This window comes from Massilia sp. P1_C10 (assembly GCF_056406475.1).
This window is the reverse complement of sequence record NZ_JBFUAC010000001.1, coordinates 567,911-681,044: the sequence shown is the minus strand read 5'-3', so window position 1 is coordinate 681,044 and position 113,134 is coordinate 567,911. Positions and strand designations below refer to the sequence as shown.

Genomic DNA, 113,134 nt, shown 5'->3' with positions numbered 1-113,134 from the left:
CTGCACATCACCGCCGACGGCGGCGGCTTCAGCGGACCGGTGTCGTCGACGATGACGGCGCAGCTTCAGACGCTGGCGCCGTCGGCCAGCATGCAGCAGCTGCGCGGCATCCTCGATCGCGGGCTGACCGCGGTGATCTCCGACAGCGACCGGTTCTACGGTCTCATCACCCGCTTCGACCTACTTAACCACTTGCGCAGGAATTTATCGTGACCGACAAAAAACAGCATCTTGCCACCCGCGTCATCCACGGCGGACAGGCGCCAGATCCCGCCACTGGCGCCGTGATGCCGCCAATTTATGCCACCTCCACCTTCGTGCAGGAGAGTCCCGGCGTGCACAAGGGACTGGATTACGGGCGTTCGCACAACCCGACACGCTGGGCGCTGGAACGCTGCGTGGCCGACCTCGAAGGCGGATCCCGCGCGTTCGCGTTTGCCTCCGGACTCGCGGCCATCTCCACCGTGCTGGAACTGCTGGAGCATGGCTCGCACATCGTCGCCGGCGACGACATGTACGGCGGCACCTACCGGCTGTTCGAAAGGGTGCGCCGGCGCAGCGCCGGACACGATTTCACTTACGTCGACCTGTCGAATCCCGAGGCGCTGATGGCCGCGCTGAAGCCCGAGACGCGCATGGTGTGGGTGGAATCGCCAACCAATCCGATGCTCAAGCTGGCCGACCTGAAGGCGATCGCGGACATCTGCCGCGCGCGCGGCATCATTACCGTTTGCGACAACACCTTCGCCAGCCCGATCGTGCAGCGGCCGCTAGAAGCTGGCATCGACATCGTGGTGCACTCGACGACCAAGTTCATGAACGGTCACTCGGACGTGATCGGCGGGGTCGCGGTGGTGGGCGGCGAGCCGCACCAGGCGGAATGGGCCGAGCGGCTCGGCTTCCTGCAAAACTCGGTGGGCGCGATCCAGGGGCCGTTCGACAGCTTCCTGGTGCTGCGCGGGATAAAGACGCTGGCGCTGCGGCTGGAGCGCAGCTGCTCGAATGCGCTCGACCTGGCGCAGTGGCTGGAACGCGAACCGAAGGTGCGCAAGGTGTACTACCCGGGACTCGAATCGCATCCGCAGCACGCGCTGGCGAAGCGGCAGATGGACGGCTTCGGCGGCATCATCTCGATCGAACTCGAGACCGACCTGGCCGGTGCGCGCCGCTTCCTGGAGCGCTGCCACGTCTTCACGCTGGCCGAGAGCCTGGGCGGGGTCGAGAGCCTGATCGAGCACCCTGCCCTGATGACCCACGCGACCATCCCTGCAGAACAGCGCGCGCAGCTCGGGATCAGCGACACGCTGATCCGGCTGTCGGTCGGCGTCGAGCACGTCGAGGACCAGCGCGAGGACTTGACGAGGGCGCTGGCCGCGATTTAGCAGGCGGCGCGGCCCAACGGCTGGGGTCAGGTCCGCGGGACCTGACCCCGATTCTGTCGCTGCCGCGCCCTATTTTCCGAGGGCCGGAATGTCGCGCGGCTTGTACGGCGCGACGGGCTGCTCGGCGATCTTCTTGTCGAGCAGCTCCAGCGCGACTTCCAGCTGGCGGTCGCGTCCCGCAAAGGTTTCGTGCGGCAGGTTGTCGACTTCGACGTCCGGAGTCACTCCGACGCCTTCAATCAGCCATTCGCCCTGCGCCGAGAACTGCGTGAACTCCGCGACGCGCGCCATGCCGTTGTCCATCAGTGCGTTGCCGTCGCTGAGCCACACGCCGGCGCCGGCGGTGCGCTTGCCGACCAGCGGGCCAAGCTTGAGGGCCTTGACGCCGGCGGCGAAGGTCTCGCCGTCGGAGTAGGTCAGCTCGTCGACCAGCACTACCAGGTGGCCGCGGAAGGTGCCCTGCATGTTCGGCGACGGCAGGCTGCCGTGCGAGGTCCAGAACGCCCACGACTTGCGCAGCAGCTTCTCTATGATCCAGCTGTCGATGTTACCCCCGCGGTTGCGGCGCACGTCGATGATCAGGCCCTGGCGGTTGACGTTCGCGTAGAAGTCGCGCGCAAAGGCGTTGATGTCGCTCGGCGTCATCGCACGCAGGTGCAGGTAGCCGATCTTGCCCTTGGAGGCCTTCTCGACCTGGTCGGCGCGGCCCTGCTCCCAGTCCGAGTAGCGCAGGTTGCCGTTGCGCGCCATCGACACTGGCGTGACCATCACCGAACGCGGGGCGCCGCCCGGCGTCTTCACCTGCAGCAGGACCTGCTTGTCGGCCTGGTTCAGCAGCAGGTCGCCGATGTCGCGCGCCTCGGCCAGCGACTTGCCGTTGATGGCGGTGAGGATGTCGCCTTCCTTGACGTTGACGTCGGGCGCGGCCAGCGGGCCGCGTTCGGACGGCAGCTCCGGCTCGCCGCGATAGATGCGGTCGACGCGGTAGCCGTCGGCCACGCGCGTGAGCACGGCGCCGAGTCCCGCGGCGGTGCCTTCCGACGCCGGCTTGCGCACGTCGCCGGGACGAATCTGCGAGTGCAGCGCGCCGACCTCGCCCACCATCATCCCGAGGACGTCATCGAGTTCGGCGCGGTCGGTGACGCGCGCGGCCAGCGGCGCGTAACGCGTGCGCACCGCGTTCCAGTCGACGCCGCGCATGTTCGAGTCGTACAGGAAGTCGCGGTGCATGCGCCAGGCGTCGTTGAACATCTGGGTCCATTCCAGGCGCGGATCGACGCGAATCGCCCAATCGTCGACCGTAATCTTTGCCTTCGATACGTCGGCCGGCAGCTTGGCGCCGGCATCGACGATCATCAGGTCGCCGGGGCCGGACCTGGCGGCGGTGCGATAGTAGACGTGCTTGCGGTCGCCCGTCAGCGCAAACGAGCGCACGTTGGCGACGAAAATTTCAGGCTTGGGCGACGTCCGGCTGATGGCGAGCGTCTTCAGGACGCCCTTGCCGTCTTCGCCATCGAGCAGGTAGAGGCGCTTGGCGTCCACTTCCAGCTTCTTGTAATTGCCCGGCTCGATCGGCACTTCGAACAGGCGGTCCTTCAGGCCGGCGTAGGCGACCGATGGCGACTCCGGCTTTTTGGGCGCGGCCTTGTCGGCCTCCTTCTCCTTGCCCTCTTCCGCTTTGGCTTCCGGCTTGCTCAACTCGTCGTCGGGCTTGAACGGGAAGCGCGCGCCAGCCTGCAGCGCCAGCGCGTACACGCCCACGCGCTTGTCGAACACCGGTCCCATGTTGCGGTCGCCCCATGGCGAGCCGTTGGCCAGGTTGAAGTGGCGCGACGACAGGAAGTACAGCCATTTGCCATCGGGCGCGAATGCCGGCGAGCTGGCCGAATAGCGGTCGGTGGTGACGAAGGCGAGCTGCTTCGATTGGACGTTGAACATGCCGATCTGGCGGCGCTGCGCGTCGCTGCCGGCGCGCACGAACGCCATGTGGTGGCTGTCCGGCGACCACACCACCTCGTCGGAGGTGTCGAAACCGCTCTTGCCGGCGTCGTCGATGATGACGTTGGTGCGCGCGGCCAGGTCGAGCAGCCAGGTGCGGCCATGCTTGTCGGTGTGCGCGAGCCATTTTCCGTCGGGAGACGGGTACAGGTTGAGGCGGTGGCTGGCGCCGTCGCGGGTCAGCTGCTCGCCGCGGCCGGAGCCGTCGGCGGCGTAGCGCCAGATCTCGTTTTCGCCGGTGGTGTCGACGATCGCGTAGACCCATTTGTCGTCGTGGCTGAACACGGCGGCGCGGGCGCGCGCGCCGTCGGGGATGGCGATGTCGACGCGGCGCTGACCGTCAGCGCCGGCCACCGTCACGCGGCCGCGCGCGGTCAGCACGATGCGTTCGGCCTTGCTGGCCGGTTCGATGCTGGTGAGCGCCTCGAGCGCCGGCCGAACCAGGCGCGTGCGCTGCTGGTCGAAGTCGGACATCAGCGTGGCCTTGATGACGCTGTCGGCGCCGCCCGCCAGATCCAGCACGTGGATGTCGGCGCCGAGCTGATAGGCGATGCGGCCGTCGCCGAGGGAGGCGCTGCGCACATCCCACTGTTTGTGGTGGGTGTGGGCGCGGCGGTCGGAGCCGTCGGGCAGCGAAGACCAGATGTTGTCGGCGCCGCCGGCGTCGCTGATGAAGTACAGGCGGCCTTGCCACCACATCGGGCGGCGGTTGTTGGCGTCGTCCTTGAACAGCAGCTGGGCCTCGCCCTTGCCTTGCAGGTCGTAGCGCCACAACTGCGCGTGGGCGCCGCCGCGGTAGGCGCGCACGTTATCGGCGGTCATCGACAGGCCCATGCGCGTGAAGTAGACCCAGCGGCCGCTGTCGTCGAGGGTGGCGTCGTTGGCCTCGGCCAGCGGCAGCACGCGGCGCTTCATGGTCGATGGCTCGATGGCGACGACGATGCGCTGGCGCAGCGGGCCGGTCGCGTGCTCGGTGCTGACCAGGACCTCGCCCTGCGGGGTCCAGCCGACGACCAGCACGCCGCCATTGTCGAAGGTGATGCGCTTGGGCAGGCCGCCTTCGAGCGGCATCACGTAGGCTTCCTGCGCGCCTTCGTAGGAGGCGGCGAAGGCGAGCGATTTGCCGTCGGGGGAAATCGACGAGTGGGTCTCGGCGGCCGGATGGGTGGTCAGGCGCTGTGCCTTGCCGCCTGCGGTCGTGGTGCGCCACAAGTCGCCCTCGGCGGTGAAGACCACGGTGTCGCCGCGGATCGAGGGGAAGCGGAAGTAGGGTTCGGCGGCGAAGGCGTGGCCGGCGGCCAGCGCCAGCGAGAGAGCGAGGGTTGTGCGGGACAGAATCATGGCGCGGGGCAGTCTGGTTGCGGGAGAGCATGAGTTTGCCATAACACCCATCGCGGTGGATGTGCATATATGCAAATAAAATCTGCTGACAGCGGCGCTGAAAATGGGGTCAGGTTCGCAGGACCTGACCCCGATCGCAGAAAAAAAAGCCCGCGACTGGCGCGGGCTTTTGGAAGCGTTGCTGCTTACTCGATTTCGACCGTCTCGGCCGGCGCGGGCGGCGGCAAGGCGTCGCTCTCCGGAAACTCGAGGAACACCGTGTCCTTGTCGTCGAGGTCGACCGTGACACGTCCGCCGTTGACCAGGCGGCCGAACAGCAGCTCGTCGGCCAGCGCCTTGCGGATCATGTCCTGGATCAGGCGCGCCATCGGGCGCGCGCCCATCTGCGGGTCGAACCCTTTCTTCGACAGGAACTTGCGCAGCTTCTCGGTGAAGATGGCTTCGACCTTCTTCTCGTGCAGCTGCTCTTCCAGCTGCATCAGGAACTTGTCGACGACGCGCAGGATGATCTCCTCGTCGAGCGCACGGAAGCTGATGGTCGCGTCGATCCGGTTGCGGAACTCCGGCGTGAACATGCGCTTGATGTCGGCCATCTCGTCGCCGGCAGCCTTCGACTCGGTGAAGCCCATGGAGCGCTTTGTCAGGCTTTCCGCGCCCGCGTTGGTGGTCATGATGATGATCACATTGCGGAAGTCGGCCTTGCGTCCGTTGTTGTCGGTCAGCGTGCCGTGGTCCATCACTTGCAGCAGGATGTTGAAAATGTCCGGGTGGGCTTTTTCAATTTCGTCCAGCAGCAGCACCGCGTGCGGCTTCTTGGTGATCGCTTCGGTCAGCAGGCCGCCCTGGTCGAAACCGACGTAACCCGGCGGCGCGCCGATCAGGCGCGACACCGCGTGGCGCTCCATGTACTCGGACATGTCGAAGCGAATCAGCTCGATGCCGAGGATGAAGGCGAGCTGCTTGGCCACCTCGGTCTTGCCGACGCCGGTCGGACCGGAGAACAGGAAGGAGCCGATCGGCTTGTCGGTCTTGCCCAGGCCGGCGCGCGCCATTTTGATGGCCGACGACAGCGCGTCGATCGCAGGGTCCTGGCCGAACACCACGTTGCGCAGGTCGCGGTCGATGGTCTGCAGCTTGCTGCGGTCGTCCTGGTTGACGGTTTGCGGCGGGATCCGGGCGATCTTGGCGATAATGTCCTCGATCTCGGTCTTGCCGATGGTTTTCTTCTGCTTCGACTTCGGCAGGATGCGCTGCGCGGCGCCGGCTTCGTCGATGACGTCGATCGCCTTGTCGGGCAGGTGGCGGTCGTTGATGAAGCGCGCAGCCAGTTCGGCCGCGGTCGACAGCGCCGACGACGAGTACTTGACGCCGTGGTGCTCCTCGAAGCGAGACTTCAGGCCGCGCAGGATCTGGATGGTCTGCTCGACGCTCGGCTCGTTGACGTCCACTTTCTGGAACCGGCGGCTCAAAGCGTGGTCCTTCTCGAACACGCCGCGGAACTCGGTGTAGGTGGTCGCGCCGATGCACTTGAGCTGGCCGTTGGCGAGCGCAGGCTTGAGCAGGTTGGACGCGTCCAAGGTGCCGCCCGACGCCGAACCGGCGCCGATGATCGTGTGGATCTCGTCGATGAACAGGATGCCGTGCGGCGTTTCCTTGAGCTGCTTGAGCACGGCCTTCAGGCGCTGCTCGAAATCGCCGCGGTACTTGGTGCCGGCCAGCAGCGCGCCCATGTCGAGCGAATACACGACGGCGTTCTGCAGGATTTCAGGCACGTCTTCCTGGGTGATGCGCCAGGCCAGGCCCTCGGCGATCGCGGTCTTGCCCACGCCGGCTTCGCCGACCAGCAGCGGATTGTTCTTGCGGCGGCGGCACAGGATCTGAATGACGCGATCGACTTCGTCCTCGCGCCCGATCAGCGGATCGATCTTGCCTTCGGCCGCGGCCTTGTTCAGGTTTTGGGTGAACTGGTCGAGCGGGCTTTCCTTCGGCTGCCCTTCGACCTGCGCTTCTTCCACGCCTTCCGAAGTCTTTTGCGATTCGGCCTGCTGGTCCTTGCGCACGCCGTGCGAAATGAAGTTGACCACGTCCAGGCGGGTGGCGCCCTGCTGGTGCAGGTAGTACACCGCGTGCGAATCCTTTTCGCCGAAGATGGCCACCAGCACGTTGGCACCGGTGACTTCCTTCTTGCCGTTCGAGGCGGACTGCACGTGCATGATGGCACGCTGGATCACGCGCTGGAAGCCTAGCGTCGGCTGGGTGTCGACCTCGCCCGTGCCGGGCACGGTCGGGGTGTTGTCGCCAATGAAGTTGGTCAGCGTCTTGCGCAAATCGTCGACATTGACCGCACAGGCGCGCAGGACTTCCGCGGCGGATGGGTTGTCGAGGAGCGCCAGCAGCAAATGCTCAACGGTAATAAATTCATGCCGTGCTTGCCGTGCTTCGACAAAGGCCATGTGTAGGGAAACTTCCAGTTCCTGCGCAATCATACTTCCTCCATCACGCATTGCAGGGGGTGCCCTGCCTTACGTGCGTGCGTTAATACAAACTCGACTTTGGTACACGCGATATCTTTGGAAAACACGCCGCACACTCCCTTGCCGTGACGGTGAACCGAAAGCATAATTTGCGTTGCCGTTTCCCGATCCTTGTTGAAATACTCCTGGATGATGGCGACAACGAATTCCATCGGCGTGTAGTCGTCGTTCAACAGGGCCACCTGGTACAAAGGTGGCGGCTTGACGACTTGCCGCTCCAGTAGTTGCTCGGTATCTTGCTTGGTTGCCATACGCTTTATTCTAATGCTTTCAATGGTGATGCAATGCGTAAAGATCAGGGCATTTACATTTGTTTTCCATCTTACGCGTTTTCCGCCTGATGCGCAGATGGCGACCCGTTTGGGAAAATCAAGAGTTGCTTTGAACCCACTGTGGCAAAAGAATCAATACCAATCCAAAAGCGCTTGACTTCAATAGTCATTCCGCCAACAATGCATCTATCGACGGTACTTATGTACTTGTTGATAAGAAGTGAGCAGGCTGAGGAGGGGGCAAGAAGCTTCTTGCTTTTATGGCTCGTGTGATTGGTTTTTTTTGAAAGTTCTTTTTATGGCAACAGGTACAGTTAAGTGGTTCAATGATTCCAAAGGTTTTGGCTTCATCACTCCAGATGACGGCGGCGAGGATCTGTTCGCACACTTCTCCGCAATCAACATGAACGGTTTCAAGACCCTCAAAGAAGGTCAAAAAGTTCAATTCGAAGTCACGCAAGGCCCTAAAGGCAAGCAAGCTTCCAACATCCAGGCTGCTTAAGCAAACCCGAATGTAAAAAACCCCGCCAACTGGCGGGGTTTTTTTTCGTCTGGCCCTTCAGGGCTTACGTGCGTATCGACGATACACCTCGTCATCGTTTCGCTTGCCGATCAACACGATCCGAATTACGCCATCCTCAACGCGGTAGATCGCCCTGTATTCCCCGATGTCGACCCTGCGCTCTCTGCGGCGCGCGCCCTTCAACGCCGCGCTGTCGTGCGGACTCGGTTCACTCATCAGTTTCAGCATTGATACCGAGACCTGTTTGAATTGCTTCGGCGGCAGCGAGAACAGGAATTTTTCAACCTCCTTGCTGAGCGTCAACAGCAGCATTTTCGATCTCCTCGAGCCTGCCAACTATCAACGCCAAAGCATCACCCTCCACGTATCCTCCCTGCTCGGCCAGTTCCGCCCGCGAGAGCCAAAGGGCGTCGGTGATTTCTTCCATGTGGGCGAGCATCACGTCGAAGTCGTGCGCGGAAATCAGATACGCAGCCGCCTTCCCGTCGTCGCCAATACTAACCGGCGCTTGACCCGCCGCCCTCACCAACTCGGCAAGATGCCGACCGGCCTCATCGATACGGAACACTTTCCCACTCGTTTTGTCGTTCACTTCCGCCTCCCGGAGAAAAGCATTTGTCAATTATAGGTATCCGAATGGCGCGCACGCTTCAATATGCAAAAAGCCCCAGCTCCATCAAGGAACCGGGGCTTTTCAGCCGAGCGAGGGAACAAATCTACATGTTTTCGATCATCACTTCGCCGAAGCCGGAGCACGATACCTGCGTCGCACCTTCCATCAGGCGCGCGAAGTCGTAGGTGACCTTCTTCGACGCGATCGACTTCTGCATCGAGGCGATGATCAGGTCCGCCGCTTCGATCCAGCCCATGTGGCGCAGCATCATCTCGGCCGACAGGATCAAGGAGCCCGGGTTGACGTAGTCCTTGCCGGCGTACTTCGGCGCGGTGCCGTGGGTCGCCTCGAACATCGCCACCGTGTCGGACATGTTGGCGCCCGGCGCGATGCCGATGCCGCCGACCTGAGCGGCCAGCGCGTCGGAGATGTAGTCGCCGTTCAGGTTCAGCGTCGCGATGACGCTGTACTCGATCGGGCGCAGCAGGATCTGCTGCAGGAAGGCGTCGGCGATCGAATCCTTGATGCAGATATCGCGCCCGGTCTTCGGGTTCTTGAACTTCATCCACGGGCCCCCGTCGATCAGCTCGGCGCCGAACTCCTTCGCAGCGAGCGCGTACGCCCAGTCGCGGAAGCCGCCTTCGGTGTACTTCATGATGTTGCCCTTGTGGACAATCGTCACCGACGGCTTGTCGTTGTCGATCGCGTACTGGATCGCCTTGCGCACGAGGCGCTCGGTGCCTTCGATCGACACCGGCTTGATGCCCAGGCCCGAGGTCTCGGGGAAGCGGATCTTGGTCACGCCCATTTCCTTGACCAGGAAATCCATCAGCTTCTTGACGCCGTCGGATCCCTGCTGGTACTCGATGCCGGCGTAGATGTCTTCCGAGTTCTCGCGGAAGATGACCATGTTGGTCTTTTCCGGTTCTTTCAGCGGCGACGGCACGCCGGTGAAATAGCGCACCGGGCGCAGGCAGACGTACAGGTCGAGCTGCTGGCGCAGCGCCACGTTGAGCGATCGGATGCCGCCGCCGACCGGCGTGGTCAAAGGGCCCTTGATCGACACGACATAGTCCTTGACCGCGTCGAGCGTCTCTTCTGGCAGCCACACGTCCGGGCCGTACACGCTGGTCGACTTCTCGCCGGCGAATACTTCCATCCAGCTGATCTTGCGCTTGCCGCCGTAGGCCTTGGCCACCGCCGCATCCACGACCTTGATCATCACCGGCGTGATGTCGATGCCGGTGCCGTCGCCCTCGATGAAAGGGATGATCGGATTATCCGGCACCGCGAGCGACAGGTCGGCGTTGACGCCGATTTTCTGGCCCTCGGCCGGGACGGTGATATGTTGGTACATTGAGCTCTCCCGAAGTCCTGCATAAGACATAAGATTCTAGTATTGCATTATGCACCAGACGTATGCGAGGTGCTATGATTTTGGCTTCCCTCCTCCGCACCATGCCATGCCCCTGATCCTCTTCAACAAACCCTTCCAGGTCCTGTGCCAGTTCACGCCGCAGGATGGCCGCGAATCGCTGGCCGACTACCTGTCCATCCCCGGCATCTACCCGGCCGGACGGCTCGACGCCGACAGCGAGGGCCTGATGCTGCTCACCGACGACGGCAAGCTGCAGCACAAGATCGCGCATCCCGATCACAAGGAAGCGAAGACTTACTTGGTACAGGTGGACGGCGTGGCGGATGCGGACGCGCTGGCGCGCCTGCAGGCGCCGATCGACCTGGGCGACTTCATCACCAAGCCTTGCCGCGCGGTGCGCATCGCCGAGCCGGATTGGCTGTGGCCGCGTAATCCGCCGATCCGCGAGCGCGCCGACAAGCCGACCAGCTGGATCGCGATCACGCTCGAAGAGGGCAAGAACCGTCAGGTGCGGCGCATGACCGCGGCGGTCGGGCTGCCGACGCTGCGGCTGGTGCGATCGAGCATCGGGCCATTTTCGCTGGCGACGCATCCCTTGATGCCGGGCGACTTCGTGGAAGTGCCGGCGACTTCGATCGGCAAATAAAAAACCCGCCGAAGCGGGTTTTTTTGGTACGTCCGATGACGGCTTACGCCAGCGTTTCGATCGCGTTGTTGAAGGTGGCGCTTGGACGCATTGCGGCCGACACCTTCGCCTCATCGAGCTTGTAGTATCCGCCCACGTCGACCGGCTTGCCCTGCACCGCCAGCAATTCGGCGACGATCTTCGCTTCGTTTTCGGTGAGCGACTTGGCCAGCGGCGCGAAGTGCGCTGCCAGTTCGGCGTCCTCGGTCTGGGCGGCCAGTTCCTGCGCCCAGTACATCGACAGGTAGAACTGGCTGCCGCGGTTGTCGAGTTCACCGGTCTTCGGCGACGGCGACTTGCGGTTGTCCAGCAGCTTGCCGGTGGCCGCGTCCAGCGTCTGGGCCAGGATCTTGGCCTTGGCGTTGCCGGTCTTCAGGCCCAGGTCTTCGAACGACACCGCCAGCGCCAGGAACTCGCCCAGCGAATCCCAGCGCAGGTGATTTTCTTCCACCAGCTGCTGCACGTGCTTCGGCGCCGAACCGCCCGCGCCGGTTTCGTACATGCCGCCGCCGGCCATCAGCGGGACGATCGACAGCATCTTGGCGCTGGTGCCCAGTTCCAGGATCGGGAACAGGTCGGTCAGGTAGTCGCGCAGGATGTTGCCGGTCACCGAGATGGTGTCCAGGCCGCGCTTCAGGCGCTCGAGCGTGTAGCGCATCGCGCGCACTTGCGACATGATCTGGATGTCCAGGCCCGTCGTGTCGTGCTCTTTCAGATAGGTCTTGACCTTGGTGATCAGCTCATTCTCGTGCGGACGGTACGGGTCGAGCCAGAACACGGCCGGCATGCCGGAGTTGCGCGCGCGCGTGACGGCCAGCTTGACCCAGTCGCGGATCGGCGCATCCTTGACCTGGCACATGCGCCAGATATCGCCCTCTTCGACGTTCTGCGACAGCAGCACTTCGCCCGTTGCCAGGTCGGTGATGTTGGCCACGCCGGCTTCGGTGATCTCGAAGGTCTTGTCGTGCGAGCCGTATTCCTCGGCCTGCTGGGCCATCAGGCCGACGTTCGGCACGGTGCCCATGGTCTTCGGATCGAACGCGCCATGCCATTTGCAGAAGTTGATGATCTCCTGGTAGATGCGGGCGAAGGTGCTCTCCGGGATCACGGCCTTGACTTCCTTCAGGCGACCGTCGGCGCCGTACATCTTGCCGCCGGCGCGGATCATCGCGGGCATCGAGGCGTCGACGATGACGTCGTTGGGCGAATGGAAGTTGGTGATGCCCTTGGCCGAATCGACCATGGCCAGCGCCGGACGGTTTTCCTGGCAGGCGTGGATGTCACGGATGATTTCATCGCGCTGCGACACCGGCAGGTTCTCGATCTTGTTGTACAAGTCGGCCATGCCGTTGTTGACGTTGATGCCCAGGCTGTCGAACAGCGCGCCGTGCTTGGCGAAGGCTTCCTTGTAGAACATGCGCACGGCGTGGCCGAACACGATCGGGTGCGACACCTTCATCATGGTCGCCTTGACGTGCAGCGAGAACATCACGCCGGTGTTCTTGGCGTCGTCGATCTGCTTTTCGTAGAACGCCAGCAGCGCCTTGCGGCTCATGAACATCGAGTCGATGATCTCGCCGTCCTGCAGCGCCACCTTCGGCTTGAGCACGATGGTGTTGCCGCTTTTGGTGATCAGTTCCATCTTGACGTCGCGCGCGCCCTTGATCGTCATCGACTTTTCGCCGTGATAGAAGTCGCCTTCGGTCATGTGCGAGACGTGGGTGCGCGACGCCGGCGACCATTCGGCCATCGAGTGCGGGTTCTTGCGGGCGTATTCCTTGACGGCGCGCGGGGCGCGGCGGTCCGAGTTACCTTCGCGCAGAACCGGGTTCACGGCCGAACCGATGCACTTGCCGTAGCGGGCCTTGATTTCTTTTTCTTCGTCGGTCTTCGGCTGCGCCGGATAGTTCGGCACGTCGTAGCCCTTGGCCTGCAGTTCCTCGATCGCCGCTTCGAGCTGAGACACCGAGGCGCTGATGTTCGGCAGCTTGATGATGTTCGCTTCCGGCGTCAGGGTCAGCTTGCCCAGTTCGGCCAGCGTATCGGGCACGCGCTGCTCCGGCTTGAGGCGCTCGGGGAACGCGGCCAGGATGCGGCCGGCGACCGAGATGTCGCTCTTCTCGACGGTGATGCCGGCGGCTTTGGCGAAAGTGCTGACGACTGGAAGGAAGGCGTGGGTCGCCAGCAGCGGCGCCTCGTCGGTCAGGGTGTAGATGATGGTCTGATCACTGCTCATGCGATTTTCCTCAATGTGCGCGAACGGTGGCGCGATGGGTGAAACTCAGAAATCTTAAACTTCTTCCGATGAAGGGGGCGCGCCGGAAAGTCTTCTATAAGACATAAGAGGCGCGTTTCACATTATGCACCAGTATTTTGCCAGGCGCCATGGTTTTAAGGCAGAGATCCAGATTTCGCCGCGCCAAGCGAAAAAACCCGCCGGACCGAGTCAGGCGGGTTTCTTTTCCCACAGGCACTGCTGGACGCAACCGCCGAAGCGGCCACGCCAACGCGGCAATTAAGCCAGCGCTTTCAGGGCAGCTGCCAGGCGGCTCTTGTGACGAGCGGCCTTGTTCTTGTGGATGATTTTCTTGTCAGCGATGCTGTCAATGGTCGAAACCGACGATTGGAAGATCGACGCGGCAGCTGCCTTGTCGCCAGCCTGGATCGCTTTACGCACTGCCTTGATAGCGGTGCGCAGGGTCGAACGCTGCGACGAGTTGTGTGCGTTCTGCTTAACTGCTTGACGAGCGCGTTTGCGCGCTTGTGCGGTATTTGCCATGGAATTTCCTAAAACGGGGTCAAGTTGCGTTTGCAAACACAAGCGTCTGGCAAACCGGTGAGTTCATGCTGCTTGAACAACCTTGCTGTCAAACCAGTGCCTGTCAAACAAATGTGTCTGCGTAACAGAATTCTGTACAGCCTTCGATTATAGCGAATTATTCCGGCCGGAGCAATTCAAAAATCGCACATGTCGGATCTGGCCGGCCGCGGAGGTGTTGCCGGGATATAATCTCGCGCCATGAACTTGCTCAAATCCCTCGCCGCCATTTCCAGCATGACCATGCTGTCCCGCATCACCGGACTGCTGCGCGACAGCCTGTTCGCGCGCGCGTTCGGCGCCTCGGCCTATACCGACGCCTTCATTATCGCATTTCGCATCCCCAACCTGCTGCGCCGGCTGTTCGCCGAAGGCGCGTTCTCGCAGGCCTTCGTGCCGATCCTGGCCGAGTACAAGCACCAGCAGGGCGACGCGGCCACCAAGACCCTGGTCGACCACGTCGCCAATTCGCTGATCTGGGCGACCCTGGCGGTCACCGTGGTGGGCATCCTCGGCAGCGGCGTGCTGCTGACCCTGATCGCCAGCGGCCTGGCGCCGGACGCCTTCAACGACGCGGTGCTGATGACCCGCATCATGTTCCCTTATATAGTGTGCATGGCGTTTGCGGCGCTCGCAGGCGGCGTGCTCAATACCTGGCGCGAATTCAAGGTGCCGGCGTTCGCGCCGGTCCTGCTGAACATCTCGCAAATTTTCGCCGCGCTGTTCCTGGTGAAATATTTTGCCCAGCCCGTCTACGCGATGGTGGTCGGCGTCTGCGTCGGCGGCATCCTGCAGGTGGCGGTGCAGGTGCCGGCGCTGGTGCGCATCGGCATGTTGCCGCGCCTGTCGTTCAATCCCCTGTCCGGCCTGCGCGATCCCGGCGTGCGGCGCATGCTCAAGCGCATGGGGCCGGCCGTGTTCGCCGTCGCCGCCGCGCAAATCAGCCTGCTGATCAACACCAGCTGGGCCGCCAGCCTGGCGGCGGGCAGCGTGTCGGCGCTGCAGTACGCCGACCGGCTGATGGAGTTCCCGATCGGCCTGCTGGGCGTGGCGCTGGGAACGGTGCTGCTGCCCAGCCTGTCGAAGGCGAACTCGGAGGGCGACAACACCGAGTATTCCTCGCTGCTGGACTGGGGCCTGCGCCTGACCTTCCTGCTGGCGCTGCCGGCCGCGGTCGGCATGGCCGCGCTGGCCGAACCGCTGATCGCCACCCTGTTCCACTACGGCCGATTTAGCGCCACGGCGATTCACACCTCCGCCATGCCGCTGATGGCCTACGCGGCCGGCCTGCTCGGCATCATCCTGGTCAAGACCCTGGCGCCGGCGTTCTACGCGCGCCAGGACATCCGCACGCCGGTGCGCATCGCCACCGGCACGATCATCGCGACCCAGCTGCTGAACATCGTCTTCGTGTGGTGGATGGGGATGGGCGTCACGGGCCTGGCGCTGTCGATCGGCGCCGGCGCCTGCCTGAACTCTCTGTTCCTGTACATCGGACTGCGCAAGCGCAAAATCTTCGTGCCGCAGGCAGGCTGGATCGGATTCTCCGCCAAGCTGGTGGTGGCCGTCGCGCTGATGGGCGCGTTGTGCTGGTACGCCCAAGGACAGTTCGACTGGGCCGCCCTGCGCGCGCATCCGTGGCTGCGCGCCGGCGCGCTGTTCGGCATCATCGGGGCCGGCGCGGTGGTCTACTTCGCGGTGCTTTTCGCGCTGGGATTCCGCTTCCGCGACTTCAAGCGCCGCGCGCGCTGACCTTCATTCTTTTCAACGGTCGCCGCGCTTTTCCGGCGGCGGCGCGACCGGTTCGGATTTCTCTTCTTCCTGCTTTTCTTCGGGCGGCGGTGACGGTGGCGGTGGCGGCGGTGGCGGTGGCTCAATCCGCGCGGCCGCCAATGGCTCCGCAATCTGCGGCGTCGTCAGCCCGCCGGCCGTGAAGCGCCACTCCGACACGTGCTGGCGGTTCTCGAAGCCGACGAAGCGCGCGTCGAAGTTCCCAACCTTGAACGGCGCCGCCTGCGACAGGCTGTACACCGCCACCACGCCGGTGGTCCCGCCCAGGTAGGCGATGCCCCACTCGTCCTTGCCGGTCATCGGGTCGACGAATATCTTGCGCAGGTGGCGCCGCACGCCTGGCGTGCGCGGATCCTTGAGCAGCTCGCGCAGGCTCGGAGGCTGGGTCGGCTGCCCGCGCGGCGTGGCCGCGGCATAGCTTTGCAGCGCGGCGCTGAACGCGGCGCCGATCTCCAGCAGCTCCTCTTCCTTCGCCGCGCGCTGCAGCAGCGCGTCGATTTTCAGCGTCGCCGCGCCGACCATGCCGATCACGGTGACCAGGATGATCAGGCCAAGATAGGTAAAGCCATCCTGGCGCGCGCGCTTACCAGTCCGCATACGGCTTGCCGTGACGGTCGTTACCGGGCGCCCCGCTCTTGATCGTCCAGACGCCGCCTTTGCTGGCGTCTTCCGGCGGCACCACGATCCAGGCGGCGCTGCTGTCGGCGACCGGATCGAGCGGCACGCTGCGCAGGTATTTTTTCTCGACCAGCTGCTCCAACGAATCGGGATAGCGACCGGTGTCGCTGTAATACTGGTCGATCGCCGCGCGCGTGTTGCGCAGGTTGTCGGCCAGGATGGTTTCCTTGGCCGCGTCGATGCTGGGGAAGAAGCGCGGCACCGCGAGCGTCAGCAGCAGCGCGACGATGCCGAGCACCACCAGCAGCTCGATCAGCGTGAATCCTTTTTTGGCGCGCATGCGGGTCACCACTTGCGGTACGGGATGCCGTTCAGGCCGGCCCGCTCCGATACCGAATACACGTCGTACACATCGTCACCGTCGCGTGGATTGTCGGCGTCGCTGGCGTAGCTGCGCTTGCCCCAGGTTTGCGCATCGGGCAGGTCCGGATCGGGGTTGAACGGGTCGCGCGGCAGGCGGCGCAGGAAAAAAATCTTGGCGTGCTTCGGGCTGCGCAGGTCGGCCGCGCCCTCGACCAGGTTTTCCAGCTTCGGTGGATAGCCGGTGGCGCCGGCCGCCTTGGCGATGCGTCCCTCGTCGCTGGCCTTTTTCCACGCATCGATGCCGGTGCGGATTTCGCGCAGCGCGCGGCGCAGCTCCGTCTCCTGGCGGCGCTGCACCGCGACCTGCGCGGCCGGCGCGACGATCGTGCCGAGCAGCGCCAGGATCGCCAGCGTGACCAGCAGTTCGATCAGCGTGAAGCCTTTCATTGCGCCGGCAGCGGTACGACGGTGGTCGCGGGTGCGGGGGCCGGCGCCGGAGGCGGGATGACAGGCGCCGGCGCGGGAAGCGCGGCCTTGACCGGAACCGGGGCAGTCTCGGGACGGCGCCGGAAGCTGGTCTCGGTGCCCGCATTGAACTCGGACAGGCCGGCCGCGGGACGCTGGATATTGCGCACCAGGTGAGGCGTGATCGACAGCACGATCTCAGTCTTGTCGTTGGAGTCGCGCGTGCTGCCGAACAGCCGGCCCAGGATCGGCAGGTTGCCGACGCCGGGCACCTTGCTGCCGCTGGTGCGGTCTTCGTTGTTGATCAGGCCCGCCAGCACCTGGTTCTCGCCGTCCTTCAGCTGCAGCATGGTGGTGGCCGAGCGGGTGCCGATGCGGTACGCAACCGAGCCGGACTTGGTCGTGATCGAGTCGACCAGGTTGGACACCTCGAGCGAAATGCGGATCGCCACTTCGTTGTTCAGGTAGATGGTCGGTTCGACGTTCAGGGTCAGTCCGACGTCGGTGTAGGTGATGGTTTCGGACGCGAAGCCGGCGCCGGTGCCGGCGGTGATGATGGTGGTGATGTTCGGCACCTTGTCGCCGATGACGACCTTGGCCTTCTCGCGGTTGCGCACGCGGATGCGCGGATTGGCCAGCGTATTGGAATCGCCGTCGGTCTTGTTGGCGTTGACGGTGGCGGCGATGTTGGTCACGCCGATCGTCCCGCCATTCAGGTTGCGCAAAGTGTTGATGGTCACCGCGCCGCCGCCGGCGGCCTGCAGTGGCGCGAAACCGACGCTGGCCGGCCAGGCGATGCCCAGGTCCATCAGGCGGCTGCGCTTGATCTCGAGGATCTCGACGTCGAGCATAACTTCAGGCTCGGGGACGTCCTGCAGCGCCACCAGGCGCGTGGCCAGCTTGATCGCTTCCGGGCTGTCGCGCAGGATCACGAGGTTCAGCTTTTCGTCGACCACCACGTCGCGCGACTTGAGGATGGTCTTCAGGGTATTGGCGACTGTCTTCGCATCGGCGTTCGCCAGGAAGAAGGTCTTGACCGCCATCTCCTGGTATTCCTTCACCTTGACCGCGATGTTCGGATAGACCAGGATGGTGTTGCCGTCCATGATTTGCTGCTCGAGCTGGTTGCTGACCAGGAGGTAGTAGACCGCCGCTTCGACGGTGCTGTTCTTCAGGAAGATCGAGGTGCGCTGGTCGGTCTTGACGTCTTTGTCGAACAGGAAGTTCAGCCCGGAGCGGCGCGAGATCACTTCAAACACCTGCTTGAGCGTGGCGTCGCGGAATTCGATATTGATCGGCAGCTTGAAGGCCGCGGCCAGCCCGGCGTCGGCGGCCGGCGCGGCAGTCTTCTCGACCACCTGCGCCATCAGCAGGCGCGCCGGCTCATGGTTCGGGCGCTCGGTCAGGATCGCCGCCAGCTTCTGGCGCGCCAGTTCATAGTCCTTCTTGTCGAACGCCGCGGCGGCCTCGCCCATCATCGCCGCCTGGCGCGCATCGGCCTCCACCTGGCGCAGGCCGGCGCGCGCGCGCTCGTGGGCCGGATCGATCGCCAGCGCGCGCTGATAACTGCGCAGCGCGAGGTCGGGGTGGTTGTCTGCCAGTTCGCGCTCGGCCTGCTCGACCAGGCGCGTGGTGTTGCGGTCGCGCGCGCGCAGGAAGGCGGCACGGTATTGCGCGTTGCCGGGATCGGCGGCGATGGCTTCCTGGTATTTCACCAGGCCGGCCTCGATCTTGTCCTCGGCCACCAGCTTTTCGCCGTCGCGGTAAGCCATTTGCGCGGCGCAGCCGGACAGCGCGACGGCGATGGCGCAGGCGAGCATCAGGCGCGGCAGGCGGTTCAGGTGGATCGGCATCACTCGGCTACTCCAATATTAAGCTGTTGAACCTGATTCAAAGGCAGGTAGGTGATCTTCAAGGACGGCGGCGCAATCGCGTCGATGCGGTAGACGCCGTCGACGACCATCTGGTTGCGCACGATCAGGATGTCGTTGCCGCGCGCGAGGAACACTTCCCACGCTCCCTTCTCCTGGGCCTTGCCGAGGAAGGTGAACGGCAGCGGCGGCGCGCTTGGCGGCGGCGGCGGCTGGGCCGGCGGCGGGGGCGGCGGCGGCGGCGTCCAGTTGCGGCTGGCGAAGCCGCCGCCGTCCGTGCCGGCGTCGATCGGGTCGAGGCGCGGCTGCAGGCGCAGGATGGCAACTTCGTCGGGCGGCGCTTTGGGCACCAAGGCTTCGGCGCGCGGCGCCGGCGCGGCGCGGCGCGGAGCCGGCTCGACCAGCGCGCCGCTGGGCGACTTGTCGCCGTAAATGGCGAAGCCCGCCGCCACAATCAAAGCGGCGCCAAGGGCGATATGGCGCGGCTTCATGGCGATGCTCCCGGGGGCTGGTCGGCCAGGTACAGGGTCAGGCGCACGCGCGCTTCCACCACCGGCTCGCCGACCGACTCGCGGCGGAAGCTGATTTCATCGAGCGACGCGAACGGAATCGAGCGCAGCGCCAGCATGCCGAACTGCCAGATGGCGCCATAGCTGCCCTTCACTGGCAGGCTGACCTGGTAGGTGTGAAAGCGGCCGTTCTTGTCGAAGGCGGCCTTGTACTCGCCCTGGTTCAGCGTCAGGCCGGCCTTGGCGGCGAGCCCGAACAGGGTCTTGACCTGCTGCTCGGCGTAGCGGCGTTCGCCCAGCGTGCCGTAGAACAGCGCCAGGTTTTCGTTCGGGCTGTCGGGCGCGGCGACCACCAGGGGCTTGGGCGGCGGCAGCGTCGCGAGACTGAGCGCCACCGCGCGGCGCTGGCTCTGCAGGGCGCGTTCCGGCAGCAGCCAGGCAAGCGCCAGCACTCCGGCCAGGCACAGCGCTGCGCCGACGCAGGCCACCGGGCCGCGCGCGGCGAGCCACAGGCGCAAGCGCAGCATCAGGGCCGCGGCGTTCATGGCGCGCTCCAATGGGCGTCGAGCTGGAAGCGGATCGGCCGGTTCGGATGGAGTTCGCTGATTTCATGGCGCACCAGCGCCACCGTGCCGAACAGCTCCTGCTGCTTGAGCTGTTCGACGTAGGCGATCATGTCGTCGCTGGTCCTGGCCTCGGCCGTGATGCGCATGCTGCGGCGGCGCGGGTCCGGCTCCAGCGTGAGCAAGGCGATGGTGGCCGGCGTGGCGGCGCCGATCGCGTCGCGCAGCGCCTGCCACGGAGTATTCAATTGCATCACCGCGGCGTTGACCGCCGCAGCCTGCGCCGCGGGAATGGCCACGCGCGGCGCAGGCGCGGAAACGACCGCGCCTGGCGCGGCATGGGTGCGCACCAGCGCCAGCTGGGACTCGAGCGCGCGCTGGCGCACGTGCATCTGCCAGCCGATCACGCCGGCCGCCGCGCACAGCGCCAGCGCGAGGCCGGCCAGCGCCCACGCGCCCGGGCCGGTGCGGTGAATTGTGCGCGCCAGGCCTGGAGGCGCGAAGTCGATGCGCACGCGCTTCATGCGGCGCTCCCGCTGGCGGCCAGCCGCGCGGCGGCCGACCAGCCGCGCGGCGCCTCTGCGCCGAGCATGAAGGCGCGCGCGCCGATCCATGCCGCCGGCACGTCGCCGCACAGCTGCAGGCGCTCCGGCGGGGGCAGGTTCAGGCGCAGCGCTTCGCGGTCCAGGTGTTCGGCCAGCCAGGCGGCGCCGGCGCCGTCCGGCACCTTCACCGCGCGCACCGCGGCGATGGCGCCGCGCTCGCAGGCGCCCAGGGTCAGCACGCCGTCGTGCAGCACACCGAACCAGGCGCCGGGACCCACGGCGTCGCGCCAGCGGTTGAACAGGGCGAGAAACTGGGGCACGATTTCGACCGCTTTCATTTTGTGCGCGGCGGCGCCGTGCCGCAAGGCGAGCAGCAGCGCGCGCGGCAGCGCGGCCGCCAGGAACGGATGCGCCGCGTCCCAGCCGGCGCTGAACTGCCATTGCGCGGCCGGCTCGCCGTACAACTGCTGGAAACGCTGGGCGGCCGCCGCTTCGAGATCGGCCAGCCGCGCGCTATCCTGCGGCGGGGTGACCTGCCACAGGCGCACCAGGTCGTCGGCCAGCACGATGGTCAGCGGCCAGCCGTTGCGGCCGGCGCCATCCAGCACCGCGGCCAGGGCTTCGGGCAGCGCCGCCGCATAAGGCTGTTCGGCCAGCAGCACGGCTTCCCTGCCCCAGCGGCTGGTCTGCACCAGCGCGAGCGCGTCGTGCGACACGCCGAGCCGCAAGGCCTGTCCGAAGCGCCTACGCATGCAAGGTCACCCGCTTGATTTCGGCCAGCGTGGTGGCGCCGCGCCGCACCAGGTCGAGCGCGGCCAGGCGCAGGCTGCGCGTGCCGTTGTCGAACGCGGCCTGCTTGATCTGGCGGATCGGACGCTTGTCGACGATCAGTTCGCGGATCTCGTCGGTCAGCGTCAAAATTTCGGCGATCGAGCGGCGCCCCTTGTAGCCGGTGCCGCGGCAGTCGCCGCAGCCCTTGCCCTGCATGAACAGGTAGTCGAGGACGTCGGCGCGCGCCAGGTTGGCCGCGGCCAGTTCGGCGTCGTCCGGACGGTAGGCCACCGCGCAGTGCGGGCAGTTCATGCGCACCAGGCGCTGCGCCCAGATGCCGTTCAGGGCCGACACGAAGGCGTAGGGATCGATGCCCATGTGGGTAAAACGGCCGAACACGTCGAACACATTATTGGCGTGCACAGTGGTCAGGACCAGGTGGCCGGTCAGCGCCGACTGCACGGCGATTTCGGCGGTCTCGCGGTCGCGGATCTCGCCGACCATGATCTTGTCGGGGTCGTGGCGCAGGATCGAGCGCAAGCCCTTGGCGAAAGTCAGGCCCTTCTTCTCGTTGACCGGGATCTGCAGGATGCCGGGCAGCTGGTATTCCACCGGGTCTTCGATGGTGATGATCTTTTCGCGGCCGTTGTTGATTTCGGTGAGCGCGGCGTACAAGGTGGTGGTCTTGCCCGAGCCGGTCGGGCCGGTCACCAGCAGCATGCCGTAGGCTTCCTGCGCCAGACTGCGCAGCGACACCAGCGATGGCGCGTCGAAGCCGAGCGCCTCCAGCGTGAGCGCGCCGTAGGCTTCGATCATGGCGCGCTTGTCGAGGATACGGATTACCGCGTCCTCGCCGTGGATGCTCGGCATGATCGACACGCGCAGGTCGATTTCGCGCCCCGCCGATTCGACCCGGAAGCTGCCGTCCTGCGGGATGCGGCGCTCGGAGATATCGAGTTCGGCCAGCACCTTCAGGCGCGAGATGACCTGCTCGGCCACTTCGATGCCGTTGACCGAGGTGGCGTGATCGAGCACGCCGTCGATGCGGTACTTCACCGCCAGGCCCAGCGCGGTGCTTTCGAGGTGGATGTCGGAAGCGCCGGCCTTGAGGGCATCGTACAGGGTCGAGTTGACCAGCCGGACCGCGGGGCTGGCGGCCTCGCTGACCGAGGCGAACGACAGCACAGCGGTGGTCTTGCCGTCGCGCCGTTCGCCAGTTTCGCCCGGCACCAGGCTGTCGACGGCGCGCGCCGATTCCTCGTGCTTGCCGAGATAGGCCTGGATGTCGGATGCCAGCGCCAGGCGCGTTTGCAGCGGCGCGCGCGGCGTGGCCTGGGCGCGCGCGCCGAGCCAGGTTTGCAGGTCGAGGTCGAACGGGTCGGCCACGACGCCGATCAGTTCGCGCGAAGGGCTGCGCAGCAGCACGCAGCGGCGCGCCAGCGCCTGCGACAGCGGCAGCAGGTCGAACGCCGGCGTGAACGCCAGCATGTCGGCCGTTTCCGCCACCGTCAGTCCGAACGGGGCCGCCAGCGCGCGCACGATGTCGCGCGGATCGGCGCCGGTTTCGGCCTCGATTTCGTCGACCAGCGAGCGCTGGGTGCGCGCTGCCTGCGCGCGGGCACGCGCAAGCAGCGCCGGATCGAGCGGCCCGCGATCGAGCGGCGCGTTCACGACATGTCTCCGGCGAGGTCGAAAATCGGCATGTACAGCAGCACCACGATGGCGCCGACCACCAGGCCGATGGCGGCCATCAGCAGCGGCTCGAAGGTGCGCGTGAAGCGGTCGATCCAGCGGCTGATTTCGCCGTCGTAGAAGGCCGCCGACTGGGTCAGCATCGGGCCCATATCGCCGGTGCGCTCGCCCACCCGCAGCATGCGCAACGAGATCGGCGTGGTCAGGCCGTTGTCGGCGAACGCGCTCGACAAGGGCTGGCCCGACTCGATTTCCAGGCGGGCATTGCGAAGCGCGCCGCGCACCGCCGGCGAGACCATCGACTGCACGGTGTCGATCGCGTGGACGATCGGGATGCCGCCTTCGGTCAGCATGCCGAGCGTCAGGTACAGGCGCGAGAGTTCGTAGATGCGCACGCGCTCGCCGATGCCGGGCAGGCGCGCCAGGATGCCGGCCACGCCGCCGCGCGCCAGCAGATGGCGCACGCCGAACACCGCCAGCGCGGCGGCCGCGGCCAGGCCGGCCAGCAGCAGCGCGGTATGGTTGGCGGCGAACTGGCCCCATGACAGCAGCATGCGCGACATGAACGGCAGGTTGCGGCCGGCGCCCTGGTAGACCTCGGCGAAGCGCGGCACCACATAGGTAATCAGGAAGGCGCTGACGCCGCCGCCGACCAGCAGCAGGATGGCCGGATAGATCGCGGCGCTGACCACCTTCGCGCGCACCGCGTCGATGCGCTGCTGGTAGTCGATATAGCGCGACAGGGAGCGCGGCAGGTCGCTGGTGCCTTCGGCCGCCTTGACGATGCCGATGTACAGCGGCGGAAAGCGGTCGCCCTGCTCGGCCAGCACGCTGGAAAAGCGCTTGCCTTCGCGCAGGCCGGCGAGCAGGCGTTCGAGCACGTTGGCCAGCGCCGGATTGGCTTCCTTTTCCAGCAGCGCTTCGAGCGCCTCGACCACGCCGAGGCCGGCCGACAGCAACGCCAACAATTCCTGGCTGAAGAGCACCAGCGAGATCGCACCTTTCGCGCGGCCACCGGCGGCGCGTTCGATGGTCGAGACGAACAGCCCGCGCGCCTCCACCTGGCGGCGCGCGTCGGCCTCGTCGAGCGCATCGACGCTCAGCTGGGCGACGGTGGAGTCGGCCGTCAGGGCGCGCACCTGGAACTGCATGCTGGGATCCCGGTCAGTTGGTGATGTCGGCGTCTTCGCCGGCGCCGCCCGGCTGGCCGTCGCGGCCCAGCGAGAGGATTTCGAATTCGCCTTTCGGGCCCGGCGCGCGGTACTGGAACGGATGGCCCCACGGATCGAGCGGCACCGCCTTCTTCAGGTAGGGACCGTTCCATCGGGCGGCGCCGCTGGCGGGTGCGGTCAGCAGCGCGGCCAGGCCTTCTTCGGTGTTCGGGTAGCGGCCGACGTCGAGCCGGTAGGTGTCGAGCGATTTTTCGAACGCGCCGATCTGGGCACGGGCGATGGTCACTTCCGACTTGCCCAGCTGCGAAAAATATTTGGGCCCGACATAGGCGGCCAGCAGGCCGATGATGACGATCACGACCAGCAGCTCGAGCAGCGTGAAGCCGCGCTGGCGCTCGCCCCGGAAATGTAATTCGGCCATGTCCTGCTCCTTCGATGATCCAGTGATGTGACGCCCATGCCGCCGCGGTAATCGACGCCGCCTCGCCAGAATGAAAACATGGCAATTCGGGCGTCAAAGGCTACCACAGCGAAAGTGCCGTCGCCAAATTTTTCTTTCCTATGCACTAAGCATTTTCCCAACATCATTCAAGTGTCCAAAAACAACATGGCGCGTTGCAGCAAATGAACGGCGTTTCAGAGAGGAACCCGAAGGAAATATGTCGCATTCGTAAAAAATAAGGAGAATAAACGTTAAGATTTTTCTCACACAAGTTATCTCCGAAGCTATATTCGCTAACAACCAGCTAAGAAAAGTGGGACATGGGAAATGCTTGGCACTGAATGTAAATACATCTTTCTGAGAGACATGACATGCAAAAACAAGTTTTATTGATGAGCCGTGTGGCCGCCATTGCGGCCCTCGCGCTCTCCGGTTCGGCGTTCGCCGCCGGCCAGGCCAGCCAGACGGCGTTCAAGGATCCAGCCACCGGCCGCATGCGCGAGCCGACCGCTTCTGAGCAGCAGGAGCTGCAAGCGGCCCGCGCCGCCGAGCGCGCAGCCATGAAAGCAGAAGGCGCCGCCGCCCGCGCGGCTGCCAAGGCCCCGGCGGCCGGCGTCCCAGTGCGCCAGTCGAATGGCGCAATCGAGATCACGCCCGACGAAGACACGATGACCTACTCGGTGATGACGCGTAACGCAGCAGGCGAACTGGTCCTGCAATGCGTGACAGGCGCCGCCTCGGCGCAAGCAGCGATGTCGACCCCGGCAACCACGGAATCCAAGGAGCACCAGCATGAAGTGCAATAAGCGTCCCTCCCTCACCCTGATCGCCGCGGCCCTGGCGTTGTCGTGCGCGGCCGGCGTCGCCCAGGCCGACGTCTCAATCAAGATCAACAACCTGAACGCACCAGGCATCGGCTTCAATGATCCGACCCCGGCCACGCCCGTCGGCGGCAACACCGGCACGACGCTGGGCGAGCAACGCCTGATCGCGTTCACCTACGCTGCCAACATCTGGGGCAAGACCCTGACCAGCAAGACGCCGATCGTCATCAACGCGCAATTCCGGCCACTCGCCTGCACCGCCTCCGGGGCCACCTTGGGCAGCGCTGGCGCCACCAAAATCTACTACAACTTCCCAGGCGCGACGAAAGAGGGCACGCTGTACTCCTACGCCCTGGCCAACAAGCTGTATGGCAGCGAAATCTCCGACACGCCAAGCGCGCAGATCAACGCCAACTTCAACTCGAACCTGGGCAAGCCTGGCTGCCTGACCAATACCTATTTTTACCTGGGCCTGGACTCGAACCATGGCGCTAACGTCGACTTCGTGACCGTTCTCCTGCACGAGATGGGTCACGGCCTCGGCTTCCAGACCTTTACCAATGGCGCAACGGCAACTTTCCCTGGCGAACAGCTGGCCGGTCTTCCATCGATCTGGGATCACTTCCTGCTCGACAACACCACCAACAAGCTGTGGGCGAACATGACCAATGCCGAGCGCGCTGCGTCGTCGCTCAAGCCAGGCGGCCTGTCGTGGACCGGCGCCAAGGTAACCCAGGCCGTTCCGAGAGTGCTGGGCGCGCCTGAAATGCGCGTGACCGGCGCCGGCGCCGGCGCCGCTGGCGGCATGTACGCTGTCGCCGACGCGCAATTCGGCCCACGCTTGACGAACGCAGGGGTAACGGGCCAGGTGATGCCGGTGGCGCTGCAGTCGGACAGCCCTGGCGTCGCCTGCACCGCGCTGAACGCGGCCAACGCGGCCGCGGTGAAGAACAGCATCGCCCTGGTCAGCCGCGGCACCTGCGCGTTCACGATCAAGGTCAAGCACGCCCAGGACGCCGGCGCGATCGCCGTGATCGTCTCCGACAACGCACCGGGTCCGCTGGCCGAACTGGGCGGCGCCGACGGCAGCATCACGATCCCATCGGTCCGCATCAGCCAGGCCGACGGCGCCCTGCTCGCCGCCAGCCTGACCAAGCTCAACGGCAATACCTCGGGCACCGTCGCCTCGCTGGCTATGTCGAAGACCGTGCTGCCAGGCACCGATGCGGCTGGCCGCATTACCATGTACACGCCTTCCGCGTACCAGCAGGGTTCGTCGGTTTCGCACTACAACACGGCGGCCAAGCGCAACCAGCTGATGGAGCCGGCGATCAATCCGGACCTGACGCAGTCGAACTCCGCGCCGAACGACCTGACGCTCGAACTGCTGAAGGATATCGGCTGGTAATCGACGCACGCTGGTCCGAAAGCCGCCGGCGCAATCCGGCGGCTTTTTTCATTTTGGCTTGGGGTCGACGCTCTGACGCGCGGGGTCAGACCTTGGTGGCCACCCTCAGATCCCCGGCTCGAGCAGGCGCAGCGACAGGCAGCGCGCCAGCGCATGGGTGCGGTTGCTGACCCCGAGCGCGCGGTAGATGCGCTGCAGGTGGTTCTTGACGGTGAGCGCGCTGATGCCGAGGATGCAGCCGACCTCGAAGTTGCTCTTGCCTTCGCGCACCCAGCGCAGGATCTCGGTTTCGCGCGCGCTGAGCGGGCGCGCCAGCGCCTCCTGGGGCGCCGGCGCGGGACTGCCCCCGGCCGACAGCCGCAGCAGCGCCATGTGCAGGTAGGGCAGCAGCAGCGCGAGGAAATAGGCGTGGCGCGCGGCCGGGCGCTCGGCCCAGCCGCATAGCACGAACAAGGTGGCGCCGCCGGCCAGCGCGCCGCTGCCGTGCACCACCATGTGGTCAAAACCGGCGGCGCTCAGTTCGGCCCGGTATGGTTCGAGCATGGCGTCGCCGGCGCGCCGTCCGCCGCCCGTCATCGCCGGCAGCCGGTCGCTGTTGCGGCAGTGGCGCGCCAGCCGCGCCGCCAGGCCGTGGGCGGGATCGGTCAGGCGCCGCAGCGCCGCGTCGTCGAGCACGCCGGCGTGGATGGGGTCGAGGCGCAGCAGCGCGCCGGCGGCGTCGAACTGCATGCACAGCATCAGTTGATGCGGCAGCAGCGCCTGCAGCTGGCCCTGGGTCCAGAGGAAGAACTGGCGCGCGTCGCGCACCTGGTGCGCCGACTCGATCACCCGCAGCAGGTATTCCTGCTCGAGCTTGCTGAGGATGACCGGTTCCACGCCCTACCTGCTTCAGGCGGCGCTTTGCCAGCCGAGCTTGACGCGCGCATCCCAGGCGACGAAGCGGTAGCCGCTGCCGCGCACGGTTTCGATGTGCTCCTGGTGGCCGCTGGCCTGCAAGGCGCTGCGCAGGCGGCCGACGTGGGTGTCGACCGTGCGCTCATCGAGGAAGACATGGTCGCCCCACACCTTGTCGAGCAGCTGGGCGCGGCTGTGCACGCGTTCCGGATGGTGCATCAGGAAATTGAGCAGGCGAAATTCGATACGGCCGAGCGTGATCTGCTGGGCGCCGGCGGTGACGCGGTGCGTGCTCGGGTCGAGCCGCAGGCCGGCCATCTGCACCGTGTCGGCGCCCGCCTGCGGCGCGCGGCGGCGCAGCAGGGCGTGAATGCGCGCGATCATTTCACGCGGACCGAAAGGCTTGGTGATGTAGTCGTCGGCGCCCGATTCGAGCGCCAGTATCTTGTCGTGCTCGCTGTCGCGCGCCGACACCATGATGATCGGCACGTCGCGCGCGCGCGGATGGGCGCGCAGCCGGCGGATCAGCGCGATGCCGTCCTGGCCGGGCAAATCCCATTCGAGCAGCACCATCTCCGGCAAGGTCGCGGCGAGCACGGCCATGGCCGCTTCGGCATCCGGCACGCAATCGACCCGGTGCCCGGCGCGGGTCAGGTTCAGTTCGATCAACTGCTGGACCGAGGGCGCGGCGTCGACGACGAGGATGGATGCGGACATGAGGCGATGTAATTTTCAGCAATAGTGTGACTGATGAACAACTTCTGTTTCACTATGCACCAAGAAGCCCGGCTTTGACAATACGATTTTGTGCGGCTGTTTCCGGGTTTGCCGAATAAACGCCGGTCTTCAGATCCCGTCGCCCTGCGGCAGTGGGCGCAGCAAGGGTTCCGATGAAGATGTGGATTGGGCAAAAAAAAGCGCATGTGTCGTTTCCGGACACATGCGCAATCAAAAAAAGGCGAATCGACGAGCGGGCCGGCGCGAACAGCGTGCCGGACCGCTGCGATTTTTAGTGCAGCCAGGCGCCGATGACGTGGCCTTGCCCGTCCAGGTAGTGCTGGCCGATCAGGGTCGCGACCGTCCAGCCGGCCAGCGTCACGCTGTCGCCGCCCAGGCTGCCGCCGCTGATCACCACCGCGTCCGCCGTGCCATTGCCGTCGGTGTCGGTGTTGACGATGCTCCATGCCGCCGCCGGCGCCACAGCCCCGCCCGCCTCGCTGTAGCCGGTCACGATGATGTCGCTGCCCGGATTGAAGTCGAAGATGGTGTCGTGGCCGCTGTTGGCGCCGAACACGAAGACGTCGTTGCCCGCGCCGCCGGTCAGCTGGTCGTTGCCGGCGCCGCCCTGCAGCTGGTCGTCGCCGCTGCCGCCGTCCAGCTTGTCGTTGCCGACGCCGCCGTTGAGCACGTCGTTGCCGCTGCCACCGTCGAGCCAGTCGTTGCCTTCGGCGCCGAGCAGCTTGTCGTCGCCGTTGCCGCCGTAGAGGCGGTCGTTGCCGAGGCCGCCGTCGAGCGAGTCGTTGCCGTCGCCGCCGAACAGCTCGTCGACGCCGTCGTTGCCCGACAGGATGTCGTTGCCGGCGCCGCCGTCGATGTTGTCGTTGCCGTCGCCGCCGAGCAGGACGTCGAGGCCGCTGTTGCCGGTGATGGTGTCGTTGCCCTTGCCGCCGTCGTAGGTGGTGTCCTTGCCGAGCGCAACGTTGAACACGTCGTTGCGGTCGCTGCCGGACAGGATCAGGTTGTCGCCGCCCTCCTTCACCGTCACCTGCACCGACATCGGACCCGACACGCCGCCGTGGCCGTCGGAGACGCGGTAGGTGAAGCGGTCGATCACGCTGGTGTTGGCGGCCAGCAGGTCGAAGGCGTCGACGTCCGCGCTGTAGCGCACCTGGCCGTCGACCAGCGTCAGCGTCGCGCCCAGGCTGGACTTGGCGCCATCGAGGATGATGGTCAGCGCGTCGCCGTCGGCGTCGCCGTCATTGGCCAGCACATTGACCAGCACGCTCGCGTCTTCCGTCACGACGGCCTTGTCGGCCTTGCCGTACGGGGTGTCGTTGGCGCCCAGGATGTCGAAGGTGACGGGCACGCTGACCGTGGTCGAGCCATCGCTCAGGCTGACCATGAACAGGTCCTGCGCCGGCGCGCCTTCGGCCAGCGCATCGGTGTCGCCCAGGCCGTTGTCGAGCTGGTAGGAGACGGTCATGCTGTTGGTGTCGAGCGTGGCGGTGCCGTACAGGCCGTCCTGGGTGAACAGGCCGTCGCCCTGGGAGATCCAGCCGTCGTTGCCGAACTCCAGCACGGCGCTGTCGATGTCGCTCACGTGCAGCTGGACCACGGCGGAGTCGACGCCGGGACCGTTCTGGCCGTCCTCGACCAGCACGTTGCCGGCCGCATCGGCGCTCAGCACCGGCGCGTCGTCCACCGACGCCACCGTGAACTGCGCGGTGACGATGCCCGAGCTGGCGCCGTGGCCATCGCCCAGCTGGTAGCTGAAGCTGTCGACGCCGTGGTAGTTGGCATCCGGCGTGTAGGTGAACGAGCCGTCGGCGTTCAGCGCCAGGCTACCGTGCGCCGTGCCGCTGACCAGGCTCACCGCCAGGGTGTCCTGGTTGATGTCCTTGTCGTTGGCCAGCACGCCTTGCAGGGCGTTGAGCGTCAAGGTGGCGTCTTCGTCGAGGCTGAAGCTGTCGGCCACGGCGACCGGCGCGCTGTTGATGTAGAAGGTGCCCAGCACCGGATCGCGCTCGCTCTGGGTGGTGTTGGCGGCCTGGTTGGTGTTGAAGTGAACGTTGTCGAACTGCGCGCCGCCGGCCAGGCCGGACGACACCAGCAGGTGGTCGAGCTGGGAATTGCTGCCGTTGCTGGCGGCGGTGTAGCGGTCGGTCGCGCTCAGCGTGTCGGCCAGGTTGACCAGGCCGGCGCCGCTTGCCAGCGAGGTCATCGCCGTGTCGAACTGGTAGGCGTTGAAATTGCCGCCCACCACGATGTGCCTGCCCGGATTGGCGGCCTGCAGTTCGGCGACGAAGTCCTGCACCGAGCCGATCTGATCGGCGCGCAGCGCGTCGCCGACGATGGTGGCCGGCTGATTCTTGCCGAACATCTCGTCGCCGCCGGCGCGGCTGGCCATGTCCACGCCGATGTAGGTGATGGTCTCGCCGCGGAAGGTGAAGTCGGCCGCCAGCGGGTGCACCGCGTTGGCGAATGCGTCGCCGGTGGCGGAATGGGTGTCGTCGAGCAGGCGCGCCGATTCTTCCACATAGTCGACACGGTTCGGGTTGTACAGCACAACGCTGCGCACGTTGGTGTTGATGGTGCCGCCGCTGGTGTTTTCGTCGGACGGGTCGACCTGCGCGAACTGGTAGCGCGGGCCGCCGGCGGCGACGATGGCGTCGATCAGCCGGCCGATCGTGAGGTCGGCGCCGAGCTCGCCGCCGATGTTGCCGTTGCTGTCCTGCACGCCTTCGAGGCCCAGCAGGTCGGGACCGGCCAGGTTGGCCACGATGTCGTGCGCCAGCGCGTCGTACTTGGCCTGGCTGTCATTCACGCTCAGGCTGCCCAGGTTGTAGCTGGCCACCGACAGATGGGTGACGTCGCCGGTCAGGCTGGTGGTCTCGCGCGAGGCGGCATGGTGCACGGCAGGCGCCGGCAGCGAGGTCGGCAGCAGCTCGTAGTTGCCGTTGTAGTAGCTCATCACGCCGGTGACATCGCCCAGCGTGTCGCCGGTGGTGTAGGTGCCGGTGATGCCGGCCGTCACGCCGGTGTCGGCGTACAGCTGGAAGCGCTCGGGGTTGACGTCGCCCAGCGAGTTGGTGACGCCGCCGCGGTCGTTCGCGCCGCTGGCGCCGTCGGTCACGACGTAGGTCGCGCCCGACACGGAATTGCTGACCACCTGGACGTTCCTGGCCGTCAGCAGCATGCCCTCGACCGATTCGTAGAAATCGATGGCGTCGTGGTCCGGATTGAACGCGCCGAAATTGTCGCTGTCGGCCACTTCGCCGGGCACCGCGCGGCCGCCTTCGCCGATGATGGTGGCGGCGACCGCGTTGTTGTGGCTGACGACGACCAGGTTCTGCACCGAGTTCAGTTGCGTGACGGTCAGGTTGTTGCTGTTGGTGCCGACGTTGGTGCTTTCCTCGACCACGCCTTGCAGGTCGACCAGGTCGCCGACCTTGACGGCAGTGGTGGTCGCCGACGAGACGAAGATCGCGTCGGAGGTGGCGTTGTTGCCGTCGCCGGCCGCGTCCTGGATCCAGTAGCCCTTGTTGCCGCTGGTGTCGATCGCGGTGACCACGCCGCTGGTGTGGATGGTCTGGCCGACCAGCGCCGAGGTGTGGCCAGCGCCCTGGATGTCGTAGATACCGGTCAGCTTCAGCGCGGTGGCGAAGTCGACCGGATTGGCGGCGTTGCCGGCGAAGGCGTTGCCGGCCGCGTCGACCACGGCGCCGGCCGACAGCGTCAGGTGATAGGTGGAGCTGAGCTTGAGGTCGGCCGACGGATTGATCGTCATGACTTGGCCGTTCAGGCTGACCTGGCTGCTGTCGGTGACCGAGATTGTACGCAGGTCGCCGGCGTTGTCGCTCAGCGTGATGGTGCCGGTGCCGAGGTTGACCGCTTCGCTGAAGGTCAGGGTCAGGTTGGCGCCGGCCGCCACGTTGGTGGCGTTGTCGGCCGGCGCCGATGCCGCGATCGTCGGCGCCGTGGTGTCGGCGGCGACGACGATGGCGGTGCTGGTGACAGCGATGTTGTCGATGCCGATCCACTCGTCGCTACCGACCGCGTCGGTCGTGATGATGCGGATTTCCACCTGAGGCTGATTGTTGGCGATGGCCGGCAGCAGCACATTGATGTGGGTCGACAGGGTCGCCAGGTTCGGGCCCGCGCTGGCGTCGGCGGTGTAGGCGCTCGGCAGGTTGGTCCAGTTGCCGGTGTCGCCGATGCGGTACTGGATCGCGATTGGCTGGACTGCGTTGTCGCCGCTGCCGTCGACGTCGCGCAAGTCCAGGTTCAGGCGCACGTTCTCCATTCCGGTCGAGTCGAGGTAGAGCACGAGGTTGGGCGCGTTGGCCGAGCCCGAGCCCTGCAGCGCGACGACCGGATTGGCAATGTTGAACTCGGCCACGCCGCCGTTGGTCAAGGTGTTCGGATTGGTCTGGTTGGCGAGCACGTTGACGGTCGACGTCACGCCGTCGGTCAGCGCCAGCGCCGGGTCCTTGGCGGTGCCGCTGACGACGCCGACGCCGTTATAGCCGACGATGCTGGCGACGCCGCTCCAGTCGTTGTTGGTCGTAATCAGGGACTGGTTGGACCAGTCCTGGGTGAGACTGCCGGTCGAGAGCTTGAAGAATAGTTTGGACATGTCGAGTTTTCCTTATTGCACATTGACGCTGACGTCGTCGATGATGAAGGAGGTCGCTGCCCCTTCATTTTCGGCGCCGGCGAAAGTCACGGTCACGGCCTGGCCCTTGTAGGCGGTCAGGTCGAAGTTCTTTTGCACGTAGACCGTGCCCTTGTCCAGGTTCGAGTAGGTGGCCAGCGTCGCCAGCACGGCGCCGCTGCTGTTGCGCAGCTGCACCTGCAAGGTGTCGACCGGCGCCGCGCCCGTTTCCTCGGACGTCACGCGCAGCCAGAAGCTGAGCGTTGCGGAAGCGGAGGTCGACGGGATCGTCACCTTCTGCGCCAGCGAGGCCGTGCCGGCGGTGCCGGCGCCGTTCAGCCAGGCCTTGTAGGTGCCGGTGCGCGCCGCTTCGCTCGGGTCCTTGTTGATCACGCCGGCAGTCGCGGTCCACTTGGTGGCGCCCGACTCGAAGCCGCCGTTGAGGATCAGGTTGGTGGTGCTGTTGCTGACCGAGAAGCTCAGCGGAGCCGAGGCGCCCATGTTGCCGGCCGCGTCATAGGCCTTGGCGACCAGGCTGTGGCTGCCATTGCTCAGCTGGGTCGAGTTCAGCGCCAGCGAATACGGCGCGGCCAGCGAGGTGCCCTTCAGCACGCCGTCGACATAGAACTCCACCTTGGTCACGCCGACGTTGTCGGAGGTCGCGGCGGACAGCGTGATGGTGCCGCTGGTGCCGCTCTCGCTTGCCGTCACGACCGGGGCGACCGCGTCCGGATTGTTGATCGTGAAGGCAAAGGCGGCCGAGCTGCCGATGTTGTTGGCCGCGTCGTAGGCCTTGGCCGTCACGTTGTGGCTGCCGTTGGTCAGCAGGGTCGAATCGAGCGCCAGGCTGTACGGCGCCGCGGTGGTCGAGCCGGCCAGGCTGCCGTCGACGTAGAATTCGACCTTGGTGACGCCGACGTTGTCGGACGCCGCCGCGCTCAGGGTCACGCTGCCCATTTGCCCGGTCTCGCTGGCCGACACCACCGGTGCGGCGGTGTCGACGATCGCGTTGCTCACCGCGAAGGTGACGGCGGTCGAGACGCCGACGTTGTTGGCCGCGTCGTAGGCTTTGACGACCAGGCGGTGGTTGCCGTTGGTCAGGGTGGTCGAATTGAACGTGGTCGAGTACGGCGTGATGCCGGTAGCCTGAACCAACGCGTTGTCGATGTAGAACTCGACCATCGTCACGCCGGTGTCGTCGCTGGCGTCGGCGGACAGGGTGATGTCGCCGCTGGTGCCGGTCACACTGCCGCTGACGGTCGGCTTGATGTAGTCGCCGGTGCCGTTGGTCTGGGTCACCCACACCGGGGCCGACCACAGGATGTTGCCGTCGGCCTGGGTGGCCTTGGCGTAGTAGAAGTGCTCGCCGATGGTCGGGACGATGCTGGCGCTGGCGGAGTTGACCAGTACCGACACGGTGCCATTGCGGCCAGGGACGCCCTCGTAGATCGTCACCGTGGAGACCGACTTGCCGTTGGCGTTGGAAAAGCTGGCGGCCAGGTCCAGCGGCCCGCTGTTGTAGAAGCGCTCGCCCATCACGTGACCGTTGGCGGTGAAGATCAGCTGCGAGGCCTTGTCCATGGTGGCGAACACGCGGCGATCCTTCAATGCCTGAATGAAGCTGGCGTTGCTCAGCGGGGTGCCGCTCGGGATCAGCACGCCGGTGCGGTTGGTGTAGGACGCGCCCCAGTTGGCGCAGTGGTTATCCTGGTCGGTCGAAAACGCCACGTGGAAGCCCGCTTCGAGCGCCTTGTTGCAGGCGGCCTCGTAGTTGCTGCGGCTGGTTTCCGTTTCCGTCGTGTTGGTCGAGAAGGCCGAGGTGTTGAGCACTTCGCACAGGGCCATCGCGGTGTCGCCGTCCGGCGTGTAGCCGAGCGCCTTGCCGTTGACCTGGAACTGGCCGCTGGTCGATGGGTGGTTGAACTGGCCGACCCAGCCGCGCTGCGCCATCAGGGTGTACAGGGCGGCGTAGTCGCCCTTGGCCGTGTAGGTGTCGCCGATCAGCTGGCCGCTGCTGTTCGATTCCCAACCCAGCAATTCATTGGTGTTGAAAATGTTCATGTGACCGCCGTTGTTGATCACACCCCACTCCAGGCCGTAGATCCCGAGGAAGTTGGGGTTGGCGGCATTGAAGCTGGACGCGGCGGTCAGGCCGGACTGGTACAGCGCGCGCGCATTGGCGGCGTTGGCGTTGTTGTTGGTGCTGTCCGAGCCGTCGTACATGTGGTTGTGCTCGGAGGCCATCAGGAAATCGAGGCCCTTGTTCATCGCGTAGGTGTAGGCCTGGGTCGGGCCGCCGGCGGTGCCAGACTGCGGATTCTGGGCGCCGGTGCAGGACGACAGCGCGCCACCGCCATCGCTATGGTTGGTCTGACTGTGCAGGTTGCCGAAGTAGACCGTGTAGCCGGGCAGCGAGGTGCCGGCGGTGGACGCGGCGGCCATCGTCGGCGCCGCCAGCGTGACGCCGGCGTCCGAGACGGTTTTGGACTGCGCCGCCATGGTTTGCAGCGTCGAGCCCTTGGCTTTCGGCGCGGGCGCGGCCAGCGTGGCGGCGCTCGGCATCGGGGCGGCCGGCAGCGCGCCAACCACGATGTCCCATTTCTGTTCTTCGGTTTCCTCGGCGCCGGCGAGCAGCGCGTCGACCGCTTCGCGGCTGGTGCTGCCGACCTTGGCGCCCTTGGCCGGGTGGGCCGCGGCCAGCATGCGCACGGTGTACACGCCATCGGCCAGGCTCGGGTCGGCGCTGCGGGCGGCCCAGTCGACATTGACTTTACGCGGCGCACCGGTCAGGCGCTCGATGCCCTGCCAGCGTTGCACGACATAGCCGCGCGCGTCGAGCAGTTCGAGGCGCCAGGCGATGTCCTGGGCGCTTTCGACGAAGGGATAGGAGAAATTCAGCGCGAAGCTGCGGCTGCCCTGGGGGCCCGCGGCGTACGGCGCGTACAGCGTGGCCTCGAATTCGCGGTGGTCTTCTTCAAGATGTTGCGCCAGGGCGCCGAAATTGATTGCTGCCAATGCCATCGCGAGCAGTGCGCGACGCGGCAAGGATTGCTTGCCGAACTGATTTTTTCCGTTCATACCTGAGCCTCTTCGTTATTGTTCGCCTCGGAAAGCCGGTGCTTCCGCGGAGTAATATGCCTATGCGCTTGAGCTAACGCAAATTCAATTTCATTGCTGAATTGAGACCAAATCCGAATAAATCCGGTTTTACCTAGGGAAAACTTAATTCTATTTTTAAAAGTTTCTTAAAATAAATATAATATCTGTTGCGAAAAAGCCGTGCCAGGACGGCAATTTCTTACTCATCAATCAACATTAGTGATCTACTTAGCAAAACATATTGATTTATGGCAAAAGTGATATTAAGTGCTGGCTATGACAGCTTTATGACCAAGCGTTAGTCCGTTCGGATCAATTTGCGTATTTTCGATAGAATTATGCAAAACCTTGGATAATCTGCGGCCCGCGCCATGAAAAAAGCCGGAGTATCCCGGCTCCGGCTTTGGCTCATCCGCGCTTTCGCACGCTCAGCGGAAGTAGCCCGCCACCTCGCCCACATCGGCCGCCGACAGCGTGCCCGCCGCCGCGCGCAGGCGCAGCTGCGCCACCAGGTAGACGTAGCGCGCCTGCGCCAGGTCGCGCCGCACGCCGGTCAGCTGCTGCTGCGCGTTGAGCAGGTCGAGATTGATGCGCACGCCGCCCTTGATGCTCTGCTCGGTCGCCTTGACCAGCAACTGGGCCGACGCCACCGCCTTGTCGAGCGCGGCGATGCGCGCCACGCTGCTCACCGTGATGCCGTGCGCCTTGCGCAGCTCGATCATTACGCGGTCGGTGCGCGCCTGCAGGTCGGCCCTGGCCCGCTCGTAACCGTCCACCGCCTGGCGCGCCATCGCGCTGACCTGCCCGCCCGCATACAAGGGCACGTTCACCTGCACGCCGATCGCGCGGTTGACGCTGTGCTGGTTGTAGGTGTTGACCGTCTCCGCGTCGTTCTTCGAATAGGTCGCCACCAGGTCGATGCGCGGCGCGTGCCGGGCCTGGGCCTTCTGCACTTCCAGACGTCCCGCCTCCACCGTCAGGCGCGCCGCGGCCAGGTCCGGATTATTCGCCAGCGCGATCGCTTTCCAGTCGTCGTAGCCGGCCGGCGACAGCGCCGAAAAACGGAAGGCCGGCGCCAGCGGCTGCAGCACGCCCGGCTCCATGCCGATCACCGCCGCCAGCGCGTTGCGGCTGTTGGCCAGCGTGTCGCGCGCTTCGAGCACCTGGGCCTCGGCCTGGTCCAGCCGCGCCTGGGTCTCGAGCATGTCGGTGCGGGTGCCCTCGCCTTTTTCGAACAGGCGCTGGTTGACCTTGGCCTGTTCGATATAGGTGTCGCGCTGCGCCAGCGCCAGCGCCAGCGCGTCGTCCGACAGCAGCGCGTCGAGGTAGGCGCCGGCCACGCGCAGCACGACTTCGCCGCCGCGGGTGCGGTACTGCGCCTCGCTCGCTTCGGCCTGCACCTTGCTCTGGCGGTAGGCCGCGATCGCTTCGAGGTTCAGCAGCGGCTGGCGCAGCTGTACCGCGGCCGCGCGGCTGATGTACTCGGGATGGGTCAGGGTCGGACGCCCCAGGAAGTCGGCGCCCTCCAGGTCGACCCGGTTGCGGCTGGCCTGGTAGGTCGCGCCGACGTTCGGCAGCAGGCCGGCGCGCCCGATCACCACGTTCTCCCTGGCGTATTCGTTCTCGTAGTAGTTCATCCGGTAGGCCGGATCGTTGCGCAGCGCGGCCTGGTAGGCCTCGGCGAAAGTCACCGCGCCGGCCGCCGCGCTGGCGGCCATCAACGCGGCGGCCGCCACTGCACGCAGCGCCTGATTTTTCGACACGATCTTCACTCCTACTCCTCCGACATCGACGTCTTGGCGCGGTCGAACACCGGCTTGAGCAGGTAGCTCATCATCGTGCGCTCGCCGGTCTTGACGAACAGTTCGACCGGCATGCCGGAGCGGATGTCGAGCTTCTTGGCCGCGATCAGCCTGGCGCCGGCCGGCGTCACCTTCGCTTTCATGCGGTAGAAGGCGTTACCGGTGCGCTCGTCGACGGTGCGGTCGGCCGACACCTGCATCACCTCGCCGGGAATGTGCGGCGTCTTGTTGGCGTTGAAGGCCGAGAAGATCAGTTCGACCGGCAGGCCGGCGTGCACCTTGTCGATCAGGTTGACCGGCAGCTGCCCCTCGACGATCAGCGGATCGTCGGTCGGCACCAGGTCCATCATCCGAAGGCCCGGGCCGACCACGCCGCCGCGGGTGAAGATGTTCAGGCCGACGACGGTGCCGTCCACCGGCGCCTTGACGTCGACGTTGGCCAGCTCGTAATCGAGCGCCGTCATGCGCGCGGCGAGCGCCTCGGCTTCGCGTTCGGTGTCCGACAGCGTGGCGCGCACTTCCTTCTGGTATTCCTGGATGCGCTGGGTGCGGCGCAGGCTCAGTTCCAATACCTGGCGCTGGGCGCGGCCGATGTTGCCGATGTCCTCGGACAGCATGCCGCTGGTCTGCACGTAGGTGCGTTCAACTTCCAGCAGTCGCGAACGCGCCACGTAGCCATCCTTGGCCAGCTCGCGCATGTTGTCGAGCTGCTCCTTCAGGATCGCCATTTGCTGCTTCTTGCTGTCGCGCGAATCCTGCAGTCCCTGGGTCTGGATCTTCAGGCCGGCGATGTTTTCGTCCATCGCCGCCAGTTCGCTGTGCAGCGCCAGCTGGCGCGACGCCATCAGCTGGGCCTGCAGCGCCACCACCGCGGCCACGCGCGGATCGGCCTTGTACGGCGCCAGCGCGGCCGGCGGCGTGATGGTTTTCTTCGTTTCCAGTTCGGCCCGCAGCCTCGCCTCGGCGCCGCGCGCGTTGAAGTACTGGGCGCGCGTGATGTCGGACTGCGACCGGGCCTGCACGCCGTTCATCCGCACCAGGACCTGGCCGGCCTTGACGTTGTCACCCTCGCGCACCAGGATCGCATCCACCGTGCCGCCGGTCAGGTGCTGCACCGCCTGGCGGTTGCTTTCCTTGGCCACCGTGCCGGACAGCGGCACGCCCTTGTCGAGCGGCGCCCAGAACGCCCACAGCAGGAAGCTGCCCACGCCGAGCAGCACGATCCACCATCCGAGCTTGCTGTACGCGCCCGCATCGGTATCGACCGCCGGCGCCTGCGCGTCATGCGCAACGAGGTCGGTGGCCGGTTGTTTTTTCAGAAGCTTCATCTTGTTCATTTCGATTCGGTGGCGGCGGCAGCCGCGTTTGTCCGCGGCCGCTGCGCCAATTGCGCCGCCTGTGGCTGTCCCTGTTTCTCCTGCAGCGCCGCCAGCACCTGGCTGGTCGGGCCGAACATCGCCGCGACGCCGTCGCGCAGCAACAGCAGCTTGTTGGTCACGCCGATCGCGCTGGTGCGGTGGGTGATCAGGACGATGGTCTTGCCGCGCTGGCGCAGGTCGCTCAACGCCTGCACCAGGGCCTGCTCGCCGACGTCGTCCAGGTTCGAGTTCGGCTCGTCGAGCACGATCACCGACGGATCGCCGTACATCGCGCGCGCCAGCCCGAGGCGCTGGCGCTGGCCGCCGGACAGGCCGGCGCCGCCATCGCCGAGCAGGGTGTCGTAGCCTTGCGCGAAGTGCAGGATCATGTCGTGCACGCCGGCGCGTTTGGCCGCTTCCACCACGCGCTCCGGATCGACTTCGCCGAAGCGGGCGATGTTGTCGCTGACCGAGCCGGCAAACAGCTCGATATCCTGCGGCAGGTAGCCGATGTGCGGGCCCAGGTCGGCCTTGTTCCAGGAGTAGATGTCGGCGCCGTCGAGCCGCACCTTGCCCACTTGCGCCGGCCAGACCCCCACCAGCAGCCGCGCCAGCGTCGATTTGCCCGAGCCGCTCGGGCCGATCACGCCGATCACGTCGCCGGCGGCGATCGCCAGGTTCAGGCCCTTGATCACGGCAATCGAGGAGCCCGGCGGCGCGGCCGTCACGCCTTCGACCGTGAGCGCGCCCAGCGGCTTGGGCAAGGCCATGCCGGCGGCACGCGCGGGATTGGCCGCCAGCAGGGTCACCAGGCGCTCATAGGCGCTGCGCGTGGTGCTGTAGCTCTTCCAGACGCCGATCACCTGCTGCACCGGCGCCAGCGCGCGCCCGACCAGGATCGACGCGGCGATCATCATGCCCGGGGTGATCTTGCCTTCGATGGCCAGCAGCGCGCCGAAGCCGAGCACCAGCGACTGCAGCGAGACCTGGACGAATTTGGTGACCGCGCCGACCAGGCCGCCCTTCTCACTCGCTTCGGCCTGCAGGTGCAGGAATTTGCCGTGCAGTTTGAACCAGCGCGCCATCAGGTTCGGCAGCATCCCCATCGATTCGATGACTTCGGCGTTGCGCAGGTTGTTCGTCGCCAGCGTGGTCGAGGCGATCGCCATCGCATTCGCTTCGGCCAGCGGCTGCCGGGTCACTTTCTCGTTGATGAAGGCCAGGCCCACCAGCACCGCGGTGCCGGCCAGGGCGAACAGACCGAGCGAGGGCTCGAAAAAGAAAATGACGATCAAATACACCGGAAACCACGGCGCATCGAAGAAGGCGAACAAGGCGTTACCGGTGAGGAATTGGCGGATATTCGTCAGGTCGGCCAACGCCTGGCCGGCGTTGCCGCCGGATTTCTTCAGGTTCTGTTCGAACGCGGCGGTGTAGACCCGCTGGTTGAGCCGCATGTCGAACTGGGCCCCGACCCGCACCAGCACGAAGGTGCGCACCGCCTCCAGGGCGCTCATCAGCAGGTAGGCGCCGAGCATCATCAAGGTCAGCATCAGCAAGGTGATTTCATTGCGGCTGGCCAGCACCCGGTCATACACCTGCAGCATGTAGATGGAGGGCACCAGCATGAGCAGGTTGCTGATCGCCGAAAAGGCGCCGACGGTGAAGAACACGCGCTTGAACGACGCCAGCGTCAATTCAATTTCGTTCTTGACGGAGGAGGTTTTTGATTTCATCGAATGGATGCGAGCTGGGCGGATTGCGAGGCCCGGCGGACCTCGTGGCAAAAACCGGCACGCGGGAATTATCGCTGAATTCCTGCAATAAACGTTATCTGACTCACAACAATCCCGAATTTGTTGCAGAAATGATGTTTTGAAGTCGCATTGGCCGATTATGCGAAATCTCGCATAATCGGGACGAAAAAAAGGAGGCCGCGGCCTCCTCCGTGTGACGCGGCGCCGCTTCAGGCGCGCTGGTAGATGTCCTCGAAGCGCACGATGTCGTCCTCGCCCAGGTAGCTGCCCGACTGCACCTCGATGATGTGCAGCGGCACCTTGCCGGGGTTTTCCAGCCGGTGGTTCATGCCGATCGGGATGTAGGTCGATTCGTTTTCCGACAGCAGCTTGACGGTCTCGCCGCAGGTCACGCGCGCGGTGCCGGACACCACCACCCAGTGCTCGGCGCGGTGATGGTGCATCTGCAGCGACAGCTTCTCGCCCGGCTTGACGGTGATGCGCTTGACCTGGAAGCGGTCGCCGGCGTCGATACCTTCGTAGTGGCCCCACGGCCGGTACACCCTGGTGTGATACAGGTGCTCGGTGCGCGCCTGCGCCTTCAGGTGGTCCACCACCTGCTTGACCCGCTGCACCTGGTCCTTGTGCGCGACCAGCACGGCGTCGCGCGTCTCCACCACCACCAGGTCCTGCACGCCGACCACGGCGACGATGCGGCTCTCGGCGCGCACCAGCGAATTGGTCACGCCGTCCAGGTAGACGTCGCCGCGCCTGGCGTTGCCGTCGGCGTCGCGCTGCTGCACTTCCCACAGCGCCGCCCAGGAGCCGACGTCGCTCCAGCCGATGTCGGCGGGCACCACCACGGCGCGCTCGGTGCGCTCCATCACGGCATAGTCGATCGAGTCGGACGGACAGGCGTTGAACGACGCTTCGTGCAGGCGGCAGAAATCGAGGTCGCTGTAGCCGAGCCGCACCGCCGCCTCGGCCGCCGCGGCGATCTGCGGATTGCAGCGTTCCAGCTCGGACAGGTAGCGCTCGGCGCGGAACAGGAACATGCCGCTGTTCCAGTAGTAGCCGCCGGCGTCGACGAATTGCTGGGCGGTGGCGCGGTCCGGCTTCTCGACGAAGCGGTCGACCTTGAAGCAGCCTTCGGCGTCCAGCGCGCCGCCGCGGTGGATGTAGCCGTAGCCGGTTTCCGGTCCCTGCGGCACGATGCCGAAAGTGGCCAGCGCGCCGGCGGCCACCGGCGCGGCGGCGCGCGCCACCGCTGCCGCGAACGCGGCGTTATCGAGGATCACATGGTCGGCCGGCAGCACCAGCATCACCGCGTCCGGGTCGAGCTTGCGCAGGAACTGCGCGGCCGCGGCCACCGCCGGCGCGGTGTTGCGGCCGGCCGGCTCGAGCAGGATGCCGAGCGGCGCGACGCCGATCTCGCGCAGCTGCTCGGCCACCAGGAAGCGGTGCTCGTTGCCGCACACCACCACCGGCGCCATCAGCTCGGGCCAGCCGGCCACCCGCAGCACGGTTTCCTGCAGCATGGTCTGGTTCGACACCAGCGGCAGCAGCTGCTTGGGCAGCACCGCGCGCGACAGTGGCCACAGGCGTGTTCCGGATCCGCCGGACAGGATGACTGGATAAATTTTCATGGAAGCTCTTTCTGTTCTTGTGGGGCATCTTGGGTCGTGACATCCTTGCGCCGCTTGTTGCGGCGGTCGCGCGCGTTGACCCATTCTTCCGACGCATATTCCGACACGTGCTTCATGTCGCCCTTGCGGTCGACGCTGTAATCCTTGAACACGATCATCTCATGGAGGCTGACATCAGGCAACACCCGGGTATATTCGAACAACACGCTGCGCACCACTTCCGCGCCTTCGCAGATGTGGCTGCCGTGGCCGATCCAGGTCGGCCCGACGATCCGCACGCCGGCCTCGATCCGGGTGCCCGAGCCGACGTAGACCGGCCCTTCGATGGTGGTGCCGTGCCAGTCGATGCTGGTGTTCAGGCCGACCCACAGGCCCTCCTCGACGCGCGTGCCGGGCACGTCCATGTGCGCCACTTCGCCCATCAGCACGTTCTGCAGCACTTCCCAATAGTCGGACACGCTGCCGATGTCGAGCCAGTTGAACGGCCGGCGCTGGGCGTAGAACGGCAGCCCGCGTTCGGCCAGCAGCGGGAACAGTTCGGAGCCGATGTCGAACGGCACGCCGGACGGAATCAGGTCGATCACCTCCGGCTCGAATATGTAGATGCCGGTGCTGATGAAGTTCGAGCGGGCGTCTTCCTGGCTGGGCTTTTCCTGGAATTCGGTGATGCGGCCGTCGGCGTCGGCCACCACCACGCCGTAGCTCGACACTTTGTCCCACGGCACTTCCTTGGTCACCACCGAGGCCAGCGCGCCCTTGCGGCGGTGCTCGAACAGGGCCGACTTGAGGTCGAGGTCGATCAGCGCGTCGCCGCACAGCACGATCGTGGTCTGGTCGAAGAAGCCGCCGAACTCCTGGATCTTCTTCATGCCGCCGGCCGAGCCGATCGGCATTGGCACCACTTCGCCGTCGTCCTTGGTGTAGCCCTCGAACGAGTAGCCGATCTGGACGCCGAACTGGTGGCCTTCGCCGAAGTATTCCTCGATCTTGTCGTGCAAATAGCTGACGTTGACCATGATTTCGTTGACGCCGTACTTGGCCAGGTGCTCGACCAGGTAGGCCATCACCGGCTTGCCCAGCAGCGGAATCATGGGTTTGGGTAAATCATAGGTCAGCGGCCGCACGCGGGTGCCTTTGCCGGCTGCCAGGATCATTGCTTTCATGGGAGTCCTCGCTACTTCGGGGTGGTCTGGTAGCGCCAGGAATCGGCGCACATGCTGGCGATGTTGCGCTCGGCGCTCCAGCCTAGCTCGGCCAGCGCGCGCGCCGGGTCGGCGTAGCATTTGGCGATGTCGCCGGGCCGGCGCGCCACGATCTTGTACGGAATCTTCTTGCCGCTGGCCTGCTCGAACGCCTGGATCATCTCGAGCACGCTGTTGCCGCGCCCGGTGCCCAGGTTGTAAGTGAGCACGCCCTGGCTGGCCGCCAGCTTGGCCAGGGTCTTGACGTGGCCCAGCGCCAGGTCGACCACGTGGATGTAGTCGCGCATGCCGGTGCCGTCCGGGGTCGGGTAGTCGTCGCCGTAGACCGACAGCTGTTCGCGCTCGCCGTTGGCGACCTGGGCGATGTAGGGCACCAGGTTGTTCGGGATGCCGTTCGGGGTCTCGCCGATCAGTCCGCTCTCGTGGGCGCCGACCGGGTTGAAATAGCGCAGCAGCGCGATGCGCCACTCGGGCTTGGCGCGCGCAAGGTCGCGCAGCATCTCTTCGATCATCAGTTTGCTGCGGCCGTAAGCGTTGGTGGCCGACAGCGGGAAATCTTCGGTGATCGGCACCGAAGCCGGATCGCCGTAGACCGTCGCCGACGAGCTGAACACCAGCGTGCGCACGCCGAACTGCTCCATGGTCTCGAGCAGCACCACGCTGCCGGTCACGTTGTTGTCGTAGTAGCGCAGCGGCTGCTCGACCGATTCGCCGACCGCCTTCAGGCCGGCGAAGTGGATCACCGCGTCGACCTGGTGCGCGGCGAACGCCGCTTCCATGGCCGCGCGGTCGCGGATGTCGGCGTTGACGAACTGCACCGGCTTGCCGGCGATGCGCTCGATGCGCTGCTGCACGCTGGGGTCGCTGTTGCACAAGTTGTCGAGGATCACCACCTGGTGGCCGGCTTGCAGCAATTCGACGCAGGTGTGGGAACCGATGTAACCCATGCCGCCGGTAACGAGGATATTCATTTGTCGTACTCTCTTTCGAATCCAAAATCCCACGGGGCGAACACTGATTGTGCGCCAGTGGCGAATGCAACGGTTGATCGGCAGCGAGACGGCGCGTCAGTTGCGCCGCATGTCGCCTCGCGCCGTCCCGCTACAGGGCCCGGCTTACGCCAGCGCTTGCGTCAGGATCGCGACGATGCGCTCGGCCGCCTTGCCGTCCCACAGGTGCGGGCGCTTGCCCTGCTTGCCCTCGCCGCGCAGCACCTTGCGCGTTTCGGCCAGGATCTTGACCGGATCGGTGCCCACCAGCACGTTCGAACCTTCGTCGACCGTCACCGGGCGCTCGGTGTTTTCGCGGATCGTCACGCACGGCACGCCCAGCGCGGTGGTCTCTTCCTGCAGGCCGCCGCTGTCGGTCAGCACGACCGCCGCATCTTTCCACAGGTTCAGGAACGCCATGTAGGCTTGCGGCCCGGCCAGCGTAATGTTCGGCCCCAGGTCGATGCCGAACTTGTCGAGGTTGGCGCGGGTGCGCGGGTGCACCGGGAAAATCAGCGGCAGGTCGGCGGCGATTTCCTTCAGGGCGCCGGCGATGCGGGCGAAATTGAGCGGGTCGTCGACGTTGCTCGGGCGGTGCAAGGTGACCACGCCGTAGCGCGCATGCGCGGCCTTGAATGCGGCGGTCTCGAAGCCGGAGGTGTCGGCGCGGGTCAGCTTGTCGGCCTGGAACAGCACGTTGTCGACCATCACGTGGCCGACGTAGTGGATCGCCGAATCGGGCTTGCCTTCGCGCTTCAGGTGGCCGACCGCGGCCGGCTCGGTGACGAAGAACCAGTCGGAGATGGCGTCGGTGACCAGGCGGTTGATTTCTTCCGGCATCGTCATGTCGCCGCTGCGCAGGCCCGCTTCGACGTGCGCGACCGGGATGTTGAGCTTCTTGGCGACGATCGAGCAGGCCAGCGTGGAATTGACGTCGCCGACCACCAGCACCGCGGCGGGCCGCTCGGCGATGCACAGTTCCTCGAAGCCGACCATGATCTTGCCGGTCTGCTGGGCGTGGCTGCCGCCGCCGGCCGCCATGAACACATCCGGCTCGGGAATGCCGAGTTCCTCGAAAAACACGTCGTTCATGTCACGGTCATAGTGCTGGCCGGTGTGGATGATTTTGAACGTCAGCGTTTGCTGGGCTTGCAATGCGCGAACGATCGGCGCGATTTTCATGAAATTGGGCCGGGCGCCCGCCACCAGGTAGATAAGCATCTGCAACTTTCAGAAATCAATGTTCAATGGAAAAATGTTATTGTAATCCGGCACTCATCCGATGCCGCGTTCAATTGTGTTGTAATTTTGAGAACGGTGCAAGAAGCGCGAACCGGCACGCGCCGGGTGCGCTTCGATCACGCTGGGGGGAAACAAACAGCACGGCGAAGACCAGCGAGGTCTACCAATACCACCAGCTTCCTGTATACACCACCCAGGCGCCAAGCAGGCCGTTGGTGACGGCGTGCGCCAGGATGGGCGACCAGATCGTGCGATGGCGCAGATACAGTGCACTGTAAGCAAGACCGGCGACGATTCCGGCCAGCCACAGGTTGTGCTCGAAGCCGAACAGCACGGACGAGATCAGCACGCTGCGGATCGTCACGCGCGCCGGGAGCACGCTGTCGAAATCCGGGTTGTCCAGCCAGCGCATCAGGAAGGAGCGCCAGAACAGCTCCTCCATCACCGGCACCACCAGCGCGGCGCCGGCGATGCGCACCGCGACCAGCGCCCAGTCGATGCGCCCGCCGTTGGTCGGGTCGAAGCCGGCCGAGGAGCCGATGCTCATCCAGCCGGCGGACAGGCTGACCCACAGCACCAGCACGACGACGCCGATCGCCAGCGCGAACAGCACGCGCGGCGGCCGAAGGCGGAAAACGTGCAGTTCGGTGTAGTGGCGCCAGAACACGGCCAGCAACAGCGCGACCGTGCCGACCTTGGCCGCGTACAGCCAGCGCAGCTCGGGCGCGGCCCAGCCGATCCGGCCGAGCAGTTCGGCCAGCGCGATGAACGCCATGTAGGCGGCGAAAGGGAGAATACGCACCAGGGCGGCGCGGGTCAACAGGGGCGCCCCGGCGCCGAGGCCGGCGGGGCTGGGTGCTTCATGCTGCTTGGACATCGGGATCCTCCAATGTTTTCAGCGTGGCTTATTCGCCTTTTGAGCGGGCCTCGATCAGCTCCCATTTTTCCAGCGCGACCATCAGCTGCTCGTCGATTTCCGCAAAGCGCGCGTTGATGCGCTTGGCGTCGGCAGGGTTGGTCTTGTAGAAATCGGGCGCATTGAGCTGCTGGGTGATGGCCGATTGCTCGTCTTCCAGGCTGGCGATGAGCAGCGGCAATTCTTCCAGCTCGCGCTGTTCCTTGTAGCTCAACTTAACCTTTTTTGCAACTTCCTTGGGTGCGGCGGCGGGCGCCGCCTTGGCGGCCGGCTTCGCCGCCGCGGCCGGCGTCTGCGCCTTGACGCGCTCCCAGTCGGTGTAGCCGCCGACGAATTCGCGCCACTTGCCCTCGCCCTCGGCGACGATCACCTGGGTGACCACGTTGTCGAGGAAGGTACGGTCGTGGCTGACCAGGAACACGGTGCCGGTGTAGTCTTCCAGCAGCTCTTCGAGCAGCTCCAGGGTATCGATGTCGAGGTCGTTGGTCGGCTCGTCGAGCACCAGGCAATTGGCCGGCTTGGCGAACAGGCGCGCCAGCAGCAGGCGATTGCGCTCGCCGCCGGACAGCGACTTGACCGGCGAGCGCGCGCGTTCCGGCGCGAACAGGAAGTCGTTCAGGTAGCTCATCACATGCTTCTTGGCGCCGTTGATCTCGACCCAGTCGCTGCCCGGCGCGATGGTTTCCATCAGGTTCGCCTCTTCGTTCAGCTGGGCGCGCATTTGGTCGAAGTACGCGACCTGCAGCTTGGTGCCGAGCTTGGCCTTGCCGCCGTCCGGCGTCTCTTCGCCCAGGATCATCTTCAGCAAGGTGGTCTTGCCGGCGCCGTTCGAGCCGATCAGGCCGACCTTGTCGCCGCGCAGGATGGTGGCGCTGAAGTCCTTGACGATGACCTTCTCGCCGTAGCTTTTCGAAATGCTGTCCAGCTCGGCGACGATCTTGCCCGAGCGGTCGCCCGCGGCCACCGTCAGGTTGACCTGGCCCTGCTGCTCGCGGCGCGCGGCGCGCTGCAGGCGCAACGCTTCGAGGCGGCGCACGCGGCCTTCGTCGCGCACCCGGCGCGCCTTGACGCCCTTGCGGATCCACACTTCTTCCTGCGCCAGGAACTTGTCGAACTTGGCCGCTTCGACCTCTTCGATCTCCAGTTGCTCGGCCTTGCGCACCTGGTAGGCGCTGAAATTGCCCGGATACGACAGCAGCTTGCCGCGGTCGAGTTCGACGATCCGGGTCGAGACGTTGTCGAGGAAGCTACGGTCGTGGGTGATGAACAGCACCGAGCCCTTGAAATCGCGCAGCAGGCCCTCGAGCCACATGATGGACTTGAAGTCGAGGTGGTTGGTCGGCTCGTCGAGCAGCAGCACGTCCGGCGCCGACACCAGCGCCACGGCCAGCGCGACGCGCTTCTGCATTCCGCCCGACAGCGTGCCCATCAGGTCGGAGCCGGCCAGGTTCAGGCGGTCGAGCGTGGTGTCGACCTTGTTCTGCATGCTCCAGCCGTCGGTCGCGTCGAGCTTGACCTGCAGGTCGTGCATGCGGTCCATCAGCGCCTCGTCGTCGCCCTGGCCGAACTGGCCGGTCAGCTCCTCGTACTCGGCCAGCATGGCGGCCTGCTCGCCCATCCCGGCGGCGACCGCGTCGAACACCGACATGGCCGGGTCGAAGGTCGGCTCCTGCTCGACGTAGGCGATTTTCAGGCCCTGCTGCATGACCAGCAGACCGTCGTCGAGCTTGAATTTGCCGGAAATGACCTTCAGCAAGGTCGACTTGCCGGTGCCGTTGCGGCCGATGATACCGACGCGCTCGCCGGTTTCCAGGGAAAATTCCGCGTGATCGAGCAACGCGACGTGGCCGAACGCGAGCTGCGCCGACGAGAGGGAGATGACTGCCATAATAAGTAGGAATGCCCGGCCGTGGAGCTTTTCGCAAGGAAATGCGTGGCCGAAAAAATGAAAGAAGCGTGCATTGTACCGACTGTCGGGGGAGCAAGCACAAATAGCTGCCGAAGGTCGGCTATAATTGCGCTCGATTCACGACACCGGATGGCGTTGTTGCCATCACGATCGCCGAATTGCAGGCCTGGCCTGCCACTGCCCGCCGGGCTCCCCGGCGGCGCGAGCGTCCTCTCCGTAGCACAATGGATAGTGCACATGCCTCCTAAGCGTGGGATACTGGTTCGATTCCAGTCGGAGGGACCAGAAACTCATCCTTAAACGTCCGCCAAAGTCCGAATACCCCCTCTCCTCACGGGCGTAGTGGCGTTTTTCTTGTCCGCCGACGTCCGCCGAAGTACGATGGAAGCCCGGAAAAATACCGTCACTTTTGACGGTATCTACCCGCTGAGCTACAACGAGATACCGTCACGGAGGCCGCCATGCCGCTCACAGACACTTTCGTTCGACAGGTCAAACCCATCAAGGAAAACGGTGATAAATACGCCGATGGCGGAGGCATGTATTTGCTGGTGAAGAAATCAGGCAAGTATTGGCGGATGGACTATCGACACTTGGGAACGCGCAAGACGCTAGCGTTAGGGATATACCCTGAAATCTCGCTCGCCAAGGCGCGGAAACGACGGCAGGAGGCGCGCGAACTAATCGCCGAAGGAAGTGATCCAGGCGTCGCCAAACGCGAGAAGAGGCAAAGTCTGATCGATGCGGCGGCGATCACGTTCGAATCGGTCGCGCGCCAATGGTTAGCGAAAACCGCTGTTGACCATGCTGCCAGCACCCACTCAAAGCTGACTACCTGGCTGGAAAAGGATGCCTTCCCATTTATTGGCAAGAAGCCAATCTCAACCATCACGCCGCGGGACGTGCTGCTCGCAGTCCAAAAAATCGAGGCTCGCGGCGCCGTGTTTTCGGCACACAAGGTCAAACAGATCTGCGGCCAGGTTTTTCGTTTTGGCGTCGCAAGTGGATTGGTGGAACGGGACGTCACTGCAGACCTACGGGGCGCACTGTCCGCGATACCGAAGAAGCATTACTCCGCGATTACGGAGCCACAACAGGTCGCTGGATTGCTACGTGCGATTCAGGCCTACCAAGGTCACGCGTACTCGATCGCTGCCCTCAGGCTGTCGCCGATGCTGTTCGTACGTCCAGGCGAGCTGCGTTCAGCCGAGTGGGTCGAATTCAACTTGGATGCGGCGGAATGGCGGATACCCGGCAGGAAGATGAAAATGAAAATCGACCATATCGTGCCTTTGGCCGCTCAAGCGGTGCAAATCCTGCGCGACCTGCACCGCCTGACGGGGCACAGAAAATACGTTTTCCCTAGCATTCGCACGTTCGACAAATGCATGAGTGAAAATACCATTAATGCAGCGCTTCGCGGGATGGGCTACGGCCAGGATGTGATGACCGGGCACGGATTTCGAGCGACTGCACGCACGATCTTGGATGAAGTCCTTGGCGAACGCGTCGATCTCATTGAACACCAGCTGGCGCACGCGGTGAAGGACACGAACGGACGCGCCTACAATCGTACCGCGCACCTCCCTGCTCGCAAGGAAATGATGCAACGCTGGGCCGACTATTTAGATCGCTTGAGTTCAAGCGCAACGCCCGCCCTCCTTCCGAACCCCACCGAACTGTGCAAGTAGCTTCGACTCGACCACGGCCGGCACTCCCGCTTCCTTTCATCGGATCATTCGCAGTGAAAAAATTCACGCCGGGCGAGCGCAGCGAGAAAGCCCCGCAGGGCAAGCCGTTTGAGCGAAGCGAAAACATGGCTTGCTCCCAACCGGCGACTCGACGACCACCGCTGCAATCGGAGTGCACCGGCGGCCGATGCGCAGCACCACGCAAAGCCAACAATTGCAGGAGCGCAAATTTATAGATGGGAGCTATCGGCAGCGTCGAAATAGCTGACTGAAACTGGTCCAGACGACGAAGACGAAGCCGCTTTCAACTCGCACCGAAGCACACATGGAACTGGATCTCGCCACGCTCTCCTTTCTCCTCAACCATGATTCGCGGGAATGGCGACTCAAGGTCAGCGGCACGGTGCTCGGCCGGCGCTCTGGAGGAGCGCCGGGCATACGCAGGGGTACGCCCTCGCGGGCGACCTCGCATGCGCTCGGCTCAAATCGCCCCTGCCGGCAGATCGTTGGACGGTCGTTTGCTTACCAGGTCGAAGCGTGCCGTCCACTGCTAGTACACCACGACCTGGAGGTTTATAATAGAAACGCCGCACCATCCTTCTGCAGCATCTGTTCAGCGCCTTAATCTGTCGGTACTTTTGTCGGCATCGAGAGAATTTTCGGATGCAAGACCCTTTATCCATGCGGGTTTCAAGGCACTATTCGATCCTAGTCGGAGACCACGAACTCTTCCTCTGATGCGACGTTTTCGATGGGCACGACGCTCAAGCGCACGCCAACGATGTTGTCGCGCGCGTGATTCCCGCCTTTTTCGCAATGTCGGTTACGCCTTCGGCGCGTGCGATATCTCCCAGCGCAGAGGCGAGCAAGCCGGCATCTTCGCGGCGCGTGCCGCGCCGGCCAAATGAGACTCAGGCGGGCTGTCTGCCTTGTGCCGCAATGCGTACGGATATCGGTTCGATTCCGTTCGGCAGCACGGCCTCCCAATCGTCCAGGGCAAGCATAGTCTTCAAGTATTGTGCGAAGCCCTGGGGCGCATCATCTACGCTGGTCCAGATTTCCAGCTCGCCGTCCTTGTTCAGCGACAATCCATTGGGACCAGCGGTCTCATTGGTGAAACTGATTGTTCTCTCGTCGTCAGGGAACATGCCGCACGTGAGCAGTCGGAGAGAAGCCTCGCCTGCATCAAAAAACCTGACTCGGTCTCCTCGCTGTTCGATGTAAACGGGCACATCGTCGCCGTCTGGATAAACGTAAGGAACGGCAATCATGGCGACAGAGCCATCGTCGGTCAGAGCATGGCAGTCGAATCCAAGCTTCGCCGAAATCTGTGTGAAGATCGTCATTTCCCCTCTCGTAAGCATTCTTTGGAGGCAGCGGCACAACGTCGAATACGATATTCGTTTGCTCGCAAAAAAACGCCAACACCTGATCGTACCTCCATTTCATCCACTCCGCAGACCCGCCAATGCGCGTTCGTCCTATATGCTCATGCGATCGCTTGTGCACATCTTTTATCGGGCGCGGGCTTTGTGTCACATCGAGCTGGTAGACTATTTCTGGGCCGTACTTCTCGGTCTTGAAGACGGTGAAGACATAGCGTCTTAAGGCAGGGCCGATGAAGCTAAACCTCAGCTCAATCTGCAGATGGACCTGGGCACCATCTTCGTCGACCAAGCCTGTCGCTAGCAAAAATGTTTCGGGATGATGTGGAGATCGAATCCACCCAAGCTTGCCGACCGTGTAGGTCGGATAAGCCAGCAGCGACCTGGCCTCCAATTCGGACATTTTCCGCATGTGCCGTGGGAGGGGATGTTGGGTAGAAATCAGGAAGCAGCAATGACCAAGGTTCCCGATGCGGGAGCCGAACCGGTTCCCAATCTAACATCGCCAGCAATCGTCGGATGCGACCTGCATCAGCCGCGCAAGTCATGAAGGCGTCCCGCGATTCAATAGGACGAATTAATGGCGCAGCTGCTCGCGGGGCGCCGTCAGCACGCGCTCGGTGAGGTCCGGATCGATGCCGCGCAGCAGCAGAAACTTGCGCGCGACGTCGTCGCCGAACGCGCGCTTCATCGCGATCCCTTCATCCACCTGCCGGGCCGTTTCCATATCTGTGCGTGGGGCATGTTGCTCGTTCATCGCGTCCTCCGTGTCGATGAGGATTTATATCATGGTTGGCAAAGCGCACGATTGCCTGTAGGACTTGGCCGCGCCCGTGTCGCCGCGCTGCCGCAGCGGCGTGATATTCTCGGCGCCATGACCTCTCCCCTTCTTCTGATTACTGGCGGTGGCCGCGGCATCGGCGCGGCGTGTGCGCTGCTGGCCGGCCGGCGCGGCTACACCGTCTGCATCAACTACCTGCGCGATGCCGATGCCGCGATGGCGGTGGCCCGCGCGATCGAACAGGCCGGCGGCAGCGCGATGACGATCCAGGCCGACGTCGCGCGCGAAGACGATGTGCTGCGCATGTTCGCTGCGATCGACGCGCGCTTCGGCCGCCTCGATGCATTGATCAACAACGCGGCCATCCTCGGCAAGCAGATGCGGGTCGAGCAGATGGACGCCGCGCGCATCGAGCGCATCCTGGCGACCAACGTGACCGGCAGCTTTCTGTGCGCGCGCGAAGCGATCAAGCGCATGTCGGCCGCGCATGGCGGCAGCGGCGGCGCCATCGTCAACATCTCGTCGCGCGCCGCGGTGCTCGGCTCGGCCGGCGAATACGTCGACTACGCGGCCTCCAAGGCGGCGGTCGACGCGCTGACGATCGGACTGTCGAAGGAAGTGGCGGCTGAAGGCATCCGCGTCAACGGCGTGCGCCCGGGCCTGATCCGCACCGAAATGCACGCCAGCGGCGGCGAGCCGGGGCGGGTCGAGCGCTTGCAGGGATCGGTGCCGATGGGACGCGGAGGCGAAGCGGAGGAAGTGGCGGAAGCGGTACTCTGGCTGCTCTCGGCGCAGGCGTCGTACACGACCGGCAGCTTCATCGACGTGTCGGGCGGCCGCTAGGAAAAAGCGTTAGTCGCTGTCCTTGCCGCCGGCAGCGTTCAGGTGCTGCTTCATCTGCGACAGCAGCTCGATCAGCATGCCCTTGTCGTCGGGCGAGACGTCCTTCAGCAGGTCGGCGATCCAGCCCTCGTGCACTACCGCCATCTCGGCGAACGCGCGGCGCCCCGCCGGCGTCAGCATCACGCTGTAGGCGCGCCGGTCCTTCGGGTCCGGCACCCGCACCACCAGCTTCTCCTGCTCCAGCTGGTCGGTGATGCCGGTGATGTTCCCGCCAGTGACCATCATGCGCTTCGACAGTTCGCCCATGCGCAGCCCGTCCGGATGGCGCTCGAGCTGCGCCATCAGGTCGAAGCGCGGCAGCGTGATGCCGAAGGTGGCGCGCAGCCGCGTGCGGATCTCGTTCTCGATGCGCGTCGTGCACGACAGCATGCGCAGCCACAGCTTGAGCGACTGGTGATGGTCCTGCGTCAGGCGGGTGGCCAGGTCGATGTCGTGGTCTTGCATGGGTTCCTCAGGCGGCATCGCCGCTGCGAAGCTTGAAGCGCTGCAGCTTGCCGGTCTCGGTGCGCGGCAGCTTGTCGAGGAAGCGCACCGAACGCGGATACTTGTACGGCGCGATCGACTGCTTGACGAAATCCTGCAGCGCGCCCGCCGTTTCGGCCGACGGCTCGAAGCCCGGCTTGAGCACCACGAACGCTTCGACCACCTGGCCGCGCTCCTCGTCGGGCCGGCCGATGACGCCGCATTCGGCCACCGCCGGGTGGCGCAGCAGCGCCTCTTCCACCTCGACGCCGGCGATGTTGTAGCCGGCCGAGATGATCATGTCGTCGGTGCGCGAACGATAGAAGAAGTAGCCGTCCGCGTCCATCTCGTAGGCGTCGCCGGTCAGGTTCCAGCCGTCGACCACGTAGTCGCGCTGGCGCTCGTCGGCCAGGTAGCGGCAGCCGGTCGGGCCCTTTACCGCCAGGCGCCCGATCACGCCCGGCCCCACCTGCTTGCCCTCGTCGTCGAGGATGCAGGCCTGGTACCCCGGCACCGGCTTGCCGGTCGCCCCAGGCCGCACGTCGGCGCCGGATGCGGAGATGAAGATGTGCAGCAGTTCTGTCGCGCCGATGCCGTCGACCATTTCCAGGCCGGTCGCTTCGCGCCAGGCGTCGCGCGTGGCCAGCGGCAGCGCTTCGCCGGCCGATACGGTGTGGCGCAGGCTGGCCAGCTGGTACTTGTGCGCCAGAGGCGCCATCTGGCGGTAGAAGGTCGGCGCGGTGAAGCAGACCGTGGCGCGGTACCGTTCGATCGCGGCCAGCAGCGACTCCGGCGTCAGCTTCTCAAGCAGCACGCCGGCCGCGCCGACGCGCAGCGGGAACAGCAGCAGCCCGCCCAGGCCGAAGGTGAACGCCAGCGGCGGCGTGCCGATGAAGATGTCGTCCTCGCGCGAGCCGAGCGTGTGCGGCGGGAAGCAGTCGCAGATCGCCAGCACGTCGCGGTGGAAGTGCATGGTCCCTTTCGGGATGCCGGTGGTGCCCGAAGTGAAGCTGATCAGGCAGACGTCGTCGGCGGCGGTGGCGCACGGCGTAAATGGATCGTCGTGGCGCGCCATGCGCGATTCGAGCGCATCCGGGTCGGCCGGCGCGTCGAAGATGATGGCGGGCGGCAGGCGCTCGAGGCCATCGAGTTCGGCGCGCAGGCCGGAGGCGCACAGCACCGCGTCCACTTGCGCCTTGTCGATGATCTTGCCCAGTTCGCGCGCGCGCAGCAGCGGCATGGTCGGCACCGCGATGCAGCCGCACTTGATCACGGCCAGGATGCTGGCGGCCATGGTGGGGTTGTTCGCGCCGCGCAGCAGCACGCGGTTGCCGGGCACCAGGCCGAGGTCGCGCCGCAGCACATGGGCGATGCGGTCGACCCGCGCCGTGAGCTGGGCGTAAGTCAGGGTTTCGGCGGCGCCGTAGACCGCGATGCGCTCGCCGCGGCCGCGCGCGACGGCGGCGTCGAGCAGTTCGGCGACGCAGTTCAGGCGCGTCGGGTATTGCAAAGAGGGGAGGTCGAATCGGAATTCCGGCCACTGGTCGGGCGGCGGCAGGTGCGCGCGCGCGAAATCGTCCTGGTGGGCGGAAGGGCTCAGTGCTGCGGGGATCACGCTTGTCATGGTCGCCTTGATTGAAGTATCGGTCAGACTGGCTTGCTGGCGGATACTTTAATTCTAAACAATCACAACATCAAGCATATTCTGGGCTTAGCCAGACCTGGCGCAAGAGTGGATCACGCGGCGGCGACAAAGGCGGGGTCAGGTCTGCAGTTTGCGCACACGGTCCGACTGCCGGCCCACCGATTCCAGCGCTGCGCCCAAGGCGGCCTGGATGGCGCGCGCGCCGATCTCGCCCTGCGCCAGCGCGTGCAGTCGCCCCGCCGCGCCATCGAGCCCCAGGGTCACGCAACCGGCGTGCAGCTTTTCGATCCGCGACCGCGCATCGCCCTCCTCCACCGCGGCCAGTTCGTGCGCCGCCGCGGCCAGCTGGCTCTCGAAGCCCCCGAGGTAGGCAAGCAGCCGCGCGCCGTCGATCCCGAGGCGCTGCATGGTGGCGAGCGGACTTTCGGCGGCGTCGTCCATCTGCGGCCGCAACCCGGCCAGCTGCGCCAGCACCAGGTCCTGCTCGAACGGCTTGACGATGTAGCCGCCGGCGCCAAGGCTGCTGGCCTGCGCCATCGTCGCGTGGTCGTTGGCCGATGAAGCGAGCACGAAGCGCATGCCGTCGAGCGCGGGGTCTTCCTTCACGCGCGCCAGCAGCGCCATGCCGTCCAGGTTGGGCATGCGCAGGTCACAGAAGCAGATCGACGGCCGCAGCCCTTCCCGCAGCTGGCGCCAGGCGTCGGCCCCGTCCTCGGCTTCGAAAATCTCGTAGGCGCCGCAGCTATCGACCAGGTGCATCAGCACCATGCGCGAGACCACGTCGTCGTCAACCACCAGCACTTTCATCGCATCTCCCTTTATTCGCGTCGATTATATCGGCCCGCGCGCTCAGGCAGCGCCAGCTTCGAAGCGGTCCAGCAGACGCCGCAGCCGCGGCATGGCGGCGCCGATCACGCCCCACTCGCGCTGGTCGGCGGACAGTTCCAGCTCGCCGCACAGCAGGTGCAGCTCGGTCGCATCGAGGTAGGCGGCGCTGCCTTTGAGCCCGTGCAGCACGCGCGCCGCCGTGTCGTGATCCTGGCGGGCCAGCGCCTGCTCCAGCTCCGCGCGCCTGCCCGGCAAGTCGCCGGCGAAGGCGCTGCGCAGGCGCGCCTTCAGGTCGGTGGTGCGGCGCCCGGCGTTCTGCGCCACCGCCACCGCCAGCGGCGTCGGCCCGGTGAGCACCCCGAACATCGCGTCGAGGTCGGCGATGCCGGGCGCGCCGATCGGCGGCGCCGGCATCGGCGCCAGCGCGATGCCGCGCGCCAGCTGGCGCTCGATCGCGCGGCTCAATTGCTGGTGCAGCGCCGCTTCGTCGATCGGCTTGGACAGGAAATCGTCCATGCCGCTGCCAATGTAGCGCGCGCGGTCTTCCTCGCTGGCGTTGGCGGTGAGAGCGATGATCATCAGGTCGCGGTCCAGCACCGGCGCCTCGGGCGGGCCGCCGTCGCGGATGATGCGGGTGGCGCTGGCGCCGTCCAGCTCCGGCATGCGCCCGTCCATCAGGATCAGGTCGTAGCGGGTGCGCGCGCAGGCCGCCAGCGCCAGCTGGCCGTTGTCGACGATGTCGGCCTGGTGGCCCAGCTCCTGCAGCATCATGCGGATGATGATCTGGTTGGTCGGAAAGTCCTCGGCGCACAGCACGCGCAGGCGGTGGCTGTGCGGCGCGCGCGGCGCCGGCGCGACCACCGGTGGCTGCACGCCGTCGGCCAGCGGCACGACGAAGCTGAAGCAGCTGCCCTTGCCTTCTTCGCTCACCACGCTGATGGTCCCGTCCATCAGTTCGACCAGCTGGCGGCAGATCGCCAGCCCCAGCCCGGTGCCGCCGTAGCGCCGGGTGGTGGTGCTGTCGGCCTGCTCGAATTTCTGGAACAGCCGCTCCAGCGCGTCCGATGCGATACCGATTCCGGTGTCGTGCACCGAAAACCGTATCATATTGACGTGCGGCCGCGCCGGGTCGGACGCCAGCGCGTCGACCCTCACGCTGACGCTGCCACGCTGGGTGAACTTGAAGGCGTTGCCGACCAGGTTGACCAGCACCTGGCGCAGGCGGGTCGGATCGCCGACCACGAAGCGCGGCAAATCGGGCGCCAGCTCGATGTCGAAGCCGATGCTATGCGCCGCGGCCTGCTCTTCGAACAGGCTGGCCACGTGTTCCAGCGTGGCCGCCAGCGCGAAGTCGATGTTCTCGATGGTCAGCTTGCCGGCCTCGATCTTGGAGAAGTCGAGCAGGTCGTTGATGATCGCCAGCAGCGCCTGGGCGTTGGCCTGGCCGCGCAGGATTTGCTCGCGGGTGCCGTCGTGCAGGCGGGCGTCGCGCAGCGCGAAGCCGAGCATGCCGATCACGCCCGCCAGCGGAGTGCGCATCTCGTGGCTCATGTTGGCCAAAAATTCCGACTTCTGGCGCGTCGCGTCCTCGGCGCGCTGCTTGGCCAGGCGCAGGCGCTCGTCGTTGTCCTGCAAGGCGCGGTTGGCCTGGGCCAGCTCGTCGGTGTTCAGGCGCACGCGCTTTTCCATCTCCTCGAGCTGGCGGTAGGCGCGCGCATTGTCGAGCGCGACGGCCGCGTGCGCGGCCAGCGTGGCCAGCATGTCGAGGTGCACGCGGCGGTACGCGTTCTTCTCGATGCTCTGCACGCACAGCACGCCCATCACGCGCTCCTTGACGATCAGCGGCACGTACATCGTCGACATCGCGACCGAGGTGGCGCTGCCGTCGATGCGCCGCATCCCGACCAGCGGTCCGGGCTCGCGCCGTTCGATGTAGTTGTCGTATTCGGCCTCGATGTCGTTGATGAACACCTCGCGCCGGTGCGTCAGGCACCACACGGCCAGCTGGTTCGGCTGGTCCACCGGACGCGTATAGCGCGGCGAGCGCAAGCCCTGGTCGATCGCAAACGGGAACTCGATCACGCCGAGGTCTTCGCGGTAAATGCCGATGCCGAAGATGCGCGCGTCCATCAGGTGCTGAACGTGGCGGTACACCGTGCCCATGATGGTTTCCATGTCGAGCGTGGCGGTCAGCTCGCGGCCGATCTCGGACAGGATCGAGATGTTGCGGTGGGCCAGTTCGACATTCTCCTTCTGCAGCTCGACCTCTTCCTTCTGGCGCTCGGCGTCGCGGCGGCGCTGCTCCGCTTCGGCGCGCTGCGATTCGGCTTCGACGCGGCGCACGTCGAGTTCGAGCTTCTGACGCTCGAGCAGGCGGTTCTGCAGGCCGATTTCCGCGGTGCGCGCGTGCACCTGCTGTTCGAGCAGGTCCTTCTGCCGGCGCAGCCCGCGCATGCGGAAGCGGAAAGCCGCGTAGGCGCTGCCCAGCACGGCCATCCCCATCATCGTGCGGAACCACCAGGTCTTCCAGAACGGCGGCCGGATCACGATCGACAGCGTGGCGCCGGACGGGCTCCAGACGCCGTCCTTGTTGGCGGCCTTCACCCTGAACGTGTAGGTGCCGGGATCGAGGTTGGTGTAAGTGGCGAATCGCTTGGTGGCGTCGGTGGCGACCCAGTTCTCGTCGAATCCGACCAGCTGGTAGGCGAAGCGGTTGCGCTGCGGCGCGGCGTAATGCAGCGCCGAGAATTCGAGCGAGAACACCGAATCGGCGGCATCGAGCGTGATCTCCGCGGCGTGCTCGATCGGCCCTTTCAGCAGGCCCGGATGGACCTGCTGTACCGGCTTGTTGAAGACCTGGAAGCCGGTGATCACGGCGCGCGGCGCGATCAGATTGTCGCTGATGGCGCGCGGGTTGAACGCGGTGATGCCGTTGAAGCCGCCGAAGTACAGCGTGCCGTCGCGCGACTTGAACGCCGAGCCGTCGAAGTATGCGCCCTCGATGGTGCCGTCGCCGGCACTGTAGGTGCGCCACTTGTCGGTGAGGGGATTGAGGCGCGACAGGCCGGTGGTGGAGCTGACCCAGATGTTGCCCTCGTCGTCTTCCAGCATCGCCGCCACCGCGTCGTCGGCCAGGCCGTCGGCGGAAGAATAGCGCTTGAACCCGATGCCGCCGCGGCGCTGAATCATCTTGTTCAAGCCGCCCGCGGTGCCCGCCCAGATGTCGCCGCGATGGTCTTCCAGCAGGTAGTGTACTTCGTCGTGGTTGATGCTGGCGGGGTCGGCCGGATCATGGCGGAAGTGGGTGAACTTGCCGGTGGCGCGGTCGAGCAGGTCGAGGCCATCGAAGGTGCCGATCCACAGCTGGCCGCGGCCGTCTTCGAGGATGGTGCGGGCGGCGTTGTCGGCCAGGCTGGAAGGATCGGCAGGGTCATGGCGGAAGGTCGTCACCTTGCGCGTGGACGGGTCGAGCCGGTGCAGACCGCCGCGCGACGAGATCCACAGGATGCCGGCGCGGTCGGCCAGCATGCCGCGCACGGTCTCGCCATCCGGGTCGCCCGCGGCGAGCTGCTGGCGCGTGAAGCGACCCTTCGCCGGATCGAAGCTGGTGACGCCGGAGCGCCCGCCGGCCCACAGCACGCCGTTGCGATCGAGCGCCAGCGCGTTGACCAGCGTGTCCGACAGGCTGTTCGGATTGGCCGGATCGTGGCGCCACACCTCGGTCGTCGCAGTGACCGGATCGTAGCGGTCGATGCCGTCGTTGGTGCCGAGCCACACCTTGCCGGCGCCGTCGCCGACGATTGCGCGCACCTTGTTGTCCGACAGCGAGCCGTGGTTGCCCGGCTGCTTGACGAGGCGGGTGAAGCCGCCCGAGCCCAGGTCGACCCGGCTCACGCCGGCGTACCAGGTGCCGACCCAGAACGTGCCGACACGGTCGCGGAACAGCGATGAGACGTAGTTGTCGGCCAGGCTGTGGCTATCGCCGGGTTGGCTGCGGTAGTTGGCAAAGCGGCGCAGCTGCGGCAGCCAGCGATACAGGCCGTCGTCGTGGGTACCGGCCCAGATGGTGGCGTCGGCATCCTGGAACAGCACGGTGACCTGGCTGCGGGCGATGCCTTCGTCGGGACCGAGCAGGCGCCGCGCGGCGGCGCCCGCCGACGGCTTCCACATTTCAAGGCCGGCCAGGCTGCCGATCCACAGCGTCTGGTTGGCGTCGATCAGCAGCGCGCCGACCGTGTTGATCTTGGCGCCGCCGCCTGCAATGGCATGGTGCTCGAAGCCGGTCGCGCCAGGCGCCATGCTGTCGAGGCCCGAAGCGGTGCCGATCCACAGACGGCCGCCGGCGTCCAGCGCCAGCGCGTTCACCTGGTCGTCGGCCAGGCTTTGCGGCGTGCCGGCGGCGTGGTGCCACACCTTGAAGGCGCCGCTGTTCATGTCGAAATGCTGCAGGCCGTCCGCTGTCGCCACCCACAGCCCATCCTTGCCGTCGTCCAGCAGCGCATGGATATGGCGGTTGCCGTTGCCGCGCCTGACCGCCTCTTTGGGCTCGTAATGGGTGAAGGTCTGGGTCTCCGGATCGAAGCGGTCGAGCCCTCCGTCGGTGCCGATCCACAGCCGGCCGGCGCGGTCGATGTGCAGCACCCTCACCCAGTTGTTGGCCAGCGTGGCCGGGTTGCCGGCCTCATTGCGCCAGGTCGTCACACGATAGCCGTCGAAGCGCGACAGGCCCGACTGGCTGCCGAACCACATGAAGCCGTCGCCATCCTGGACGATCGACAGGATCGACTCCTGCGCCAGGCCGTGTTCGACCGAAAGCTGCTCGAAGCGCAGGCTGCGCGCGGGCGCGGCGCCCGCGCCGGCGGCGAAGATGAAGCTTAGTGCCAGCAGCAGCGCGGCGAACACGCGGAAGGGGTTGAGCGTCACGCTAATCCCCGAAAAAAGCCAGCACGTCGGCCGCGCGCGCGTGGGTGTCGCTCTTGCCCAGCGCGATCAGCTCGCGCGTGTAGCTCGATTCGAACAGCAGGTAGGACGCCAGCGCCGAGCCGCGCGTCTCGGTCGCGCCGATCCCGGACAGCAGCGCGCGCACCGGCCCGGGCAGGCTGGCGACGTGGCGCGAGGCGATGTCGTCGAGCCGCTCGGACGGCGCGATCACCAGCAGTTCGACCGGCTTGAGCGTGGTCCTGGCGTGATGCTCGGGCGGCATCATCGACAAGGTGGCGTTGATGCGGTTCAGGCGCTCGACATCGACCGCCAGGCTGTCGAGGAAGATCGAGGACATCGCGTGGCCGGCGATCTGCGCCAGGCTCGGATAGCGCGCCGACTGCGGCGCGCTGCGCACCGGCTCGTTCATGCGGCCGGCGCCGACCACCAGCACTTTGGTCGCACCCAGGTGAATCGCCGGCGAAATCGGCGCGAGCTGGCGCATGGAGCCGTCGCCGCAATATTCCTGGCGTCCGCCCAGGTACAGGGGCACCGCGGGGAAGATGAAGGGAATCGCCGACGACGCCAGCAGGTGCTCGACGCCGATCTGGTCCTGCAGCGCGATGCGCTGCATGCGTACCCACGGCGCCACGTCGACCGCGCTCTGGTAGAAGGTGATATGGTTGCCGACCGTGTACGACGAGGCGGTGACGGCGAGCGCGTGCAGCAGGCCTTCGGACAGCGCGGCGTCGAGGCGCGGCAGGTCGAGCATCCGGTGCAGCAGCCCCGCCAGCGGCGTGTTGTCGAGCAGCGAACTGGGCGGCGCGGCACGCCATTTGCGCAGCAGCCAGCCGAACGACAGCAGCGACAGCCAGCGCGCGCCCGAGCGCAGCATGCCGATCGAATCGGTGCGGTAGACCTGTTCGGCGGTGAAGTTTTCCCAGACGTCGAGCAGGGTCTGCACGCCCTCGCCGAAATTGTCGGCGCGGCAGGCCAACGCGGTCGCGTTGATCGCGCCGGCCGAGGTGCCGCAGATGATGTCGAACGGATTGCGCGCCGGCGACCAGCCTTGTTCCCATAACAGTTGGGAAATCGCCTGGAGCACGCCAACCTGGTAGGCGGCGCGCGCCCCTCCCCCGGTCAGGATGAGTCCGGTTTTTTCTTGTATTCCCATACTGCAAGATTAGCAGGGACAGGGGCTGCGAGGCTAGCAAAAGTTACAAAAGCGGGAGCATGTTTTCGTTCGTCGTTCCTGCAAAGGCAGGAACGACAAGCACATAACTCAGTCGCCCCTGGCGACGCCCTCGCGGCGCGGGTCGGCGCCGCCGAACCAGAAATCCTGGCCGTGGATCGACAGGCGCTGGATGCCGTGCAGGCCGGAGTTCTGCTCGGTCAGGCGCACCGTGTGCCCGCGCGCCTTGAGCGCATCGATCGTCGCCGCCGGGAAGCGCCGCTCTTCCAGTTCGGTCGGGCCGTTCTTGCTGCCGAAGTTGGGCAGCGCGATCGCCTGCTGCACGTTGAGGTTCCAGTCCAGCGTCCCCACCAGCACCTTGGCGACGTAGTTGATGATCGCCGGACCGCCGGGCGAGCCGACCGCCAGCACCAGCTTGCGCGAGCCCTTGTCGAACACGATCGTCGGCGACATCGCGCTGCGCGGCCGCTTGCCGGCCTGGACCCGGTTGGCGATCGGGCCGTCCTTGTCGACCGAGTCGAACGAGAAGTCGGTCAGCTGGTTGTTCAGGATGAAGCCGTCGACCATCTGGCGCGAGCCGAACAGGTCTTCCACCGTGGTCGTCATCGACAGGCCGGCGCCGTGGCTGTCGACCACCACCAGGTGCGAGGTCGACGGATTGTCGATCGCGGTGTCGGCGCCCCACGCCACGTCCATGCCGGGCGGACGGCCGGCCGGCGCCATGCCCATCGACTTCTCGCCGATCAGCATGGCGCGCGTGGCCAGGTAGTCCTTGTCGATCAGGCCGGGCACGCCGCGGCCAGGCAGCGGCACGAAGTCGGTGTCGGCGGCGTAGCGGTTGCGGTCCGCATAGGCCAGGCGCCCTGCTTCGGTGAACAGGTGCAGCGCCTCGGGGCCGGGCACGCCGCCCGCCTCCGGAGCCAGCTTTGCCATGTCGCGCGTCTCCAGGATGCCGAGCATCTGCGCCACGGCGATGCCGCCCGACGACGGCGGCGGCATGCCGCACACGGTCCACGCGCGGTAGTCGCTGCACACCGGCGTGCGCACCTTCGGCTGGTAGCCGGCGATGTCGGCGGCCGTCAGCTTGCCCGGATTGGTCGGATGTCCCGCCACCTTGGCCGCGATGTCGCGCGCGATGTGGCCGGTGTAGAAGGCGTTCGCGCCGCCCTGCGCGATCTCGCGCATGGTTTTGGCCAGCGCCGGATTCTTGAGGATGTAGCCGATCGGGCGCGGCTTCATGTCGGCGTCGTAGAAGTACATGGCGGCCACCGGATCCTTGCGAATGTGCTGGTCGAACATCAGCAGGCCATTCAGGCGCTGGCTGACCGCGAAGCCATGTTCCGCGAGGCCGATGGCCGGCTCGAACAGCGTCTTCCAGGGCAGCTTGCCATGCTGCTTGTGCGCCAGTTCGAGCATGCGCAGCACGCCGGGGGCGCCGACCGAGCGGCCGCCGACCACGCCGGCCACGCGCGACAAGGGCGTGCCATCGGGATTCTGGAACAGGTGTTCGTCGGCGCCGGCAGGCGCGGTCTCGCGGCCGTCGAAGGCCTGCACGTTCTTGCCGTCGTAGTACATCAGGAAGGCGCCGCCGCCGATGCCGGACGATTGCGGTTCGACCAGCGTGAGCACCATCTGGGTCGCGATCGCCGCGTCGATGGCGCTGCCGCCTTTTTTGAGCATGCGGTAGCCGGCGTCGACCGCCAGCGGATTGGCCGCGGCCACCATGTATTTCTTCGCCGCCCAGCCGGCCTTGTCCTGCCAGGCGGTGGCAACTTCCGGGGCGTCCTGCGTGGTCTGCGCCCGCGCGGGCATGTGGGCGAAAGCGCCCGTCAGCGCGGCCGCAAGGGCCAGCGTCCTCAATGTGATCATCGAATCTCCAACAGCGGCTGTAAAAAATCGGGGCCAGATCCATCGGACCTGACCCCAGCTGTTGGCATCCTACCTCAAATTGTGCAAACGTTTACTTCGGCTGCATGCGGATCGCGCCGTCGAGGCGGATCGTTTCGCCATTGAGCATGGTGTTTTCGATGATCGCGCGCGCCAGGTGGGCGTACTCGTTCGGGCGGCCGAGGCGCGGCGGGAACGGCACCATCTTGCCCAGCGCATCGCGCACTTCTTCGGGCATCCCCATCAGCATCGGCGTTTCGAAGATGCCGGGAGCGATGGTCATCACGCGGATGCCGCTGCGCGCCAGGTCGCGCGCCATCGGCAGGGTCAGGCCGACCACCGCCGCTTTCGACGAACCGTAGGCCGCCTGGCCGATCTGGCCGTCGTAGGCCGCGACCGACGCGGTGTTGATGATGATGCCGCGCTCGCCCGACTCGCCGGCTTCCGTCTTGCCCATTGCGTCAGCGGCCAGGCGGGCCATGTTGAAGGTGCCGACCAGGTTGATGTTCACCGTGCGCTGGAACACGTCGAGCGGATGCGCGCCGTCCTTGCCGACGGTCTTGACCGCGGGCGCGACGCCGGCGCAGTTGACCAGGCCTCGCAAGGTGCCCATTTCCTGCGCCGCGGCGACGACCGCCATGCCATCGGCTTCGGAGGTGACGTCGCACTTGACGAAACGGCCCTTGAGTTCGGCGGCCAGCGCGGTGCCGGCTTCGACCTGCACGTCGGCCAGCACGACCTTGCCGCCGGCTTCGACGATCATGCGCGCGGTCGCGGCGCCAAGACCGGATGCACCGCCGGTGATGATGAAGACATTGTCCTGAATTTGCATGGATTTCCCCTGAATGTTCGATTTAACGTTTACGTAAACGTCAACCTGCAGGATTGTAGCGAACTTTGCGCCGGACAGCGACTAAAAGCACTGGGCGGTGACCGGGCCCTTGTTGCACAGCTGGCCTTGCGGGCCGATCAGGGTGGTGCCGATACCGCCGTTGAAGCGGTTGCCGTTGACGTCGGTGCAGCCGGCGCCGTCGCAGCTGTTCATGCGCACCGGGCCGGGGATAGTTTGCGGCAATGGGATGGGTGGACGGACTTCGAGGATCGGGCGATAGGGTTCGGCCCCGATGCGCGGGGTCGGCTCGATCACCTGCCGGACCGAACGGCGCTTGAGGGGCTTGCGCGGCTTCGACGGCGCCGGCGCGGCGGGCGCGGCCACGGCGGCGGCCTGTTCGGACGGCTGCGGCTGCGGATCCGGCACTGGCGCCTGCTGCGCGCGCGCGCCGGCGGCCGCCAGCGAACAAGCCAGCAGAAAGGCAATCGACGCCGGTTTCAAGCAAGTCATGGCACACCTCTTAGCGAGGCTCAACTTTAGCACCAACGCCGAAGGCGGCGCGCGCGTCCCATGTGCCGCTTACCACATCATGACCGAGGTCTGCCCGGGCCGGTCGCTGTAGTAGAGGCGGATGCGCAGCACGTATTTGCGTCCCTTGACCAGCTTGAAACGGAAGTAGGCGTTGGTGTCCTCGCCGCTGTCGTCGTCCCCGGTGCGGTAGCGAAGCTGTCCGTTGTCTTCCTCGAACAGCACCATGACCGAGTCGGACGCGCCGAAGGTGCTGAATTCGCGGTAGGCCGTCTCTTGCGGCATGACGACGAAGTTGCGTTGCTCGCCGGCCGACAGCTTCAGCAGGACAGACTCGGCGGGCTTGAGTTCGACGTCTTGCAAGCCGGCCGATGGCGGGTACAGCGATTTGACCCAGCTTTTGTCCTTGGGGGAAAGGCCGCCGTGCGGCTGCAAGCCGTTCGCAAAATAGATTTCCGGCTTCTTGATCAGTCCTTTTTCAAACGGGTAATGCATGATCGAGTCCGGGTCCCAGGTCGTGCCCTCCACTTCGGAGGGGTCGAGCTTGCGGATGATGTTCCAGAAGGTCTTTTGCCGGTCCCACTCGTTGGGCGGCCTGGCCAGCGCCGCGTAGACCGCCTCCTCGTCCCACTCGATGCCGGACTTGGGATTCTGGTGTTCGTGCGGAAAGCCGAGCGTGTGGCCGATCTCATGGACCGCGGTATCGAGCTCGCCGGGCCGGGTGAGGTTCCAGCCGAAATTCATGGTGCGCTCGTTCGGGCCGTGGTCGAGAATTTCCCGTCCCAGCCACGACCAGGCGCCGTCGCCGCGCATGAAGCCGATACGAATTTCCGCCTCTTCGCGCACGGCCACCTCGCGGAACTCGATCCCGATCTGTTCGTTGGCCCAGGTCTCGAAGCCGCGCCGCACGACCGCCCGCTGCTCTTCCGCGCCGACCCAGCTGACGAACCCGCTGGTGCCATCGTTGAACATGACCGTCTCGCCATCGGTGACGCGGTCGAAGAAGTAATAGTGAAGCACCGTGTGGTTGACTCATTTATTGGAGAACAGGTTGATCGCTTCGATGCGCGCGGCGGTCACCCCTGGCGCGAATATCCGGCGCGGCGTGGGCCGCAAGGCGCAGAAGGAACGCTGCGCCGCTTCGTCGTCCTCCGCTTGATTCTCATGCCCTGCTTCACGTGTCGGTAGGCCGGCTGGTTCGGGCTGCATGAGATCTCTCCTTTGTCATTCAGCTTCGTGGGTTCCTGAGTTAGACCTCGCCGCTCCACGGCAGTTCACAGAGATCGCGCGATGCTGTTCCTGCGGTAGTATTTGGGTGACAACGGGGGAGACGGCAATGCAAACGGCACACCAGCTGTACCAGGACAAGCTCAGGGACGCGGCCGACGCGCTCGACCTGCTGTGCGACGGCGACATGATCATCGTGCCCACCGGCGTCGGCGAGCCGCCCGCGCTGCTCACCGCGCTGTCGGAGCAGCGGCGCCGCTTCCGCGACGTCAAGGTCGCGCAAATCCTCGCAATGCGCAAGTTCGGCTATTTCGATCGCAACACGGCCCCGCACGTGCGCCACGCCGCGCTGTTTTTTGGCGGCGCCTCGCGCGCCGGCGGCCAGGCCGGATGGTGTGATTTCATCCCCAACTATTTCTCGGAAATTCCCCTCCTGATCGAGCGCGGGCAGATGCCGGCCGACGTGGTGTTCGCGATGGCGTCGACCATGAACGAACAGGGATTCTTTTCCCTGAGCCTGGGCACCGACTACACGATGGCGGCCGTTGCGAAGGCGCGAGCGGTGGTGCTGGAAGTCAATCCGAACGTCCCGTTCGCGCACGGCCAGTGCCACGTGCATGTGTCGCAGGTGCACGCGATCGTCGAGAGCGACGAACCGATCCTGGAGGTGGGACTGCCGGCGATCGGCCCGGTGCAGGAAGCGATCGGGAAGTACGTGGCGGACATGATCGACGACGGCGCCACGCTGCAAATCGGTTATGGCGGCATCCCGGACGCCGTGGTGATGCAATTGACGGCCAAGCGCGACCTCGGCATCCACACCGAGATGATCGGTGACGGCATCCTGACGCTGGTCGAATGCGGTGCCGTGACCAACCGCAGGAAGACGCTGTTGCCGGGAAAAATGGTGGCGACTTTCGCACTCGGCTCGCGCAGGCTGTACCAGTTCATGCATCGGAACCCGATGGTCGAGATGCATCCGTCGAACTTCACCAACGATCCCTACAATGCGGGCCTGAACGACAACCTGGTATCGATCAACGCCAGCTTGCAGGTCGACCTGCTCGGCCAGTGCGGCTCGGAAAGCATCGCTCACCTTCCCTACTCCGGCACCGGCGGCCAGGTCGATTTCGTCCGCGCGGCGAACCGCTCGCGCGGCGGAAAATCGTTCATCGTGCTGCCCTCGACCGCCAAGGACGGCGCCATTTCGCGCATCGTTCCAACGCTCACGCCTGGCACCCACGCGACGACCAGCAAGAACGACGTCAATTACGTGGTGACCGAATTCGGCGTCGCCCAACTGCGTGGCAAGTCGGCGCGGCAGCGCGCCAAGGAACTGATCGCGATTGCGCATCCCGACTTTCGCGCCGAACTGCGCGCCGCAGCCGACCGCATGTGCGTGTTCTGACGAATCAGGCCGGCGGCGCGCCGGTGTGGATCGCCTTGGTCAGCTGCTGGCGGAATTCCGGCGTGTCCTGGTGGCCGTGCACCGCGACGGCGTGCTGGACCGCGACTTCCATCAACTCTTTTTCGGTGTCGGCGGCGATTGTCACCGTGCACTTCGAATCGCTGGGAACCTCGCGGCAGTCGATGTATTTGCGTGTCATGATAAACCTCCAAAAATGGCGGGTTCGGGCTTAAAGTATACGCAGCGCAGGCCCGACTTCAAGGAGAGGTAAACATGAGCCCGACAGTTTCGATTCACCACGACGACCACATGCAAGGCGGCAAGGACGCCGGCATCGTACTGGTCGAATACGGCGACTACCAATGCCCGTTCAGCAAGAAGGCGCACGCGGCGGTGAAGGACATGCAGCATCGGCTCGGCAGCCAGCTGTGCTACGTGTTCAGGCCGTTCCCGCTCACCGACCGGCATCCGTACGCCGAACTGGCGGCCGAGGCGGCGGAAGCGGCCGCCGCGCAGGGCCGCTTCTGGGACATGCACGATGCGCTGTTCGCGCTGCAGGAGCGCTTCGAGCCGGCGATGATTCCGCTGCTGGGCGAACGCCTGGGACTCGACGTCGAGATGCTGCACCTCGACCTGGCGAGCCAGCGCTTCAAGGACCGCATCGAGCAGGTCGCCGCCGCCGGAACGCACCTGGGCGTGGTCGAGACGCCGACCTTCTTCATCAACGGCGAGCGCCATTCGGGCGAGTCGGACGAGATGTCGCTGGTGTCGGCAATTATGCGATTTGTTGCATAATTGGAGACCATTCTCGAAAGGACCCGCATGAAGACGCACCGCATCGCGGTACTGGCCGGCGACGGCATCGGCAAAGAAGTCATGCCCGAGGGCCTGCGCGCGGTGCGGGCGGCGGCAGACCGTTTCGGCATCGGCCTCGAGTTCACCACCTTCGAGTGGGCCAACTGCGGCTACTTCGAAGCACACGGCAGATGATGCCGGACGACTGGTTCGCGCAGCTTTCAGGATTCGACGCGATCATGTTCGGCGCGGTCGGCTGGCCGGCCAAGGTGCCGGATCACGTTTCGCTGTGGGGATCGCTGATCAAGTTCCGGCGCGAGTTCGACCAGTACGTGAACCTGCGCCCGGTGCGCCTGATGCCGGGCGTGCCCTGCCCGCTGGCCAACAAGAAGCCGGGCGATATCGATTTCTTCGTGGTGCGCGAAAACACCGAGGGCGAATATTCGTCCGTCGGCGGGCGCAGCTTCGAAGGCACGGAACGCGAAGTGGTGATGCAGCAGGCGGTGTTCAGCCGCCACGGCACCGACCGCATCCTGAAGTACGCGTTCGAGCTGGCGCGGAAGCGGCCGAAGAAGCACCTGACGTCGGCCACCAAGTCGAACGGCATCTCGATCTCGATGCCGTACTGGGACGAGCGGGTCGAAACGATGGCGCCTTCGTATCCCGACGTCAGCTGGGACAAGTACCACATCGACATCCTGTGCGCGCGCTTCGTGCTGTCGCCGGAGCGCTTCGACGTGGTGGTGGCGTCGAACCTGTTCGGCGACATCCTGTCGGACCTGGGGCCGGCGTGCACCGGCACGATCGGCATCGCGCCTTCGGCGAGCCTGAACCCGGAACGCAAGTTCCCGTCGCTGTTCGAGCCGGTGCACGGATCGGCGCCGGACATCTACGGCAAGAACATCGCCAATCCGATCGCGATGATCTGGTCGGGCGCGATGATGCTGGACTTTTTGGGACACACCGATGCGCATGACGCGATCGTGCACGCGCTGGAGAAGTGTCTGGTGGAGGGACCGCGGACGCCGGACATGGGGGGGACCGCCAGCACTAGCGAAGTGGGAAAAGCGATCGCCGCCGCGATCTAACTCACGTTTCGAGAATCGCGCGCAAGCGTGCCAAGGCATCTTCAACGACGAATTCCGGCGCGGCTTCGATTTTTTTCGCGTGCCGCGCTGCCAGGTCAAGTGTCCGCACCATGTTCACCAGTGCGACTCCCTGCGTCTGAGTGCCCGAACCGGACAATTGAAATGCTGGCGCTTTACCATGCTTCGTGACCAGCCCGCTCGATGTTGCCCCAGTCGGCTAGATCCGCAGGTGGTTCGGCCTGCAAATCACATTGCGCCATCAGGTCAGACAGGGCGAAGGCCTTGCGTGCCGGTCGCAGCATCATGCCATCCGGCTTTATGTCGACCACCAATTTATCGCCGATCGACGCGCCTATTTGCGTGAGCAGCGTCGATGGGAGTCGAACCGCCGCGCTTTTGCCCCATTTCTGGATCGAAAGTTCCATGGCTCCCTCCATTGTAGAATCATTGTATATCCCTGATCTGCTGGCTTCAAACGAAAAAAAAGGTCAGGTCCGCTGGACCTGACCCTGGGTTTGACGCAGGATGGCGATTTGCCGCAGCGTTGGATCGAGCGGCGGCGACAACTTCGGGGGCAGGTCCAATGGACCTGACCCCACCTTCAATTACTTCAGCGGCTTCGGCTCTTCCGTTTCGCTTTTCGGCATCGGCTTGGTCAGCGCCGGATCCATCGGCGGCGTGACTTCAGGCGGCAGCGCCTTCGGCTCGGCTGTCTCGGTGGCCGGCATCGCCGGCGTGGCCATCGGCGCAACCACAGGCGCAGGCGCCACCACGGCCGGCGCATGCGCCGCAGCCGGCGTCACCGCGATCCAGCCGGTGATCGGCAGCAGCGGCACCAGCAGCAGCGCGACGATGTTGATGATCTTGATCAGCGGATTGACCGCGGGACCAGCCGTGTCCTTGTACGGATCGCCCACCGTGTCGCCAGTCACCGCGGCCTTGTGCGCCTCGGAACCCTTGCCGCCGAAATTGCCGTCTTCGATGTACTTCTTGGCGTTGTCCCACGCACCGCCGCCGGTGGTCATCGAGATCGCCACGAACAGGCCGGTGATGATGGTACCCATCAGCAGGCCGCCCAGCGCCATCGGCCCGAGCAGCATGCCGACCACGATCGGCACGAGCACCGGCAGCAGCGACGGGATGATCATTTCCTTGATGGCCGACGCGGTCAGCATGTCGACCGCCTTGTCGTACTCCGGCTTGCCGGTGCCGTCCATGATGCCCTTGATGTCGCGGAACTGGCGGCGCACTTCGACCACCACGGCGCCGGCAGCGCGCCCCACCGCTTCCATCGCCATCGCGCCGAACAGGTAAGGAATCAGGCCGCCGATGAACAGGCCGACGATGACCATCGGATTCGACAGGTCGAACGAGATGACATGGCCCGCGGTTTCGAGAGCGTGGGTGTAGTCGGCGAACAGCACCAGCGCGGCCAGGCCGGCCGAACCGATCGCATAGCCCTTGGTGACGGCCTTGGTGGTGTTGCCCACGGCGTCGAGCGGATCGGTAATGGCGCGCACCGAGTCAGGCATGTGCGACATCTCGGCGATGCCGCCGGCGTTGTCGGTGATCGGACCGTAGGCGTCGAGCGCGACGATGATGCCGGCCATCGACAGCATCGAGGTCGCTGCAATCGCGATGCCGTACAACTGGCCCATCTGGTAGGACGCGAGGATCGCGGCGCACACGGCCAGCACAGGGTAAGCGGTCGACTTCATCGACACGCCCAGGCCGGCGATGATGTTGGTGCCGTGGCCGGTCGTCGATGCTTCGGCGATGTGGCGCACCGGATGGAAATCGGTGCCGGTGTAGTACTCGGTAATGTAGACCATCAGGCCGGTGAGGACGATGCCGACCAGCGCGCAGCCCATCATCTTCATGCGCATGTCGGGAGCCCAGACGTGCCAGGTGACGGCGGCGAAGCCCACCAGCGACAGGCCGGCGGCCCACCACAAGCCGGTGTACAGCGCCGACATGATCTTCTTGCCCTGCCTGGCCTTGACCAGCGAGCAGCCGACGATCGAGCCGATGATCGACACCGCGCCAAGCAGCAGCGGATAGAGCATGGCGGTGCCCGTGTCGGCGCCGGTGAACATCAAGGCGCCCAGCAGCATGGTGGCGATCAGGGTGACGACGTAAGTCTCGAACAGGTCGGCGGCCATGCCGGCGCAGTCGCCGACGTTGTCGCCCACGTTATCGGCGATCACCGCGGGATTGCGCGGGTCGTCCTCGGGAATGCCGGCTTCGACCTTGCCAACCAGGTCGGCGCCGACGTCGGCGCCCTTGGTAAAGATGCCGCCGCCAAGACGCGCGAAGATCGAGATCAGCGAGGCGCCGAACGCCAGGCCGATCAGCGGCTTGATGATGTCATGCGCCGAGAGCGCCGTGCCGGCCGCCTGCACCGTCAGCATCCAGTAGAACAGGGTCACGCCCAAGAGGCCCAGGCCGACCACCAGCATGCCGGTGATGGCGCCGCCCTTGAAGGCGACATCGAGCGCGTCGTTCATGCTGCGCGTGGCCGCCTGCGCAGTGCGCACGTTGGCCCGCACCGACACGTTCATGCCGATGAAGCCGCACGCGCCCGAGAGCACCGCGCCGACCATGAATCCGAGCGCCGTCTGCCATCCAAGGAGGACGAAGATGGCAATGAACAGCACCACGCCGACGATCGCGATGGTGCGATACTGGCGCGCCAAATATGCGGCGGCCCCTTCCTGGATCGCCTGGGCGATCTCCTGCATGCGCGCGTTGCCGGCATCCTGGCGAAGAATCCAGGCACGCGACCACAATCCGTACACGACCGCTATCAGTCCACAAACAACTGCAAAAATCAGTGAATTTGCTACCATTTCGTCCCCTTAGTTTTCTTATCAAGTAACACAAAAACACACTTCGACAGCCCGTCCGACATGGACGGTCAACCTTACTGCGTACTGCAAAACTTTGAATCCAAAACAGGTGCGACGGTAGCAAGCCCATCAGTAGCGGCCAAAAAAATAGCGGACACGAGGTCCGCTGGTGATTTTGGCTTTAGTCCGTCAGCGCCGCGAAGGCCGCGTCACGGATTTGCTCGACAGGTCCGACACCGGAAATGCGGCGGTATTTCGGCGCGCCCGGCAAGCCGGACTGCGACCATTTGTTGTAGTAGCCCAGCAGCACTTCGGTCTGGCTGTGGTAGACCGCGAGGCGCTTCATGACCGTCTCGGCCTTGTCGTCGTCGCGCTGGATCAGCGGTTCGCCGGTGACGTCGTCGAGCTTGTCCACTTTTGGCGGATTGAATTTGGTGTGGTACACGCGGCCCGAGCCCGGATGCGACCAGCGCCCGCTCATGCGCTCGACGATCGACTCGTCCGGCACGTCGATTTCCAGCACGTAGTCGACATTGATGCCGGCGTCCTTCATGGCGTCGGCCTGCGCGATGGTGCGCGGGAAGCCGTCGAACAGGTAGCCGTTGGCGCAGTCCGCGTCCTGCAGGCGGTCCTTGACCAGGCCGATCATGATGTCGTCCGACACCAGGCCGCCCGCGTCCATGACTTTTTTGGCAGCCATGCCGAGGTCGGTGCCGGCCTTGATGGCTGCGCGCAGCATGTCGCCGGTGGAAATCTGGGGAATATTGAATTTTTCCTTGATGAAGTTAGCCTGGGTGCCTTTGCCGGCGCCGGGTGCACCTAACAGAATGAGACGCATGAAAAGTCCTAAAACAGATGTTGAATAATTTTTTTGGTGGCACCGAGCGTTGATGCATATCTGACTACCTTGGAACGAAACTTACCACAAAAGTCACGCTCAACGCCAATATCAAAGTTGCCGGTTATTTATTTTCTTGCGCCTGGTTCATGCGAGGTAGTGGCGGCGCACGCGTTCCAGGTCCTCCGGCGTGTCGACGCCGGCAGCCGGCGCGGCGTCGGTGACGTGCACGGCGATCGGATAGCCGTGCCACAGCACGCGCAACTGCTCAAGAGCTTCGACCGCTTCCAGCGGCGCCGGTTCCAGGCCCGGGTACAGTTGCAGGAAGGCGTTGCTGTAGGCATACAGGCCGATGTGGCGCAGCGGCGCGTAGCCGGCCGGCAGCGTCCCCTGCGACTGGGCGAAACCGTCGCGGTGCCACGGAATCGCGGCGCGCGAGAAATACAGCGCGCGGCCGGCCTTGTCCAGCACGACCTTCACCACGTTCGGATTGAACACGTCGGCGGCCTGGCCGATCGGATGGGCGCAGGTGGCCATCGGGACGTCCACCGAGATGCGGCTGGCGCAGGCGGCCAGCAGCATTGGGTCGATCAGCGGCTCATCGCCCTGCAGGTTGACCACCACCTCGTCCGGCGCCAGGTTCAGCGCGCGCGCCACTTCGGCGATGCGGTCGGTGCCGGATGGATGGTCGCTGCGCGTCATGCACACTTCGACGCCATGCGCGCTGCAGGCAGCGGCGATGTCGGCGTGGTCGGTGGCGACGATGATGCGGCTGGCGCCCGATTCGGCGGCGCGTTCGGCGACCCGCACCACCATCGGCTTGCCGCCCAGGTCGGCGAGCGGCTTGCTCGGCAGCCGGGTCGAGGCCAGGCGTGCCGGGATGATGACGGTGAACTTCACACCGGTTCTACCTTGCGCGCCTCGTCCACCCACATGATGGGGATGCCGTCGCGCACCGGGTAAGCCAGGCGGTCGCCCTTGCAGATCAGTTCCTGCGCCTTCTTGTCATATTCGAGCGGTCCCTTGCACAGCGGGCAGACCAGGATATCAAGCAGTCGAGCATCCACGACATTTCTCCACAATTTGTTCGGCCAGCGCGGCGTCCAACTGCGCCGTCACCGGAACGACCCACAGTCTCGGGTCGTTGCTGAGATTTTCAATTTGCCTACATTTTACTGCATCCTTCTCGGTGATCAGGATGATGTCGGCGTCGACCCGCGCGAACGGCTGGTCGAGGAAGTCGTGGTGGTCCGGCAGCGGCAGCTCGGCGAAGTCGAGGCCCTCGGCGCGCAGCATGGCGAAAAAGCGGCCGGGGTTGCCGATGCCGGCGGCGGCAGCGATGCGATTGCCCTTGAGCGCGGCCAGTTCGACCCGCTCGGCCGGCGCCCGCAACTGCTCGGCGAATTTGCCGGCCAGCTGCATGCGGAACGCCTTGCCGCCGATGTTGTCCACCCTGTGCGGCGCGTTGACGACGGTGAAGTCGCGGCGGCGCGAGACCGGTTCGCGCAGCGGGCCGGCGGGCAGCAGCCAGCCGTTGCCGGCGCCGCGGCCGTCGAACAGCACGATCTCGACGTCGCGCTGCAGGGCGTAGTGCTGCAGGCCGTCGTCGCTGATGATGACGTCCACGTTCGGGTGCGCCGCCAGCAGCGCCCTGCCCGCCTGCGGCCGGTCGCGGCCGACCATCACCGGGCAGCCGCTGCGGCGGGCGATCAGCAGGGGCTCGTCGCCGACGTCGGCGGCGTTCGCATCGGCGGTCACTTCGCGCGCCAGGCTGCCATCGCCGCCATGGCCGCGCGAGATGATTCCGGGCGTGAAGCCGGCGCCGCGCAGGGTCTCGGCCAGCCAGATCGTCAGCGGGGTCTTGCCGGTGCCGCCGATGAAGATGTTGCCGACGACGATGACCGGCACGGGCAGCTTGTGCGACTTCAGGATGCCGGCGCGGAACAGCAGCACGCGCAGGCTTGAGAGCGCGCAGAACAGCAGCGACAGCGGCCACAGTGCCAGCGCCAGCGCGCCGCGCCGCAGCCAGGCGCGGCTCAGGATCGCTTCGAGGGAATGGTTGGATGCGGGCATGCGCGGGCGGGCGAAACCGGTTCGCCCGCGTGGCTTACTTCTTGCCGGCGGTCTGGGCCGCGAAGGTCAGCTTGTCGTAGCCGGCCAGGCGCGCCGCTTCGAGCACGTTGATCACCATCTGGTGCATGGCGAACTGGTCGGCGTTGACGATCACCACCGGGCTGTTTGCCGCGGTCGCGTTCGGCTGTCCCGCTTTCGCCGCCGCCTTCAGGTCGTCGGCCAGGCCGGCCACCGTGTGGAACGACACCGGCTGGTTGTTGACCGTGTAGTTGCCCTTGGCGTCGACGGTGACGTTGATCTCGAACGGCCGGTCGAGCGCCTTCTCGGCGTCGGCGGTCGGCAGCGTGATTTGCAGTTCGGTGAACTTGCTGTAGGTAGTGGTGACCATCAGGAAGATCAGCACCACGAGCAGCACGTCGATGAACGGGATCAGGTTAATCTCCGGATCCTCGCGTTTCTTGCCGCGCCGGAAATCGATCATTTGCGGGCACCGTGGACGACGTCGACAAATTTCACCGCCTGCAGTTCCATGTCGATGATGAAGGAATCGACGAGGGCGCGGAAGTGACGGTAGAACACCAGGGCCGGCATGGCGATGGCCAGGCCGAAGCCGGTGTTGTACAGCGCCACCGAAATGCCGTGCGCCAGCTGGGCCGGATTGGTGCCGGTGGAATTTTGCGCGCCGAAGATCTCGATCATGCCGACCACGGTGCCGAACAGGCCCATCAGCGGCGCCAGCGAAGCGATGGTGCCGAGCGTGGTCAGGAAGCGCTCGAGCACGTGGGCGACGCCGCGGCCGGCCTCCTCGATCGACTCTTTCATCACGTCGCGCGGCGCATCGATGTTGCGCAGCGCGGCGGCCAGCACGGCGCCGAGCGGCGAGCTGTGTTCGAGCTTGTCGATGATGTCGGGCGTGACCTGGCCGTTATGGTAGACGCGGATCACCTCGGCGAGCAGTTGCTTCGGCAGGATCTTGGCCCGGCGCAGGTAAATCATGCGTTCGAAAATCAGGGCCAGGGCGACGACGGAGGCGATCAGCAACAGCCAGATTGGCCAACCTGCAGCTTGAAGAATGGCGAGCAAAGGAACTCCTGAATATGAGGTGGAACGGCGAACTGGTGAATGCGGCAATGTAACGTGTTGCCAGCTGAACGGCAAGTATAGTTCTGCACATCTTCTGTGGATAAGATTGTGCGCAAGGAATTTAACTGTAGGAAAGACCGTTGATTCCAAAGGGAAAAGTCTTGCTGCGCAAAAACGAGGCAGGTCGTGGAATGTTGAAGAAATTCGCGTCAGCGCGAGGTTTTGTTTGGTGTTTCTTGCCGCGATAAGGATTTATGTGCCGTTTGTCGTCAAATACCCGTGGCTGTCCAAGGCGGACAAGAAGCTGGGGTAAGGTCCGTGCGGACCAGTGCCCGCGTTGGTGCGGGGCAATGAACGGATGTATGCACAGTTCTGCACATCTTCTGTGGACAACATTGTGAGCAAGGAATTTGACTCTAGGAAAGGCCGTTGATTTTAAAGAGGAAAATGCTGGTGCGTAAAAACAAGGCAGGTGGAGAAATCGTCGTCTTAAACGCCTTGCGAGGGGATGTTTTGATGCCCAAGCCACCCACACCCGGTCACTTCATCAGCTGTTTTCGCCGATACTCGTTAATTTCGTTCGGTGGCCTGGCTTGTCCACCGTTCTGCACATTTTTTGTGGATAAGATTGTGCGCAAGAACTTTGACTGTAGGAAAGCGCCTTGATTCATATAGGAAAAATCCTACTGCGCGAAATTCAGGCAAGGGAGGAAATCGACATCGGAAATTGCTTTCGTCCAACTTTGGCCTTGAAACGCCCGGAACTGATCCCCGCACGCATCATTTCATTCGGTAGAAGTCAAACGCCGAAGGAACGGCCGTTCTGCACAGATTGTGTGGATAAGAATGTGCGCAAACACTTCGACTGAATGCAAGCGCCTTGATTCCAAAGGGAAATTTAGCAGTGCGCAAAAACAAGGCAGCGGGCAATTCTTGCGAGAAATCCGGCAATCCAAAGAGTTTGCCACGCTTCCATTCCGAGCGGCGATGTTCTGCACAGCTTTTGTGGATAAGATTGTGCGCAATGCGCTCAAGGCCACTCCATCCCCTTGATTCATCTGCATATTTTTACCTTGCGCAAAAACAAGGCAGGTGAGGTTTTTGTGGAGAAAACCACAAAAATCCTGCTTGTGTCATGCTCTTTTGCTCGGCGATTCATGTCGGCTGCGGCTTTCTGCACATCTTTTGTGGATAAGATTGTGAGCAATGGCGCGGCGCCGAAGCGAAGTCGTTGATTCCATTGAGAAATTGCTCCGTGCTCAAGAAGTAAGCAGCGACCGGCGCTGATTTTCCACCGCTGCACTGACCTGCGCTTTGTCACAGAAAGTGTGGACAACTTTGTGAGCAAGTAGGTCGGGGACCGCCAAAGTCCTTGATCCGTAAGGCTTTTTCGTTCTTGCGAGAAATTAAGGCACGACGATTTCTCTTTTAAAATCAGTCACTTGACAAGAAATGCTTGAAGTATGCGGTAATTTGTGACATAAGCATGACCGCCAGAAATTTTTGTGGACAGATCCCCCCCATGCACAGCCTCTTCGACTCCGATGCTCCCATCGCCGCCCCCCCGGTCCTGACGGTCACCGCGCTGAACCAGCAGGTCGCGCGCCTGCTCGAGCGCAGTTTTCCGCTGCAGTGGATTGGCGGCGAGATTTCGAATTTCACCAAGGCCAGTTCCGGCCACTGGTACTTCACGCTGAAGGACGACGCGGCCCAGGTGCGCGCGGTGATGTTCCGCGGCCGCGCCCAGTACGCCGGCTTCATCCCGCGCGAAGGCGACAAGGTCGAGGTGCGCGCGCTGGTCACGCTGTACGGCGCGCGCGGCGATTACCAGATCAATGTGGAAGCGATCCGGCGCGCCGGCGTCGGCGCCCTGTTCGAGGCCTTCCTGCGGCTCAAGGAAAAGCTGGGCGCGCAGGGGCTGTTCGACGACGAGCGCAAGCGCCCTCTTCCGTTGTTCACGCGCAGCATCGGCATCGTCACCAGCCCGCAGGCGGCGGCCCTGCGCGACATCCTCAGCGCGCTCAAGCGGCGCGCGCCGCACGTGCGCATCGTGCTGTATCCGAGCCCGGTTCAGGGCCAGGGCGCGGCCGAGCGGATTGCCGGCGCCATCCATAGCGCCTCGCGGCGCGCCGAGGTCGACGTGCTGCTGGTGTGCCGCGGCGGCGGCTCGATCGAAGACCTGTGGAGCTTTAACGAAGAGATCGTGGCGCGCGCGATCGCCGATTGCGCCATGCCGGTGATTTCCGGCGTGGGCCACGAGACCGACTTCACCATCGCCGACTTCGCCGCCGACGTGCGCGCGGCGACGCCGACCGCGGCGGCCGAACTGGCCGCGACGCCGCGCGCCGACTGGATGGCGTCGCTGTCGGCCGACTGCATCGACCTCAAGCGCGCGATGCGGCGCACCCTGTCGGAAGCGAACCTGACCCTGGACTCGTGGGCGCGGCGGCTGCAAAGCCCGTCGGCGCGGATCGGCCACCAGCGCCTGCAGCTGCTGGCGCTGTCGACGGCGATGACGCACGCGGTGCGCGCGCCGGTGAATCGCCACAGCTTCGCGCTGGAGCAGCTGCGCGCGCGCTGGTCGCGCCACCGGCCCGACGTGCGCGGCCGGCGCGCCGAGATCGCTTCGCAGCAGCGCCACCTGGGCGCCAGCTTCGCCGGCCAGCTCGGCGCGCGCCGCCACGCGCTGGGCGCACTGGCGGCGCAGCTCGAGCTGCTCAATCCGCAGCGCACGCTCGAGCGCGGCTACGCCATCGTCAGCGACAGTGCGGGCCGCGTGCTGCGTTCGCCGGACGCGATCAAGGTCAAGGACACGCTGACGGTGCGGCTGGCCGAAGGCAGCGCCGAAGTGGGCGTGGCGAGCGTGCAGGGATTGCTCGAATAAGCGGCGCGAACAAATCAGCAGCGAAGCAGCATCCGTTTTACAATAAGCGTCGTTTCAGTATTATCAACGCGTTTCCAATCAACAAAAGGACAAGACATGGAACATACACTGCCCCCCCTGCCGTACGCGATGGACGCCCTGGCGCCGACCATTTCCAAAGAGACGCTCGAGTACCACTACGGCAAGCACCACGCTACCTATGTGACCAACCTGAACAACCTGATCAAGGGCACCGAGTTCGAGAACATGTCCCTGGAAGAGATCGTCAAGAAATCGTCCGGCGGCATCTTCAACAATGCGGCGCAAGTGTGGAACCACACCTTCTACTGGAACGGCATGAAGCCGGCCGGGGGCGGCGCGCCAACCGGCAAGGTTGCTGACGCGATCAACGCCAAGTGGGGCTCGTTCGACAAGTTCAAGGAAGAGTTCACCAAGTCGGCGCTGGGCAATTTCGGTTCGGGCTGGACCTGGCTGGTGCAAAAGGCCGACGGCGGCGTCGACATCGTCAACACCTCGAACGCCGGCTGCCCGCTGACGACCGGCGACAAGCCGCTGCTGACCTGCGACGTCTGGGAGCACGCCTACTACATCGACTACCGCAACGCGCGCGCCAAGTATGTCGAAGGCTTCTGGAACCTGGTCAACTGGGACGCGGCTGCCAAGAACGCGGCCTGATTCCCGCGGCATCCATCCTGACGGCCCGCCTTGCGCGGGCCGTTTTTCATGGCGCCCCAGGCGCTGCACGACTGAAATCAATTTCGCACTCGCCGGATGGTGCTGCGATATCATTCCTCTTCAGCGCTTTTTTCTCCCCACGGGCGCGGAGGAGGACCGGGTGGACGTCTCGCCGTTGCCGATTGCCGTCTTCGTTGTCGATGCGGCCGGCACTATCCAGAGCTGGAACAAGGCCTGCGAAAAGATGGCGGGCTACACCGCGTCGGACATCGCCGGAAGCCGGCTGGATCGAATCATCGCCTTCGACGAAGGTGACGCGAACGCTCCGGCCTTCCCGCTGGCGGGCGAAGCGGAAGCCACCGGCCACCTGACCAGCCGGGACGGCAGGCGCATCCCGGTCAGGGTCACGATCGCGCCGCAATCGCTGGCTGCCGACCAGTTCGATTCGTTCAGCGTCATCGTCGGCCCGCGTGCCGGCGTCGCGGCGCCGCGCTACGCGCTGATCCAGGACCTGCCGGTAAGCGACATCATCGAAGGCCTGCCCTGCGTGTTCTACGTCATCGACCAGAGCGGCCACCTGATGCTGTGGAACAGCCAGCTCGAAACAGTGCTCGAAATGACGAGCGAGGAAATGCCCACGGTCAATGTGCAGCAGTTCTTCGACGAACAGGAACGGGAGTCGATCTTCCAGAGCATCCTCGCCGCGTTCGAGCAGGGCCACTCGTCGCATGAAGCCGAACTGGTCGGCACGCATGGCAAGCGCACGGCCTGCCTGTTTCACTGCGCCCGCACCAGCCTCGGCAGCATACCCTGCGTGTTCGGCACCGGCCTGGACATTTCCGCACGCAAGGAAACCGAATTGAGCCTGCTGCTGCGCGAGCGCGCCATCTCCTCCAGCGTCAACGCGATTGTGATTACCTGTTGCAAGGACCATCAATTCCCGATCGAGTACGTCAATCCTGCGTTCGAGCACATTACCGGCTACACGCTGCAGGAAATCAAGGGGCGCGATCCGCGCTTCATGCGGATCGAAGGCTGCGACGTGCACGAGCATGCGCGCATCCGCCAGGCCCTCACGCGCCATGAGAGCGTGCACGCAATATTGCGCAACGCCAGGAAAAATGGCGAGGTCTTCTGGAGCGACCTGCGCATCGACCCGGTGGCCAACACCCATGGCGAGGTGACGCATTTTGTCGGCGTCATCAACGACATCACCGAGGCCAAGCACTCCGAGCGGCGCTTGCAGCACCTGGCCCATCACGATCCGCTGACCGGCCTGGCCAACCGCACCCTGCTGCACGAACGGCTGCAGTTGGCGATCGAGCGCGCGGCCGGCGCCGGTTCGCTGGGCGCGGTCGCCTTCCTCGACCTCGACAACTTCAAGTACATCAACGACACCTTCGGTCATGAGGCCGGCGACACGGTGCTGCGCGAGATTGCCGGGCGCCTGCGCGACAGCGTGCGCGAGGACGATACCGTCGCGCGCGTCGGCGGCGACGAATTCGTCCTGGTCATCAACGACGAGCCTAGCGAAACCCAGCTGGCCGAGCTGGTCGAGCGCATCCGCCAGACGGTCGGCGCGCCGGTGACTGTCGACGGCAACGCCATCCTGCCGGGCGTGAGCATCGGCGTCAGCCTGTTCCCGCGCGACGGCGACAGCGCCGAACGGGTCATGCGCGCGGCCGACGCCGCCATGTACCACGCCAAGACCATGGGCAAGAACAACTGCCAGTTCTATTCGGCCGAGCTGAACCGGGCGATGCACGACCAGCTGCTGCTCGAGGCGAGCCTGAGCCGCGCGATCCAGGGCGACGAAATGGTGGTCGGCTACCAGCCCAAGGTCGACCTGCGCTCCGGCAAGGTGGTCGGCGCCGAAGCGCTGGTGCGCTGGAGCCATCCCGAGCAGGGCGTGATTCTTCCCGGCCGCTTCATCCCGGTCGCCGAGGAGACCGGCCTGATCGTCCCGCTCGGCGAGCTGGTGCTGTCCAAGGTGTGCGAGACGCTGCAGGACCTGCGCGCCGACGGCGTGACGGACTTCGTCATTTCCGTCAACCTGTCGGCGCGCCAGCTGCGGCAAAGACAGTTCGCAGCCCGCCTCGGCGCGCTGCTCGCCGAGCATCAGGTCGCGCCAGCTTCGCTCGAATTCGAGGTCACGGAAAGCCAGCTGATGGACCAGCCGGAGCATGCCGTCGAGGCGCTCGAGCATCTCAAGGCGCTCGGGGTGCGGCTGTCGATCGACGATTTCGGCACCGGATACTCGAGCCTGAGCTATCTGCAAAAATTCCCCGTGGACTTCATCAAGATCGACCGCTCCTTCCTGGGCGACATCGGGATCGACGGCAATGCGGTCATCACGCGCGCGATCATCGCGCTGGGACACAGCCTGCGCCTGAAGGTGATCGCGAGGGCGTGGAGACGCGCGAACAAATTGCCTTCCTGCGCGATTACGAATGCGACGAGGCGCAGGGTTTCTACTTCAGCCCCGCCGTGCCGCCCGCGCAGCTGCGGCACATGGTGGCGGCCGGGACCCGGCTGGCCGATTAGCGGCGGTCCATGGCTGGCCACCCAACGCGCTATCCCCCAGGCCCGGACGCGGCGATTCCTCTACAATAGCGGCCGAGGAGATTGCCCATGTACCGAGTGATGCTGGTGGAAGACGATGTGCGGCTCGCCGAGCTGGTGACCGAATATTTGAGCGGCTACGAGTTCGCCGTGACGACGGTCGCGCGCGGCGACCAGGCGCTCACGCGCTTCGCCGAGATCGCCCCCGATATCGTCGTGCTCGATCTGATGCTGCCCGGCCTCGACGGCATGGTGGTGTGCCGCCAGCTGCGCGCCATCACCGGCGCGCCCATCCTCATTCTGACCGCGCGCGAAGACTCGTACGACGAAGTGTCGGGACTCGAACAAGGCGCCGACGATTTCCTCAACAAGCCTGTCCAGCCGCGCGTGCTGCTGGCTCGCCTGCGCGCGCTGATGCGACGGGCCAACCCGCAACCCGTGGCCGACGGCCAGCCGCTGGTGTTCGGCGCGCTGACTATCACGCCGAGCGAACGCAGCGTCACCTGGCGCGGCGAACTGTGCGTGCTGAGTAATACCGAATACAAACTGCTGCTGGTCCTCGCCGGCGCCGCCGGCCAGGTGCTGTCGCGCGACGCGCTGATGAAGAAGATGCGCAACATCGAATTCGACGGCCTCGACCGCAGCATCGACAACGGCATCTCGAAGCTGCGCCGCCGCTTCGACGACGCCGGCTCGGAAAAAATCAAGACGGTGTGGGGCGAAGGCTACCTGTTTTCGCCGACGGCCTGGGCCTGACTCGCGAACACCGGTACGATCGCCTGCGGCGCCTGCCGGGTCACCACCTGGCCGCGCGCCGGCAAGTCGGTGAAGCGCACCAGCACGGTCCGGAAGCCGTCATCGGGATCGTCGGCGAAGATCGGTCCGTCCACTGACGCCAGCACCGTCACCGCTTCGCCGTTGCGCATCCGCACCGCCGGCGCGGCGCCCTTGCGCGGAAAGCCGAAGCGCACGCCCGCGCACGCGAGGCCGCGCGCCGACGCATCGACATAGCGCGCAAAGTTGAGCGCCTGCTCGCACGCCGCGCGCAATTCGGCGGCCTCGTAGATGCCGTCGGCGCGCACCGCCAGCGTCACCCGCGGCCGCACCACGAACTGGCCGACATTGTGATCGAGCACCAGCGCGGCGTTGTCGTCGTAAGCGGCCTTCACCAGCGGGAAGACGGTGCGCCCCGTGGCGTCGAGCGACAGGTTCAGTTGTGTCGACTTGCCTTCGAGCTCCAGCCGCAGCCCTTCGCGCGACACGCCTCGGCTGCGCGGGATCACCTGCAGGTGGTTCTGGATCAGGTGCTTTGGCTTGCCGTATTTTTCGAATACCACCATCTTCCGATACGCGTCCCGATAGCTGACCCACTCGCCATCCTGTGCCTGCGCGGCGGCCAGGCCGGCGGCCAGCAGCAAGGCGGCAATCAGGGACAGGGAGCGGAATGGCGACATCGGTTCAGAACCTGTAGGCGAGCGCGGTCGAAACCGTCAAGTTGGTCGGCCGCTGGACCAGCGGGCTGTGTTTGGCGCTGCCCGCCAGGCGCGTCGCTTGCAGGTTCGACGTGACGATCCACGCCGGCGCCAGCGCCCAGTTCCAGCGCGCGTCGAGGTGGATGTCCTTGACGCCGGCCGAAGCCTGGTACTGTGGATAGCCGCTGCGCTCGGCCTCGGCTTCGGACACGCCGAAGAATGCCTGGGCGTACTGGCGGTTGGCCAGTGTCAGCCCCGCGCTGAGCGCCAGCGTGTGATGCGCGGCGAGATCGGCGCCGATGTGCTGCAGGCCGACACTCCATGTCGCACCTTTTCGCGCGTTTCCGGAACCGACGAGCAGCTTGTTGGTCCAACGAAGGTGTGGGCTGAGATTCATGTTGAAAAAGGCGCCGGCTTGCAGGCGCGCATCGATAACATCCATGCCGGCAAGGCCGCTGCCGCTGCGGGTGGCGCGCTGCGTCGTCACGGGTGGTGCGTTCAGCCCGGCCCGGGTGGCGCTGTCGATGCCGCCGATGCCGCTCGCGCTGCCGCGGTCGTCGCGGCGCGGCTGCAGGGCGAGCAACGGACCGTATTCGATCGACGGTGCGCTCGACAGGTGCATGCCTGCGCTCGCGCCCGAAATGAAGACGCCGTTGCTCCACTCGAACTGCAGCACCGGCCACGCGGACAGCTTGCGCTCGCTGGCGCCTTCGTAGCGCGGCGCCGACACGGCGCCGAGGCCGAGGTACAGGTCGCGGCTGCCGTCGGGCATCAGGTTCAGCGCCGGCGTTTGGGCCGCGGCAGCACCCGATGCGGCCGCCAGCGCGAGGCAAAGATACTGTTTCATGTGGTGTGTGGTTGAGTTCGCGTGCCGGTATTCTACGGTGACAGTCGCCTCCCCTTCAAATTCCGTGGTGTTGCGGCGGTGAATACGCCGCGGTTTTTTTCAAAAATGGGGTCAGGTCCGCGGGACCGGACCCCGGTGCTGCACGCGCTGCGGCCTAAGGGCTGGGGTCCGGTCCTTTAGCGCGGCGGCACCGCGATCGGTTCGACCTGGTGCCCGCTGCCCAACCCCAGGTCGCTCTTATCGAGATTGCCGGCGATCGTCGTAAACAAGGAGCGCGACGATTCGTCGCCGCAGGTCGTCCGCGGCCCCGCGATCGAATCGCTCACCGAACACAGCACCTGCTGCGGCGTGGCGCCATACAGAGTGCGGCCGTAGCTATTGTCGGCGCAGCTGCCGGCGCGGTCCCAGAACACCATTTTTTTGTCGATCATGAACAGGCGGTTGCTTTGATTGGCGCAGGTCGCCGCCTGCGCCATCGCGATGAAATCCGCAAGCGCCGGCATGCCGCTGGCGGGCGCGGCCGCCGCGACGCCCTGCCCCGCCTGGCGGTCGGTCCGCGCCACGCCGCCGCCGCACGCGGCCAGCGACAGCAGCATCGACATCGCCGCCGCGCCGGACAATTTGCTGGATGAGGCCATGACTTGTCCTCCCCTGCGCGCCCGCCGTCCTGAGCCGCCGCACGCGCCACGAATAAAAAGAGCCCACCGGCATTGGCGTACCAGCGGGCAAACGGAAAGCTCTAATACTGCCAGCTTAGCCGATGGCGCGCGGCGAATCACCCGCGATTTGTCGGCCAATTGTCATCAATTTGTAATGGCGTTTTCCAGATTACAATGCTGGCCAAGGAGAGTTCGATGGTTTCGAGATTGGCTGCGGCATGAATCGCCTGTTCTTCCGTTTCTTCGTGCTGGTGATGCTGTCGATCACCGCGGCCGCCTTCGTCATTTACTTTGCCATCAGTCGCCTGTTCGGCGATCCGCTCGAGGACATTGCGCGGCGCCAGGCGGCGGCCGAGATCTTCCTGCTCGAACAGTATGTCGACCAGGCGCCCGCCGACGAATGGCTGGTGCGCCTGAACAAGGTGCGCGAGGTGTCGCGCGCCAACCTGGAACTGGTGCCGCTCGAGCGCGCGCGCGCCGCCGTCCCGGCCCATTGGCGAGCCGCGCTCGAACGCGGCGACGTCGTGCTCGACGCCGCCAACAAGGCGTTCTTCCGGCGCGTCGACCTGGCCGGCCAACGCTACATCGGCAGCGCGGAGGAAGTGATCCACGCGCAAAACCTGCCCATCGATATCGGATTCGCGCTGGAGATGGAGGCGCTGCGCTACCTGATCGTCGCGCTGGCGCTGCTGATTCCGATCGCCCTGTGGTCGCGCTCGCACTGGCAGGGCCTGCAGTCGCTGTCGGCCGTCGCCGACGCGTTTGGCGCCGGCAAGCTGTCGGCGCGCGCCACCGTCAAGCCCAGCGCCAGCATCTACCCGCTCGCCGAACGCATCAATCACATGGCCGGGCGCATCGAGGGCCTGGTGGAATCGCAGGCGAACCTGCTGCATTCGGTCTCGCACGAATTGCGCACGCCGATCGCGCGGCTGGAGTTTGCGCTGGAACTGCTGCGGGCGAAGGCGCCGGACGGGTCGCTCGAACCGCGCATCGCGGCGATGGAGGGCGACCTGGCGGAACTTAACGCGCTGGTGGGCGAGCTGCTGGGGATGGCGAAGATTGGCGCCGGAGAGTTGCAGGCCGAACCGTTCGACCTCGCGTCGGCGCTGACCGACTGCGTTTCCGCCACACCGGGGTCCGACCCCGCGGGGTCAGACCCCAAGGTCGAGGTCCACTGCGATACCGAGGCGTCGCTGGGCATGTTCGTCGGCGACCAGCGGCTGCTGATGCGGGCCGTCGGCAACCTGCTGCGCAATGCGGAAAAGTATGCGAAATCTCGCATAATTCTGGGTGCGCACAAGGTGGGACCCGGAGTCGAGATCGTGGTGGAGGATGATGGGCCCGGCATCCCGGACTCGGAACGCGATCGCATCTTCGAGCCCTTCTACCGGCTCGACCGCAGCCGCGACCGCGCCACCGGCGGCTTCGGCCTGGGACTGTCGATTGCGCGCAAGGCGGTGGAACTGCATGGCGGGACGATCCGCGCGGACCAATCGACGCTGGGCGGCGCGCGCTTCACGATCGTATTGCCGGCAGCCGCCCAATGAAAAACTCCGCCGCGGCGGAGTTTTGTTTTACTTTTTGAGCGCCGTCGGGCGCACGTGCGTCATGGCGTAACCCAGGTGCTCCCACCAGTGATCGCGCGAGTGCACCATCACCAGGCATTTCTGGTCGATCTCGCCCTTGAACAGCGGATCGGCGCACTTCTTGCTCTCGAGCGCGAAGCGCTGGTTCTCGGCGTTGACCAGCGCGATCATCAGCCAGATCGCCAGCCCGCCAAACAGCACCGCCAGCGTCCAGGCGACCTGGTTCACATGACTGGTCTCGAACAGCTCTTCCTCGACAGGCCGGGACTTGTCGTACATGTTGAGGACTTTGCCTTCGACGTCGTTCATTTCGATTTCGCTACTTTCGTCACGATGTTGTCCAGCGCCTGAATCGTCGCGCGCGACAGCGCGCCTTCATCCATGTTCGGATTGCTGGCGCCGACCTGCGCCGGCGAGGTCACCAGGCGGCCATCGATCACCAGCGTCGGGACCGAATCGACTTTGTACGCATTCAAGATCTGCGGCAAGCGCTTCATCTTGGTCATCACGCCGAACGAATTCCACGCCTCCAGGAACTTCGCCTTGTCGACGCCATTCTTGCCGATCCAGTCCATCAGCACCGGCTCCTGATTCAGGCGTACGCGGTCGACGTGCATCGCCTTGAACACCTTGGCGTGCATCTCGTCGAGCTTGCCCATCGCCTCGAGCGTCAGGTACAGATGCGCTTCCGGGTCGTTGGCGCCGGAATACGGCATATGCACGCGCTTGAAAACGATGTCGTTGCCACGCTTTTTGACCCATTCGGCCAGGAATGGTTCCAGCACGTTGCAATGCGGGCAGTGATACATGAAGAATTCGATGACTTCGACCTTCTTGCCGACGGCTTGCACCGGTTGCGGATTGGCCAGCTGAACGTAGTCGGTGCCGAGCTTCGGATCGGCCGGCGAGGCAAACGCGGCGGAGGCGGCCAGTCCGAGGGCGGCTACAGCAAATCGCAGGTAACGCATGTGTGTCCTTATGAATGTTAGGCGAACGACCGCGAGATTACCACTTTTTCAGCGATCTCTGCGGTGGCCGGCTGGAATATTGCAAATGCTTACGTCTTTAACGCGATGCTACTTGCGGCGTTGACGCGCCAGCTCGATTTTGTCGCACAGCTGGGCCACGCCCTGCGCCATGCGCGGCCCCGGGCGGGTCAGCAACTCGCCTTCAAGCCGGAACATATTGCCGCGCTCGACCGCCAGCAGGCTGCGGTAGGGTTTCCAGATGCCGATGCCGGCGTCTCCCGGATCGTGCTGGTCGCCGCCGAAAATCGCTTCCGGATTGGCTTGCAGCACCGCCTCGGTGCTGACCGACGGCGCCACCACGGCCAGGCCGGCGAAGATGTTTTCGCCGCCGCATAGGCGGATCGCGTCGTCGATGATGTGTTTGCCGCTGAGGGTGTAGATCGGTTTGTCCCAGATCTGGTAGAACACGCGCACCCTGGGCCGCTTCGCGTAGCGCGCGCCAAGGCCGGCGATGCTGGCGCGATAGTCGGCGGCCGACTTCGCCGCGGCCGCTTCAGTGCCGAGCAGGCGGCCGAAGCGGGTCAGGCTGTCGGCCACCTGGTCGAGCTTGTGCGGCTCGCTGTAGAACACCGGGATGCCGAGCTTGCCCAGCTGCTCGAGCTGGCGTCCGGTGTTGCCGCTCTGCCAGACCACCAGCAGGTCGGGTTTCAGCGCGATCACGCGCTCCATGTCGATCTGGGCGTTGCTGCCGACCAGCGGGATCTTCTTCGCCGCTTCGGGGTAGTCGCTGAAGTTGATCGCGCCGACGATGCGCTCGCCCCCGCCTGCGGCGAACAGCAGTTCGGTCGCGTGCGGGGCCATGGAGATGATGCGCCTGGCCGGCGCCTGCAAGGTGACCTGGCGGCCGGCGTCGTCGACGACCGTGATGGCGGCGTGCGCCATCATCGGAGCGAAGAGCAATGCCGCGGCCAACCGCGGCGTCAGCGGGCTTCGCTTAGAAGTCATACCGGGCGGCGAGTTTCAGCTGGCGGCCATTCTCGGGATAGATCCCGGACTGGCAGCCGAAGGCCTGGCTGAAGAACTGCTTGTCCGCCAGGTTCTGGCCGGACACCGCGAATTCCCAGGCGCCGACCTTGCGGGCATAGCGCGCGTCGAGCGTGGCGTGCGACGGAATGCGCGCGGCGCAGGCGTTGGTGAAGTCGCTGCCGTACCGCTGGCTGTCGATCCACTGCACGCCGACATCCGCGCTGTGGCCGGCGGCCGGCGCCCACGCCAGGCGCGCGGTCAGCAGGTTTTTCGGCACCAGCACCATTTCACGGCCTGCGTTGGGGCCGCCGGTGAAGGTGGCCTTCACGTGCTGCAGGTGGCCGCTCAGGCGCCAGTCGGCGGCGACGCGCATCTCCGCGTCGAGCTCCACGCCTTCGCGGCGGGTCGGATCGAGGTTGGTGTTGATGCCGCCGAAGCCCAGCGTCGGATCGAAGAAAATCTCGTTGGTCAGCTTGTGGCGGAACGCGCGCACGCCGATCTGGCGCCCTGCGCTGCCCACGGTGACGCCGGCTTCGAGGTCGTGCGAGGTCTGCGCGTTCAGCACGGTAATCGACGAACGGTAGCTGTTCTCGTCGGCGTTGGCCATGCGGTAGCTCTGCCCCGCTTTGGCGTGCAGCGTCACGTGCGGCAGCACGTCGTAGCTGCCCTGGACGTCCCAGGCATTTTGGGATTGCGAGGTGGACTCGTTCACCGGCGGGAAGCCGAGCGGATCGGCGTAATCCTTGTCGAACACTTCGCGCCGCGCGCCGGCCGACAAGCGGCCGTTATGGGCGGCGTCCCAGCGCACTTCATCGCGCAGGTAGAACGCTTTCGAATCCTGGCGCGCATCGGCGGCCGAGAAGTCGCTGTGGGTCACGCGCTTCCAGCGAATCAGGTCGACGCCGCCGATCGCTTCGTTGAGCATGCCGCCGAATTGCGCGAGGTGGCGCAGGCGCGGCGAGAACTGGGTCTGCTCGCTGTCGTACGACAGGTCGGTGATGCCGAAGCTCGATACGTAATGGGACTTGACGGTCTTCTCGCGGTGCGACAGTTCGGCCGCGAGGTCGACGCCGCCGAGGCGCTGTTCGAGGAAGGCGCTGACGCGATCCGAGTCGAGCGAACCGAAGTCGTTGGGCGTTTTGGTCTGGCGCGGGTCGGCCTGGAACTGCGCCAGGGTCAACGAACCCGGAAAGCGCGAATCCTGGCGCGCGCTGTCGATGCGCACGCCGACGCGGCCCGCACCCACCAGCCATTGCGCGCCGCCGCTGAAGGCGGTCTGGCGGAAGTCGGCGTTGGCGCGGTAGTTGTCGGTGGCCTGGTTGGCGATCGCCGCGTCGAGCGAGACGGCGCCGAAGCTGCGCGAGGCCGATGCGCGCACGTCGTGCGATTTGAACTGGCCGACTTCGGCGCTGACCGAGCCGCGCCCGCCGTCCTTGCCGGGCCGCTTGGTGACGATCTGGATCACGCCGGCGGTGGCGCCTTCGCCATACAGAACGGCGCTGCCGCCGCGGACGATCTCGATGCGCTCGACCGTTTCGATCGGGATGGTCGACAGCACCGGGCTGGCCAGCTCGTTCTCGCTCATGCGCACGCCATCGAGCATGACCACCATGTTCTGGCCGCTGTTGGCGCCGAAGCCGCGCAGGTCGAGCGAGAAGTCCGGGCTCGAGTCGAGGCTCTGGCGCGCCACGACGCCGCCGATCTTGCGGATCGCCTGGTTGACGTCGCCCACGCCGGCGCGGCGGATTTCGTCGGCGGTGATGACGGTGGCGCCGATCGGCGCCAGTTCGGGGATGCTGACGAAACGCGAGCCGGTGACCTGCACCGACGGGATGTCTTGAGCACAGACCGCGGGGGCGGCGAAGCAGAGGGAAATGGCGATGGCGAGCGGGCGAACGGCGCGCGCGCGAAACGGTGCAGCTTGAAAAATCATGTGAAGGTCTTTGATAAGAGTCCCCGGCCGTGCGTCCCCGCAAGCCGGAATCAACGGAAGCCGCCGCAGTGCGAGCGCTTCCACCTGTCCTGGCCGGTATCCGGGCTCGCAAGTCAGACCGCCCCACCTTCCTATGCAAGCACAGTGGTGTTCGAGGCAGCCAGTCGCCGGTTTCGCGGCGACGCTTGTTTACCGTTGCGGGGGCAGCACACCTTTGGACCGCGGCGCTTGAAGAAGGCGCCGCCGCCTGGTGTTTCCCGTTTAACTGTCCGCGTGATCACGCGGACGGGCACCAAAACGGGTCTATTATAAACGTAACAAGGACGCAGTGCGGGCGTCGGCGCCAAGGGCGGGGCCAGGTCCGGCGGAGCGACGGGGACGCCTGGTCCCCATTTTGCAGCGGCGCGCGCGCAAATTAGTCCTAACTAGTACAATATGGATTCACCCCATCCCCAGGAGCCGTCATGAGCCATACCCTGCCCACTTTCTTCGTCTCGCACGGCGGCGGTCCGTGGCCGTTCATGAAGGACCAGTACGGCGCCACTTACGACAAGCTCGAAGCGTCGCTGGTCGACATGAAGCGCCAGGTCGGCGTGCGGCCGAAGGCCGTGCTGGTGGTGACCAGCCACTGGGAAGAGGACGAATTCATGGTCTCGTCCGGCACGGCGCCGGCCATGATCTACGACTACGGCGGCTTTCCGCCGCACACCTATCAAGTCAAGTATCCCGCGCCGGGGTTGCCCGTGCTGGCGCAGCGCGTCGCGGACCTGGCGGCGAAGTCGGGCCACGCGGTCAGCCTCGATCCGCTGCGCGGCTACGACCACGGGACGTTTTCGATGCTGTACCCGGTGTATCCGGAGGCGGACATGCCGGTGGTGCAGCTGTCTATCAAGCATGGCTACGATCCGCAGACGCACTTGGATATCGGGCGCGCGCTGGCGCCGCTGCGCGACGAGGGCGTGCTGATCATCGGCAGCGGACTCAGTTATCACAACCTGCGCCAGTTCGGGCCGGGCGGCCAGAAGGCATCGCACGAATTCGACGCCTGGCTGCAGCACGTGCTGCTGAAGCTGACGCCGGCCGAGCGCAAGGTCGCGCTGATGCACTGGAGCGAGGCGCCGTATGCGCGGCTCGCGCATCCGCGCGAGGATCACCTGGTGCCGCTGATGGTGGCGCTGGGGGCGGCGGAGAATGAAGAAGCCGCGTGCGTGTACCACGAAGACGATTTCTTCGGCAGCCTGGCGGTGTCCAGTTTCAGGTTCGGCAAGGCCGCCGAATAAGATTGCGCGTCAGGTTCCGCGTTTGCCGCGCGCGGAGTTGGCGGCCTTCTCGGCGGCGATTGCGGCAGCTTTTGCTGCCTTCTCCGCCATCGCGGCCGCGTGCTCGGCCAGCGCCTTGGCGCGCGTCTCCGGCGTCTCGAGGCTGATGCGCCCCAGCGCGCCGGTGCGGTAATCCTGCAGGAAGGTGTGCGCCGCTTTCTCGAAATCGAGGTCGCCGCCCTTCTGCCGGTACCCGCGCCGCGCCGCCACGCCTTCGACCACCGCAATGCCGTCCATGCCTTCGAGCTTGAAGCCGTAGCGCGCCGTCAGCAGATGCGGATAGCGTTCGAGCAGCACTTCGGCCAGGAACACCGCGACCTCGTCTTCGATCAGCGCGTTCGAGCCGATCGCGTGGCTGGCCGCGAGCATCAGGCCGTCGCTGGCCAGCGCGATCTTCGGCCACAGCATCCCCGGCGTGTCAACCAGGATGGTGTTCTTGCCCAGGTAGAGCTTCTGCTGCATCTTGGTCACGGCCGGCTCGTCGCCCACCTTCGCCACTTTTTTCTTCAGCAGCGCGTTCATCAAGGTCGATTTGCCGACGTTCGGGATACCCATGATCATGATGCGCAGCGGCTTGGTCGGCACGCCGCGGTGCGGCGCCAGCGACTGGCACAGGTCGGGGATGCGCGCGACGTCGGCCGGCTTCTTGGTCGTCATCGGGTACGCCGTCACGCCTTCCTGGGCGTCGTAGTAGGCGCTCCAGGCGGCGGTCGCGGCAGGATCGGCCAGGTCGACTTTATTGAGGATCTTCAGGCAGGGCCGCTGGCGGAACAGGCGCAGTTCCTCGACCATCGGGTTGCAGCTCGCCTCGGGCAGGCGCGCATCGAGCACCTCGATCACCAGGTCGGTATTCTCCATCTGCTCCGCCGCCTTCTTGCGGGCGGCGTTCATGTGGCCCGGGTACCATTGTATCGACATGCTGTGCTTTCAAAATCTCAATTAACCCCGCTATTTTACGGGTTCACCGAGACTTTGATGTAACGCAGTAAGTTGACGTACGGAAAGAGAACAATAGACCCATCTTTCGGGAGGGTCTGGCGATGAGCGCACTGAAACACATTGAAACCATTTTTGCCGTCGTGGTGGTGGCCGGCATCGTCGTCGCCGCGCTGCCCGACAGCACGGCCAAGCCGGCGCCGCGCGACACGGCGACGCCGGCGGCGATGCCAGTGGTGGTGATCAAGGCCAGGCGCATGACGGCGCTGGAAAAGCGCCAGTCGGCCGCGGCCGACGCCGCCGGCCCGCGCGGCGCGGCGAAAGGCGCCTGAGCGCCCTACTTCGCGTACGCTTCCATGTCGGCGCGCAGCGGGGCGGTGATGCCTTCCCAGTTGTCGCGCAGGTAGTGGTTGAAGTACTCGGCGTCGTCGCGATACCAGACGTAGTGGTTGGCCCACTTGGGCCAACCGCCTTCATTCACCGCGCTGCCCTTGGTCAGGTCGTTGCACCACCAGTCGCGCGGATTGCAGTAGGCGCCGCCTTTGGTGCCGGATACCGCGCCGGCGCTGTGGTACGCGACCACTTCGTCATCCTGGCCGGGCAAGATGCCGGAATACAGGGTGCCCTTGGCGCCCGCGTACATGTAGAACCAGACGCCGCGCGTATCGTTATGGTTGTACATGGCGCGCATGGTGGTGGTCCTCATGTCGTGCACCAGCGGCTCGCCCGTGGTCCAGCGGCCGGCGTCCGACAGTTCGCTGCCGCCCGCGGCGCCGGCTGCGGACCGTACCCAGCGAATATTCCAGCCGGTCTGCGTGGCGCCGCCCACGCCGGTACACACGCCGGCCGCATTCGGCGTCGCATTGGTGACGGGACGCGGCAGGCCGCCGAAGTTGGCCAGCGCGTAGCCGATCATCGGGTCGCCCGCGCTGTAAGTCGCGATGTAGCACCAGTTCTGGCCGGTGCAGAAGCAATCGAGCGCATTGCGCACGATGCCGTTCTGCGACGAGATGCTGTTGTAGCCGTCCCAGTTGACCGCCTTCTTGTTCACGCCCGCGTTGATGCGCGCCGGTCCCCAGTACGAGAAGTCGGCGTAGTTGCCGATCGCGCCGCCGGTTCCGCGCCCTTTAATCCAGAGCGTGTAATCGGTGGCGCTGGCCGCGCCTCCCGCCAGCAAGGCGGCCAGCACTACGTTCAGTCGCATTTTCCTGTTCATGTTGTTCTCCCAGTGAAGACAGTTTTCAGTTGGCGCACGCGCTCGGCGGAAAGGGCGCCTGCGGATCGAGCTCCCTGAACGCGGCCCGCGCCCGCGCCAGGTCCTGGCCGAAACGCGCCAGGTAGCGTCCCCGTTCCTCGCTTTGCCATTCGGCGTCCGAAAATGACTTGAGCGGGTGCGTGTCCGCCACCGCGGCGCGCCCTTCGAGACGTGGCATCAGCGCGCGATCCGGGTCGGCGTTTTCCTTGAGCAGGTAGCCGTCGACGTCGCGCAAGGTCAGCGGCTGCGCGGGCTCGACGTCGCGCAGCAGCTTGCCGAACACGGTCAGCTTCACTTCGTTGGGCCCCGACAGCAGCATGTCGTTGAAGGTCGCCAGGGCGAACGGCCGGCCTTTGGCGTCGTCGACGCGGCCCGACACGACGTAGTGCCCGGCCTGGCGGATATCGGCTTTCAGGTAGAAGCTGAGCGAGCCGTCTTCGACCGCGTCGCGCACCTGGCCGGTCCATTTGCCTGGCGCCTCCGGCGAATACAGCACGTCGAACAGGACCTTGCCGTTGCGGCCGGCGACGGTGTAGCGGACGTCCGCGCGAATCGCGCCGGCAAACGAGGCGAGCGCGGTCTGGCCGGGCGCCAGCACCGCGACCACGGCGCCGGCGCCGCCATCGGCGAACGCCAGCGTCACTTGCGGGGCGGCGCGCTTGCCGTCCGGCGTCAGGCCTTGCGCAACCGCGCGCGTGACCACGACCGGCAGCGCCGCGCCGCCGGGATCGACCGCGCGCAGCGACAACGCGACGTCCTCGCCGGCCGCGAGCCAGACGCGCGACTGCGAGGTCTGGATCGATATGCCGGGATCGGTGTCGCCGCCGTCGAGCCGCATCGCGTGCGCATCCGTCACCGGCGCGTTCGGATACGCCTGGTCGGATTGTTCGGCAATAGGGCGCGACGTGAAGGGATATTTGGTGCTGGCGCGATAGCTGCAGTAAGCGTGGTCGGCAAGCCGCAGATCTTGCGCGACCTGCTGGCGCCGCGCCGGCTGCGCGACCGGCACCGCGGTCACGGGCTCGATGCGCGGCTGCGGCGTGCGCGTGACAACGGCGGCGACCGGCCTGGACGCGTCATCGCGGCGCGTCAGCCACGCCAGTACCCCGGCCACCACGGCGAACACCAGAAATGACAGCAGGAATGCACGCATTCATTCCTCCCCGCGAAAAACGGATGCGGCATTCCAGGAGGAACTTCATGCGACCATCCCTGCGCGCCGCGTCAATCCAATCTACGCGGCGAAAACGATGAAGTCAACGCGCACACTATGCGTGTGGCGTTTGCGCCGCTAGTCCAGCTCAGCAAGCGCCTTGACGTGCGCCACCACGCTGCGGCCCAGCGCCGACAGGTTGTAGCCGCCTTCCAGGCAACTGACGATGCGGCCCTGCGCGTGCTCGCGCGCGACGGCCATGATCTGGCGCGTCATCCACGCGTAGTCGGCTTCGACCAGCGCCATTTCGCCCAGGTCGTCCTCGCGGTGGGCGTCGAAGCCGGCCGAAATGAAGATCATCTCCGGCCTGAAGGCGTGCAGCGCCGGCAGCCAGTACTGCTCGACCAGCGCGCGGACGACGTCGCCGCCGCTGCGGGCCGGCACCGGGATGTTGACGCTGGCGGCGGTGATCGGCTCCGGCTCGGTGTAGGGATAGAACGGATGCTGGTAGAAGCTGGCCATCAGCACGCGCGGATCGTCGCGGAACGCTTCGGCGGTGCCGTTGCCGTGATGGACGTCGAAATCGACGATGGCGACCCGTTCGAGGCCGTGCCCTTCCAGCGCGTGGCGCGCGGCCAGCGCGACATTATTGAACAGGCAGAAGCCCATCGCGCCGCCGGGCCGCGCATGGTGGCCCGGCGGGCGGATCGCACAGAAGGCGTTGGCGATGTCGCCGGCCAGCACGGCATCGGTGGCGGCCATCGCGGTGCCGGCCGCGCGCAGGGCCGCCTGGTAGCTGTGCTCGTTGAGCAGGGTGTCGGCGTCGAGCGGATAGTACTCGCCCGGCCCCGGCAGGTGGTCGCGCACCAGCGCGATGGCCGCTTCGGTGTGGTTGCGCAGCAGCGCCGGCAGTTCGGCCAGCGGGCCTTCGCGGCGCTCGACCAGGCCGTCAATACGCGACCGGATCAGCTGGTCCTCGATGGCGCGCAGGCGCGCCGGCGATTCCGGGTGCCACTCGCCCATTTCATGGCGCAGGCAATCGGCGTGGCTGTAGATGGCAGTACTCATGTATGCAACTTTTATGTCCTGACGCCATCAATATCATGCCCGGCGCCGCCGTTCTCTTATAGAATCTTCGGACCGGTTGTGATGACGAATCAATTATGTCGGTATGGCGCTAATCTACCACGCCGCCGCGACGGTTCGCAGGACGCCCATGCCACATCAATCAGAAAAGACAAGCACATGTTCAACAAGTTGCACGCGGTAGCCAGCCAGGTCAGCGGAATTGTCGTCGGCAAGGACCTGCAGGTGCGCCAGGCGCTGACCTGCCTGCTGGCCGGGGGCCACCTGCTGGTCGAAGACGTGCCGGGCGTGGGCAAGACCACGCTGGCGCACGCGCTGGCCATCTCGCTCGGGATGAAATTCAACCGCGTGCAGTTCACGTCCGACCTGCTGCCGGCCGACGTGGCAGGCATCTCGGTGTACGAGCGCGAGCGCGCCGGCTTCGTGTTCCATCCGGGGCCGATCTTCACCCAGGTGCTGCTGGCCGACGAAATCAACCGCGCCACGCCGAAAACCCAATCGGGGCTGCTGGAGGCGATGGAGGAGCGCCAGGTCACCGCCGACGGCGTCACGCGCCCGCTGCCCGAGCCGTTCTTCGTGATCGCCACGCAGAATCCGGCGCACCAGGTGGGCACCTTCCCGCTGCCTGAGTCGCAGCTGGACCGCTTCCTGATGTGCCTCTCGCTCGGCTATCCGGACGCCGCCGCCGAACGCGCGCTCTTGATGGGCGAAGACCGGCGCAGCATGCTCAAGGCGCTGCCGGCGGCGATGCAGCCGGAGGAGCTGATGGATGCGCAGAAGTCGCTGCGCCAGGTGCACGCGTCGGCATCGCTGATCGACTACGTGCAGGCGCTGGCGCAGGCCTCGCGCCGCGACGGCCTGTTCGCCGAGGGCCTGTCGCCGCGCGCTTCGATCGCGCTGCTGCAGGCGGCGCGCGCGTGGGCCGCGCTGGAGGGCCGCGACCACGTGGTGCCGGAAGACGTGCAGGCAGTGCTGGTGCCGGTGTGCGCGCACCGCCTGCGGCCGCTGAAGTCGGCGCACGGCGTCGCGCTGGCCAGCCGCGACCTGGTGCTCGAACTGCAAAAATCGGTGCCGGTGTAGGGCCGGGCATGATCGCCGCATTGCGCCGCAGGGCAAGGCAGTGGATGTTCAAGCCGCGCGGCTTCGAACGCGGCGAGACGTTCCTGCACCGGCGCCGCGTGTACATCCTGCCGACCAACGCCGGCGTCGGCTTCGCCTTCCTGCTGCTGGTGCTGCTGGTTGGCGCGACCAATTACAACCTCGCGCTTGGATTCGCGCTCACCTTCCTGCTCGCCACTTGCGCGGTGGTCGACATGTATCTCACCTATCGCAACCTCGGGCAGATGCACGTGCGCGCCGGCCAGGCGCCGAGCGTGTTCGCCGGGTCCGAAGCGCGCTTCGAGGCGACGCTGATCAACCGCAGCGCGCTTGACCGCTACGCGATCGGCGTCGATTTCAGCCGCGACGACGGGCCGCGCTACACGGTCGACGTGCCGTCCGGCGGCAGCGCGACGATTGCGCTGGCGATCGCCACCGAGGCGCGCGGCTGGATGCGCGCGCCGCGGGTGCGGCTGGTGTCGCGTTTTCCGCTCGGGCTGTTCCGGGCCTGGGCCTACTGGCAGCCGGACATGCGCGCGCTGGTCTACCCGTTCCCGGAAGCCGACGCGCCGCCGCTGCCGATGGCCGGCGAGGCGCGTGCCGACGGCCGCGGCGGCGCGGGCGACGACGACTTCGGCGGCATCCGCAATTACCAGCCGGGCGATTCGATGCGCAGCCTGGCGTGGCGCCAGATCGCGCGGCTCGACCTGGACGACGGCGGCCAACTGGTGACCAAGCATTTCGAAGGCGGCGGCGCGGCCGAACTGGTGCTCGACTTTAATGCGCTGCCCTCGACCATGCACCTGGAGCTGCGCCTGTCGCGCATGACGCGCTGGGTGCTGCAGGCCGAGCAAAGCGGCCTGCCCTACGGCTTCCGGATCGGCGCGCAGGATTACCCGGCCGGCGTGGGCGCGGCGCACCAGGCGGCCTGCCTGCGGGCGCTGGCGCTGCACGGCATCGGCGCGGAGCAGCCATGAAGCGCGCGACGCTGGCGGTTCTGCGCGCACGGCTGGCCGGTTTCTTCGCGCGCCTGCCGCGCGACAAGGCCGACACCCTGACGCTGCTGGCCGGCGCGCTGCTGGTGCTGGCGCCGCACGCGCTGCACCTGCCGCTGTGGGTCACGGCGCTGTGCGCGACGACGCTGGCCTGGCGCGTGGCGATCACCGTGCGCGGCACCCGCCTGCCGCCATCGGCGCTGCTGCTGCCGCTGGCGCTGGCGGCGGCCGGCGGCATCTGGCTGACCTTCCACACGGTGCTGGGGCGCGACGCGGGCGTGGCGATGCTGGTGCTGCTGGTGGCGTTCAAGATGCTGGAGATGCGCGCGCGGCGCGACCTGTACGTCGTGATCTTCCTGTGCTTCTTCCTGCTGCTGACGACCTTCTTTTACGCCCAGGGCATCGGCACCGCGCTGATGATGGTCGCCTCGATCGTCATGCTGTTCACGGCGCAGCTGTCGTTCCAGTTCACCGGCGCGGTGCCGCCGCTGCGCCGGCGCCTGTGGCTGGCCGGCCGCGTGGTGCTGATCGCGGCGCCGGCCGGCATCCTGCTGTTCTTTGTGTTCCCGCGCTTGCAGGGGCCGCTGTGGGGCTTGCCGAGCGACGCCGCCGTCGGCCGCACCGGCATGTCCGACAGCATGGCGCCGGGGAACCTGGCGCATCTGGCGCAGTCGGACGAGACCGCGTTCCGGGTGCGCTTCATCGACCCGGCGCCGGCGCAACCGCAGTTGTACTGGCGCGGACTGGTGCTGAGCCGCTTCGACGGCCGCACCTGGACCCAGATCCAGCGCCTGCGCCCGGCCAGCGCCGCGGCCCATCCGACGCGCGGGCCGGCGATCCGGCACGAGGTCACGCTGGAGCCGAGCGGCCAGCGCTGGCTGTATGCGCTCGACCTGCCGGACGCGCCGCCGCAACTGGCCGGGCGCCCGAGCGCGATCTCGCACGAGCAGGAGCTGGCGGCGTTCGCACCCATCGACCAGCGCGTGCGCTACGAGGCGGTCTCGCATCCGGACTACAGCCTGGAAGCCGGCGCCGCCCTGCCCGGCGCGGCGCGCTGGCTGGACCTGCCGGACGGCTTCAATCCGCGCGCGCTGGCCGCCGGCGAAGCGCTGCGCGCCTATGCCGATCCGGCGCAGCGGGTCAAGGCGGCGCTGCACACCTTCCGCACCGAGAGCTTCTCGTACACGCTCGATCCGCCCCCGCTGGGCCGCCACAGCGTCGACGAATTCCTGTTCGAGACCCGCGCCGGCTTTTGCGAACACTACGCCAGCGCCTTCGTGGTGCTGATGCGCGCCGCCGGCGTGCCGGCGCGCGTGGTGACCGGCTACCAGGGCGGCGAGCTCAATCCGGTCGATGACTTCATGACGGTGCGCCAGTCCGACGCGCACGCGTGGGCCGAGGTGTGGCTGGCGGGACGCGGCTGGCTGCGCATCGATCCGACGTCCGCGGTGGCGCCTGAACGGGTGCAGCGCGGCGCGGGGAGCGCGGCGCGGCGCCGCGGCGCCCTGGCCGGGCTGGGCCAGCTGGTGGACTTCGGCGCCGGCGCGAATCCCTTCTTCGCCCGCATCCGCTTCGAGATGGCGGCGCTCAACAACGGCTGGAACCAGTGGGTGCTGAACTACTCGCCGGAGCGCCAGCACGGCGTGGTCGAATCGATCGCCGCGGCACTGCTGGACTGGCGCACGTTCTGCGCGCTGCTCCTGTGCGCGCCGCTGCTGGCGCTGGCGCACGCGCGACGCGTGCGGCGCCGGGGCGATCCGATCGATGCGCTATACTCGGCGCTGTGCCTGCAGCTGGGCCGGCGCGGCCTGGCGCGCGGCGCCGACGAAGGCCCGAACGCCTATCGCGCGCGGCTTGCGCACGCGCCGCTGGCGCCGGCGCAGCACGACGCCGCCGCCCAATTCCTGCGCCTCTACAGCGCCTACAAATACGGCGCCCAGCCGGCTCTCCCGGGGCTGGCCGCCACACTGAAAAGTCTGCTGACAAAATTCCGATGACATTCAAGCCGCGCTTCATTCCCCGCCGTTCCACCTTGCTGCTGCTGGCGCTGGCCTGCGCCGCGGCGCCGCTGGCGCTGGCCGCCAAGGCCAAGCCGAAAACCTCCACCCATGCCAAGGCCGTCAAGGCGGCCAAGCTGGTCAAGGCCAAAAAGATGGCGCCGCCGCCGCGCAAGGTCGACTACGCCGGCGAGCAGGTCAATTTCCGCGAATGGAAGGCGGTCGCCGATTTTGAAGAGGAGATGGTCGCCAAGCATGGCTTCGAGCGCGACACGCTGAAGGGCGTGATGGCGCAGGTGAACTACATCGATTCGGCGGTGCAGCTGGTCAAACCGGCGCCGCCGGGCAAGCCGAAAAACTGGCAGGCCTACCGCGACCGCTTCATCGAGCCGGTGCGGACCGAAGCGGGCGTCGCGTTCTGGAACGAGAACGCCGCGGCGCTGGCGCGCGCCGAGGCGGAGTTCGGCGTGCCGGCGGAAATTATCGTCGGCATCATCGGCGTCGAGACCGTGTATGGCCGCAATACCGGGCGCTTCCGCGTGATGGATGTATTGACGACGCTGGCGTTCGCCTACCCGGACACGCCCAACCGCGAGGCGCGCCAGGTGTTTTTCCGCGGCGAGCTGGAGAACACCTTGCTGCTGGCGCGCAAGTCCAACATGGATCCGCTGTCGCTGCTCGGCTCGTTTGCCGGCGCGGTCGGCCTGCCCCAGTTCATGCCGGGCAGCATTCTGGAATATGGCGTGGACTTCGATGGCGACGGCCGCGTCGACCTGCGCAATTCACCCACCGATGCGATTGGCAGCGTCGCCAACTTCCTGGTCAAGCACGGCTGGCTGGGTTCGCGCAGCGGGCCTGCGGTATTCCCGGCCGAGGTGTCGGAGAATCGTGCGTGGGAAAGTTTCATCGGACAAGGCCTGGCCGCCAAATTCAGCGCGGAGCAACTGGCGGCGGCCGGCGTCGGCAGCACTGCGGCCTTGCCGGCCGGCGAACGGTTCGGCCTGATCGACTTACAAAATGGCGCGGAAGCAACAGAATATTGGTTGGCCACCGATAATTTTTTTGCTATCACCCATTACAATCGCAGTTATTTTTATGCCATGTCCGTTGTCGAATTGGGCAGGGCGATCCGTTTGGCGCGCGGCGCGTAACCCTTGCTGGCCGGGAAACTTTGTAATCAACTGTAACGCCAGGGCGCCCGCGCGGCGCCTGAACGCACCGGTTTAATCAATATACTCCCGGCAGTATCTCCATACCTCCACAGCGTCTTTGTCCGCATACTCCCCAATATTGGGCGGCCGGACCGCTGAATCCGAAATTGTGCAGCAATCCAACGACAATTACCCTACACTTAACTTTACCCACAAAACAATTTCAAAATTGTGAATATATGAGAGAATTGCATTGGGGCTATGTTGCAACTGAACAACATCGCGATGCATTTGGCGCACGAATCTTTATTGCTTTCAGGTATTACCCAGGAAAAGGTTGTACAATTGTGTATATATTTTCCAAAGTGTTCTCTGAAATCAATCAGATAGTGACATTCGTAGCACGCGAACGCCGGGTGTAAGAACCAGCAAGACAACTCAAAATAGGAATGATCGAAATCATGACAAACCAAGTCGGCATTGATATGAACAGCGATTCGGATTCGGACGATCTGCTGCAATACAACCCTAACCGGTTGCTCGACACGCTCATCGAAAACCTGCGCCTGAAAAACGACGCAGCGCTGTCGCGCGCGCTGGAAGTGGCGCCGCCGGTAATCTCGAAGATCCGTCACCACCGCCTGCCAGTGGGCGCATCGCTGCTGATCCGCATGCACGAAGTGAGCGACCTGTCGATCCGCGACCTGCGTTACCTGATGGGCGACCGTCGTAACAAGTTCCGCATCAGCGACAAGCAGTTCAAGCCAAAAGAAGGCGAGCCACAAGCTTAAGCCGGAACGGTATCACCACGGGTCCCTTCGCGCGAAGGGACCTGGCATTGCATATCAGGCGGGGAAGACGCCCGTCGACAAGTAGCGATCGCCGCGGTCGCAGACGATGAACACGATGGTTGCGTTCTCCACCGTCTGCGATATCCGCAATGCGATTTCACAGGCGCCCGCCGCCGAAATTCCGCAGAAAATCCCCTCTTCCGCAGCGAGCCGCCGCGCCATGTGCTCGGCCTGGGCCTGGCTCACGCTTTCGACCTGGTCGACGCGCGCCTTGTCGAAAATTTTCGGCATGTAGGCATCCGGCCACTTGCGGATGCCGGGAATCGACGAGCCTTCCTCCGGCTGCGCGCCGATGATCCGGATCGCCTCGCTCTGTTCTTTCAGGTATTGCGACACGCCCATGATGGTGCCGGTGGTGCCCATCGCGCTGACGAAATGGGTGATGCGCCCGCCGGTGTCGCGCCAGATTTCCGGGCCGGTGCCTTCGTAGTGGGCGCGCGGATTGTCCATATTGGCGAACTGGTCGAGGATCACGCCCTTGCCTTCGCGCTGCATCTGCTCGGCCATGTCGCGGGCGTATTCCATGCCGCCGGTTTTCGGGGTCAGCACGATTTCGGCGCCGTAGGCGGCCATGCTCTGGCGCCGTTCGACCGACAGGTTGTCGGGCATCAGCAGGACCATCTTGTAGCCGCGCACCGCGGCGACCATCGCCAGCGCGATGCCGGTGTTGCCGCTGGTCGCTTCGATCAGCGTGTCGCCCGGCTTGATGTCGCCGCGTTCTTCGGCGCGGCGCAGCATCGACAGCGCGGCGCGGTCTTTCACCGAGCCGGCCGGATTGTCGCCTTCCATCTTGCCGAGGATGATGTTGTTGCGCGCGGCGGCGTCGGCGCCGGGCAGGCGCACCAGCTGCACCAGGGGCGTATTGCCGATCGTATCTTGGATGGTCTTGTAAGGCATGGATGCTCTCTTGCTGTTCGGTACAGCCCCCATTGTATGCCGGGATGCATTTCCGCGTCTGCGAGAGCTCAGGCCAGGCTGCTTCCGAAGGGTCTGACCCCAGGGGGCCAGACCCAGGTGTTTACATCTTGGCCGCTGGCTTGGCGTCAGCCTTGGCCTTCGCCGGCGTCTTCGGCGCGACGGCGGTCATGTCCGCGCCGTCCAACGATTTGCCGCCCACCTGCAGGCCGGCGGTCGACAGCCGTTTGGCGTTCTTCGGGCCCACTCCCTGCACACGCTTTTCGAAGTCGGCCCAGTCCTTGAAGGCGCCGCCCTTGGTGCGCTCGTCGAGGATGGCCTTGGACATCTTCGGTCCGATCCCTTTTACGCTGTCCAGTGCGGCGGCGTCCGCCTTGTTGACGTCCACCTGGGCGAAGGCGAATCCCATCGTGGCGATCAGCGTTGCGACGGCCAGCATCAGTTTCTTGATCATGTCAGTGTTCTCCGTTGTAGTTGGATGAGGGACGGCGGATGCCATCCTCGACCATCAACGGCTGCGGGGCTGCTGAGTTGACGCTGGGGGTTTGAGGGGGAACAAGGCGAAAAACCGGGAACCAGGGTCTGACCCGCGGGGTCAGACCCGAACTGCATTACATCGAGGCTTTGGCGCCGGCGGCGGCTGGCTTGGCCTTCATGTCGGCCGGGGCCTTGGCTGGCGGCATCGGTTTCGATTCCGGCATCGGCTTGGCGGCAGGCATCGGCTTCGCTTCCGGCGCAGGCTTGGCAGCTGGCGTCGCCTTGGCGGCGGCCGTCATCGCGGCGCCGTCCATCGACTTGCCGCCAACCTGCAGGCCGGCCATCGACAGTTTCTTGGCGTTCTTGGCGCCCACGCCCCTGACGCGCTTCTCGAAGTCGGCCCAGTCCTTGAACTCGCCACCCTTAGTGCGCTCGTCGATGATGGCTTTCGACATCTTCGGCCCCACGCCCTTGACCGCGTCGAGCGCCGCGGCGTCGGCCTTGTTCACATCGACTTGCGCAAAGGCAAAACCCATCGTGGCAATCATCGTCGCCACTGCAAGCATCAGTTTCTTGATCATGTCCGTCATCTCCGTTGTTGTTGGGAATGGACGGCGACGCCGCCCTTCCCGCTTAACGGTTCAGTAAAGACACGGTTGACAGATCAGGCCCCGAATAATTCAGCGCGCGTGACGGTAGCGGTGCCCAGCTTGCCGACGACGATGCCGCCGGCCCGGTTGGCCGTGATCAGGGCGTCGGCGATCGGCATGCCGGCGCCCAGCATCGCCGCCATCGTGGCGATCACGGTGTCGCCCGCGCCCGACACGTCGAACACTTCGCGCGCGGCGGCGTGCATGTGCAGCACCTCGGTGGCGCTGTACAGGCTCATGCCCTCTTCCGAGCGCGTGAGCAGCAAGGCGTCGAGCCCCAGCTCCACGCGCAGGGCCTGGGCCTTGGCGGTCAGCTGCTCTTCGCTGTTCCAGCTGCCGACGATGCGCTTCAGTTCGGACTTGTTCGGCGTCAGGATGGTGGCGCCGGCGTAGGGGGAGAAGTCGTCGCCCTTCGGGTCGACCATCACCACCTTGCCGGCGGCGCGCGCGGCGCGGATCATCTCGGCGACGTTGACCAGGCTGCCCTTGTTGTAATCGGACAGGATCACCACGTCGTAGTCGGCCAGCACGCCGTTGAACTGGGTGAGCTTGTCGCGCAGGACGGTGTCGGTCGGCGCGTCTTCGAAGTCGATGCGCAGCAGCTGCTGCTGGCGGCCGATCACGCGCAGCTTGATGATGGTGGAGATGGCTTCGTCGCGGTGCAGATAGCTATGGATGCTGGACTCGCCGAGCATCTGCTCGACCTGCGCGCCCGCCTCGTCGGCGCCGACCACGCCGAGCAGGCCGCAGCGCGCCCCCAGCGAGGCGACGTTGCGCGCGACGTTGGCGGCGCCGCCGAGGCGCTCCTCGCGCTTTTCGATGCGCACCACCGGCACCGGCGCTTCCGGCGAGATCCGGCTGACGTCGCCGAACCAGTAGCGGTCCAGCATGACGTCGCCGACCACCAGGATGCGCACCGCGTCCAGCTGCGGCGCGACGATGTTCGGGTTGCTGTCGGGGGTCAGCAGGCGGCTGGGGACGGCGTCGTTCATGGTCTTACCTCCGGGTCAGCACCGAGCGGCCGATGCCGTGGTACTCGAAGCCGGCTTCGGCCATCACGTCCGGCTCGAACAGGTTGCGGCCGTCGAATACGATCGGCGCCTTCAGCCGCGATTTGATCTGGTCGAAGTCGGGGCTGCGGAAGGCCTTCCATTCGGTGACGATGGCCAGCGCGTCGGCCTGGTCCAGCGCATCCATCGGATTGGCGGCAAAGCGCACCCGCGCCAGCTGCCCGGGCGTCAGGTCCAGTGCCAGTACGCGCTTCGCCTCGTCCATCGCGACCGGGTCGTACACCGCGGCGGTGGCGCCGCGCGCGATCAGTTCGGCCAGCAGCACGCGCACAGGCGCCTCGCGCATGTCGTCGGTGTTCGGCTTGAACGCCAGGCCCCAGATCGCGAAATGGCGGCCGGCCAGGTTTTCGCCGAAGCTGGCGACGATTTTCTTGCCCAGCACCTGCTTCTGGTTGTCGTTGACCGCTTCCACCGCGCGCAGGATCAGCAGGTCCTGGTCGTACTGGCGCGCGGTGCGCTCGAGCGCCTGCACGTCTTTGGGGAAGCACGAGCCGCCGTAGCCGGCGCCGGCATACAGGAAGCTGTGGCCGATGCGCGGGTCGGATCCGATCCCGTGGCGCACCGCTTCGATGTCGACGCCCACCCGGTCGGCCAGGTTGGCCATCTCGTTCATGAACGAGATGCGGGTCGCCAGCATCGCGTTGGCGGCGTACTTGGTGAATTCGGCCGAGCGCACGTCCATCCAGAAGGTGCGTTCGTGGTTGCGGTTGAACGGCGCGTACAGCTTCTTCATCATCTCGCGCGCGCGCAGGCCGGCGGCATCGCTGTCGTGGCCGAGGACGATGCGGTCCGGGCGCATGAAGTCTTCGACCGCGGCGCCCTCTTTCAGGAACTCGGGGTTCGACACCACCGAGAAGGTCGCGTCGGATCCGCGCGCGGCGATTTCCTCGGCCAAGGCGGCGCGTACCCGTTCTCCGGTGCCGACCGGCACGGTCGACTTATCGACGATGACCTTGAAGCCGGTCATGTGGCGGCCGATTGCGCGCGCCGCGGCCAGCACGTACTGCAGGTCGGCCGAGCCGTCTTCGTCGGGAGGCGTGCCGACCGCGATGAACTGCAGCGCGCCGTGCGCGACGCTGGCGGCGACGTCGGTGGAGAAATGCAGGCGGCCTGCAGCGCGGTTGCGCGCCACGACTTCCTGCAGGCCCGGCTCATGGATCGGGATGCCGCCGTTGTTCAGCAGGTCGATCTTGCCCTGGTCGACGTCGAGGCAGAACACATCGTTGCCCAGTTCGGCGAGGCAGGCGCCGGTCACCAGGCCTACGTAGCCGGTTCCGATAATGGTAATTTTCATGGGTTCAGCCTAAATCAATTCATTACATTGAGTTCTTCGGTGCGCCGCGGCGGGTAGGTCTCCCAGCGGCTGCAGCCAGGGCACTGCCAATAGAACTGGCGCGCCTTGAAACCGCAATGGCCGCACTGGTAGCGCGCCAGCTTCTGGGTGTAGCCGTGCACCAGGTTCTTCACCATCGACAGCTCTTCCCAGATGTTGGCCGGCGCATCCATCATGCGCGCCTCGAGCAGCTTGTCCAGGCCCAGCAGGGTCGGGTTGCGCTTCAGTTCTTCCACCACCAGCTGCTTGGCCGCTTCCACGCCATCGAGTTCGATCACGGCCTTGAACACGACTTCGATCAGGTCGATCGACGAGGCTTCGGCCAGGTAGGAGCGCAGCAGGTTGACGCCTTCCTGCGCCCGGCCCACTTTGCGGTAGCCGTCCATCAGGCGCGCGGCGACCAGCGCCACGTGCGGCACGCTTTGCTGCTCGACGCGGCGCCAGGTGACCAGCGCGCCTTCGGTGTCGCCCTGGGCCAGCTGGGCGTCGCCCAGCAGCATGGTGGCGCGCACGTTCTTGCGATCGGCCTGCAAGGCCTGGTCGAGCAGCGCCATCGCTTCGGGCACTTGCAGGTGCACCAGCGCGTCCTGCGCCAGCTCGCAATAGAACTGGGCGATTTCCTTCTGGCGCGCGCCGGCGCCGGACTCCTGCAGTCCCTGCGCGGCTTCGATCGCGCGGCGCCATTCCTTCTCGCGCTGGAAGATCTCGAGCAGCGCGCGGCGCGCCTGCACGCCGTAGCTTGAATCGAGCAGCGTGTTGAAGGTCTCTTCAGAGCGGTCCAGCAGGCCCGCCTTGAGGTAGTCCATGCCCAGCTCGTAGCGCGCGTGCTGCTGCTGTTCGAGCGGCAGGTCGGGCCGCGCCAGCAGGTTCTGGTGGACCCGGATGGCGCGTTCGATCTCGCCGCGGCGGCGGAACAGGTTACCCAGCGCGAAGTGCATTTCGGCAGTTTCAGGGTCGTGCTTGACGATGTCGATGAAGGCGTCGATCGCCTTGTCGGGCTGTTCGTTGAGCAGGAAGTTCAGTCCCTTGAAATAGGTGGTCGGCAGGCTGCGCGACTCTGCCAGCAACTGCTTGATGTCGACCCGCGCGGCGATCCAGCCGAGGGCAAAAAAGAAGGGGATGCCGAGCAGCCACCAGAGTTCAAATTCCATGCGTTTCTTTTTATTCGATGGGTGAAGGACGCGATCAGCCGCGCGGGCTGACGCTGTCCGGTTGCGGCGCGCTCGCCACCTTGGCGTTTTGCAGCGCCTGGATGGTGTCCTCGTGGCGGGTGCGCTCGCGGCGGTGGCGGAATACGGTCGGCGTGACGGCCAGGATGCCGAGGGCGGCGCCGGCGACAAAGAACGCCAGCAGCATCAGCACCAGCGGGCCGCGCAATTCGTAATTCAGGAAAAAGTGCAGGTCGACTTCCTGCGTGTTTTTCAGCGCGAAGCCGAAAAACAGGATAAACAGAACTAATCCAACGATGGAGGAGAGGAATTTCATCTGCCAGGTCCTGGTGAGTCGAAGTGCGAAGTGTCGCACATCATGGGTAATTATTCAAAGTTCCGCATAAATCGGCAGGACGAAAAAAAACGGCATCCAGGGACGCCGTTCTTTGCATGCTGTGCCGCCAGACGACTTAGTCTTCGATGATCGGCTGCCCGACCATCGCGTCTACGCGCTCGCGCAACTGCTTGCCTGGCTTGAAGTGAGGGACCCGTTTTTCAGGAACCATCACCTTGTCGCCGGACTTCGGGTTGCGGCCGATGCGCGGTGGCCGACTATTCAGGGCAAAACTGCCGAAACCGCGGATCTCGATGCGCTGGCCAGTCGATAAAGCATTGGTCATTGCATCGAGAATGGTTTTGACAGCGTACTCCGCATCTTTGGCCACCAGCTGAGAATAGCGCTCAGCGAGGCGGTTGATCAACTCGGACTTCGTCATCTGGCTGGTTCCGAATGCTTAGTTCTTGTTATCGAACTTGGCTTTCAACAGCGCGCCCAGGCTGGTGGTGCCCGAAGCTGCGTTGTTGTCGGTTGCTGCCATTTTCTGCATGGCTTCCTGGGTCTCGACATTGTCTTTCGCTTTGATCGACAGCTGGATGCTGCGCGCTTTGCGATCGATGTTGATGACCAGGGCTTCAACGCTGTCGCCGACCTTCAGGTGGGTACCGGCATCTTCAACGCGGTCGCGCGAGATTTCGGAAGCACGCAGGTAGCCTTCGACTTCTTCGGACAGCTGGATCACAGCGCCCTTAGGCTCGACCGACTTGACCGTACCCGTTACCAGGGAGCCTTTGTCGTTCATTGCCGCGAAGTTGTTGAATGGGTCGCCTTCCAGTTGCTTGACGCCCAGCGAAACGCGCTCGCGCTCCACGTCGATGGCCAGAACGATGGCTTCGAGCTCGTCGCCCTTCTTGAAACGACGCACGGCTTCTTCGCCGGACTCGGTCCACGACAGGTCGGACAGGTGCACCAGGCCGTCGATGTTGCCGGCCAGGCCGATGAACACGCCGAAGTCGGTGATCGACTTGATCGCGCCGCGGACTTTGTCGCCCTTCTTGTGGGTCACGCCGAAGTCATCCCATGGATTCGCTTTGCACTGCTTCATGCCCAGCGAAATACGACGACGCTCTTCATCGATTTCCAGGACCATCACTTCAACTTCATCGCCCAGCTGGACGACTTTGTTTGGAGCGACGTTCTTGTTGGTCCAGTCCATTTCCGACACGTGGACCAGGCCTTCGATGCCCTGCTCGACTTCGACGAACGCGCCGTAGTCGGTGAGGTTGGTGACTTTACCGAACAGGCGGGTGCCTTGCGGGTAACGACGGGACAGACCGGTCCAAGGATCGTCGCCCAGCTGCTTCACGCCCAGCGAAACGCGGTTCTTTTCCTGATCGTACTTCAGGACCTTGGCGGTGATTTCCTGGCCGACGGTCAGCACTTCCGACGGGTGACGCACACGACGCCATGCCAGGTCGGTGATGTGCAGCAGGCCGTCGATGCCGCCGAGGTCAACGAACGCGCCGTAGTCGGTGATGTTCTTGACGATACCGGTCACCACGGTGCCTTCTTTCAGCGTTTCCATCAGCTTCTGGCGCTCTTCGCCCATCGATGCTTCGATGACGGCGCGACGCGACAGCACCACGTTGTTACGCTTGCGGTCCAGCTTGATAACCTTGAATTCGAGGGTCTTGCCTTCGAACGGGGTGGTGTCCTTGACAGGACGGGTGTCGACCAGCGAACCCGGCAGGAACGCGCGGATGCCGTTGGTCAGAACGGTCAGGCCGCCCTTGACTTTGCCATTGACGGTACCGACGACGATCTCGCCCGATTCCATGGCTTTTTCCAGTGCCAGCCACGACGCCAGGCGCTTGGCCTTGTCGCGCGACAGGATGGTGTCGCCGAAGCCGTTTTCCAGCGACTCAATCGCTACGGAAACGAAATCGCCGACTTGAACTTCCAGTTCGCCCTGGTCGTTCTTGAATTCTTCGATGGGAATGAATGCTTCGGACTTGAGGCCGGCGTTGACGATCACGAAATTGTGGTCGAGGCGCACGACTTCAGCGGAAATGACTTCGCCGGAGCGCATATCTTGACGCGACAACGATTCCTCGAAGAGCGCTGCAAAACTTTCCATACCGGTTGCTTCAGTTGTTGCTGTAGACATAGGATTTACTTTGTGAGCCAGCAGAGATCGCACGATGCGACTTAAACTGGGTTAGGTTGAACCACGTCCGAAACGGCACCATTGCCGCGCCGGACACCACGACTGCCGCGTTGCGCCTCCATTCAGGCTTTCTCAAAGGCCGGCATCGGCCGTCATGTTGAAAGCGTCGAGGGTCGGCGCCGCGCGCGGGACACGCTATTTTGCGTCCCTGTGCGCCCACCAGGACATCACTTCCTCAATGGCCTGGTCGGCCGTCATGTTGGAAGTGTCGAGGAGATGCGCCCCTTCTGCCGGAACCAGCGGTGCGATTGCCCGATGCGTATCACGGTCGTCGCGCGCTTTCAAATCTGACAGGAGGTCTTCCATATTAGCAGAAATTCCCTTGTCAATCAATTGCTTATATCGGCGCTGGGCGCGCGCCTCGGTACTTGCGGTGAGGAACACCTTTAGCTTGGCATGGGGAAAAATCACGGTACCCATGTCGCGCCCGTCGGCGACCAGGCCGGGGGCCTTGCGGAAACTGAGCTGGAGCGCGAACAGCGCCTGGCGCACGGCCGGCAGCGCGGCGATCTTCGATGCCAGGTTGCCAACCTCTTCGGCGCGGATGGCACTCGTGACATTTTCGCTCGCCAGCAGGATCTCGGGGCCGTCGAAACGGACCTGCAGGTGTTCGGCCACCTTGGCGATCGCGTGTTCGTCGGCCAGGTCGGTGCCGCGGCGGATCGCCGACAGCGCGGTCAGGCGATACAGCGCGCCCGAATCGAGGAAGTGAAAACCGAGGCGATCGGCCACTTTGTGTGCGACCGTGCCCTTGCCGGACGCGGTAGGGCCGTCGATCGTGATGACCGGGATTGGGTTGTTTGGCATGGCGCTTCTTATTCAGTGTTGGCAGTGGGGCAAATTCTACCCGCCGCGGCGATCAGGCGGGGTCAGGTCCGGCGCACCTGCCCCCTTTTTTTACTTCGCGATGGCGGCAAACGCCTCAAAGTAGTCCGGAAAAGTCTTGGCGACGCACTTCGGATCGTTGATGCGCATCGCCGCGCCCTTGATCGTGGCGAGGGAGAAGCACATCGCCATGCGGTGGTCGTCGTAGGTATCGATGGTGGCCGGCTGGATGGCGGCCGGCGGCGTCACCGAAAGGTAATCGGCGCCCTCCACCACCACCGCGCCCAGCTTGCGCAGCTCGGTCGCCATCGCCGCCAGGCGGTCGGTTTCCTTGACGCGCCAGCTGGCGATATTGCGCAAGGTGCTGGTGCCATCGGCGTACAGCGCGGCCACCGCGATGGTCATCGCCGCATCCGGAATGTGATTGAAGTCGGCGTCGATCGCTTTCAGCACGCCATTCGACTTCGCCTCGATCCAGTTGTCGCCGCGGGTGATGCTGGCGCCCATCTGTTCGAGAGCCTCGGCAAAGCGCACGT

General features: G+C 65.3%; 99 protein-coding genes, 1 tRNA gene, 2 pseudogenes and 1 riboswitch (2 of these 103 cut by a window edge). Of the genes and pseudogenes, 25 read left to right on the top strand and 77 right to left on the bottom strand.

Annotation, left to right across the window (positions count from 1 at the left end; genetic code table 11):
* A protein-coding gene (locus tag AC1D02_RS03200) for a pyridoxal-phosphate dependent enzyme (RefSeq protein ID WP_477313614.1) crosses the window boundary here: on the top strand, positions 1-213 show its 3' portion. 1,164 nt of this gene lie to the left of the window's left edge; only the last 213 of its 1,377 coding nucleotides appear in the window; its start codon lies off the left edge, out of view; it ends in the stop codon at positions 211-213.
* Positions 210-1,382 carry a trans-sulfuration enzyme family protein gene (locus AC1D02_RS03195; protein ID WP_477313612.1) on the top strand — a complete coding sequence of 391 codons (1,173 nt, stop codon included), beginning with the start codon at positions 210-212 and terminating at the stop codon, positions 1,380-1,382. The genes AC1D02_RS03200 and AC1D02_RS03195 overlap by 4 nt, the downstream gene beginning before the upstream one ends.
* Positions 1,383-1,451: 69 nt before the next feature.
* Here the strand turns inward: AC1D02_RS03195 and AC1D02_RS03190 are convergent, their stop codons facing one another.
* From AC1D02_RS03190 to clpS, 3 genes are all read right to left on the bottom strand, one after another.
* A complete protein-coding gene (locus AC1D02_RS03190; protein ID WP_477313610.1) occupies positions 1,452-4,721 on the bottom strand; it encodes a S41 family peptidase in 3,270 nt (1,089 codons plus the stop codon).
* Positions 4,722-4,906: 185 nt separating this feature from the next.
* Positions 4,907-7,207 (bottom strand): ATP-dependent Clp protease ATP-binding subunit ClpA, encoded by a 2,301-nt coding sequence (clpA, locus tag AC1D02_RS03185; RefSeq protein WP_477313608.1) that lies wholly within the window; start codon positions 7,205-7,207, stop codon positions 4,907-4,909.
* Entirely contained in the window at positions 7,204-7,506 is a 303-nt protein-coding gene (gene clpS, locus AC1D02_RS03180; protein ID WP_305509342.1) for an ATP-dependent Clp protease adapter ClpS, read from the bottom strand. Before clpS ends, clpA begins: the two co-directional genes overlap by 4 nt.
* Positions 7,507-7,825: 319 nt before the next feature.
* On the opposite strand from clpS, the gene cspE reads away from it, so the two are divergent.
* Positions 7,826-8,029: a transcription antiterminator/RNA stability regulator CspE gene (cspE, locus tag AC1D02_RS03175; RefSeq protein WP_010395943.1), complete on the top strand. Its 204-nt coding sequence runs from the start codon at positions 7,826-7,828 to the stop codon at positions 8,027-8,029.
* A gap of 57 nt (positions 8,030-8,086) precedes the next feature.
* Here cspE and AC1D02_RS03170 read toward each other — a convergent pair whose 3' ends face one another.
* From AC1D02_RS03170 to icd, 3 genes are all read right to left on the bottom strand, one after another.
* Entirely contained in the window at positions 8,087-8,362 is a 276-nt protein-coding gene (locus AC1D02_RS03170; protein WP_477313604.1) for a type II toxin-antitoxin system RelE family toxin, read from the bottom strand.
* Positions 8,331-8,642, bottom strand: coding sequence for a hypothetical protein (locus AC1D02_RS03165; RefSeq protein WP_477313602.1), 312 nt, complete (start codon positions 8,640-8,642; stop codon positions 8,331-8,333). The genes AC1D02_RS03170 and AC1D02_RS03165 overlap by 32 nt, the downstream gene beginning before the upstream one ends.
* 124 nt (positions 8,643-8,766) lie before the next feature.
* The gene (gene icd / locus AC1D02_RS03160; protein WP_477313599.1) at positions 8,767-10,020 is read right to left on the bottom strand and encodes an NADP-dependent isocitrate dehydrogenase; all 1,254 of its coding nucleotides are present in this window, start codon (positions 10,018-10,020) and stop codon (positions 8,767-8,769) included.
* A gap of 106 nt (positions 10,021-10,126) precedes the next feature.
* On the opposite strand from icd, the gene AC1D02_RS03155 reads away from it, so the two are divergent.
* A complete protein-coding gene (locus AC1D02_RS03155) occupies positions 10,127-10,687 on the top strand; it encodes a pseudouridine synthase (protein ID WP_477313597.1) in 561 nt (186 codons plus the stop codon).
* A gap of 43 nt (positions 10,688-10,730) precedes the next feature.
* On the opposite strand, the gene AC1D02_RS03150 is transcribed toward AC1D02_RS03155, so the two are convergent.
* Positions 10,731-12,962, bottom strand: a complete 2,232-nt coding sequence (locus tag AC1D02_RS03150) for an NADP-dependent isocitrate dehydrogenase (RefSeq protein ID WP_477313595.1) — start codon at positions 12,960-12,962, stop codon at positions 10,731-10,733.
* 279 nt (positions 12,963-13,241) lie between these two features.
* The gene (rpsT, locus tag AC1D02_RS03145) at positions 13,242-13,505 is read right to left on the bottom strand and encodes a 30S ribosomal protein S20 (protein ID WP_305509320.1); all 264 of its coding nucleotides are present in this window, start codon (positions 13,503-13,505) and stop codon (positions 13,242-13,244) included.
* A 240-nt stretch (positions 13,506-13,745) separates the two neighbouring features.
* On the opposite strand from rpsT, the gene murJ reads away from it, so the two are divergent.
* Positions 13,746-15,296 (top strand): murein biosynthesis integral membrane protein MurJ, encoded by a 1,551-nt coding sequence (gene murJ, locus AC1D02_RS03140; protein WP_477313592.1) that lies wholly within the window; start codon positions 13,746-13,748, stop codon positions 15,294-15,296.
* A 12-nt stretch (positions 15,297-15,308) separates the two neighbouring features.
* On the opposite strand, the gene AC1D02_RS03135 is transcribed toward murJ, so the two are convergent.
* Genes AC1D02_RS03135 through gspG form a run of 11 tightly spaced genes read right to left on the bottom strand, consistent with a single transcriptional unit; the run spans position 15,309 to position 24,325 of the window.
* On the bottom strand, positions 15,309-15,932 hold the full coding sequence (locus AC1D02_RS03135; RefSeq protein ID WP_477313590.1) for a type II secretion system protein: 624 nt from the start codon (positions 15,930-15,932) through the stop codon (positions 15,309-15,311).
* A complete protein-coding gene (locus AC1D02_RS03130) occupies positions 15,919-16,293 on the bottom strand; it encodes a type II secretion system protein (protein ID WP_477313588.1) in 375 nt (124 codons plus the stop codon). Before AC1D02_RS03130 ends, AC1D02_RS03135 begins: the two co-directional genes overlap by 14 nt.
* 5 nt (positions 16,294-16,298) lie before the next feature.
* Positions 16,299-16,763, bottom strand: coding sequence for a type II secretion system protein (locus AC1D02_RS03125; RefSeq protein ID WP_477313586.1), 465 nt, complete (start codon positions 16,761-16,763; stop codon positions 16,299-16,301).
* Entirely contained in the window at positions 16,760-18,634 is a 1,875-nt protein-coding gene (locus AC1D02_RS03120; RefSeq protein ID WP_477313993.1) for a secretin N-terminal domain-containing protein, read from the bottom strand. Before AC1D02_RS03120 ends, AC1D02_RS03125 begins: the two co-directional genes overlap by 4 nt.
* Positions 18,634-19,143, bottom strand: coding sequence for a hypothetical protein (locus AC1D02_RS03115; protein WP_477313584.1), 510 nt, complete (start codon positions 19,141-19,143; stop codon positions 18,634-18,636). Before AC1D02_RS03115 ends, AC1D02_RS03120 begins: the two co-directional genes overlap by 1 nt.
* A complete protein-coding gene (locus tag AC1D02_RS03110; RefSeq protein ID WP_477313582.1) occupies positions 19,140-19,706 on the bottom strand; it encodes a hypothetical protein in 567 nt (188 codons plus the stop codon). Before AC1D02_RS03110 ends, AC1D02_RS03115 begins: the two co-directional genes overlap by 4 nt.
* Complete coding sequence (locus AC1D02_RS03105) at positions 19,703-20,248, bottom strand: hypothetical protein (protein WP_477313580.1); 546 nt, start codon at positions 20,246-20,248, stop codon at positions 19,703-19,705. The genes AC1D02_RS03110 and AC1D02_RS03105 overlap by 4 nt, the downstream gene beginning before the upstream one ends.
* Positions 20,245-21,021: a hypothetical protein gene (locus AC1D02_RS03100; protein WP_477313578.1), complete on the bottom strand. Its 777-nt coding sequence runs from the start codon at positions 21,019-21,021 to the stop codon at positions 20,245-20,247. The genes AC1D02_RS03105 and AC1D02_RS03100 overlap by 4 nt, the downstream gene beginning before the upstream one ends.
* Positions 21,014-22,711 carry a GspE/PulE family protein gene (locus AC1D02_RS03095; protein ID WP_477313576.1) on the bottom strand — a complete coding sequence of 566 codons (1,698 nt, stop codon included), beginning with the start codon at positions 22,709-22,711 and terminating at the stop codon, positions 21,014-21,016. The genes AC1D02_RS03100 and AC1D02_RS03095 overlap by 8 nt, the downstream gene beginning before the upstream one ends.
* Positions 22,708-23,883, bottom strand: a complete 1,176-nt coding sequence (locus tag AC1D02_RS03090; protein WP_477313574.1) for a type II secretion system F family protein — start codon at positions 23,881-23,883, stop codon at positions 22,708-22,710. The genes AC1D02_RS03095 and AC1D02_RS03090 overlap by 4 nt, the downstream gene beginning before the upstream one ends.
* A 13-nt stretch (positions 23,884-23,896) precedes the next feature.
* Positions 23,897-24,325 (bottom strand): type II secretion system major pseudopilin GspG, encoded by a 429-nt coding sequence (gene gspG / locus AC1D02_RS03085; RefSeq protein WP_477313572.1) that lies wholly within the window; start codon positions 24,323-24,325, stop codon positions 23,897-23,899.
* Between the two features lie 392 nt (positions 24,326-24,717).
* Between gspG and AC1D02_RS03080 the strand changes: the two genes are divergently transcribed.
* Together AC1D02_RS03080 and AC1D02_RS03075 are read left to right on the top strand one after the other, a co-directional pair.
* Positions 24,718-25,152, top strand: a complete 435-nt coding sequence (locus AC1D02_RS03080; RefSeq protein WP_477313570.1) for a post-PEP-CTERM-1 domain-containing protein — start codon at positions 24,718-24,720, stop codon at positions 25,150-25,152.
* Positions 25,139-26,578, top strand: a complete 1,440-nt coding sequence (locus AC1D02_RS03075) for a PA domain-containing protein (protein ID WP_477313568.1) — start codon at positions 25,139-25,141, stop codon at positions 26,576-26,578. Before AC1D02_RS03080 ends, AC1D02_RS03075 begins: the two co-directional genes overlap by 14 nt.
* Before the next feature lie 105 nt (positions 26,579-26,683).
* On the opposite strand, the gene epsA is transcribed toward AC1D02_RS03075, so the two are convergent.
* The 13 genes from epsA to AC1D02_RS03010 all read right to left on the bottom strand — a co-directional run bounded on the left by epsA (position 26,684) and on the right by AC1D02_RS03010 (position 48,724).
* Positions 26,684-27,454: an XrtB/PEP-CTERM-associated transcriptional regulator EpsA gene (gene epsA, locus AC1D02_RS03070; protein ID WP_477313566.1), complete on the bottom strand. Its 771-nt coding sequence runs from the start codon at positions 27,452-27,454 to the stop codon at positions 26,684-26,686.
* Positions 27,455-27,466: 12 nt separating this feature from the next.
* Complete coding sequence (locus AC1D02_RS03065) at positions 27,467-28,189, bottom strand: winged helix-turn-helix domain-containing protein (protein ID WP_477313564.1); 723 nt, start codon at positions 28,187-28,189, stop codon at positions 27,467-27,469.
* 292 nt (positions 28,190-28,481) lie between these two features.
* Positions 28,482-32,828: an Ig-like domain-containing protein gene (locus AC1D02_RS03060; RefSeq protein ID WP_477313562.1), complete on the bottom strand. Its 4,347-nt coding sequence runs from the start codon at positions 32,826-32,828 to the stop codon at positions 28,482-28,484.
* A gap of 12 nt (positions 32,829-32,840) precedes the next feature.
* Positions 32,841-35,924 carry an Ig-like domain-containing protein gene (locus AC1D02_RS03055; RefSeq protein WP_477313560.1) on the bottom strand — a complete coding sequence of 1,028 codons (3,084 nt, stop codon included), beginning with the start codon at positions 35,922-35,924 and terminating at the stop codon, positions 32,841-32,843.
* 449 nt (positions 35,925-36,373) lie between these two features.
* The gene (locus AC1D02_RS03050; protein ID WP_477313558.1) at positions 36,374-37,708 is read right to left on the bottom strand and encodes a TolC family outer membrane protein; all 1,335 of its coding nucleotides are present in this window, start codon (positions 37,706-37,708) and stop codon (positions 36,374-36,376) included.
* Positions 37,709-37,719: 11 nt separating this feature from the next.
* Positions 37,720-39,075 (bottom strand): HlyD family type I secretion periplasmic adaptor subunit, encoded by a 1,356-nt coding sequence (locus AC1D02_RS03045; protein ID WP_477313556.1) that lies wholly within the window; start codon positions 39,073-39,075, stop codon positions 37,720-37,722.
* A 5-nt stretch (positions 39,076-39,080) separates the two neighbouring features.
* On the bottom strand, positions 39,081-40,841 hold the full coding sequence (locus tag AC1D02_RS03040) for a type I secretion system permease/ATPase (protein ID WP_477313555.1): 1,761 nt from the start codon (positions 40,839-40,841) through the stop codon (positions 39,081-39,083).
* Positions 40,842-41,071: 230 nt separating this feature from the next.
* On the bottom strand, positions 41,072-42,487 hold the full coding sequence (locus AC1D02_RS03035) for a mannose-1-phosphate guanylyltransferase/mannose-6-phosphate isomerase (protein WP_477313554.1): 1,416 nt from the start codon (positions 42,485-42,487) through the stop codon (positions 41,072-41,074).
* Positions 42,484-43,650, bottom strand: a complete 1,167-nt coding sequence (locus AC1D02_RS03030) for a nucleotidyltransferase family protein (RefSeq protein WP_477313552.1) — start codon at positions 43,648-43,650, stop codon at positions 42,484-42,486. The genes AC1D02_RS03035 and AC1D02_RS03030 overlap by 4 nt, the downstream gene beginning before the upstream one ends.
* Positions 43,651-43,661: 11 nt before the next feature.
* Entirely contained in the window at positions 43,662-44,660 is a 999-nt protein-coding gene (gene galE, locus AC1D02_RS03025) for a UDP-glucose 4-epimerase GalE (protein WP_477313550.1), read from the bottom strand.
* A gap of 144 nt (positions 44,661-44,804) precedes the next feature.
* Positions 44,805-45,899: a non-hydrolyzing UDP-N-acetylglucosamine 2-epimerase gene (wecB, locus tag AC1D02_RS03020; RefSeq protein ID WP_477313548.1), complete on the bottom strand. Its 1,095-nt coding sequence runs from the start codon at positions 45,897-45,899 to the stop codon at positions 44,805-44,807.
* A 181-nt stretch (positions 45,900-46,080) separates the two neighbouring features.
* Positions 46,081-46,797, bottom strand: a complete 717-nt coding sequence (locus AC1D02_RS03015; protein WP_477313546.1) for a CAAX prenyl protease-related protein — start codon at positions 46,795-46,797, stop codon at positions 46,081-46,083.
* A gap of 28 nt (positions 46,798-46,825) precedes the next feature.
* The gene (locus AC1D02_RS03010) at positions 46,826-48,724 is read right to left on the bottom strand and encodes an ATP-binding cassette domain-containing protein (RefSeq protein ID WP_477313544.1); all 1,899 of its coding nucleotides are present in this window, start codon (positions 48,722-48,724) and stop codon (positions 46,826-46,828) included.
* 231 nt (positions 48,725-48,955) lie between these two features.
* Here AC1D02_RS03010 and AC1D02_RS03005 point away from each other — a divergent pair.
* Together AC1D02_RS03005 and AC1D02_RS03000 are read left to right on the top strand one after the other, a co-directional pair.
* Positions 48,956-49,030 (top strand) — tRNA-Arg (locus tag AC1D02_RS03005).
* 176 nt (positions 49,031-49,206) lie between these two features.
* Positions 49,207-50,436 carry a tyrosine-type recombinase/integrase gene (locus AC1D02_RS03000; protein WP_477313542.1) on the top strand — a complete coding sequence of 410 codons (1,230 nt, stop codon included), beginning with the start codon at positions 49,207-49,209 and terminating at the stop codon, positions 50,434-50,436.
* A 764-nt stretch (positions 50,437-51,200) separates the two neighbouring features.
* On the opposite strand, the gene AC1D02_RS02995 is transcribed toward AC1D02_RS03000, so the two are convergent.
* The 3 genes from AC1D02_RS02995 to AC1D02_RS02985 all read right to left on the bottom strand — a co-directional run bounded on the left by AC1D02_RS02995 (position 51,201) and on the right by AC1D02_RS02985 (position 52,578).
* On the bottom strand, positions 51,201-51,305 hold the full coding sequence (locus tag AC1D02_RS02995) for a hypothetical protein (protein WP_477313540.1): 105 nt from the start codon (positions 51,303-51,305) through the stop codon (positions 51,201-51,203).
* A 42-nt stretch (positions 51,306-51,347) separates the two neighbouring features.
* Positions 51,348-51,782, bottom strand: coding sequence for a DUF1828 domain-containing protein (locus tag AC1D02_RS02990; protein WP_477313538.1), 435 nt, complete (start codon positions 51,780-51,782; stop codon positions 51,348-51,350).
* 616 nt (positions 51,783-52,398) lie between these two features.
* On the bottom strand, positions 52,399-52,578 hold the full coding sequence (locus AC1D02_RS02985; protein ID WP_477313536.1) for a hypothetical protein: 180 nt from the start codon (positions 52,576-52,578) through the stop codon (positions 52,399-52,401).
* A gap of 117 nt (positions 52,579-52,695) precedes the next feature.
* On the opposite strand from AC1D02_RS02985, the gene AC1D02_RS02980 reads away from it, so the two are divergent.
* Complete coding sequence (locus AC1D02_RS02980; RefSeq protein ID WP_477313991.1) at positions 52,696-53,445, top strand: SDR family oxidoreductase; 750 nt, start codon at positions 52,696-52,698, stop codon at positions 53,443-53,445.
* Between the two features lie 9 nt (positions 53,446-53,454).
* Here AC1D02_RS02980 and AC1D02_RS02975 read toward each other — a convergent pair whose 3' ends face one another.
* The 10 genes from AC1D02_RS02975 to AC1D02_RS02930 form a co-directional block, all read right to left on the bottom strand.
* A complete protein-coding gene (locus AC1D02_RS02975) occupies positions 53,455-53,949 on the bottom strand; it encodes a MarR family winged helix-turn-helix transcriptional regulator (protein WP_477313534.1) in 495 nt (164 codons plus the stop codon).
* A 7-nt stretch (positions 53,950-53,956) separates the two neighbouring features.
* A complete protein-coding gene (locus AC1D02_RS02970) occupies positions 53,957-55,591 on the bottom strand; it encodes a benzoate-CoA ligase family protein (protein WP_477313532.1) in 1,635 nt (544 codons plus the stop codon).
* 138 nt (positions 55,592-55,729) lie between these two features.
* A complete protein-coding gene (locus AC1D02_RS02965; protein WP_477313530.1) occupies positions 55,730-56,419 on the bottom strand; it encodes a response regulator in 690 nt (229 codons plus the stop codon).
* A gap of 42 nt (positions 56,420-56,461) precedes the next feature.
* A complete protein-coding gene (locus AC1D02_RS02960) occupies positions 56,462-61,363 on the bottom strand; it encodes a two-component regulator propeller domain-containing protein (RefSeq protein WP_477313528.1) in 4,902 nt (1,633 codons plus the stop codon).
* Position 61,364: 1 nt separating this feature from the next.
* Positions 61,365-62,534, bottom strand: a complete 1,170-nt coding sequence (locus AC1D02_RS02955; protein ID WP_477313526.1) for a patatin-like phospholipase family protein — start codon at positions 62,532-62,534, stop codon at positions 61,365-61,367.
* Between the two features lie 108 nt (positions 62,535-62,642).
* Entirely contained in the window at positions 62,643-64,421 is a 1,779-nt protein-coding gene (gene ggt, locus AC1D02_RS02950) for a gamma-glutamyltransferase (RefSeq protein ID WP_477313524.1), read from the bottom strand.
* Positions 64,422-64,512: 91 nt separating this feature from the next.
* The gene (locus AC1D02_RS02945) at positions 64,513-65,271 is read right to left on the bottom strand and encodes a 3-hydroxyacyl-CoA dehydrogenase (RefSeq protein WP_477313522.1); all 759 of its coding nucleotides are present in this window, start codon (positions 65,269-65,271) and stop codon (positions 64,513-64,515) included.
* 81 nt (positions 65,272-65,352) lie between these two features.
* Complete coding sequence (locus AC1D02_RS02940; RefSeq protein WP_477313520.1) at positions 65,353-65,781, bottom strand: hypothetical protein; 429 nt, start codon at positions 65,779-65,781, stop codon at positions 65,353-65,355.
* Between the two features lie 69 nt (positions 65,782-65,850).
* Positions 65,851-66,819, bottom strand: coding sequence for a M12 family metallopeptidase (locus AC1D02_RS02935; protein ID WP_477313518.1), 969 nt, complete (start codon positions 66,817-66,819; stop codon positions 65,851-65,853).
* Positions 66,820-66,831: 12 nt separating this feature from the next.
* Complete coding sequence (locus tag AC1D02_RS02930; protein WP_477313516.1) at positions 66,832-67,008, bottom strand: hypothetical protein; 177 nt, start codon at positions 67,006-67,008, stop codon at positions 66,832-66,834.
* Between the two features lie 127 nt (positions 67,009-67,135).
* On the opposite strand from AC1D02_RS02930, the gene AC1D02_RS02925 reads away from it, so the two are divergent.
* Positions 67,136-68,434 carry an acetyl-CoA hydrolase/transferase family protein gene (locus AC1D02_RS02925; protein WP_477313514.1) on the top strand — a complete coding sequence of 433 codons (1,299 nt, stop codon included), beginning with the start codon at positions 67,136-67,138 and terminating at the stop codon, positions 68,432-68,434.
* A gap of 4 nt (positions 68,435-68,438) precedes the next feature.
* Here the strand turns inward: AC1D02_RS02925 and AC1D02_RS02920 are convergent, their stop codons facing one another.
* On the bottom strand, positions 68,439-68,633 hold the full coding sequence (locus AC1D02_RS02920; RefSeq protein WP_477313512.1) for a DUF1059 domain-containing protein: 195 nt from the start codon (positions 68,631-68,633) through the stop codon (positions 68,439-68,441).
* Positions 68,634-68,707: 74 nt separating this feature from the next.
* On the opposite strand from AC1D02_RS02920, the gene AC1D02_RS02915 reads away from it, so the two are divergent.
* Both AC1D02_RS02915 and AC1D02_RS02910 read left to right on the top strand, forming a co-directional pair.
* Positions 68,708-69,229, top strand: a complete 522-nt coding sequence (locus AC1D02_RS02915; protein WP_477313510.1) for a DsbA family protein — start codon at positions 68,708-68,710, stop codon at positions 69,227-69,229.
* 27 nt (positions 69,230-69,256) lie between these two features.
* Positions 69,257-70,317 (top strand): annotated as a pseudogene (locus tag AC1D02_RS02910) (tartrate dehydrogenase).
* Between the two features lies 1 nt (position 70,318).
* Here the strand turns inward: AC1D02_RS02910 and AC1D02_RS02905 are convergent.
* The 9 genes and pseudogenes from AC1D02_RS02905 to AC1D02_RS02865 all read right to left on the bottom strand — a co-directional run.
* A pseudogene (locus AC1D02_RS02905) lies at positions 70,319-70,483 on the bottom strand (type II toxin-antitoxin system ChpB family toxin); the annotation flags it as partial.
* A gap of 7 nt (positions 70,484-70,490) precedes the next feature.
* Positions 70,491-70,742 carry an AbrB/MazE/SpoVT family DNA-binding domain-containing protein gene (locus AC1D02_RS02900; protein ID WP_477313508.1) on the bottom strand — a complete coding sequence of 84 codons (252 nt, stop codon included), beginning with the start codon at positions 70,740-70,742 and terminating at the stop codon, positions 70,491-70,493.
* Between the two features lie 180 nt (positions 70,743-70,922).
* On the bottom strand, positions 70,923-73,166 hold the full coding sequence (locus tag AC1D02_RS02895; RefSeq protein ID WP_477313506.1) for a sodium-translocating pyrophosphatase: 2,244 nt from the start codon (positions 73,164-73,166) through the stop codon (positions 70,923-70,925).
* 181 nt (positions 73,167-73,347) lie between these two features.
* Positions 73,348-74,004, bottom strand: a complete 657-nt coding sequence (gene adk / locus AC1D02_RS02890) for an adenylate kinase (protein WP_477313504.1) — start codon at positions 74,002-74,004, stop codon at positions 73,348-73,350.
* A 147-nt stretch (positions 74,005-74,151) separates the two neighbouring features.
* A complete protein-coding gene (gene kdsB, locus AC1D02_RS02885; RefSeq protein ID WP_477313502.1) occupies positions 74,152-74,904 on the bottom strand; it encodes a 3-deoxy-manno-octulosonate cytidylyltransferase in 753 nt (250 codons plus the stop codon).
* A complete protein-coding gene (locus tag AC1D02_RS02880) occupies positions 74,901-75,071 on the bottom strand; it encodes a Trm112 family protein (protein ID WP_477313500.1) in 171 nt (56 codons plus the stop codon). The genes kdsB and AC1D02_RS02880 overlap by 4 nt, the downstream gene beginning before the upstream one ends.
* Positions 75,052-76,077, bottom strand: a complete 1,026-nt coding sequence (gene lpxK, locus AC1D02_RS02875; RefSeq protein WP_477313498.1) for a tetraacyldisaccharide 4'-kinase — start codon at positions 76,075-76,077, stop codon at positions 75,052-75,054. The genes AC1D02_RS02880 and lpxK overlap by 20 nt, the downstream gene beginning before the upstream one ends.
* A 34-nt stretch (positions 76,078-76,111) precedes the next feature.
* Positions 76,112-76,555, bottom strand: a complete 444-nt coding sequence (locus AC1D02_RS02870; RefSeq protein ID WP_477313989.1) for an ExbD/TolR family protein — start codon at positions 76,553-76,555, stop codon at positions 76,112-76,114.
* Positions 76,555-77,160 carry a MotA/TolQ/ExbB proton channel family protein gene (locus AC1D02_RS02865; protein ID WP_477313496.1) on the bottom strand — a complete coding sequence of 202 codons (606 nt, stop codon included), beginning with the start codon at positions 77,158-77,160 and terminating at the stop codon, positions 76,555-76,557. Before AC1D02_RS02865 ends, AC1D02_RS02870 begins: the two co-directional genes overlap by 1 nt.
* 1,522 nt (positions 77,161-78,682) lie before the next feature.
* Between AC1D02_RS02865 and xseA the strand changes: the two genes are divergently transcribed.
* The 4 genes from xseA to AC1D02_RS02845 all read left to right on the top strand — a co-directional run bounded on the left by xseA (position 78,683) and on the right by AC1D02_RS02845 (position 84,037).
* Positions 78,683-80,044 carry an exodeoxyribonuclease VII large subunit gene (gene xseA / locus AC1D02_RS02860; RefSeq protein WP_477313494.1) on the top strand — a complete coding sequence of 454 codons (1,362 nt, stop codon included), beginning with the start codon at positions 78,683-78,685 and terminating at the stop codon, positions 80,042-80,044.
* A 96-nt stretch (positions 80,045-80,140) separates the two neighbouring features.
* Positions 80,141-80,719 (top strand): superoxide dismutase [Fe], encoded by a 579-nt coding sequence (gene sodB, locus AC1D02_RS02855; protein WP_477313492.1) that lies wholly within the window; start codon positions 80,141-80,143, stop codon positions 80,717-80,719.
* Between the two features lie 160 nt (positions 80,720-80,879).
* Positions 80,880-83,363: a sensor domain-containing protein gene (locus tag AC1D02_RS02850; protein ID WP_477313490.1), complete on the top strand. Its 2,484-nt coding sequence runs from the start codon at positions 80,880-80,882 to the stop codon at positions 83,361-83,363.
* Positions 83,351-84,037: a response regulator gene (locus tag AC1D02_RS02845; protein ID WP_477313488.1), complete on the top strand. Its 687-nt coding sequence runs from the start codon at positions 83,351-83,353 to the stop codon at positions 84,035-84,037. Before AC1D02_RS02850 ends, AC1D02_RS02845 begins: the two co-directional genes overlap by 13 nt.
* On the opposite strand, the gene AC1D02_RS02840 is transcribed toward AC1D02_RS02845, so the two are convergent.
* The 3 genes from AC1D02_RS02840 to AC1D02_RS02830 form a co-directional block, all read right to left on the bottom strand.
* Entirely contained in the window at positions 84,007-84,735 is a 729-nt protein-coding gene (locus tag AC1D02_RS02840) for a hypothetical protein (RefSeq protein WP_477313486.1), read from the bottom strand. The genes AC1D02_RS02845 and AC1D02_RS02840 overlap by 31 nt on opposite strands.
* A 4-nt stretch (positions 84,736-84,739) precedes the next feature.
* Complete coding sequence (locus tag AC1D02_RS02835; protein WP_477313484.1) at positions 84,740-85,600, bottom strand: MipA/OmpV family protein; 861 nt, start codon at positions 85,598-85,600, stop codon at positions 84,740-84,742.
* Positions 85,601-85,776: 176 nt separating this feature from the next.
* On the bottom strand, positions 85,777-86,238 hold the full coding sequence (locus tag AC1D02_RS02830; RefSeq protein ID WP_477313483.1) for a hypothetical protein: 462 nt from the start codon (positions 86,236-86,238) through the stop codon (positions 85,777-85,779).
* A gap of 239 nt (positions 86,239-86,477) precedes the next feature.
* Here AC1D02_RS02830 and AC1D02_RS02825 point away from each other — a divergent pair, with 239 nt between their 5' ends.
* Entirely contained in the window at positions 86,478-87,806 is a 1,329-nt protein-coding gene (locus AC1D02_RS02825; protein WP_477313482.1) for an ATP-binding protein, read from the top strand.
* A gap of 27 nt (positions 87,807-87,833) precedes the next feature.
* Here the strand turns inward: AC1D02_RS02825 and AC1D02_RS02820 are convergent, their stop codons facing one another.
* The 4 genes from AC1D02_RS02820 to AC1D02_RS02805 all read right to left on the bottom strand — a co-directional run bounded on the left by AC1D02_RS02820 (position 87,834) and on the right by AC1D02_RS02805 (position 91,772).
* On the bottom strand, positions 87,834-88,154 hold the full coding sequence (locus tag AC1D02_RS02820) for a hypothetical protein (RefSeq protein WP_477313480.1): 321 nt from the start codon (positions 88,152-88,154) through the stop codon (positions 87,834-87,836).
* Positions 88,151-88,813, bottom strand: coding sequence for a thiol:disulfide interchange protein DsbA/DsbL (locus tag AC1D02_RS02815; RefSeq protein ID WP_477313478.1), 663 nt, complete (start codon positions 88,811-88,813; stop codon positions 88,151-88,153). The genes AC1D02_RS02820 and AC1D02_RS02815 overlap by 4 nt, the downstream gene beginning before the upstream one ends.
* Positions 88,814-88,921: 108 nt before the next feature.
* Positions 88,922-89,818, bottom strand: coding sequence for a cobalamin-binding protein (locus AC1D02_RS02810; protein ID WP_477313476.1), 897 nt, complete (start codon positions 89,816-89,818; stop codon positions 88,922-88,924).
* The gene (locus tag AC1D02_RS02805; RefSeq protein WP_477313474.1) at positions 89,808-91,772 is read right to left on the bottom strand and encodes a TonB-dependent receptor family protein; all 1,965 of its coding nucleotides are present in this window, start codon (positions 91,770-91,772) and stop codon (positions 89,808-89,810) included. The genes AC1D02_RS02810 and AC1D02_RS02805 overlap by 11 nt, the downstream gene beginning before the upstream one ends.
* A gap of 74 nt (positions 91,773-91,846) precedes the next feature.
* Positions 91,847-92,084: riboswitch (cobalamin riboswitch) on the bottom strand.
* 152 nt (positions 92,085-92,236) lie between these two features.
* On the opposite strand from AC1D02_RS02805, the gene AC1D02_RS02800 reads away from it, so the two are divergent.
* Positions 92,237-93,052: a DODA-type extradiol aromatic ring-opening family dioxygenase gene (locus AC1D02_RS02800; protein ID WP_477313472.1), complete on the top strand. Its 816-nt coding sequence runs from the start codon at positions 92,237-92,239 to the stop codon at positions 93,050-93,052.
* A gap of 9 nt (positions 93,053-93,061) precedes the next feature.
* On the opposite strand, the gene ylqF is transcribed toward AC1D02_RS02800, so the two are convergent.
* Entirely contained in the window at positions 93,062-93,982 is a 921-nt protein-coding gene (gene ylqF / locus AC1D02_RS02795) for a ribosome biogenesis GTPase YlqF (RefSeq protein WP_477313987.1), read from the bottom strand.
* 149 nt (positions 93,983-94,131) lie between these two features.
* Here ylqF and AC1D02_RS02790 point away from each other — a divergent pair, with 149 nt between their 5' ends.
* The gene (locus AC1D02_RS02790) at positions 94,132-94,359 is read left to right on the top strand and encodes a hypothetical protein (protein WP_477313470.1); all 228 of its coding nucleotides are present in this window, start codon (positions 94,132-94,134) and stop codon (positions 94,357-94,359) included.
* Positions 94,360-94,364: 5 nt separating this feature from the next.
* On the opposite strand, the gene AC1D02_RS02785 is transcribed toward AC1D02_RS02790, so the two are convergent.
* From AC1D02_RS02785 to AC1D02_RS02775, 3 genes are all read right to left on the bottom strand, one after another.
* Positions 94,365-95,231 carry a hypothetical protein gene (locus AC1D02_RS02785; RefSeq protein WP_477313468.1) on the bottom strand — a complete coding sequence of 289 codons (867 nt, stop codon included), beginning with the start codon at positions 95,229-95,231 and terminating at the stop codon, positions 94,365-94,367.
* 37 nt (positions 95,232-95,268) lie between these two features.
* Positions 95,269-96,435, bottom strand: coding sequence for a hypothetical protein (locus AC1D02_RS02780; protein ID WP_477313466.1), 1,167 nt, complete (start codon positions 96,433-96,435; stop codon positions 95,269-95,271).
* 138 nt (positions 96,436-96,573) lie between these two features.
* Positions 96,574-97,503, bottom strand: coding sequence for a histone deacetylase family protein (locus tag AC1D02_RS02775; protein ID WP_477313464.1), 930 nt, complete (start codon positions 97,501-97,503; stop codon positions 96,574-96,576).
* 177 nt (positions 97,504-97,680) lie between these two features.
* On the opposite strand from AC1D02_RS02775, the gene AC1D02_RS02770 reads away from it, so the two are divergent.
* From AC1D02_RS02770 to AC1D02_RS02750, 5 genes are all read left to right on the top strand, one after another.
* Positions 97,681-98,601, top strand: coding sequence for an AAA family ATPase (locus AC1D02_RS02770; RefSeq protein WP_477313462.1), 921 nt, complete (start codon positions 97,681-97,683; stop codon positions 98,599-98,601).
* A gap of 8 nt (positions 98,602-98,609) precedes the next feature.
* Positions 98,610-99,596 (top strand): DUF58 domain-containing protein, encoded by a 987-nt coding sequence (locus tag AC1D02_RS02765; protein ID WP_477313460.1) that lies wholly within the window; start codon positions 98,610-98,612, stop codon positions 99,594-99,596.
* Positions 99,593-101,611, top strand: coding sequence for a transglutaminase TgpA family protein (locus AC1D02_RS02760; RefSeq protein WP_477313458.1), 2,019 nt, complete (start codon positions 99,593-99,595; stop codon positions 101,609-101,611). Before AC1D02_RS02765 ends, AC1D02_RS02760 begins: the two co-directional genes overlap by 4 nt.
* Positions 101,608-102,762: a lytic murein transglycosylase B gene (mltB, locus tag AC1D02_RS02755; RefSeq protein ID WP_477313456.1), complete on the top strand. Its 1,155-nt coding sequence runs from the start codon at positions 101,608-101,610 to the stop codon at positions 102,760-102,762. The genes AC1D02_RS02760 and mltB overlap by 4 nt, the downstream gene beginning before the upstream one ends.
* 461 nt (positions 102,763-103,223) lie before the next feature.
* Positions 103,224-103,553, top strand: coding sequence for a hypothetical protein (locus AC1D02_RS02750; RefSeq protein WP_099788908.1), 330 nt, complete (start codon positions 103,224-103,226; stop codon positions 103,551-103,553).
* Between the two features lie 54 nt (positions 103,554-103,607).
* Here AC1D02_RS02750 and cysM read toward each other — a convergent pair whose 3' ends face one another.
* From cysM to aroA, 11 genes are all read right to left on the bottom strand, one after another.
* Entirely contained in the window at positions 103,608-104,510 is a 903-nt protein-coding gene (gene cysM / locus AC1D02_RS02745) for a cysteine synthase CysM (protein WP_477313454.1), read from the bottom strand.
* Between the two features lie 121 nt (positions 104,511-104,631).
* The gene (locus AC1D02_RS02740) at positions 104,632-104,982 is read right to left on the bottom strand and encodes a ComEA family DNA-binding protein (RefSeq protein WP_477313452.1); all 351 of its coding nucleotides are present in this window, start codon (positions 104,980-104,982) and stop codon (positions 104,632-104,634) included.
* Positions 104,983-105,139: 157 nt separating this feature from the next.
* Entirely contained in the window at positions 105,140-105,586 is a 447-nt protein-coding gene (locus AC1D02_RS02735) for a ComEA family DNA-binding protein (RefSeq protein ID WP_477313450.1), read from the bottom strand.
* Between the two features lie 83 nt (positions 105,587-105,669).
* Positions 105,670-106,647, bottom strand: coding sequence for a D-glycero-beta-D-manno-heptose-7-phosphate kinase (rfaE1, locus tag AC1D02_RS02730; RefSeq protein WP_477313448.1), 978 nt, complete (start codon positions 106,645-106,647; stop codon positions 105,670-105,672).
* Between the two features lie 4 nt (positions 106,648-106,651).
* On the bottom strand, positions 106,652-108,019 hold the full coding sequence (locus AC1D02_RS02725; RefSeq protein WP_477313446.1) for a UDP-glucose dehydrogenase family protein: 1,368 nt from the start codon (positions 108,017-108,019) through the stop codon (positions 106,652-106,654).
* Positions 108,020-108,033: 14 nt separating this feature from the next.
* Positions 108,034-109,209, bottom strand: a complete 1,176-nt coding sequence (gene lapB / locus AC1D02_RS02720) for a lipopolysaccharide assembly protein LapB (protein WP_477313444.1) — start codon at positions 109,207-109,209, stop codon at positions 108,034-108,036.
* Between the two features lie 34 nt (positions 109,210-109,243).
* Entirely contained in the window at positions 109,244-109,543 is a 300-nt protein-coding gene (locus AC1D02_RS02715) for a LapA family protein (RefSeq protein WP_477313442.1), read from the bottom strand.
* Between the two features lie 136 nt (positions 109,544-109,679).
* Positions 109,680-109,985, bottom strand: coding sequence for an integration host factor subunit beta (locus tag AC1D02_RS02710; RefSeq protein ID WP_072787195.1), 306 nt, complete (start codon positions 109,983-109,985; stop codon positions 109,680-109,682).
* A gap of 18 nt (positions 109,986-110,003) precedes the next feature.
* Positions 110,004-111,683 (bottom strand): 30S ribosomal protein S1, encoded by a 1,680-nt coding sequence (gene rpsA, locus AC1D02_RS02705; protein WP_477313439.1) that lies wholly within the window; start codon positions 111,681-111,683, stop codon positions 110,004-110,006.
* Positions 111,684-111,908: 225 nt separating this feature from the next.
* Positions 111,909-112,580, bottom strand: coding sequence for a (d)CMP kinase (gene cmk, locus AC1D02_RS02700; protein ID WP_477313437.1), 672 nt, complete (start codon positions 112,578-112,580; stop codon positions 111,909-111,911).
* A 90-nt stretch (positions 112,581-112,670) separates the two neighbouring features.
* On the bottom strand, positions 112,671-113,134 hold the end of the coding sequence (gene aroA / locus AC1D02_RS02695; protein WP_477313435.1) for a 3-phosphoshikimate 1-carboxyvinyltransferase. Its footprint extends 841 nt past the window's final position; the window shows 464 of its 1,305 coding nt (coding positions 842-1,305); its start codon lies off the right edge, out of view; its stop codon occupies positions 112,671-112,673.

What these genes read in the sequence shown, in the direction of transcription:
- murJ (WP_477313592.1), top strand. Translation starts at nt 13,746, where the DNA reads ATGAACTTGCTCAAATCCCTCGCCGCCATTTCCAGCATGACCATGCTG.
- AC1D02_RS03090 (WP_477313574.1), bottom strand. Translation starts at nt 23,883, where the DNA reads ATGCAGTTCCAGGTGCGCGCCCTGACGGCCGACTCCACCGTCGCCCAG.
- AC1D02_RS03155 (WP_477313597.1), top strand. Translation starts at nt 10,127, where the DNA reads ATGCCCCTGATCCTCTTCAACAAACCCTTCCAGGTCCTGTGCCAGTTC.
- AC1D02_RS02775 (WP_477313464.1), bottom strand. Translation starts at nt 97,503, where the DNA reads ATGAGTACTGCCATCTACAGCCACGCCGATTGCCTGCGCCATGAAATG.
- AC1D02_RS03060 (WP_477313562.1), bottom strand. Translation starts at nt 32,828, where the DNA reads ATGTCCAAACTATTCTTCAAGCTCTCGACCGGCAGTCTCACCCAGGAC.
- AC1D02_RS03170 (WP_477313604.1), bottom strand. Translation starts at nt 8,362, where the DNA reads ATGCTGCTGTTGACGCTCAGCAAGGAGGTTGAAAAATTCCTGTTCTCG.
- AC1D02_RS02915 (WP_477313510.1), top strand. Translation starts at nt 68,708, where the DNA reads ATGAGCCCGACAGTTTCGATTCACCACGACGACCACATGCAAGGCGGC.
- AC1D02_RS02955 (WP_477313526.1), bottom strand. Translation starts at nt 62,534, where the DNA reads ATGGGAATACAAGAAAAAACCGGACTCATCCTGACCGGGGGAGGGGCG.
- AC1D02_RS02800 (WP_477313472.1), top strand. Translation starts at nt 92,237, where the DNA reads ATGAGCCATACCCTGCCCACTTTCTTCGTCTCGCACGGCGGCGGTCCG.
- AC1D02_RS03075 (WP_477313568.1), top strand. Translation starts at nt 25,139, where the DNA reads ATGAAGTGCAATAAGCGTCCCTCCCTCACCCTGATCGCCGCGGCCCTG.
- AC1D02_RS03035 (WP_477313554.1), bottom strand. Translation starts at nt 42,487, where the DNA reads ATGAAAATTTATCCAGTCATCCTGTCCGGCGGATCCGGAACACGCCTG.
- AC1D02_RS03110 (WP_477313582.1), bottom strand. Translation starts at nt 19,706, where the DNA reads ATGAACGCCGCGGCCCTGATGCTGCGCTTGCGCCTGTGGCTCGCCGCG.
- AC1D02_RS02895 (WP_477313506.1), bottom strand. Translation starts at nt 73,166, where the DNA reads ATGGTAGCAAATTCACTGATTTTTGCAGTTGTTTGTGGACTGATAGCG.
- AC1D02_RS03105 (WP_477313580.1), bottom strand. Translation starts at nt 20,248, where the DNA reads ATGAAGCGCGTGCGCATCGACTTCGCGCCTCCAGGCCTGGCGCGCACA.
- AC1D02_RS02805 (WP_477313474.1), bottom strand. Translation starts at nt 91,772, where the DNA reads ATGATTTTTCAAGCTGCACCGTTTCGCGCGCGCGCCGTTCGCCCGCTC.
- adk (WP_477313504.1), bottom strand. Translation starts at nt 74,004, where the DNA reads ATGCGTCTCATTCTGTTAGGTGCACCCGGCGCCGGCAAAGGCACCCAG.
- AC1D02_RS02780 (WP_477313466.1), bottom strand. Translation starts at nt 96,435, where the DNA reads ATGCGTGCATTCCTGCTGTCATTTCTGGTGTTCGCCGTGGTGGCCGGG.
- AC1D02_RS03135 (WP_477313590.1), bottom strand. Translation starts at nt 15,932, where the DNA reads ATGCGGACTGGTAAGCGCGCGCGCCAGGATGGCTTTACCTATCTTGGC.
- clpS (WP_305509342.1), bottom strand. Translation starts at nt 7,506, where the DNA reads ATGGCAACCAAGCAAGATACCGAGCAACTACTGGAGCGGCAAGTCGTC.
- AC1D02_RS02840 (WP_477313486.1), bottom strand. Translation starts at nt 84,735, where the DNA reads ATGTCGCCATTCCGCTCCCTGTCCCTGATTGCCGCCTTGCTGCTGGCC.
- lapB (WP_477313444.1), bottom strand. Translation starts at nt 109,209, where the DNA reads ATGGAATTTGAACTCTGGTGGCTGCTCGGCATCCCCTTCTTTTTTGCC.
- AC1D02_RS03040 (WP_477313555.1), bottom strand. Translation starts at nt 40,841, where the DNA reads ATGAAATCAAAAACCTCCTCCGTCAAGAACGAAATTGAATTGACGCTG.
- galE (WP_477313550.1), bottom strand. Translation starts at nt 44,660, where the DNA reads ATGAATATCCTCGTTACCGGCGGCATGGGTTACATCGGTTCCCACACC.
- gspG (WP_477313572.1), bottom strand. Translation starts at nt 24,325, where the DNA reads ATGGCCGAATTACATTTCCGGGGCGAGCGCCAGCGCGGCTTCACGCTG.
- AC1D02_RS03190 (WP_477313610.1), bottom strand. Translation starts at nt 4,721, where the DNA reads ATGATTCTGTCCCGCACAACCCTCGCTCTCTCGCTGGCGCTGGCCGCC.
- cspE (WP_010395943.1), top strand. Translation starts at nt 7,826, where the DNA reads ATGGCAACAGGTACAGTTAAGTGGTTCAATGATTCCAAAGGTTTTGGC.
- rpsA (WP_477313439.1), bottom strand. Translation starts at nt 111,683, where the DNA reads ATGGAAAGTTTTGCAGCGCTCTTCGAGGAATCGTTGTCGCGTCAAGAT.
- AC1D02_RS03065 (WP_477313564.1), bottom strand. Translation starts at nt 28,189, where the DNA reads ATGTCCGCATCCATCCTCGTCGTCGACGCCGCGCCCTCGGTCCAGCAG.
- rfaE1 (WP_477313448.1), bottom strand. Translation starts at nt 106,647, where the DNA reads ATGAACGACGCCGTCCCCAGCCGCCTGCTGACCCCCGACAGCAACCCG.
- AC1D02_RS02765 (WP_477313460.1), top strand. Translation starts at nt 98,610, where the DNA reads ATGATCGCCGCATTGCGCCGCAGGGCAAGGCAGTGGATGTTCAAGCCG.
- AC1D02_RS02985 (WP_477313536.1), bottom strand. Translation starts at nt 52,578, where the DNA reads ATGAACGAGCAACATGCCCCACGCACAGATATGGAAACGGCCCGGCAG.
- AC1D02_RS03100 (WP_477313578.1), bottom strand. Translation starts at nt 21,021, where the DNA reads ATGCGTAGGCGCTTCGGACAGGCCTTGCGGCTCGGCGTGTCGCACGAC.
- AC1D02_RS02750 (WP_099788908.1), top strand. Translation starts at nt 103,224, where the DNA reads ATGACAAACCAAGTCGGCATTGATATGAACAGCGATTCGGATTCGGAC.
- AC1D02_RS02900 (WP_477313508.1), bottom strand. Translation starts at nt 70,742, where the DNA reads ATGGAACTTTCGATCCAGAAATGGGGCAAAAGCGCGGCGGTTCGACTC.
- clpA (WP_477313608.1), bottom strand. Translation starts at nt 7,207, where the DNA reads ATGATTGCGCAGGAACTGGAAGTTTCCCTACACATGGCCTTTGTCGAA.
- AC1D02_RS02825 (WP_477313482.1), top strand. Translation starts at nt 86,478, where the DNA reads ATGAATCGCCTGTTCTTCCGTTTCTTCGTGCTGGTGATGCTGTCGATC.
- AC1D02_RS03120 (WP_477313993.1), bottom strand. Translation starts at nt 18,634, where the DNA reads ATGCCGATCCACCTGAACCGCCTGCCGCGCCTGATGCTCGCCTGCGCC.
- AC1D02_RS02725 (WP_477313446.1), bottom strand. Translation starts at nt 108,019, where the DNA reads ATGAAAATTACCATTATCGGAACCGGCTACGTAGGCCTGGTGACCGGC.
- AC1D02_RS02770 (WP_477313462.1), top strand. Translation starts at nt 97,681, where the DNA reads ATGTTCAACAAGTTGCACGCGGTAGCCAGCCAGGTCAGCGGAATTGTC.
- AC1D02_RS03115 (WP_477313584.1), bottom strand. Translation starts at nt 19,143, where the DNA reads ATGAAGCCGCGCCATATCGCCCTTGGCGCCGCTTTGATTGTGGCGGCG.
- AC1D02_RS02965 (WP_477313530.1), bottom strand. Translation starts at nt 56,419, where the DNA reads ATGAAAGTGCTGGTGGTTGACGACGACGTGGTCTCGCGCATGGTGCTG.
- AC1D02_RS02760 (WP_477313458.1), top strand. Translation starts at nt 99,593, where the DNA reads ATGAAGCGCGCGACGCTGGCGGTTCTGCGCGCACGGCTGGCCGGTTTC.
- AC1D02_RS02715 (WP_477313442.1), bottom strand. Translation starts at nt 109,543, where the DNA reads ATGAAATTCCTCTCCTCCATCGTTGGATTAGTTCTGTTTATCCTGTTT.
- lpxK (WP_477313498.1), bottom strand. Translation starts at nt 76,077, where the DNA reads ATGCCCGCATCCAACCATTCCCTCGAAGCGATCCTGAGCCGCGCCTGG.
- icd (WP_477313599.1), bottom strand. Translation starts at nt 10,020, where the DNA reads ATGTACCAACATATCACCGTCCCGGCCGAGGGCCAGAAAATCGGCGTC.
- AC1D02_RS02940 (WP_477313520.1), bottom strand. Translation starts at nt 65,781, where the DNA reads ATGACTTGCTTGAAACCGGCGTCGATTGCCTTTCTGCTGGCTTGTTCG.
- AC1D02_RS02830 (WP_477313483.1), bottom strand. Translation starts at nt 86,238, where the DNA reads ATGGCCTCATCCAGCAAATTGTCCGGCGCGGCGGCGATGTCGATGCTG.
- AC1D02_RS02835 (WP_477313484.1), bottom strand. Translation starts at nt 85,600, where the DNA reads ATGAAACAGTATCTTTGCCTCGCGCTGGCGGCCGCATCGGGTGCTGCC.
- AC1D02_RS02735 (WP_477313450.1), bottom strand. Translation starts at nt 105,586, where the DNA reads ATGATCAAGAAACTGATGCTTGCAGTGGCGACGATGATTGCCACGATG.
- AC1D02_RS02920 (WP_477313512.1), bottom strand. Translation starts at nt 68,633, where the DNA reads ATGACACGCAAATACATCGACTGCCGCGAGGTTCCCAGCGATTCGAAG.
- AC1D02_RS03000 (WP_477313542.1), top strand. Translation starts at nt 49,207, where the DNA reads ATGCCGCTCACAGACACTTTCGTTCGACAGGTCAAACCCATCAAGGAA.
- AC1D02_RS02820 (WP_477313480.1), bottom strand. Translation starts at nt 88,154, where the DNA reads ATGAACGACGTCGAAGGCAAAGTCCTCAACATGTACGACAAGTCCCGG.
- AC1D02_RS03150 (WP_477313595.1), bottom strand. Translation starts at nt 12,962, where the DNA reads ATGAGCAGTGATCAGACCATCATCTACACCCTGACCGACGAGGCGCCG.
- AC1D02_RS03080 (WP_477313570.1), top strand. Translation starts at nt 24,718, where the DNA reads ATGCAAAAACAAGTTTTATTGATGAGCCGTGTGGCCGCCATTGCGGCC.
- AC1D02_RS02810 (WP_477313476.1), bottom strand. Translation starts at nt 89,818, where the DNA reads ATGACTTCTAAGCGAAGCCCGCTGACGCCGCGGTTGGCCGCGGCATTG.
- AC1D02_RS02845 (WP_477313488.1), top strand. Translation starts at nt 83,351, where the DNA reads ATGTACCGAGTGATGCTGGTGGAAGACGATGTGCGGCTCGCCGAGCTG.
- AC1D02_RS02925 (WP_477313514.1), top strand. Translation starts at nt 67,136, where the DNA reads ATGCAAACGGCACACCAGCTGTACCAGGACAAGCTCAGGGACGCGGCC.
- AC1D02_RS03055 (WP_477313560.1), bottom strand. Translation starts at nt 35,924, where the DNA reads ATGAACGGAAAAAATCAGTTCGGCAAGCAATCCTTGCCGCGTCGCGCA.
- ggt (WP_477313524.1), bottom strand. Translation starts at nt 64,421, where the DNA reads ATGATCACATTGAGGACGCTGGCCCTTGCGGCCGCGCTGACGGGCGCT.
- ylqF (WP_477313987.1), bottom strand. Translation starts at nt 93,982, where the DNA reads ATGAACGCCGCCCGCAAGAAGGCGGCGGAGCAGATGGAGAATACCGAC.
- AC1D02_RS02990 (WP_477313538.1), bottom strand. Translation starts at nt 51,782, where the DNA reads ATGACGATCTTCACACAGATTTCGGCGAAGCTTGGATTCGACTGCCAT.
- AC1D02_RS03010 (WP_477313544.1), bottom strand. Translation starts at nt 48,724, where the DNA reads ATGGCAGTCATCTCCCTCTCGTCGGCGCAGCTCGCGTTCGGCCACGTC.
- cmk (WP_477313437.1), bottom strand. Translation starts at nt 112,580, where the DNA reads ATGCCAAACAACCCAATCCCGGTCATCACGATCGACGGCCCTACCGCG.
- AC1D02_RS02975 (WP_477313534.1), bottom strand. Translation starts at nt 53,949, where the DNA reads ATGCAAGACCACGACATCGACCTGGCCACCCGCCTGACGCAGGACCAT.
- AC1D02_RS02970 (WP_477313532.1), bottom strand. Translation starts at nt 55,591, where the DNA reads ATGACAAGCGTGATCCCCGCAGCACTGAGCCCTTCCGCCCACCAGGAC.
- sodB (WP_477313492.1), top strand. Translation starts at nt 80,141, where the DNA reads ATGGAACATACACTGCCCCCCCTGCCGTACGCGATGGACGCCCTGGCG.
- AC1D02_RS02945 (WP_477313522.1), bottom strand. Translation starts at nt 65,271, where the DNA reads ATGCAAATTCAGGACAATGTCTTCATCATCACCGGCGGTGCATCCGGT.
- AC1D02_RS03030 (WP_477313552.1), bottom strand. Translation starts at nt 43,650, where the DNA reads ATGAAAGCAATGATCCTGGCAGCCGGCAAAGGCACCCGCGTGCGGCCG.
- AC1D02_RS02740 (WP_477313452.1), bottom strand. Translation starts at nt 104,982, where the DNA reads ATGATCAAGAAACTGATGCTGGCCGTCGCAACGCTGATCGCCACGATG.
- AC1D02_RS02785 (WP_477313468.1), bottom strand. Translation starts at nt 95,231, where the DNA reads ATGCGACTGAACGTAGTGCTGGCCGCCTTGCTGGCGGGAGGCGCGGCC.
- AC1D02_RS02930 (WP_477313516.1), bottom strand. Translation starts at nt 67,008, where the DNA reads ATGCAGCCCGAACCAGCCGGCCTACCGACACGTGAAGCAGGGCATGAG.
- AC1D02_RS03130 (WP_477313588.1), bottom strand. Translation starts at nt 16,293, where the DNA reads ATGCGCGCCAAAAAAGGATTCACGCTGATCGAGCTGCTGGTGGTGCTC.
- AC1D02_RS03125 (WP_477313586.1), bottom strand. Translation starts at nt 16,763, where the DNA reads ATGAAAGGCTTCACGCTGATCGAACTGCTGGTCACGCTGGCGATCCTG.
- xseA (WP_477313494.1), top strand. Translation starts at nt 78,683, where the DNA reads ATGCACAGCCTCTTCGACTCCGATGCTCCCATCGCCGCCCCCCCGGTC.
- mltB (WP_477313456.1), top strand. Translation starts at nt 101,608, where the DNA reads ATGACATTCAAGCCGCGCTTCATTCCCCGCCGTTCCACCTTGCTGCTG.
- AC1D02_RS03015 (WP_477313546.1), bottom strand. Translation starts at nt 46,797, where the DNA reads ATGTCCAAGCAGCATGAAGCACCCAGCCCCGCCGGCCTCGGCGCCGGG.
- AC1D02_RS02815 (WP_477313478.1), bottom strand. Translation starts at nt 88,813, where the DNA reads ATGCGTTACCTGCGATTTGCTGTAGCCGCCCTCGGACTGGCCGCCTCC.
- rpsT (WP_305509320.1), bottom strand. Translation starts at nt 13,505, where the DNA reads ATGGCAAATACCGCACAAGCGCGCAAACGCGCTCGTCAAGCAGTTAAG.
- AC1D02_RS02790 (WP_477313470.1), top strand. Translation starts at nt 94,132, where the DNA reads ATGAGCGCACTGAAACACATTGAAACCATTTTTGCCGTCGTGGTGGTG.
- cysM (WP_477313454.1), bottom strand. Translation starts at nt 104,510, where the DNA reads ATGCCTTACAAGACCATCCAAGATACGATCGGCAATACGCCCCTGGTG.
- AC1D02_RS02710 (WP_072787195.1), bottom strand. Translation starts at nt 109,985, where the DNA reads ATGACGAAGTCCGAGTTGATCAACCGCCTCGCTGAGCGCTATTCTCAG.
- wecB (WP_477313548.1), bottom strand. Translation starts at nt 45,899, where the DNA reads ATGCTTATCTACCTGGTGGCGGGCGCCCGGCCCAATTTCATGAAAATC.
- AC1D02_RS03045 (WP_477313556.1), bottom strand. Translation starts at nt 39,075, where the DNA reads ATGAAGCTTCTGAAAAAACAACCGGCCACCGACCTCGTTGCGCATGAC.
- AC1D02_RS02980 (WP_477313991.1), top strand. Translation starts at nt 52,696, where the DNA reads ATGACCTCTCCCCTTCTTCTGATTACTGGCGGTGGCCGCGGCATCGGC.